The organism is Paenibacillus sp. J31R34 (assembly GCF_059383715.1).
The window spans coordinates 115344-230686 of sequence record NZ_JBXENU010000009.1 but is presented as its reverse complement, the minus strand read 5'-3'; the positions used below and the strand labels follow the sequence as shown (position 1 = coordinate 230686).

At 45.6% G+C, this 115343-nt stretch carries 86 protein-coding genes and 3 pseudogenes (1 of these 89 only partly in view); 69 read left to right on the top strand and 20 right to left on the bottom strand.

The features are described 5' to 3' along the window. Window positions 1-427: 427 nt before the first annotated feature. The 5 genes and pseudogenes from AC50YG_RS23640 (at window position 428) to AC50YG_RS23620 (ending at window position 12443) form a co-directional block, all read left to right on the top strand. Window positions 428-5230 carry an InlB B-repeat-containing protein gene (locus AC50YG_RS23640; RefSeq protein WP_494830190.1) on the top strand — a complete coding sequence of 1601 codons (4803 nt, stop codon included), beginning with the start codon at window positions 428-430 and terminating at the stop codon, window positions 5228-5230. Between the two features lie 117 nt (window positions 5231-5347). Further along, window positions 5348-7897, top strand: coding sequence for a winged helix-turn-helix domain-containing protein (locus tag AC50YG_RS23635; RefSeq protein WP_494830188.1), 2550 nt, complete (start codon window positions 5348-5350; stop codon window positions 7895-7897). 810 nt (window positions 7898-8707) lie between these two features. Beyond that, a complete protein-coding gene (locus AC50YG_RS23630; RefSeq protein WP_494830442.1) occupies window positions 8708-9622 on the top strand; it encodes a phosphotransferase in 915 nt (304 codons plus the stop codon). Between the two features lie 464 nt (window positions 9623-10086). Next, a pseudogene (locus tag AC50YG_RS23625) lies at window positions 10087-11342 on the top strand (IS110 family RNA-guided transposase). Window positions 11343-12074: 732 nt separating this feature from the next. After that, entirely contained in the window at window positions 12075-12443 is a 369-nt protein-coding gene (locus AC50YG_RS23620; protein WP_494830186.1) for a VOC family protein, read from the top strand. 483 nt (window positions 12444-12926) lie between these two features. Here the strand turns inward: AC50YG_RS23620 and AC50YG_RS23615 are convergent, their stop codons facing one another. After that, window positions 12927-15431: an S-layer homology domain-containing protein gene (locus AC50YG_RS23615; RefSeq protein ID WP_494830184.1), complete on the bottom strand. Its 2505-nt coding sequence runs from the start codon at window positions 15429-15431 to the stop codon at window positions 12927-12929. 262 nt (window positions 15432-15693) lie between these two features. On the opposite strand from AC50YG_RS23615, the pseudogene AC50YG_RS23610 reads away from it, so the two are divergent. From AC50YG_RS23610 to AC50YG_RS23550, 13 genes and pseudogenes are all read left to right on the top strand, one after another. Then, window positions 15694-15819 (top strand): annotated as a pseudogene (locus tag AC50YG_RS23610) (GNAT family N-acetyltransferase); the annotation flags it as partial. Window positions 15820-16178: 359 nt separating this feature from the next. Further along, the gene (locus AC50YG_RS23605; protein ID WP_494830182.1) at window positions 16179-17180 is read left to right on the top strand and encodes an alpha/beta hydrolase; all 1002 of its coding nucleotides are present in this window, start codon (window positions 16179-16181) and stop codon (window positions 17178-17180) included. Between the two features lie 16 nt (window positions 17181-17196). Next, window positions 17197-17880: a GDSL-type esterase/lipase family protein gene (locus AC50YG_RS23600; protein WP_494830180.1), complete on the top strand. Its 684-nt coding sequence runs from the start codon at window positions 17197-17199 to the stop codon at window positions 17878-17880. Window positions 17881-17970: 90 nt separating this feature from the next. Then, the gene (locus AC50YG_RS23595) at window positions 17971-20418 is read left to right on the top strand and encodes a glycoside hydrolase family 2 TIM barrel-domain containing protein (RefSeq protein WP_494830178.1); all 2448 of its coding nucleotides are present in this window, start codon (window positions 17971-17973) and stop codon (window positions 20416-20418) included. 397 nt (window positions 20419-20815) lie between these two features. Continuing rightward, entirely contained in the window at window positions 20816-22426 is a 1611-nt protein-coding gene (locus AC50YG_RS23590; protein ID WP_494830176.1) for a sensor histidine kinase, read from the top strand. A 1-nt stretch (window position 22427) separates the two neighbouring features. Further along, complete coding sequence (locus AC50YG_RS23585; RefSeq protein WP_494830174.1) at window positions 22428-24002, top strand: response regulator transcription factor; 1575 nt, start codon at window positions 22428-22430, stop codon at window positions 24000-24002. A gap of 233 nt (window positions 24003-24235) precedes the next feature. Continuing rightward, window positions 24236-25171: an ABC transporter permease gene (locus tag AC50YG_RS23580; RefSeq protein ID WP_494830440.1), complete on the top strand. Its 936-nt coding sequence runs from the start codon at window positions 24236-24238 to the stop codon at window positions 25169-25171. 57 nt (window positions 25172-25228) lie between these two features. Beyond that, complete coding sequence (locus tag AC50YG_RS23575; RefSeq protein WP_494830438.1) at window positions 25229-26074, top strand: carbohydrate ABC transporter permease; 846 nt, start codon at window positions 25229-25231, stop codon at window positions 26072-26074. Between the two features lie 130 nt (window positions 26075-26204). Continuing rightward, window positions 26205-27725 (top strand): ABC transporter substrate-binding protein, encoded by a 1521-nt coding sequence (locus AC50YG_RS23570; RefSeq protein WP_494830172.1) that lies wholly within the window; start codon window positions 26205-26207, stop codon window positions 27723-27725. Window positions 27726-27809: 84 nt separating this feature from the next. After that, a complete protein-coding gene (locus AC50YG_RS23565) occupies window positions 27810-29225 on the top strand; it encodes a family 43 glycosylhydrolase (RefSeq protein ID WP_494830170.1) in 1416 nt (471 codons plus the stop codon). A 72-nt stretch (window positions 29226-29297) separates the two neighbouring features. Beyond that, on the top strand, window positions 29298-32099 hold the full coding sequence (locus AC50YG_RS23560; RefSeq protein WP_494830168.1) for a glycoside hydrolase family 78 protein: 2802 nt from the start codon (window positions 29298-29300) through the stop codon (window positions 32097-32099). A 20-nt stretch (window positions 32100-32119) separates the two neighbouring features. Continuing rightward, window positions 32120-33643 (top strand): MDR family MFS transporter, encoded by a 1524-nt coding sequence (locus AC50YG_RS23555; RefSeq protein ID WP_494830166.1) that lies wholly within the window; start codon window positions 32120-32122, stop codon window positions 33641-33643. Between the two features lie 91 nt (window positions 33644-33734). Next, window positions 33735-34571: an SDR family NAD(P)-dependent oxidoreductase gene (locus AC50YG_RS23550; RefSeq protein WP_494830164.1), complete on the top strand. Its 837-nt coding sequence runs from the start codon at window positions 33735-33737 to the stop codon at window positions 34569-34571. Between the two features lie 211 nt (window positions 34572-34782). Here the strand turns inward: AC50YG_RS23550 and AC50YG_RS23545 are convergent, their stop codons facing one another. Further along, window positions 34783-35526, bottom strand: a complete 744-nt coding sequence (locus AC50YG_RS23545) for an MBL fold metallo-hydrolase (protein WP_494830436.1) — start codon at window positions 35524-35526, stop codon at window positions 34783-34785. 155 nt (window positions 35527-35681) lie between these two features. Beyond that, the gene (locus AC50YG_RS23540) at window positions 35682-36572 is read right to left on the bottom strand and encodes a LysR family transcriptional regulator (RefSeq protein WP_494830162.1); all 891 of its coding nucleotides are present in this window, start codon (window positions 36570-36572) and stop codon (window positions 35682-35684) included. 165 nt (window positions 36573-36737) lie between these two features. Between AC50YG_RS23540 and AC50YG_RS23535 the strand changes: the two genes are divergently transcribed. The 6 genes from AC50YG_RS23535 to catA all read left to right on the top strand — a co-directional run bounded on the left by AC50YG_RS23535 (window position 36738) and on the right by catA (window position 41477). Then, the gene (locus AC50YG_RS23535; protein WP_494830160.1) at window positions 36738-37577 is read left to right on the top strand and encodes an SDR family NAD(P)-dependent oxidoreductase; all 840 of its coding nucleotides are present in this window, start codon (window positions 36738-36740) and stop codon (window positions 37575-37577) included. Next, the gene (locus AC50YG_RS23530) at window positions 37567-38745 is read left to right on the top strand and encodes an MFS transporter (RefSeq protein WP_494830158.1); all 1179 of its coding nucleotides are present in this window, start codon (window positions 37567-37569) and stop codon (window positions 38743-38745) included. Before AC50YG_RS23535 ends, AC50YG_RS23530 begins: the two co-directional genes overlap by 11 nt. A gap of 74 nt (window positions 38746-38819) precedes the next feature. After that, entirely contained in the window at window positions 38820-39224 is a 405-nt protein-coding gene (locus AC50YG_RS23525) for a beta propeller repeat protein (protein ID WP_494830156.1), read from the top strand. A gap of 201 nt (window positions 39225-39425) precedes the next feature. After that, window positions 39426-39566: a hypothetical protein gene (locus AC50YG_RS23520; RefSeq protein ID WP_494830154.1), complete on the top strand. Its 141-nt coding sequence runs from the start codon at window positions 39426-39428 to the stop codon at window positions 39564-39566. Window positions 39567-39746: 180 nt separating this feature from the next. After that, window positions 39747-40670: a heme o synthase gene (cyoE, locus tag AC50YG_RS23515; protein ID WP_494830152.1), complete on the top strand. Its 924-nt coding sequence runs from the start codon at window positions 39747-39749 to the stop codon at window positions 40668-40670. A 135-nt stretch (window positions 40671-40805) separates the two neighbouring features. Then, entirely contained in the window at window positions 40806-41477 is a 672-nt protein-coding gene (catA, locus tag AC50YG_RS23510; RefSeq protein WP_494830150.1) for a type A chloramphenicol O-acetyltransferase, read from the top strand. Between the two features lie 123 nt (window positions 41478-41600). On the opposite strand, the gene AC50YG_RS23505 is transcribed toward catA, so the two are convergent. Continuing rightward, window positions 41601-42479 carry an RCC1 domain-containing protein gene (locus tag AC50YG_RS23505; RefSeq protein ID WP_494830149.1) on the bottom strand — a complete coding sequence of 293 codons (879 nt, stop codon included), beginning with the start codon at window positions 42477-42479 and terminating at the stop codon, window positions 41601-41603. A gap of 176 nt (window positions 42480-42655) precedes the next feature. Here AC50YG_RS23505 and AC50YG_RS23500 point away from each other — a divergent pair, with 176 nt between their 5' ends. Beyond that, the gene (locus tag AC50YG_RS23500) at window positions 42656-43333 is read left to right on the top strand and encodes a DUF6273 domain-containing protein (protein WP_494830147.1); all 678 of its coding nucleotides are present in this window, start codon (window positions 42656-42658) and stop codon (window positions 43331-43333) included. A gap of 160 nt (window positions 43334-43493) precedes the next feature. Here the strand turns inward: AC50YG_RS23500 and AC50YG_RS23495 are convergent, their stop codons facing one another. Continuing rightward, window positions 43494-44144 (bottom strand): nitroreductase family protein, encoded by a 651-nt coding sequence (locus tag AC50YG_RS23495; RefSeq protein ID WP_494830145.1) that lies wholly within the window; start codon window positions 44142-44144, stop codon window positions 43494-43496. 105 nt (window positions 44145-44249) lie between these two features. Between AC50YG_RS23495 and AC50YG_RS23490 the strand changes: the two genes are divergently transcribed. Both AC50YG_RS23490 and AC50YG_RS23485 read left to right on the top strand, forming a co-directional pair. Continuing rightward, window positions 44250-44624 carry a helix-turn-helix domain-containing protein gene (locus AC50YG_RS23490; RefSeq protein ID WP_494830143.1) on the top strand — a complete coding sequence of 125 codons (375 nt, stop codon included), beginning with the start codon at window positions 44250-44252 and terminating at the stop codon, window positions 44622-44624. Between the two features lie 234 nt (window positions 44625-44858). Beyond that, window positions 44859-45272, top strand: a pseudogene (locus AC50YG_RS23485) (cellulose binding domain-containing protein); the annotation flags it as partial. Window positions 45273-45673: 401 nt separating this feature from the next. Here AC50YG_RS23485 and AC50YG_RS23480 read toward each other — a convergent pair. From AC50YG_RS23480 to AC50YG_RS23460, 5 genes are all read right to left on the bottom strand, one after another. After that, on the bottom strand, window positions 45674-46366 hold the full coding sequence (locus AC50YG_RS23480; protein ID WP_494830141.1) for a choline/ethanolamine kinase family protein: 693 nt from the start codon (window positions 46364-46366) through the stop codon (window positions 45674-45676). Between the two features lie 246 nt (window positions 46367-46612). Next, entirely contained in the window at window positions 46613-47746 is a 1134-nt protein-coding gene (locus tag AC50YG_RS23475) for a hypothetical protein (RefSeq protein WP_494830139.1), read from the bottom strand. 5 nt (window positions 47747-47751) lie between these two features. After that, window positions 47752-48939 carry a glycosyltransferase family 4 protein gene (locus tag AC50YG_RS23470; RefSeq protein ID WP_494830137.1) on the bottom strand — a complete coding sequence of 396 codons (1188 nt, stop codon included), beginning with the start codon at window positions 48937-48939 and terminating at the stop codon, window positions 47752-47754. 86 nt (window positions 48940-49025) lie between these two features. After that, a complete protein-coding gene (locus AC50YG_RS23465; protein WP_494830133.1) occupies window positions 49026-49970 on the bottom strand; it encodes an NAD-dependent epimerase/dehydratase family protein in 945 nt (314 codons plus the stop codon). Continuing rightward, complete coding sequence (locus AC50YG_RS23460; RefSeq protein WP_494830128.1) at window positions 49967-51250, bottom strand: UDP-glucose dehydrogenase family protein; 1284 nt, start codon at window positions 51248-51250, stop codon at window positions 49967-49969. The genes AC50YG_RS23465 and AC50YG_RS23460 overlap by 4 nt, the downstream gene beginning before the upstream one ends. A 212-nt stretch (window positions 51251-51462) precedes the next feature. Between AC50YG_RS23460 and AC50YG_RS23455 the strand changes: the two genes are divergently transcribed. Then, a complete protein-coding gene (locus tag AC50YG_RS23455) occupies window positions 51463-52275 on the top strand; it encodes a UTP--glucose-1-phosphate uridylyltransferase (protein WP_494830126.1) in 813 nt (270 codons plus the stop codon). Window positions 52276-52398: 123 nt separating this feature from the next. Here the strand turns inward: AC50YG_RS23455 and AC50YG_RS23450 are convergent, their stop codons facing one another. Continuing rightward, the gene (locus tag AC50YG_RS23450; RefSeq protein ID WP_494830124.1) at window positions 52399-52584 is read right to left on the bottom strand and encodes a hypothetical protein; all 186 of its coding nucleotides are present in this window, start codon (window positions 52582-52584) and stop codon (window positions 52399-52401) included. Between the two features lie 470 nt (window positions 52585-53054). Here AC50YG_RS23450 and AC50YG_RS23445 point away from each other — a divergent pair, with 470 nt between their 5' ends. From AC50YG_RS23445 to AC50YG_RS23405, 9 genes are all read left to right on the top strand, one after another. Continuing rightward, window positions 53055-54620: a response regulator transcription factor gene (locus AC50YG_RS23445; RefSeq protein ID WP_494830122.1), complete on the top strand. Its 1566-nt coding sequence runs from the start codon at window positions 53055-53057 to the stop codon at window positions 54618-54620. Between the two features lie 14 nt (window positions 54621-54634). Beyond that, window positions 54635-56383, top strand: coding sequence for a sensor histidine kinase (locus AC50YG_RS23440; protein WP_494830120.1), 1749 nt, complete (start codon window positions 54635-54637; stop codon window positions 56381-56383). A 123-nt stretch (window positions 56384-56506) separates the two neighbouring features. After that, entirely contained in the window at window positions 56507-58198 is a 1692-nt protein-coding gene (locus tag AC50YG_RS23435; RefSeq protein ID WP_494830118.1) for an ABC transporter substrate-binding protein, read from the top strand. Window positions 58199-58398: 200 nt separating this feature from the next. Then, window positions 58399-59271 (top strand): ABC transporter permease, encoded by an 873-nt coding sequence (locus AC50YG_RS23430; protein ID WP_341283082.1) that lies wholly within the window; start codon window positions 58399-58401, stop codon window positions 59269-59271. A gap of 24 nt (window positions 59272-59295) precedes the next feature. Further along, window positions 59296-60222: a carbohydrate ABC transporter permease gene (locus AC50YG_RS23425; protein ID WP_473758784.1), complete on the top strand. Its 927-nt coding sequence runs from the start codon at window positions 59296-59298 to the stop codon at window positions 60220-60222. A 268-nt stretch (window positions 60223-60490) separates the two neighbouring features. Then, on the top strand, window positions 60491-60871 hold the full coding sequence (locus tag AC50YG_RS23420) for an ArsR/SmtB family transcription factor (protein ID WP_494830116.1): 381 nt from the start codon (window positions 60491-60493) through the stop codon (window positions 60869-60871). Beyond that, the gene (locus AC50YG_RS23415; RefSeq protein WP_494830114.1) at window positions 60868-62268 is read left to right on the top strand and encodes an arsenic transporter; all 1401 of its coding nucleotides are present in this window, start codon (window positions 60868-60870) and stop codon (window positions 62266-62268) included. The genes AC50YG_RS23420 and AC50YG_RS23415 overlap by 4 nt, the downstream gene beginning before the upstream one ends. Before the next feature lie 15 nt (window positions 62269-62283). Continuing rightward, window positions 62284-62709, top strand: coding sequence for an arsenate reductase (thioredoxin) (arsC, locus tag AC50YG_RS23410; RefSeq protein WP_494830112.1), 426 nt, complete (start codon window positions 62284-62286; stop codon window positions 62707-62709). Between the two features lie 40 nt (window positions 62710-62749). Further along, window positions 62750-63415, top strand: coding sequence for an oxidoreductase (locus tag AC50YG_RS23405; protein WP_494830110.1), 666 nt, complete (start codon window positions 62750-62752; stop codon window positions 63413-63415). A 78-nt stretch (window positions 63416-63493) separates the two neighbouring features. On the opposite strand, the gene AC50YG_RS23400 is transcribed toward AC50YG_RS23405, so the two are convergent. Next, the gene (locus AC50YG_RS23400; protein WP_473758771.1) at window positions 63494-64447 is read right to left on the bottom strand and encodes an HD-GYP domain-containing protein; all 954 of its coding nucleotides are present in this window, start codon (window positions 64445-64447) and stop codon (window positions 63494-63496) included. A 493-nt stretch (window positions 64448-64940) separates the two neighbouring features. Between AC50YG_RS23400 and AC50YG_RS23395 the strand changes: the two genes are divergently transcribed. The 13 genes from AC50YG_RS23395 (at window position 64941) to AC50YG_RS23335 (ending at window position 85813) form a co-directional block, all read left to right on the top strand. Further along, the gene (locus AC50YG_RS23395) at window positions 64941-66503 is read left to right on the top strand and encodes a response regulator (RefSeq protein ID WP_473758770.1); all 1563 of its coding nucleotides are present in this window, start codon (window positions 64941-64943) and stop codon (window positions 66501-66503) included. A 3-nt stretch (window positions 66504-66506) separates the two neighbouring features. Then, on the top strand, window positions 66507-68237 hold the full coding sequence (locus AC50YG_RS23390) for a sensor histidine kinase (protein WP_494830107.1): 1731 nt from the start codon (window positions 66507-66509) through the stop codon (window positions 68235-68237). 125 nt (window positions 68238-68362) lie between these two features. Further along, a complete protein-coding gene (locus tag AC50YG_RS23385; protein ID WP_494830105.1) occupies window positions 68363-70069 on the top strand; it encodes an extracellular solute-binding protein in 1707 nt (568 codons plus the stop codon). A gap of 50 nt (window positions 70070-70119) precedes the next feature. Continuing rightward, a complete protein-coding gene (locus AC50YG_RS23380) occupies window positions 70120-71079 on the top strand; it encodes an ABC transporter permease (protein ID WP_494830433.1) in 960 nt (319 codons plus the stop codon). A gap of 15 nt (window positions 71080-71094) precedes the next feature. Beyond that, entirely contained in the window at window positions 71095-72015 is a 921-nt protein-coding gene (locus AC50YG_RS23375; RefSeq protein ID WP_494830102.1) for a carbohydrate ABC transporter permease, read from the top strand. 123 nt (window positions 72016-72138) lie between these two features. Further along, on the top strand, window positions 72139-73821 hold the full coding sequence (gene xynC / locus AC50YG_RS23370) for a glucuronoarabinoxylan endo-1,4-beta-xylanase XynC (protein ID WP_494830100.1): 1683 nt from the start codon (window positions 72139-72141) through the stop codon (window positions 73819-73821). A gap of 67 nt (window positions 73822-73888) precedes the next feature. After that, window positions 73889-75823 carry a carbohydrate-binding protein gene (locus tag AC50YG_RS23365; protein WP_494830097.1) on the top strand — a complete coding sequence of 645 codons (1935 nt, stop codon included), beginning with the start codon at window positions 73889-73891 and terminating at the stop codon, window positions 75821-75823. Between the two features lie 147 nt (window positions 75824-75970). After that, entirely contained in the window at window positions 75971-76864 is an 894-nt protein-coding gene (locus AC50YG_RS23360; protein WP_494830092.1) for an ABC transporter permease, read from the top strand. Between the two features lie 6 nt (window positions 76865-76870). Continuing rightward, on the top strand, window positions 76871-77767 hold the full coding sequence (locus tag AC50YG_RS23355; protein WP_494830087.1) for a carbohydrate ABC transporter permease: 897 nt from the start codon (window positions 76871-76873) through the stop codon (window positions 77765-77767). Between the two features lie 69 nt (window positions 77768-77836). Beyond that, a complete protein-coding gene (locus AC50YG_RS23350) occupies window positions 77837-79504 on the top strand; it encodes a type 2 periplasmic-binding domain-containing protein (protein WP_494830082.1) in 1668 nt (555 codons plus the stop codon). Window positions 79505-79597: 93 nt separating this feature from the next. Then, the gene (locus AC50YG_RS23345; protein WP_473758760.1) at window positions 79598-81391 is read left to right on the top strand and encodes a cache domain-containing sensor histidine kinase; all 1794 of its coding nucleotides are present in this window, start codon (window positions 79598-79600) and stop codon (window positions 81389-81391) included. Then, window positions 81388-83001 carry a response regulator gene (locus AC50YG_RS23340; protein WP_494830079.1) on the top strand — a complete coding sequence of 538 codons (1614 nt, stop codon included), beginning with the start codon at window positions 81388-81390 and terminating at the stop codon, window positions 82999-83001. Before AC50YG_RS23345 ends, AC50YG_RS23340 begins: the two co-directional genes overlap by 4 nt. 4 nt (window positions 83002-83005) lie before the next feature. After that, window positions 83006-85813: a DUF8487 domain-containing protein gene (locus AC50YG_RS23335; RefSeq protein WP_494830077.1), complete on the top strand. Its 2808-nt coding sequence runs from the start codon at window positions 83006-83008 to the stop codon at window positions 85811-85813. Between the two features lie 63 nt (window positions 85814-85876). Here AC50YG_RS23335 and AC50YG_RS23330 read toward each other — a convergent pair whose 3' ends face one another. Then, window positions 85877-86485 carry a TetR/AcrR family transcriptional regulator gene (locus tag AC50YG_RS23330; protein ID WP_494830075.1) on the bottom strand — a complete coding sequence of 203 codons (609 nt, stop codon included), beginning with the start codon at window positions 86483-86485 and terminating at the stop codon, window positions 85877-85879. 166 nt (window positions 86486-86651) lie between these two features. On the opposite strand from AC50YG_RS23330, the gene AC50YG_RS23325 reads away from it, so the two are divergent. After that, on the top strand, window positions 86652-87227 hold the full coding sequence (locus AC50YG_RS23325) for a cysteine hydrolase family protein (RefSeq protein WP_494830073.1): 576 nt from the start codon (window positions 86652-86654) through the stop codon (window positions 87225-87227). A 221-nt stretch (window positions 87228-87448) separates the two neighbouring features. Here the strand turns inward: AC50YG_RS23325 and AC50YG_RS23320 are convergent, their stop codons facing one another. Both AC50YG_RS23320 and AC50YG_RS23315 read right to left on the bottom strand, forming a co-directional pair. Beyond that, window positions 87449-87745, bottom strand: a complete 297-nt coding sequence (locus AC50YG_RS23320; protein WP_494830071.1) for a PD-(D/E)XK nuclease domain-containing protein — start codon at window positions 87743-87745, stop codon at window positions 87449-87451. Between the two features lie 184 nt (window positions 87746-87929). Further along, a complete protein-coding gene (locus AC50YG_RS23315) occupies window positions 87930-88931 on the bottom strand; it encodes an ATP-binding protein (protein ID WP_494830069.1) in 1002 nt (333 codons plus the stop codon). Between the two features lie 229 nt (window positions 88932-89160). Here AC50YG_RS23315 and AC50YG_RS23310 point away from each other — a divergent pair, with 229 nt between their 5' ends. The 4 genes from AC50YG_RS23310 to AC50YG_RS23295 all read left to right on the top strand — a co-directional run bounded on the left by AC50YG_RS23310 (window position 89161) and on the right by AC50YG_RS23295 (window position 93646). Next, window positions 89161-89925, top strand: a complete 765-nt coding sequence (locus AC50YG_RS23310) for an AAC(3) family N-acetyltransferase (protein ID WP_494830067.1) — start codon at window positions 89161-89163, stop codon at window positions 89923-89925. Between the two features lie 339 nt (window positions 89926-90264). After that, complete coding sequence (locus AC50YG_RS23305) at window positions 90265-91953, top strand: histidine kinase N-terminal 7TM domain-containing diguanylate cyclase (protein ID WP_494830065.1); 1689 nt, start codon at window positions 90265-90267, stop codon at window positions 91951-91953. 173 nt (window positions 91954-92126) lie between these two features. Continuing rightward, window positions 92127-92558 carry a DUF6843 domain-containing protein gene (locus AC50YG_RS23300; protein WP_473758751.1) on the top strand — a complete coding sequence of 144 codons (432 nt, stop codon included), beginning with the start codon at window positions 92127-92129 and terminating at the stop codon, window positions 92556-92558. A 215-nt stretch (window positions 92559-92773) separates the two neighbouring features. Beyond that, entirely contained in the window at window positions 92774-93646 is an 873-nt protein-coding gene (locus tag AC50YG_RS23295) for a DMT family transporter (RefSeq protein WP_494830062.1), read from the top strand. 623 nt (window positions 93647-94269) lie between these two features. Here AC50YG_RS23295 and AC50YG_RS23290 read toward each other — a convergent pair. Next, window positions 94270-95127, bottom strand: a complete 858-nt coding sequence (locus AC50YG_RS23290; RefSeq protein WP_494830060.1) for an SDR family oxidoreductase — start codon at window positions 95125-95127, stop codon at window positions 94270-94272. A gap of 156 nt (window positions 95128-95283) precedes the next feature. Continuing rightward, window positions 95284-95700: an Rrf2 family transcriptional regulator gene (locus tag AC50YG_RS23285; RefSeq protein ID WP_494830058.1), complete on the bottom strand. Its 417-nt coding sequence runs from the start codon at window positions 95698-95700 to the stop codon at window positions 95284-95286. Between the two features lie 158 nt (window positions 95701-95858). On the opposite strand from AC50YG_RS23285, the gene AC50YG_RS23280 reads away from it, so the two are divergent. The 8 genes from AC50YG_RS23280 (at window position 95859) to AC50YG_RS23245 (ending at window position 105905) form a co-directional block, all read left to right on the top strand. Further along, on the top strand, window positions 95859-97034 hold the full coding sequence (locus tag AC50YG_RS23280; RefSeq protein WP_494830431.1) for a TerD family protein: 1176 nt from the start codon (window positions 95859-95861) through the stop codon (window positions 97032-97034). 480 nt (window positions 97035-97514) lie between these two features. Then, window positions 97515-98402 (top strand): carbohydrate ABC transporter permease, encoded by an 888-nt coding sequence (locus tag AC50YG_RS23275; RefSeq protein WP_341279645.1) that lies wholly within the window; start codon window positions 97515-97517, stop codon window positions 98400-98402. A gap of 18 nt (window positions 98403-98420) precedes the next feature. Continuing rightward, window positions 98421-99278, top strand: coding sequence for a carbohydrate ABC transporter permease (locus tag AC50YG_RS23270; RefSeq protein ID WP_341279644.1), 858 nt, complete (start codon window positions 98421-98423; stop codon window positions 99276-99278). 56 nt (window positions 99279-99334) lie between these two features. Next, a complete protein-coding gene (locus AC50YG_RS23265) occupies window positions 99335-100609 on the top strand; it encodes an ABC transporter substrate-binding protein (protein WP_494830055.1) in 1275 nt (424 codons plus the stop codon). A gap of 36 nt (window positions 100610-100645) precedes the next feature. Continuing rightward, window positions 100646-102247 carry a glycoside hydrolase family 43 protein gene (locus tag AC50YG_RS23260; RefSeq protein WP_494830429.1) on the top strand — a complete coding sequence of 534 codons (1602 nt, stop codon included), beginning with the start codon at window positions 100646-100648 and terminating at the stop codon, window positions 102245-102247. Window positions 102248-102251: 4 nt separating this feature from the next. After that, complete coding sequence (locus AC50YG_RS23255; protein WP_473758747.1) at window positions 102252-103307, top strand: NAD(P)-dependent alcohol dehydrogenase; 1056 nt, start codon at window positions 102252-102254, stop codon at window positions 103305-103307. Between the two features lie 80 nt (window positions 103308-103387). Further along, window positions 103388-105160 carry a sensor histidine kinase gene (locus AC50YG_RS23250; RefSeq protein WP_494830053.1) on the top strand — a complete coding sequence of 591 codons (1773 nt, stop codon included), beginning with the start codon at window positions 103388-103390 and terminating at the stop codon, window positions 105158-105160. Beyond that, window positions 105135-105905, top strand: a complete 771-nt coding sequence (locus AC50YG_RS23245) for a response regulator transcription factor (protein ID WP_473758745.1) — start codon at window positions 105135-105137, stop codon at window positions 105903-105905. The genes AC50YG_RS23250 and AC50YG_RS23245 overlap by 26 nt, the downstream gene beginning before the upstream one ends. 68 nt (window positions 105906-105973) lie before the next feature. Here AC50YG_RS23245 and AC50YG_RS23240 read toward each other — a convergent pair whose 3' ends face one another. Further along, complete coding sequence (locus AC50YG_RS23240; protein WP_494830427.1) at window positions 105974-106789, bottom strand: alpha/beta fold hydrolase; 816 nt, start codon at window positions 106787-106789, stop codon at window positions 105974-105976. On the opposite strand from AC50YG_RS23240, the gene AC50YG_RS23235 reads away from it, so the two are divergent. Continuing rightward, entirely contained in the window at window positions 106739-106885 is a 147-nt protein-coding gene (locus AC50YG_RS23235; protein ID WP_494830452.1) for a hypothetical protein, read from the top strand. The two genes, AC50YG_RS23240 and AC50YG_RS23235, sit on opposite strands and share 51 nt — an antisense overlap. 130 nt (window positions 106886-107015) lie before the next feature. Here AC50YG_RS23235 and AC50YG_RS23230 read toward each other — a convergent pair whose 3' ends face one another. Together AC50YG_RS23230 and AC50YG_RS23225 are read right to left on the bottom strand one after the other, a co-directional pair. After that, window positions 107016-107636, bottom strand: coding sequence for a TetR/AcrR family transcriptional regulator (locus AC50YG_RS23230; RefSeq protein WP_494830050.1), 621 nt, complete (start codon window positions 107634-107636; stop codon window positions 107016-107018). A 45-nt stretch (window positions 107637-107681) separates the two neighbouring features. Continuing rightward, window positions 107682-109145: a DHA2 family efflux MFS transporter permease subunit gene (locus tag AC50YG_RS23225; RefSeq protein WP_494830048.1), complete on the bottom strand. Its 1464-nt coding sequence runs from the start codon at window positions 109143-109145 to the stop codon at window positions 107682-107684. Between the two features lie 286 nt (window positions 109146-109431). Here AC50YG_RS23225 and AC50YG_RS23220 point away from each other — a divergent pair, with 286 nt between their 5' ends. From AC50YG_RS23220 to AC50YG_RS23200, 5 genes are all read left to right on the top strand, one after another. Next, window positions 109432-110322: a carbohydrate ABC transporter permease gene (locus tag AC50YG_RS23220; protein WP_473758732.1), complete on the top strand. Its 891-nt coding sequence runs from the start codon at window positions 109432-109434 to the stop codon at window positions 110320-110322. A 15-nt stretch (window positions 110323-110337) separates the two neighbouring features. After that, window positions 110338-111174, top strand: coding sequence for a carbohydrate ABC transporter permease (locus AC50YG_RS23215; RefSeq protein ID WP_473758731.1), 837 nt, complete (start codon window positions 110338-110340; stop codon window positions 111172-111174). 32 nt (window positions 111175-111206) lie between these two features. Continuing rightward, entirely contained in the window at window positions 111207-112979 is a 1773-nt protein-coding gene (locus tag AC50YG_RS23210; protein ID WP_494830045.1) for a sensor histidine kinase, read from the top strand. Then, window positions 112976-114601 carry a helix-turn-helix domain-containing protein gene (locus AC50YG_RS23205; RefSeq protein WP_494830043.1) on the top strand — a complete coding sequence of 542 codons (1626 nt, stop codon included), beginning with the start codon at window positions 112976-112978 and terminating at the stop codon, window positions 114599-114601. Before AC50YG_RS23210 ends, AC50YG_RS23205 begins: the two co-directional genes overlap by 4 nt. Before the next feature lie 143 nt (window positions 114602-114744). After that, window positions 114745-115343 carry the beginning of an ABC transporter substrate-binding protein gene (locus AC50YG_RS23200; protein WP_473758728.1) on the top strand. The gene runs 817 nt beyond the window's last position, so the window shows 599 of its 1416 coding nt (coding positions 1-599); its start codon is at window positions 114745-114747; its stop codon lies beyond the right edge, outside the window.

Here is a 115343-nt window from a genome sequence, read left to right as displayed (position 1 = left end):
CGATTTCGGCTTATTGAATGATTTTCTCCTGCGTCGGTTCATAGAACATTTCGACCCAAGTGCAGTGCTGCGGAGACCTCTAGACTTAGGGGTCTCCTTTCCTTTTTATAACCAAGGGGCAGCCGAATCTGTAAACATGAACCTAACTACCCGATTTAGCTCATAGACCTACCCTCTCGGGTAGGTCTATTTAGCCCTGCTATCTCTTATAGTAGAGAGGATGGTTTGTATAGCTCGAGAGTGACAAATGGACTCTATCTACACAACGATAAGAGGAGAGTAGAAACTAATGATTAGGCGTGGTATTTCATTGTTTACGGTTTTGATAATTGTAATGGGGTTATTTCCCTCTTATTCTTCTGCAGGAAGCGGGGTCACGAGTCTAACCACGTTAACTTTGTCTAGCGGCAAGGCTGTGGAGGACCTCATGGACACTTGGAAATTCTATGCGGACGTTGCGAACGACGTGAGCGAGATAACGGTTACGCCGACGGCGGCAGACGCTGATTCCAAGATTGAGGTAAACGGCGTAGAAGTAGCTAGCGGCAGTCCGTCGGGAGCAATTGCCCTGAATGTTGGAGTTAACATAATAGAGATTCTGGTGACACCGGCCCCGCCTCTAGAAAGGGATAAGAAAATCACGACTTTAACGGTAACTCGAGCGGGTGGACCGGGTAGCAACACCATATTGAATTTTCTAGGCCTATTTCTGGAAAGCGAAATACCGGGGGATTTACCCGTCGGCTTCGGGTTCAATAAGAGCTTGCCGTTCTATGATTCGATAGCTTTCATTGGCCAGAACAAGGTTCTGATCGATCCTCAACCCGAGGATAGCGGGGCGACCGTCACGGTAAACGGAATCGAAGCGATAAGAGGCGTCAAAGTACCCGTTAGCTTACTGATGGGAGATAACACGATAACGGTCGTCGTGACGGCGAGAGACGGGATGACAACCCGGACCTATACGTTGCTTATTAATCGCCTCCCTGGCGCGGATACTTCACTTATCGAACTGGGGCTGAACAACGGCGTACCCGTTGTCGATCCGGACGATAATAAGAAATACTCCGTTAACTTCGCCTACGGTGCGAAGAGCACTAGAGTATATCCGGTGGCCAAAATGGATTATGCAACGATTACCGTAAACGGAAAAAGCGTGGCGAGCGGCGGGTTATCCGAGGCGATTCCCTTGGATGTCGGGAGCAATACGATTGCGGTCGTGGTGACGTCGGAGAATGGGTTGGCTACGGCCAACTACACCCTGACGGTAACGCGGGCAGCCGCGCCGGCGGGCTACAAGGTAACCTTCGACGAGAATAATGGCGGTATCGATCCGGTCGCGGACCTGAATGAAGTTAGTCCGGGATCGACGATTGCAAGGCCGGAGGTAACCCGTGAGGGCTATCTCTTCGCGGGTTGGTATAAGGAAGGGAATTATATTACCCTATGGGATTTCGATACGGATACGGTAAATGAGAATATGACGCTGTACGCGAAGTGGACGCCAACGTATACGGTGGTGTTCGACTCGCAAGGAGGAAGTTCGGTTGAGAGAGCGTCCGGCCTTCTCTCCGGAGCGACCGTCCCGAAGCCAGCCGATCCGACAAGAGCGGGCTATGCATTCTCGGGTTGGTATGTGGATGAAAACTTCTCGTCGGCCTGGAACTTCGCGACGGATACGGTAATCTTGGATGCGTGGAGCGTGAATAGGACGCTGTATGCGAAGTGGACGGCAGTTCCGGTGTCGACGTACACGGTGACGTTCGATTCAAAGGAAGGCAGCGCGGTAGCGAGCGCGATAGGCTTAAGTGCTGGAGCGACGATCACGAAGCCTGCCGACCCAACGAGAGCGGGCTACACGTTCTCGGGCTGGTATAAGGATGAGGGTTACGCCTCGGCTTGGAACTTCACGACGGATACGGTAAGCGTGAATACGACGTTGTATGCGAAATGGACGGCGATTCCGGTGTCGACGTACACGGTGACGTTCGATTCGAAGGAAGGCAGCGCGGTAGCGAGCTTGACTGGCATCGCTGCGGGAGCGACGATCACGAAGCCATCCGATCCGACGAGAGCGGGCTACACGTTCTCTGGCTGGTATAAGGATGAGGGCTACGCCTCGTCTTGGAACTTCACGACGGATACGGTAAGCGCGAATGCGACTTTGTATGCGAAGTGGACGGCGATTCCGGCGGCGACGTACACGGTGACGTTTGATTCGAAGGAAGGCAGCGCGGTAGCGAGCGAGACAGGCATCGCTGCGGGAGCGACGATCACGAAGCCATCCGATCCAACGAGAGCAGGCTACACGTTCTCGGGCTGGTATAAGGATGAGGGCTACACCTCGGCCTGGAACTTCACGACGGATACGGTAAGCGTGAATACGACGTTGTACGCGAAGTGGACGGCGATTCTGGCGGCGACGTACACGGTGACGTTTGATTCGAAGGAAGGCAGCGCGGTAGCGAGCGAGACAGGCATCGCTGCTGGAGCGACGATCACGAAGCCATCCGATCCAACGAGAGCAGGCTGCACGTTCTCGGGCTGGTATAAGGATGAGGGCTACACCTCGGCCTGGAACTTCACGACGGATACGGTAAGCGTGAATACGACGTTGTACGCGAAGTGGACGGCGATTCCGGCGGCGACGTACACGGTGACGTTTGATTCGAAGGAAGGCAGCGCGGTAGCGAGTTTGACTGGCATCGCTGCTGGAGCGACGATCGCGAAGCCGACGGATCCAACGAGAGCGGACTTCACGTTCTCGGGCTGGTATAAAGATGAGGGCTACGCAGCAGCGTGGAACTTCTTAACGGATACGGTAAGCGTGAATATGACATTGTATGCGAAGTGGACGGCGATTCCGGCGGCGACGTACACGGTGACGTTTGATTCGAAAGAAGGCAGCGCGGTAGCGAGTTTGACTGACATCGCTGCGGGAGCGACGATCGCGAAGCCGACGGATCCGACGAGAGCAGGCTACACGTTCTCGGGCTGGTATAAGGAAGAGGGCTACGCCTCGGCGTGGAACTTCTTAACGGATACGGTAAGCGCGAATATGACATTGTATGCGAAGTGGACGGCGATTCCGGCGGCGATGTACACGGTGACGTTTGATTCGAAAGAAGGCAGCGCGGTAGCGAGTTTGACTGACATCGCTGCGGGAGCGACGATCACGAAGCCGACGGATCCGACGAGAGCAGGCTACACGTTCTCGGGCTGGTATAAGGAAGAGGGCTACGTCTCGGCGTGGAACTTCTTAACGGATACGGTAAGCGTGAATACGACACTGTATGCGAAGTGGACGGCGATTCCGGCGGGGATGTACACGGTGACGTTTGACTCGAAGGAAGGCAGCGCGGTAGCGAGCTTGACTGGCATCGCTGCGGGAGCGACGATCACGAAGCCGACGGATCCAACGAGAGCAGGCTACACGTTCTCGGGCTGGTATAAGGAAGAGGGCTACGCCTCGGTATGGAACTTCACGACGGATACGGTAAGTGCGAATACGACTTTGTATGCGAAGTGGACGGCGATTCCGGTGACGACGTACACGGTGACGTTCGACTCTAAGGAAGGAAGCGCGGTAGCGAGCTTGACAGGCATTGCTGCTGGAATGACGATCGCGAAGCCGACGGATCCAACGAGAGCAGGCTACACGTTCTCGGGCTGGTATAAGGATGAGGGTTACGCCTCGGCGTGGAACTTCACGACGGATACGGTAAGTGTGAATACGACGTTGTATGCGAAGTGGACAGCAGTTCCGGTGACGACGTACACGGTGACGTTCGACTCAAAGGAAGGCAGTGCGGTGGCGAGCGCGGCCGGTATCCTCTCTGGAGCGACGATCACGAAGCCGACGGATCCAACGAGAGCAGGCTACACGTTCTCGGACTGGTATAAGGATGAGGGTTACACCTCGGCCTGGAACTTCTCCACGGATATGGTAAGCGCGAATACGACGTTGTATGCGAAGTGGATGGCAGTTCCGGTGACGACGTACACGGTGACGTTCGACTCGAAGGAAGGCAGCGCGGTAGCGAGTATGACTGGCATCGCTGCTGGAGCGACGATCGCGAAGCCGACGGACCCGACGAGAGCAGGCTACACGTTCTTGGGCTGGTATAAGGATGAGGGTTACGCTTCGGCCTGGAACTTCGCCACGAATACAGTAAGCGCGAATACGACGTTGTATGCGAAGTGGACGAAAGTTCCAAGCGGCGGCGACAGTGGTGGAGGCGTAAGCGTTCCGGCTAACAGCCCAGTCATCTCCGAAAATGGAGAGTTGACGCTTCCTGTTGGTCGACCGGGAACGGTTAGCTTGAGCGATGAAGAGATTACCATCGAGATCCCAGCCGACGCGATGGACGCGAGTTTGCGAGTGACAATCGAGACCTTGTTGGACACGGATGAATTGTTGAAGAATAACGAAGTGCTGGTAAGCGAGGTCTTCGAAGTGTTGAAGAATGTCCCAGGTACCTTCAAGAAAAACATTACGTTGAAGCTGGCCTTCGATCCGACGAAGCTAGGCGACGGCGAGCGTGCTTCCATCTTCTATTATGATGAAGAGAAGAAAGAATGGATGGAGGTTGGCGGCGTCGTAAGCGGCGGCTTCATTACCGCAGAGGTCAATCACTTCACGAAATTCGCCGTGTTAGCTGTAGGAGATAAGGCAAAGCCGGTAATCGAATTCGGCGACATCGCCGGTCACTGGGCGGAGGAAGCGATTCGCCAAGGAGCTAGCCTAGGGATCATGACTGGTTATCCGGACGGAACGTTCAAGCCTAATCTCACGGTTACACGAGCTCAATTCGCCGTGATGCTAATGAATGCGATTAAGCCTGCAGGAGCAACGGAGGAATTGGTCTTCGAGGATGCATCGCAAATTCCTGCATGGGCTAAGAATGCCGTGGCGGAGGCCAAACAAGCTGGCATCATCAACGGTTATGACGATGGTACCTTCCGTCCGAACGCTGAGATTACGCGAGCCGAGATGGCGGCGATGATCGTTAAGGCGCTAGATCTGACAGTCGAAGCGAATGCCGCGACCGGATTCGCGGATAACAGCGAGATTCCGGCGTGGGCGAAGGGAGCAGTTAACGCTCTCAAGGAGACCGGTCTGATGCAAGGAACGGGAGACAATCGTTTCGATTCCGAAGCCAAAGCAAGTCGAGCGGAAGCGGTGACGGTTCTCCTGCGAATGCTAGAGCAGCAGAAAACAAAAGAGTAAAACAGATTGACGAGAGACCCCTGTGCCCTATAGCACAGGGGTTTTGCAATTGTCCAATTTAATCGAATATAATCGATTATATGGAATTTTTAATTTAGGCGTTTGGAGGCCTTGAATATGATTCGCAGTACCAAATATCTCATTCCCCCAGCGCGCAGATCTTTGGTGACTAGGCCGCAACTGACGCGCAAGCTTGAGGAAGGCATGGAGACCAAGCTGACTTTGCTATCGGCCCAAGCGGGCTACGGCAAAACGACAGCTTTAAGCGAATGGGCGAGACAATGCCGAGCTTCGGTTGCCTGGGTCTCCCTGGATAAATACGATAACGATTGGGGCGCATTCTGGAGCTGCGTCTTAGCTTCCATACGAGAAAGACTGCCGCTGTTCGGGGAATCGATCGAATTCCTGCTCGAGCAAGAGTCTGCGGCTTCTATCGATTTCGCGGTATCGGCGTTTCTGAACGAGCTAAGCTCGATTCGCGGCGATTTTGTACTCATTCTGGACGACTATCACGTCATCGAGAATGCGTTCGTTAACGAGTCAATCCGATATATGCTTGAGCATCTGCCTCCGTACTTCCATCTCTATATCGCAAGCCGCACCGAGCTGTCTTTTCCCACGACCAGACTTCTTGCCAAGGGCGAGATCAACGTTATTCGAATAGAAGACATGCGATTCGAGTTGGAGGAGGGAGTTGTTTTCTTCCGAGAGATGACGAACTTATCGCTATCGATAAGTCAAATCTCTACGTTGTTTGAGCAGACGGAAGGTTGGGTAAGCGGACTTCAGCTTGCGGCTATCGCACTCAAACGAAGTGGCAATATCGCCGATACGATTCGCCAGTTCAGCGGCCAGCAGCGCCAAATCTCCGATTATCTATTGGAAGAAGTGTTCGGGCATCTGTCAGAATCCTTGCAGGAATTTCTGCTGGCAACCTCCGTTCTGAGCCGCATGAACGGGGAGCTGTGCGCGGCGGTGACGGGACAAGCCGACAGCCAGGTCCAACTGGAGCGGTTGGAGCAACTAAATTTGTTTATTATTCCGCTGGATGAGCAGCGCGATTGGTTCCGCTATCATCATCTGTTGTCCGAGTTCTTGCAGCAGCTGTGCGCTAGGGAATACCCGGAACTGTGGAGACTTTCTCATCATCGGGCTGCGGCCTGGCATGAGAACGAGGGGCTCTATGAAGAAGCGGTAGAGCATTATATTAGGACGGAACAGGCAGAGGATGCTGTCCGGATTATCGACCGCATCATGCCGGAACTCTTACAATCGAGGAGTCACGTGGTTCGAAGATGGATTAATGCCTTGCCGGAAAGCAGCTTTGAACACAAGCCGATGTTTCAGCTGTACCGCATCTCGCAGTTCCTGATGGATCGGGATTGGGAGCAAGGACTGCGTAAGGCCGAGCAAGCGGAAAGACGGTTCGAAGCCATGAAGGAGTCCATCCCTGAGCCGGAATGGAAGCAACTGATGGGAAATCTCTATTACTTAAATGCACTCTTCTTCCGAATGCAGCAGAATATGCTGCGAGCCCTTCATTATTTTGAACTGTTGGAGCATTATTTGCCAGAAGGGAGCAGCCTCCAGAAAGCCTCGACCAAACGGTACTTAGGTCACGAGGGATTCGGGGACCCGCTCTCGCTGACCGTCGATCTGCACGAGATGGAACAATTCCAGCTTAAGTTGATAACGATGTGGGGGAAGAAACCGAACTATCCCTTTGTCGGGTACGCGTATCTATCCTATAGTTCGCTTATGCACGAGTGGAATCGGTTGGACGAAGCCGAGTCGTATATTGGACAAGCGCTCAGCCGAAAGGATCTTCGTGCCAACGTATGGACTTGGATTCATTTGGGCCTGGTGTCATCCCGACTCAAGCAGGCTCTCGGAAGAGAGGAGGAAGCAATCGAATGGCTTACCCATCTCGGTTCGAGCGTCGACTCGCCGGATCAGCCTATTATTTGGAAAAGAATCAAGGCGGAGCAAGCCCGACTGTATCTGCTTCAAGGGCAGCGTCAGAAGGCAAACGATTGGCTCGAACAGAGTGGATTGTCGCATTTGGACGAGGTTTCGGCCCGGTATTTCGAAGAGTATCTAGTAATGGTCAGGGTGATTGCGGGGAATGGACGGATCGAGGATGCGCTGCAATTGTTCGAGAAGCTGGAGCGCCTTGCGGAAAAGGAAAATCGTCTGCGAGAACGGATCAGGCTGAAGATCTTGCATAGCAGGGTGCTTCGGCAATCCGAGGAGCCCCAAGCAGCCCTTGCGCCGCTGGCTATTGCCTTGAGGCTCTCGGAACCGTTAGGCTACATCCGGAGCTATCTGGATGAAGGCCCTCAGATGGTCGAGATGCTGGCCGATCTTCTGAATCAGCAGCAAAAGACAGCATTGACATTGTTGCCCTCGAACTATATCCGTCTGCTTCTCGACGCTGTGAGCAGCAATTCGTCTCCTAAATCTTTGTCTAGCGAGGCTTTGACCGAGAAGGAAGAGAAGGTGTTTGAATTGCTTGTGGAGGGATTCATCTATAAGGAGATTGCCGATCAATTGAATGTCACTCAAGATACGGTGAAGTTCCATTTGAAGAACATTTATCGCAAGTTAAGGGTAAATAACCGGGCTGAGGCAATCATGCGAGTCAAGGAATATAGGAAACGAGTTTGAGCGATTGGTATGTAAGCTTGAGAGCGGCGAATTGTAATGGATAAGCTTCGAATAGTTTAGCGCACAAACAAGAACGTCCTGCGATGGATGCCCTTACAACTTTTATAAAAACAATACTCATAGAAAAGGGGCTCTAATACTTGGACAGTATATAGCTCCATGGTGTATTGAATTGAATTCAGCTGATTGCATTGAATGAATAAATGGTCCTAATTAAGATTGATTATATTCTTAATCAAACAGCGGTTACGGTTGAGCGTGCACTAGCGAAGTTTATGGTAGCTTTTAATAAAGTTTAACCTTGTTTGGAGCTTATGTAACTAGGAAGTTTGGTTTCCAACTTTTATTTAATGGTAATTTGCGGTAGTTCCAGACTTTTATTTTTCCATGCTTATCACGTGACGTTACAAACCGCATAAAATCAACATAATTAGGTTTCATAGTTTTATTTCACCTGACACCTGCTGTAGCTTTATAATGAAGTTCGATAATTTCTAATAAAGATTGATAATTTGAAACAAAGAAATTAAAGTATTTTCTTAGTGCTTAGGCTAAGATAAGTCCCCTGTTTAAGCACTACATGCTACCCGCGTACGTTCTTTAATTAGTAATTGGAAATGGATATAATGAGGAGGACGTAGCCCAAGCGAAGGCGCGGGAGCGTCCTTTTTATTGAACTAACGGGAAGGATAGAGGAACAGACGGTAAGGTTGTTCTCGAACAGAAGAACAAATTAATGATATGATGTTGTAAATGGAACAGGCTAGTCGAGCCTATTTTCTATTTTCGTGAGGGAGTCGATAAATGGGTATGGGAAGTACGAATCAATGGGATGCGGAATGGGAAGTATCAGAAGAATTAGCTCATAAATTAATAAGCAGTCAGTTTCCACAGTTAGCTTCACAAAGCGTACAAAAACTAGGATACGGCTGGGATAATACTGTTTTTCTTGTTGGGGCCGAATATGTATTTCGCTTTCCAAGAAGAGAAGTTGCAATTAATAGTTTAAGGATGGAAGGAAAGGTACTACCTAAGCTTAAAGATTATTGTTCCATTGCATATTCGATACCGCTATTTTTTGGGGAAGGGGATTATAATTATCCTGCGCCTTTCCTAGGCTACCCCTATTTATCAGGAAAGTTTCCAATCGGATTAACTGACAAGCAACGTGCGTTATCAGCAACAACGCTCGCGCAATTTTTAAAAAGCTTACATGCATTCCCTGTGCAAATTGCCCAAGAAAATGGAGTTCAACATGACCACAGAAATTTGATTGATATTGCAATGCGTAAAGAAAAGTTGCATAGATTCATTTCCAACCTTGCCCTTCATTTTAGTGAAGAAGAGTATCGTGAATTATCGAACTATTTGGAACAGCTTGGGACTGAAAAAGTGAACCCCAAAAACGTATTCCTCCATGGAGACCTTCATTTTAAAAATATGCTGGTAGACGAGAATGGAATAGTTTCAGGGATTATCGACTGGGGCGATATCAATATCGGACATCCTGCTTGCGACTTGAATGTCGCGTATAGCTTTTTGCCTCCGGATGCACGTTCAGACTTTTTTAAAGAATATGGGGATGTCGATGAAGAAACGAAGATATTAGCTCGATTAATAGCCATATACATTCCCATTTTGATCATGATGCAGGCAATTGATTATAAAGATGAAAAGTTGGTGGCTGAAGCAAAAGCGATCATAAAATGTGCTCTCGCTGATTAAGAAATGTCATTCCGCTAACGGATACGATAGTACAATATATTGGCTTTTATTACTTTTGAGCAACATGCTAAAATATATTAGTACCAGTTAACCTCTGAGTCTAATGTGGAGCTTAGAAAGACTTCTATAAAGTATTTGTGGTAACTGGTACGATATTTAGAAGGAATTAGCCCCTAATAGGCGTATATATAATTGTGCAGTGACCTCTCAGGGAACAACCGCCCAGAATAGGTTTGGAGCCGGCAGGACATCCTCCTGAACTTCTTTAACAGAAATGAGGCGCTCCAAGTTTTTGGCGCTGCACATTTGATGACTATTCAACCTGTCGAAATGACAGGTTTTTTTGCGTAGATTAACAAAGAACTTAACAGAGAAAGAAGGAAATTTTTTTCCTTATTTCGAAAGAACTTAACAGAAGCCCTTTAAAGTTATTGAGGCGGATTCTCGACCTCTCAGTTTATTTTATGCTTACGGATATGAGCATTAATGAAGGTCAAGAAAACTCTAGAGCCTTCTATCCCTTCTATGTTGGAATTGATATCGGTTCGGATTTCCATGTTGCTGCTTGTATTCCTTTTGAAAAGTTCCGCAGTGAGAAGGAATGGAAACGTAGTAAAACAATGAAGTTCAACTCCGATAGCCAAGGAATTACAAAGTTTATCCATGCTTTAGAAGATATTCAGGCACAATTCGGGTATAAACCCCAGGATTTCTTTATATTACTGGAGCCAACTGGTGGACATTATTCATATCTTGTAGTTCGAGTTTTATTAGATCGAGGCTATTCTATATATCAGGTTGAAAATAAAGCTGTAAAAGATTTTCGTGAACGCCAGCTAGGACTTAATGAAAAATCCGATGAAATTGATGCTAGAATCATGGCCTATATGGGATGGCGCAAAACCCTTCATCCTGATATGCGTTCGGTGCGAATTGTTCGTCCTGCAAGTGCAGAGCAGGTTTTGTACCGCACATTAACTAGGGATCGCTGGTTACTTACTACTCAATTAACGAGACGTAAGAATCAAGTCCAGCAATTATTTTCTGTAACCAATCCTGAACTTAAACGAGCTTTTAAAAAAATCCACACCTAGCTGAACGGCAAACGTGGCTAATTGAAGAAGCTTTGCGTATAGATGAAGCGATAAAAAGCATGGATAAACAGATTTCCTCCCTGCTTTATGGTGATAAAGAAAAAGGATACAAACCGCATCCTTATACAAAAATACTTATGTCATTCCCTATCATGAGTGAATCTATGGCCTGTACATTTATCGGCGCTATTGGTGATATTGAACGCTTCTCAACATATTTAGAGCTTAAAAAATACCTTGGTGTAGCCGCTGAGAATAAAATCTCGGGCACATCTGTTTTTAAAAGTAGGCAGACATACGAGGGTGTTAGAGATACTCGTAGAGTTCTATTCTTAATGACTTTACTGTTAATATCTCCAAAAATAAGTGAAAATAGTTTTCGTGTTTACTATAAACGATTAGTTGATCGAGGGATGGCGAAGAGAAAAGCAATAGGTCATGTATGCGGTAAGATAGCCCAAGTTTTATACTCATGCCTTAAAAACAACGAACCGTATGATCCGTTCAAACACGCGAGCAAAATGGGAGTAATCCTTGATGGCGATAAAGTAAGATTAAAGATCCCAGCTAATTTAGAAGATTACGAACGCCAAGCGGATGAGTTAGCTGATGACGATGTCTTATAAACGACGTATCGTACACTGCCTTAGTATAGAACATAAATAGCCCATTGCCTTGTAAATTGGAAACTAAGGAACTTCCAGTTTACGGTGATGGGCCCACTGAATTTTTATAAGCACTACACTACATTAGACTAAAAAATAAAGTGTTAGATTCGCAAAATTAAGATATAGACTGGCACGGAGCGTCAACCGGAAGAATGGTTGTGTTGAATTCTTGGATGGGGGCAGATGTGGCAGTCACTAAACATGAATCATTCAAAAACCGAATAAGAGTAGAAATCGAAAAAATGAAAGAACGCTACTGACATACAGTTGGCAGTAGGGGGATTTTATAATCATGACATACAAAATGAAAGTGAGGTTATTTACATGACAAGACTTTAAATGAAACGAATGGTGCACTGAAGATTGCACATGCTTATTTTGAAGCGATGGCAAATCGAGATGTTGAAATGATTATCGCTCTCTCAGCTGATGAGCTAAAGGTTACCGCATCTTTTCGGGGATTCCATGAGAGATTTGCACAAATGTTTAACAAACTCACGTTAGTTGATGCTATCTACTGAGTCTACATACGACGCGACTCCTTTAGCACAGTACAGGGCAGCATAAGCTAAACATTAACACACTCAGTACATTGGTCATTAATGAATTATATTCGCAATTCCTTTAAGAAAAACCGTTGGAGACACCTGTAACATAAACAACCGCATATACTAAGGAGGACATTACATTATGTCAGCAATTGGACCCGACTTCATTTCACTTCAAGTGAGCAATCTTGAAGGCTCTGCGGAATTCTATCAAAACTATCTCGGACTGGTGCGCTCACAGACGGGACCACCTCATGCTGTGGTCTTTGAAACAAAGCCTATTGCATTTGCTCTTCGTGACCTAATGCCAGGAATAGAACTCGGTTCAGGTACTCAGCCTGGACTGGGTGTTGCTCTGTGGCTTCATGCCCCTGATACGCAAGAAATCCACGACAAGCTGATTGCAGCAGGCGTAAAGATTACATCCGCACCAATAGATGGACCATTCGGGCGAACCTTTACATTTGCCGACCCAGACGGTTACCTAGTTACCCTTCACAGTAAAGCTTAATACGCAAATGTATCCGGCTTAATGGTAGTGATGACTTCCTCTGTCACAGGGAGCTAAGTGATTATTACAACATTAAGACCGTATTCCTAAAAGTGATATGCTCCCCATGAGGTAGACAGGTGAAATAATAAAACCTGTTACTGTAAGGGGAGTTTTTTCATGTTTAAAAAGAAGCTTAGTGCAGCGGAGAAGTTATCTATCCTTCAAGAGATTGAAAGCGGCCATAGTGGAATATAGGGAGCTATCAGGAAGTATGGTTGATGGAGGATTGTAAGGGCTGATGAGAAAAAGGATCAAGAACGGATACACTCCGCTATTGGTTACAGAACACCCCAAGGATTAGGAGAATACTTGAATCCACTGGTCCGTTATTTCAAACTGTATATCATGTCAACAGACATGATATACAGTTATGAAGGTGTTTAAACATGTATCACTTTATGAGGATAGTTTGATAAACTTAAGGGGGATTGTAAAGAAGTTTTAAATAAATTGTAGCTTTTCAAGCAGGCGTACTATAAGCTGAGCAGATTCGCCGCGGGTTAATAATTGTTGTGGTTGAATGTGTTTAGTACCATCACCTTCAACAATATTCGCTTGTAATACTTTTATAACAGAATCTTTTGCCCAATCTGAAATAGCGTTATAATCCGCATATTGTTGCAAATGGATTGAATCTGAATTCAAATCTGTTTGCTGTGATATATTTAGTGCTCTTGCAATAATTACAAAGGCTTGCTCACGTGTAAGTAATTGCTCAGGGTTAAAGGTTTGATCTGCAAATCCTTGAATTAAGCCATATGAACTGGTTACTCTGACCGCTTGTTCGTACCATGCATCTTGCTGGACATCTGTGAAAGCAGAAGGGTTTAATACGGACGCTGCGCTCGTTAAGCCTAAGCCACGCGCTATAACGGCGGCAAATTCTGCTCTAGATACGTTTTCCGTAGCATTAAAATTCCCAAATTTATCACCGTATAATATTCCATGAGTCGCAAGATTAGAAATAGCTTTTTCTGCCCAGTGACCATTTGTATCGGTAAAAATTACTGGCTTGCTTAAAACGGGAACGACGGTTCCGGTTGAAACCGTGTGAATGATCATAAAGCTCTTGCCATTCTCAGTTATTACTTTTGAAGGTAATAGTTGTATAGTTCCATCATCTTGCGATAGTAAAGCATTCCATACGGAAGCGTTAGTAGCTATATCGTTTATTGGTAATTTTAAGGTAGCATAGCCCGGATGGGTATAGCCATTTTTCGTAATAAGGGTATTCATGCCAAATGAAAATGTTATTGGATCTCCAGACAAAGATAAATTATGCTTTTCTGCGTACCCTAATAACTCTTGCCGTTTAGCTTGACCTGATGAATTAAGCTGAATCTGTATGGTTTCGAGATTATTTAGAGATGTTGTGTTTATTTGATTAATAGGTAATTCCAATTTGGCTAATCGAGTGCTTAAACTCAATATTTTATGATTTTTTTTCATTAATTCAAGGATGGAACGATCGAACGTCACATTTACATAATCAATCTGTGGAGCGTTGATAGTAATGATATCGTTATTAGTTAGTTTTGATACTAACGAATTGAATGATCCTTCTTTAATTACAAAATCAAGATACCGTAATTGATTAATCGTAGAAACAGGGAAATTACCTAAAATCTCGTCGTTAATATAAACGGAGTTTTCATTTGTAGCAGTAGCAGGAGTAGTAGTAGTAGTAGGTGCAGTCACTACCCCTGGAGATGACTGTTTCGGTACGATATTGTTTACAACATAATTACTTTCATCAGATATATTGCCTGCAAGGTCAGTTGATCGAGCATAGATTGTGCCATTATCAATCATTTTTATAGGCGTTGTATATATTGACCAGGCTCCATCGTTCATTTTATATTCTCTAATGTTTGCATCATTAGGATAACTAATGGTTACACTTACGGGATTGTTTGTGCTTGCTGTTTCATCAGCAATGAAGGTCGCAATTGCTGGAGGGGTAATGTCTACCCACTTTGCATAAAAAATAATATCGTTGCTGACGGAATATGGAAACGTAATTTCATTTGTGAAAAGTTCATTACTATACCATCCGTCAAACAAAAAACCCACTTTGGATATTACAGGTGGTGTTGTAATGACGCTGCCCATAGTAAGTCTAAAGTCGATAACAGCATCTCCTACATTGGTAACGAACTGAACAGGGTAGCGCAGCGGACCAATAGTAAATATTTCTGTCTTTTGTGAGTCGGCATATTTATCTGAAGTACCCGTAAACTGCGCCGTAAATTGCATGTTACTGTTGGCTGTTACGGTGTCTGCAGCAATGCTCCAAGTTACAATGCCTTCGCTATTTGGTGATTGCGTATCAAATAGTGTACCCGTTGTATCACTTAAACTCACAGAACCTACAGCTACAGGGCTGCCGGATAGTTCAGTGGATACTTTTGCTTGTACCTCAAACGCTTCTTGACCGTACAAGATTGAAGGTGACTTAGTAAGTATTAGTTTGGTAGAGGCTACCTGCAAATCTAATAGACTTTGCCAAGAAACATTAATGACACTATTACTCTGTCCTATTAAAGTAACCTTTTGAGTAATTTCATCGACAGTGATATCTTTAATATAACGTGCGCCATTAAAACTTCTAAAGTTGACAATATTACCTTGTTCATTATAGGAAGCAATCGTCATGACTTGGTAATTGTCTGAATTACTGTAGATCCAGTAGGTAAACTCTCCCCATTTAATGACAGCGCAACGATCACTTACGTTATCATCAGCTGAAAAGCAAGTTAGACCCGTTCCTGGAGGGGTATATGAAGGTTTGGTGTCTTTCGGTAAATTTTCTACTGAAGGAGAATTAATAGGTTCAGCGTGCACGGTATGCAATGTTAATCCCGGTACGCTACTAGCAGAGTAGAGCAAGAAAACGAATGACAAAATGATTAATGAGAACTTGGAATATAATTGCTTAGTGTCCATATTTCGATAAGCTCCTTTTAAATGTAATATCTTATTACTTTTCCTTTTTACTTTTGCTAACTTAATTGTACGTTATCTATTCAAACGGTTACTTTCACTTGCTATCTTTTTCGAGTATAGCATACTATATTTGCTCTAAATTTAAAGAATTCTTTAGACTCAAAATCTAAAAAAGTGGTTGATAAATTGAAATGAGCGTAGAATGAGGGTGAAAATGGAAAATCATCAACATCTGAAGTCTTTGTTAGTGATTGTATTTCGCAAATTTCTTTTAAATCAAACAAAGGATAAACAAAAGCCAGTTGTATTACAGGCTTCAGATGATGGGGGAAATATCTATAAGCGATTTAGAATTATAGATTTCGGAGAAATGGTTATATTTGAATAAGTTTGAATAAGGGCTTGTTTTGAGCAATATTTTTTCAAAACACGCTCTTTTTTTGTTCGTTTATCAAGGTTGAAAAGTAATTCTAGCGTACCTTGATTTGATCAGTAACGTAAAGCTTGATTAAAAATGTATAAGATGACTGAAAATTAAAAGAAAAATAACGGAAATATAGAAGCAAAGCATAGAACCTACAACTACAATGAAGTAGGGTTTTAAAAAGGTTTAGACGTTTGCAAATGAGGAATAGCCTTCTATACCCCTTGTTTTCGTTTACGGTATTAAAGCGTAATCACTACAGCGCATAGTAGCAATATAGGGAATAACTTCAAATATTACCAATGAAAGATGGGAGAGCTATTATGAAAACAACGACCATAAATCTTACCAATGAGAACGTGACGTTAACTACGTATATGCTGGAGCCCTATTCTAATACCCGTATTCGTCCTTCCATCCTTATATTGCCTGGTGGCAGTTATCATATGCTTGCGGACCATGAGGCCGAGCCTATTGCAATGGCTTTCTTAGCTGAAGGTTACCATACGTTTATCTTGCGATACTCGATAAAGGAAACGGCGTCGTTTCCCAAGGCTCTAAGCGATGCGGAAGAAGCATTGGATTTAATACGAAATAAAAGCGGTGAATGGGGCGTCGATCCAAACAAAATCGCCGTATGTGGGTTCTCCGCAGGAGGGCACTTGGCTGCTGCACTTGGTACCATGGGGAAAATTAGGCCAAATGCCATGATCTTAGGTTATCCATGTATTCTAGCATCAATGAGCCATATTCTAGCCTTCCCAGTCCCGTCAGTTGATGAAGCCGTTGATCCCTCAACTCCCCCTGCCTTCATCTTCCATACCTTCGAGGATGCTGTAGTGCCAGTGCATAATGCACTAGCTTTTGCAACTGCTATGGATAGAGAGAAAATTCCTTTCGAACTTCATGTTTTTAAAAATGGCAATCATGGATTGTCGCTCGCTAAGCCATTATCCTCTTCAGGTATACGGACGTTGGTCGATAATGACGTGGCAAAATGGTTTAATCTCTGTGTGGCCTGGATTAAAAACGTCTTTGGTGACTTCGATGTAAATCGAGAAATGCTGATACACACTAACATCGAGGATATCATTGAATACAACCTGGATGTCCAATTAGGGTTGTTATGGGAAAACCCGGTCTGTAAAGAACGAATTCTTATCGATCTCCCTGAACTCAGCGCTAACCCTTCTGAGCTTACCATGATGGGTTCTATACGTGTGATATTAGATATGGGTGGGGAATATATATCGCTCTCTGAAGATGCAGTCAGAAAATTAGAAGCCGATCTTAAAGCGACACCTCTTGCTATAAAAAAAATCTAAGAAGGAAGGTTTTCTCGTGAGTGATAACAATCAGAATCATTTATATTCAAATGTAGACCCTATCATGATGGAAGTCATCAAAAATGCAGTTAATATGCTTAATACACAGAAACTCAACGCTTTTATCGGCTTGAACAAATATGCCAAAGAAGGCGGAATCGTATTTATTGGTGATTCGATCATGGAAGGCTTCCCTATTCACGAGTTGCTGAAGAGCGATAAGCCCATGTACAACAGAGGAATTGCAGGTGATCAAACGCGGGACCTGCAAGGAAAGCTCCAGCATGTAGTTTTGGACTTGAAACCGGAAAAAGTCATTTTGCTGATCGGAACGAATGATCCTATGGACACAGACACTCCAAATGAAATAGTGCTTCGAATAGAAGAAATTTGCAAATCAATTTTGAGTTCGCTGTCCGATGTAAAACTTTGTATACAATCTGTGTACCCAATAAATCCGAATGGAGAAGTGAACCAGACTCCTTTGCAGGTATTGGGTGCCCGGACGAACGAAATCATTCAAACTATCAATACAGGAATAAGAGACATGTCAGCAAAGCTTAATATAACTTATATGGATGTATATCCGCTGCTACTTGATGCAGAGGGTGAATTAAATGCAGCGTATACGTATGATGGTCTTCATTTGAATGCGGAAGGTTATATGGTTGTAAAAGAAGTCATTCAACAATATTTGTAAAATTGATGGATTCCCTTACCGATGGTACCATCGTTGAAATTCCGTACCAAAACTAATTCGTTCAAGATGAGAGGAGAGGTGAGATAAGCTATGATTAGAACTTCCTTCAACGATAATTGGACAGTAGGGCCGAAAGCAGGGTTTTTCTCAGAAATTGCGACTTCGCCGGTCGCTCCTCAGAAAATTACGCTCCCGTATGACGCTATGATCTGGAACAAGAAGCTTAAACCCGAGGAAGGCGGGAACGTCGCCATCGGTTCCTTCCCCGAAGGGAGCTATGACTATAAAAAGAAGTTTTTCGTACCGTTGGCGTACAAGGATAAGAGGGTAATCATCGAGTTCGAGGGCGTTTACATGAATGCAATGGTGTACATTAACGGTGATTTTGCCGGTCAGCATCCATACGGCTATTCGAATTTCTATATTAAAGCGGATCGGTTTCTAAAGTACGGCGAAGAGAATGAAATCAAGGTTGTCGCCATGAATATTAAAGACGCCCGTTGGTATTCCGGCGCAGGGATCTATCGGAATACCAAGCTAATTGTGGGGAATCTGGTACATGTCGCTCTGGATGGCATTAAAATTTTCACGCCTGAAATCAATAACGACCGTGCTGTAGTCACTGTTGGAACTGTGATCGAGAATGAAGGCCTTCACACTCGAACCGTTACGGTACAGACGGAAATTGTTGATGCGGATGGCAGCGTTATAGAACGGGAAATTTCTCCGATCACGACTTTCGCTGGGGAAAGCGCGAAGCTAAGGCAACGTGTCTATGTCAGACAGCCGAAACTTTGGAGCGTCGATGAACCGATTTTGTATCAATGTCATACCCGCATTATATCGGCGGAAGGGGAATTGCTGGACGAGGAAGTGAACCATTTCGGAATTCGCTCGTTATCAGTCGATCCGGATAAAGGTCTATGCATTAATGGGGAGGTCGTGAAGTTGCGGGGCGCGTGCATTCACCATGACAATGGCGTAATTGGAGCCGCTACCATAGACCGGGCCGAGGAGCGCAGGATTGAAATCCTGAAGGAAGCAGGTTTCAATGCGATACGCAGCGCGCATCATCCGATGAGCAAGGCGCTTCTTAGCGCTTGCGACCGCCTAGGCATGTTGGTGGTGGATGAAAGCTTCGACATGTGGACCTCCACGAAAGGCGATCATGACTATGCACTTCATTTCCCAACCTGGTGGAAGAAAGATATTCAAGCGATGGTTGATAAAGACTACAATCACCCAAGCGTCATTATGTATACCATCGGCAATGAAATTCCGGAAACCGGAAGACCGATTGACTCCGTGTGGGGCCGCAAAATGGCTGAGCATATCCGATCAATTGACGACACGCGTTATATTACGAATTCCATCAACTTCATGGTATCCTCATTGGGCGATATCGTTAAAATGATGAAAGCAGACCAACCAAATAGCGCCGATGGCGGCAGTGAAGGTATCAATACGATGATGAACAACTTGGGGGAACACATGGCTGCAATCGTCGCTAGTGATCTTGCGAAGGAAAATACGTCCGAATCGTTCGCTTATACTGACATTGCCGGGTATAACTACGGGGAAGCGCGCTACATGATGGATATAAAACAATTTCCGAACCGTGTGATTGTTGGTAGTGAGACGAAACCTAGTGATATAGATAAAAATTGGAAGATGGTAAAAGAAAATAGTCGAATCATTGGCGATTTTACCTGGACGGGCTGGGATTATATAGGCGAGTCGGGGATCGGCAGAGTTGTTTACGATCCAACTGAATTAGCTTCGGGCATCGTAGGCGGCTATCCATGGTTTACAGCTTGGTGCGGAGATATCGACATTATAGGGAATCGGCGTCCAGTATCATACTATCGCGAAATTGTGTTCGGTTTGCGTAAGGAACCGTACATTGCAGTTCAAAGGCCGATACATTATGGAAAACAAGTCATTCCGATGATGTGGAGCTGGAGCGATTCCGTATCAAGCTGGTCCTGGAACGGGTATGAAGGTAAACCGATCAAAGTGGAAGTGTATAGCGATGCGGAAGAAGTAGAATTGCTGGTGAATGGCACAGCGGTTGGTAGAGCGGCTGCAGGTGAAGCGAACCGCTTTATAGTCGAGTTCGAGACGGTGTATCATGCCGGGGAAATTGTAGCGGTAGCCTATAGCGCTGGAGAAGAAACAGGTCGGATGACGCTCTATTCGGCTACAGGTGACGTCAGGTTGAAGGTGGAGGCGGACCGAACGAAGATATTCGCATCGGATAACGATCTTACGTTTATTATGATTAGCTTGGTAGACGAGCAAGAAAATCTATATAATACATTAGATCGGAAGGTTTCTGTCACGGTTGAGGGTGCGGGTATGCTGCAGGGCTTCGGAAGTGCCAACCCGAGGTCAGAAGAAAACTTTTTCGATACCGAACATACAACATTCGACGGGAAAGCCCTAGCAGTCATTCGTCCAACCGAAGCTGGTGTGATTACAGTGACGGTCACTGCGGACGGCTGTGCTCCAAAGGTTGTGCTACTCCATGCACTTTAATAAAACGGAGATTAATGATTAGTCACCCTATTGAACTTAAAATCTTTAACAAGCAGCGATATTGACTAGTTATTTTTAAGGATAAAAGAACGTCGTCCATATCCAGGACGATGTTCTTTTTCTTAATTTTGTGGGTATTTAAAGGGAGATTTTTCGAATTACTCATGTTAATTCAGGCGATAATTAAAACAAAGGATGAAAGTTAGTGAATGATCAGCAGTCGAATTATATTTCTTGAAAAGGAAAGGTGTGTATGATCAAACATAGGTCATTAAATCGTACAATATTTAATTCAATCCGCTTTAAACTAACCGCGGGCCTCGTTGTCATTATCATGCCTATGATATTATTTCTAAGTTACAACAACTTGTACTCGATTGAGGTTGTAAGGAATCAGGTGGCACAATCCAACAGTAATCTAGTCAACCTTTACATGAATTTAAGCGATGCCAGTTTGGATGACATTGATCGATATTTATACAAGGTCGTTTCAGAAGATAGTGGTCTCCAAATCCTCTCTCGTCCAGAAGAGGCTAATCTTGATCTCTATAATATGGGCAAGTATTTGTTATTTCGGCAACTAATTGATAATAGTGTCTATTACAAAGGTCTAGATTATTTCTTTGCTTATTCGGCAATAAATGACGATTTGGTTTTTGCTCCGAAACCGACTGGGCATACGTACACGGGGAACGATTCAACCCAGCGTGCGATAGTTAACCTACTGCAAAATGAAGATTTGAAAAAAGGCTACCCAAACGACAAATGGATTGCAGTTAAAATGGAAGGAAGCTTCTATCTTATTCATATCATTAGATCCGGAAACGTATACATCGGGGCTGGCGTTAACGCGGACGATATTATGGGTCCTCTTGATTTATTGAATTTAGGAACCAATGGAAAAGCAGTGTTTGTTGACGATAACAATGAGCCTCTTCAAGATGAGGCATTCTTTATCGAAAATCAAATCAGCTTAATTAATAAATCAGATTCCTACTATATAACGGGGCAAAGAGACAAATATTTGGTAACCGATAAACATTCGGTGAGGGGGAATTTTAGGCTGGTTGCTGTGATTCCTGAGGAGGCAATCCTGGAGAAGCTTCCGTATCTTCAACGAATTATTTTGTTTATTATAGTCGGATCTGCATTTCTAATAGTGGCAACTTTATTTTTTATTAGAGAGGTCATTTTGGTACCGATTAATCGGCTTGTATTCGCTATGCGAAAAATCAAGAAAGGCTTTTTGGAAGAAAGAATAGACCTGCTGCCTTCATCCAACGAATTCGAGTTGATGAACGACACGTTTAACAGCATGGTTTCCGAAATCCAGCAATTAAAAATTAATGTATATGCAGAGCAATTAATTAGCCAAAAAGCCGAGCTGAAACATTTGCAGCTTCAAATAAATCCTCATTTTTTTCTGAATAGCTTAAACGTTGTTTACTATCTCGCGCAGGAAAAAAAGTATAGTTTAATACAGGAATTATCTATTTCCTTAGTTCGTTATTTTCGATTTATGTTTCGGAGCAATACGAATTTCGTACGGCTGCGGGATGAATTGGATCATACTGAAAATTATTTGAAAATTCAGGGATTTCGTTTTCCTGGAAGCTTGACTTATACGATTTCCGCTGAAGAAGGTATGGATAAATGTTTAGTTCCACCATTAATGATCCAGACTTTTGCGGAAAATACGATTAAGCATGCGATTAATACCGACAAGTCCACTCATATTGACATTATAATAAACACCGATGGTAGATGTCCTGAAGAAAGACACATCAAGATTCATATTCGGGATACAGGAAAAGGATTTTCTGAGGATGTACTGCACCGTTTAAAGCAACAAATAAGTTTAGCCAATGAAGATGGCGAACATATTGGTATTTGGAATGTAAGACGCAGGCTGCTCTTACTGTTTCAGGAACAAACTAAGATTGAATTCTCGAATGATCGTGGAGCTGTCATCGATATCATTCTACCGTATAAAGAAGAGGAGCTGTAAAATGTACAGAATATTAATTGTGGATGATGAAATGTTCATCGCTGAAGGAATTAAATCAAGCGTGAATTGGGAGCGCTTGGGTTTCGTAGGCGTATTCGTTGCTTATAACCTACGACAGGCTAAAGAAGTGTTTCATAATCACCCGATTGATTTGATGATATGTGATATCGAGATGCCAGAAGGAAATGGGCTAGAGCTGGTTGAGTGGGTGAGGGAGTCATATTCACAAACGGAGTGCATTTTTCTCACGGCACACCCGAATTTTAATTACGCCAAAAGAGCAATACAGCTGAATAGCTTTGAGTACTTATTGAAGCCCATACCCCGAAATGAATTGGAGGATGCTGTTATCAGGGCTATAGAGAAGATCAGAAAAGAAAAGGAATCGGCAACGATTAAGACCGAAACCTTCTGGAGGGATGTCTTGAGTCAAGCTATTCCTTCTGCTCCAGATCGTATGGAGGAAATGATTCGAAAACTAAATATACCTTACTCGAAATCAATGTCGTTTTTGCCTGTACTCATTTGGTTTCAGCATTGGGATAAGTCCTTTAGTTCTCGCGACACTCAAATCATGAAGTATGCATTGAGAAATGCATTAGAGGAGACGTTCATTCAAGATAATGCCTCATCCGGGTTTTTGTGGATTAATGAGGAAAGCATATTGGTGATTATACCGAATGTGAATGGGGAAAAGGAGGATATCCCCCGGTTGAGAAGAAGAATAAGAACGCGTTGTGAGTATTTTGTGGAAGCCTGCAATAAATATTTCTATTGTCATCCTTCCTGTTATATTGGAACAACCGCATTAGTACATGAAGTTCGGCATATGGTTGAAAGCTTGATTAATTTCCAGAAAAGTTATGTTAATTTTACTGACCGTGTCATATTGCTGGAAGACGGCATAAGAAAGGAATTTCAGCTAACGATGCCACCCTTCCACATATGGTCAGAGATGTTAAAGCGAGATGACAAAACAAAGCTTATTGAAGAAGCGTGGCTGTTTTTGGAGTCATGGAAGCGAATGGAAGGTCTCGATGTAAAATGGATCACTCATTTTTATCAAAGCTTTATGCAGATGATTATGGCGACCCTACAGCAACGGGGATTCCGGGCGGAAGGAATTCTGTCCATTCATTTGTCTCCAGAACGAATAAAAGTCGCTACACGCTCCGTTAAGGATTTGCAGGAATGGATGCTGGATGTTCTAGAGACTGCATTTGTTCATACAAAGGCTGGTGGGGCGAATGAAAAGGTCGTTGAAAAAATAAAAAAATATATAACACTTCATATCGATGAGGACTTGTCCAGACAGTGTGTTTCCGATTATATAGGGCTTAGTCCTGACTATATTGTAAAGTTATTTAAAAAGGAAACAGGCAAGTCTATTACTGATTACATTCTGCAAGAGAGGATTAATTTGGCTAAGGAAATGCTGAAGAACACAGACATAACGATTACCAACATTGCAATGGCTGTCGGTTTTTCTACCAATTTCCCTTACTTTTCAACGATATTTAAGAAAGAAGTATTGATGACACCTCAGGAGTATAGAAAGAATCATCATAAGGAATAATATCATTAATAAAATGTCGAAGATGGCAGAGGAACACGCCATCTTCGGCATTTTTAATTGTTTAGTTTATTTTTAAATTAATAATCAATAATGACGGAATTTTAAAAGAATAATGCCTGATATTTAAATTTTGCTGTTTTCATAATGATTTAGAATGAAATTAATCAATATGAAAGGTGGCAAAAGATTTGAAAAATGAAGTCGTGTTCAAGTCCCAAGCGGACCACTCTAAAATGAAATGGACAGCAAAATTGGCTATGGAGCTTAGAAAGGCAGTAAGGTACAGGGCGCTTGTGTTGATGGCCCTTCCAGGCTTGCTTTATCTGCTTATTAATAACTATTTGCCTATGTTCGGAGTAGTTGTCGCTTTTAAGAACTACAACTTTGCTAAGGGAATACTGGGCAGTGAGTGGATTGGATTTGAGAATTTTAAGTATCTGTTCGCAACTAGGGATGCTTACATTATTACGAGAAATACAATTCTTTACAATTTTCTGTTTATAGCACTGACTACTATGGCAGGGATTGGGACAGCAATCATTCTTAATGAAATCAGAAAGCGGTTTTTGACTAAGATGTATCAAACATTCATCCTTTTACCGCATTTGATCTCGATGGTTATTGTTGCCTATTTGGTGCTTGCGTTCCTCGATGTTGAGAAGGGCTTTTTGAATAATACGATTTTGCCTATGCTGGGCATCGATCCAATCTCATGGTATTCCGAGACAAAATATTGGCCGTGGATTCTTACACTGGTTACATTGTGGAAAGGGATTGGAAACTCTTGCATTATTTACTTTGCCGCTATAATCGGAATTGACAATGAATATTACGAAGCTGCAAGAATCGATGGTGCCAACAGGTGGCGTCAGATTTGGAACATCACAATACCTTCTATTATGCCTTACGTCTCTATTATGACACTGCTTGCGATTGGTCGGATTTTCTATTCGGACTTTGGATTGTTTTATCAGGTTCCTCTTAACTCGGGGTTACTCAGTTCGGTCACCAGTACAATCGATACTTATGTATTTCGTGCGTTAATGACCATGGGTGACATTGGGATGTCCTCTGCAGCCGGACTGTATCAATCCTTCGTTGGTTTTATTCTTGTTGTGGTTTCCAATGCTATAGTAAGCAGAAAAAATAAAGACAATGCATTGTACTAAGAGGAGGGAGTTTCAGTGAAGTCAAGTAAACTAAATCAAATCATTCTAAATTTTTTCATGATTTCGTTATCCGTATTTTGTTTAATTCCCATTTGGTTGTTATTTTCGGCCTCATTGACGGGTGACGCAGAAATTATCCGCAATGGTTATTCATTTCTACCAGAAGATGTAACATTCTCTGCTTACTCATATTTATTCAATGGTTCTCTAGGTATTATGAATGCTTATGGTATTACGATATTAGTCACTGTTATTGGCACAGTTGCCGGTTTGGCTTTTACGGCAATGCTAGCGTACCCTCTTTCACGGTTCGAGATGCCATTCAAAAATGCATTGGCCTTTTTTATCTTTTTTACAATGCTGTTTAACGGCGGACTCGTTCCAACTTACTTGATTTACACTAATATTTTCGAAATCAAAAATTCTTTGTGGGCATTAATCATACCCGGATTGCTGATGAACGGTTATTTCATCATACTGATGCGTACGTTCTTCGCCACGTCCATACCTCGTCCACTAATTGAATCGGCACAAATCGATGGAGCAAAAGAATGGAAAATTTTCTATTCTATGATTATCCCGCTATCGACACCTGTATTTGGGACGATAGGGCTATTTTATACGCTGCTCTACTGGAATGATTGGAACAATGGTTTGATTTATATTACGGATAGTCATTATTATAGTCTGCAAAACCTGCTGAACAGAATACTGCAGGATATACAATTTTTACAGACTTCAACTCAAATGAGCAGCAAGGGTGACGAATTAGTGGCTAATCTACCGCTTGGTTCAATGCGTATGGCGATTGCATGCATAGGTATTGTGCCTTTATTGATTGCCTTTCCATTTTTCCAAAGATTTTTCGTTAAGGGTCTAACTATTGGTTCAGTAAAAGGTTAGAGGTTCGATGAACCAATGAATGACTGAAAATTGAAATTGAAATGTCGGAAATGAGAAAGTTTCACAAGTTCTTCTCTGTTAGGATGATAGTGCAAGTTGATACATCAGATGAAAAAGGGAGGCAATTACATTGCGAAAAAATGCTTTGAAAACAGTTCTTCTTGCGCTTATGACATTAACTTTAGTCACCACGGTGGCATGCGGTAGCAGTACGAGTAACAATGCTGAAACGACAACCAACGAAAGTGGAGAAACAAGTAATGGACTAAAACCAGTGAATTTAGTAATGGCATTCCCAATGGTTACTGAACAGAAGGATATGGCATTGATTCAGAATGAGATTAACAAAATAACGAAGGAAAAGATTAATGCGACAGTAAAGCTGGTACCTATCGGGTTTGGAGCTTATAGTCAGCAAAAAACGCTGATGTTGTCCTCGAACGAGCAAGTGGATTTGATGGTCAGCGGTCTTGGGACTCACAATCAGGATGTTGCCAAAGGGTTGTATCTCGAATTGGATGATCTTCTGGAGAAGAACGGGAAAGGAATCAAGGACGCGTTCGAAAACACGATTGGCTCGGATATTCTAAATGCTATTAAAATAAACGGTAAAACTTACGGTATACCGGTTGTTAGAAATATGGCACAAGATATTTCCATTGTGTTGCGCAAGGACCTGGTAGAAAAATATAAGATCGATACGACCCAAATAAAAACTTTAGATGATTTGGATCCAATTTTCAAAACTATTAAAGAGAATGAACCCAATGTTACACCAATAGCAAAATCCAGCAGCTCAATTCTTACGGTTCTTAATGGTATTAACGGAGAATTGCTTGGTGATGGAACGGGGCTCTCAAATAAAGATTCTGGATTAAAGGTGGTAAATTGGTTCGAAACTGAGGAAAATGCATATTTGTTGAATACCGTTAGAAGATGGTATCAAGCTGGATACATTGACAAAGATAGTGCTACGAGTACGGAGACAGGTTTTCATCTTATGAAAGCAGGAAAAGCCTTTTCCTATCCCAACTTGATAGATCCTTGGATTAAAGAGGATTCATCAACCGGAATTGAAACGGTAGTCGTACATCTCAAGGAGGTTCCAATTGCCACAGGTTCGATAAATTCATTTTTGTGGAGTATGGCCAAAAACACGGTAAATCAGGAACGGGCGATGATGCTGCTTGACCTTATGTACACGGATAAAGATGTGGTTAATTTATTGAATTACGGGATTGAAGGAAAACATTACGTAAAATTATCAGACGATACGATTGATTTCCCAGAAGGCGTTAACGCTTCGAATTCTTCTTACTTTCCGGCTCAAGTTTGGATGTTTGGAAACTCTTTACTATCGTATCATTTTGTAGGTGAGGATCCTGAAGTTCACGCAAAGGCAGCTGCGGCTACTAAAAACGCTATGAAATCAAAGGTTTTAGGATTCAACTTTGATTCTGAACCTGTTAGAACGGAAATAGCAGCTGTAACTAATGTTATGAATCAATATCAAGTAGCACTGGAGACAGGTATGATTGACCCCGCTACAAAGGTCCCAGAATTTAATAAGCAACTGAAAGCTGCTGGGCTGGATAAAATTATCGCAGAGAAACAAAAACAATTAGACGCATGGGCTGCAACTAATAAATAAAGGTATTAAAAAAGTATAGGGTCCCATTTCGGGATCCTTTGGTTTATTTCTTATGTCAAGGACAATTAAAGGAGTGGAATAAATATGCAACAAGGAATTAATCCATATCTGCCTTCTTTCGAATATATCCCTGATGGAGAACCATACGTATTCGACAATAGGGTATATCTGTATGGTTCTCATGATAAATTTAACGGATATGCTTTTTGCTTGAATGATTATGTATGCTGGTCAGCCCCAGTAAATGATCTGGCGGATTGGAGATATGAAGGGTGTATTTATAAAAAAACAGACGATCCAAGAAATTCAGATGGCGAAATGTGCCTTTATGCACCGGATGTCGCTAAAGGGCCAGACGGAAGATATTATTTGTACTACGTCTTGGACAAGCAACAAATGGTGTCCGTAGCGGTATGTGAGACCCCGGCAGGAAAGTACGAATATTATGGTGATGTGCATTACGAAGACGGCACGCTCCTAGGAAATCGTGTGGGAGATGAACCACAATTCGATCCTGCTTTATTGGTTGAAGGAGACACGGTGTATCTCTACACGGGGTCCTGCATGCCAGGTGATGCATCTAGAAAGGGAGCAAGGGTAACAGTCTTATCATCAGATATGATTACGATTAAAGAATCTTCAAAAGTTGTCGTGCCTAGCGATTCTTACGGCAAAGGAACCGGATTCGAAGGGCATGAGTTTTTTGAAGGCTCTTCGATAAGAAAATGGGGCGAAACCTATTATTTTATCTATTCCTCTATTAATTATCACGAGCTCTGCTATGCAACGAGCAAATCTCCTACTCATGGGTTTACATATGGGGGGACTATTATCAGCAATAATGACAGCTATATCGACACCTACAAACCTGCTGAGCTCGCCATGTATTTTGGCGGTAATAACCATGGAAGCATCGTTAATATTAAAGATAAATGGTATGTATTTTATCATAGGCATACAAACGGAACGTGTTTTAGCAGACAAGGGTGTATGGAACCAATTGAGATTCTTGAAGATGGAACGATACCTCAAGTGGAGATGACATCATGTGGTCCGAATGGTGGACCTCTGATCGGTAAAGGTGAATATCCTGCCTATCTTGCTTGTAATCTATTCTGTATTGATCTTGAGCCTTCTATGCCAGGACCGGGAGATTGGATTGACTGCCGTTTCCCTAAGATTACACAGGAAGGAAAGGACGGAGACGAAGAAATCGGCTATATCGCTAACATGAGAGAAGGCGCAATAGCGGGCTTTAAGTATTTTGATTGCAGAGGTGTCAAGGAAATTACCATAAAAGCTCGCGGAGGCTGGGGAGGAGCGTTTAAGGTCATGACTACCTGGAACGGACCTGAGCTTGGCAGCATTCCTGTGAAAATGATGAACGAATGGACAGAGTATTCAGCCCCTATATCTGTTCCGAATGGCGTGCAGGCGTTGTACTTTAAATATGTAGGGTACGGAAGCGTGAGCCTTGCTTCGTTTAGGCTAGGTTGCTGAGGTCAAACCGAAGAACTATAACCATTCAATTGCTATATTTAGCTCATAATGTGAAGAGGAGACATAGTGACTATGCTAAAGACTAAAGAAAAGACAGTGATTTATCAATTGTTGGTCGAATCGCAGGAAAATCCTCTTGGAATCGATGTGGAAAAACCGCGATTCAGTTGGAAACTGAATGCGAAACGTAGAGGCGTATATCAAACCGCTTATCAAATTGTTGTGTATGCTCTTAATTCGGCTTCCCATAGTGTCATGCACTGGGACAGTGGGAGAGTAACATCCGAACAATCGGCTTATGTTCCCTATACAGGACCTGAACTCGTTTCCCGCAATCGTTACGAGTGGAAGGTAAAAGTATGGGATGATCAAGGTACAGAATCCGAGTGGAGCACCTTGGCATTCTGGGAGATGGGGCTGCTTCACCCTTCAGATTGGTCAGCTCAATGGATTGAGCCTATGCAAAATTCGGTCACGGAAGAATCCCCATTTGATTACATGAATATGCATGAGAATAAAGTGGAATTGCCTATTACGGAGCGTCTTCATCCATGTCCCATTCTCCGAAGATCGTTTGATGCGAAAGGTGAGATCCAGCGTGCGCGAGTTTATGTTACAGCCCATGGTATTTATCATTTAGAACTTAATGGTGCGAAAATTGGAAACTTTGAGTTAGCCCCAGAATACACAGCATATTCCGATTATTTACAATATCAGACTTACGATGTTACTTCTTTACTTAAGGAAGGAAGCAATGCAATCGGTGCGATACTTTCGGATGGCTGGTACGCAGGTAGAATCAGTTTTTCCGGTGAAAGCTGCCAATACGGCAATAAGCTTGGTTTGTTATTGCAGTTAGAAATAGATTACGTCGATGGAAGTAAACAATTTATGGTTTCCGATGGAAGCTTCAAGTCTTCATATGGGTCCGTGAGATACTCGGATCTTTTCATCGGGGAAATGGTAGATGCTCGTCTCGAACAAGCAGGATGGAGCGAGGTTGATTTTGAGGACTCCCATTGGAATGAAGTTCAGATTGTCAGCTATGGATTAGAAAACATCGTAGCGCATTATGGTGAACCGGTAAGAGTGATTGATGAAATTCAAGTTGATCGCATTATAATGACTCCTAAGGGTGAAGTAGTCCTCGATTTTGGGCAAGTCATCGCCGGCAGAGTACGTATGCACGTATATGGCCAAAGTGGAACCGAAATCGTCCTAGAGCATAGTGAAGTGCTTGACGAAGAAGGGAACTTTACTAATAACATTTTAGGACGAAATAAAGAACAAAAAGATATTTATATTCTTAGAGGTGAAGCAGCAGAAACTTTCGAACCCAAATTCACGTACCATGGTTTTCGCTTTATAAAAGTAAGCGGTTTTCCCGGTATAGTGAGGAAAGAAAACTTTACTGGCATCATCCTCTCGTCGGACTTGAGAACAAGTGGAGGATTTACTTGCTCTGATCATCGTCTGGATAGGCTTCAACAAAATATTGTATGGAGTCAAAAAGCGAATATGTTATCCATACCGACGGATTGCCCGCAACGAGAAAAGGCGGGATGGACAGGGGATATCCAGGTTTACGCCCCGACTGCTGCATTTAATATGGACATGAATGCCTTCTTAACGAGATGGTTACGCAATGTAGTTATTGAACAATTCCCGGATGGTCAAGTTCCTAATGTTGTTCCAGCTCCTAGTGCCTATCTGAAGGAGACCGCAGCGGCAGGGCTGGAATCCAGTGCGGGTTGGGGGGACGCGATTGTCATCGTTCCTTGGGTACTTTATCAGGTTTATGGAGACACCCGAATACTTGAGGAGAATTACGGGGCAATGGTCAAGTGGGTCTCCTATATCGAGAAGTCAGCAGCAGAGGAGATTCCAGATGATGTAGCAGGCCGGCAGTTGACAGATGAAGAGCGGGAACGTCAGAAATATCTTTGGAACACGGGACGACATTTCGGTGATTGGAACATTCCGAGCTTTGATCAAGGTGACGGACCGGATCTCACACAGAACATGACGATGACGAAGGATTGGGTTGCTACAAGCTTTTATGCCCATTCGACAAAATTATTGTCTACTATCGCTTCCGTGATCGGTCATGAAGAAGATGCACTTCGTTACAATGATTTAAATAATAAAATTAGGAAAGCTTTTTCGGAGGAATATCTTAATGGAGATGGTACGCTGAAATCGCATTTTCAAGGCATGTGCGTACTTGCGCTGCACATGAACATGATACCTGATTCGGCGCGCAGCAAAGTGTTGGATCAATTGGTACAGTTAATTGAGCAGAATGGGAATCGGTTAGACACAGGCTTTGTTTCTACTCCCTTCTTATTAGATGTTCTTTATAATAACGGACGTTCTGATGTCGCCTATCAATTACTTTACCAAACAGAAGCCCCTTCGTGGCTGTATGAAGTCGAGAAGGGAGCGACGACTATCTGGGAGAGTTGGAAGGGCATTCGTCCAGACGGCAAGATTACAAATATATCCTACAATCATTACGCATTTGGTTGCGTCGGAGATTGGATGTATAGAAGAATCGCTGGAATAGATAAAGCTCTAGCTGGTTACAAACACATTGTCATTCAACCAGACTTAAAGTGCAATCTCACTTACGCTAAAGCTTCTTACGATTCGATATATGGAACCATCGTATCCGAATGGAACATTAATGCACAAAAAGTGGGAGTCTACATCGAGATTCCGGTCAATACAACAGCTACGATCATGTTAACAGGTGCTCGTAAACGAGATATACAGTTAGAAGATGGTATTCGTCTGATTACGGAAAATGAAACAGGAGTCATAGTGGAAGTAGGGAGTGGCGAATACAGCTTTGCTTATGAAATGTTGGGTTAATAGGGGATATTTGTTAGGGGTTGGATAAAATAGAAGTTACAAAACTCAATTCAGAGACCGAGACGCTGCATCAAGAGAAGCATCAGGGAATATTCGGCGACAAAAGAAATAGTTTAATTGTATTTGTCATGATCCTCGGAGTTTTTGTAGCCATTATGAACGAAACTCTGTTGAATGTGGCATTGACACCTATAATGAAGGACCTTGGTGTTACGGCCAATACTGCACAGTGGTTGAGTACAGGATATTTGCTGGTCATCGGAGTGCTTATACCAGCTACGGCTTTTTTGATACAACGTTTTACCACAAGAGGCTTGTTCCTTTCTGCGATGGGGTTATTTACTATAGGTACTCTCGTGGCGGCGATTGCTCCGGATTTTGCTGTTCTATTTGCCGGTAGACTAATTCAAGCGGCTGGGACAGGCCTTCTATTTCCATTATTGACGAATGTCGTATTAGCGCTGGTCCCTCATCATAAGAGGGGAACTGCAATGGGGACTATCGGTATTGTTATTACTTTCGCCCCGGCAATTGGTCCTACGCTATCTGGTTTTATTGTCACACATTATAATTGGAGAGTGCTGTTCTATAGTATTTTACCAATCGCATTAGCCATCATCATATTCGCTTATTTCAGCTTGAAAAATATAACGGAATCCCGTAATCATAAGTTCGATCTATTGTCGATAGTGCTTTCAACTCTGGGTTTTGGAGGGGTGGTATACGGTTTTAGCAGTGCAGGGGAAGGACATGGGGGTTGGACGGAACCCATGACTATCCTTTCAATTGTAGCTGGTTGTATGGCTCTTGGATTATTTTGCTGGCGACAATTAACTATGAAAGAACCTATGCTAGATTTGAAAACATTTCAATACCGAATTTATAGGATCTCGGTTATTATCTCGGTTATTGTCAATATGTCGTTATTCGCAGCCATGATGTTGGTTCCCATTTTCCTCCAGAATGCATTTGGATACACCTCGTTAAGGGCTGGTTTAGTCATGCTACCAGGTGGAATTATTATGGGTATCATGTCACCTATTACAGGTAGATTGTTCGATAAATTTGGGGCTAAATGGCTTGTGCTTAGCGGACTAACACTGATGGCATCCACCTTGTTAGGGTTTGCATTCATGACGGTTTCAACCTCCTATTCAATGGTAACCACTTTAAACGCCTTGTTCATGCTGGGCATTTCCATGCTCATGATGCCAGTAATGACGAATGGGCTGAATGAATTGCCAAGGTCGCTGTACCCACATGGTACAGCAATAAGTGGTACACTCCAGCAGGTTGGAGGCGCTATAGGCATGGCGCTGCTCGTGACAGTCATGACAACAAGTTCCAATAACTTTTTGATAAAGAACAGCGGAGCTATGACGAAATTGAATTTGGAAGTATTCGCGATGACAGAAGGTATGAAACATGCATTCCTACTGGCATTCGCTTTAGTAGTTATTGCCCTATTCTTATCTGTTACGTATCTAAAGCGTTCTATACCTCCATCCAGCGAGATAGAAAATGAGCAATTTTTCTCGCACTAAATCAATTTTTTCAAAGGAAACCTGTTATAGAGTTACTGAGTAAAGGTTTCACTAGACTTTTTACAAAACTTGATGAGGAGTTGATTTGACTGTGGGATATAACGAGAACATCAAAATGGATCAGTTGCCGAAAACTAAAAATGAAGTCTTAACCTCCGAGTCTGGAGGTCTTACCTATGCAGGAAAAGTGATCATCATTACAGGAGCAGGTAGTGGGATCGGAAGAGCCAGCAGCATTAAGTTTGCAGCGCGAGGAGGAAAAGTGGTTCTTGTTGATTTTAATGAAAAGTCGGGTCGAGAAACTCTTGATCTCGTCAACAGCTTCGGCGGAGAGGGGATTTTTGTACAAGCAGATGTATCTAACAGTGTGGATGTGAAAGGTTATGTGCAAAAGGCCGTAGACACTTATGGAAAGATAGACGTTCTATTCAATAATGCTGGAATCATGCAAAAATTTCAGCGTTTTCAGGACATCTCCGAGGAAGAATTCAGCCGGGTAATTGATGTCAATCTCAAAGGAATATTCTTAGGCATGAAGTATGTGCTTCAAGTGATGGATAGACAAGGGTATGGAAATATTATCAATACAGCATCTACCACAGCTATCCGGGCTGAGCATAGTCTTGCCTCTTATACCGCCAGTAAACATGGGGTATCCGGCTTAACAAAAGCTGCTGCAATTGAATATGTAAGAAAAGGAATTCGAGTAAATGCCATTTGTCCTGGTGGGGTTGCGACCAGTATGACTGCGGCCGTACCACAGGAATTGCAACAAAGTGGATATAAACCCGAAGAGTTCCCTAATATGAGAATTGGGCGCTTTGCTGAGCCTGAAGAACTGGCGGAGATTGTTGTATTTCTTGGATCAGATGCTTCCAGTTATATGACGGGATCCATTGTTTTAGCAGATGGTGGTTTGACACTCTAGATGAGCAGTTGCTGAAGAAAATAAGGAATAACAATGGTCAGGAGTTTAACACTCTTGACCATTGTTATTTCTAATAGTTCCAGCCTACATAAAAATTCAGATTATTAGAAGATTCGAAGCTGAGTCTATAGATTTCCTTATAATAATATAAGCAATGAAACCTCTAATGCAGAGGACCACTAAGCATCCTATTGCCTCTTTTCTAAGTTCACTACGCTTTCCTGACAAGCTCGTGGAGCTGGCCCTTAACGTTATCCCTACTTAATCCTCCGTGATAACAAATAACCGATTTAATGTCGAAGTCTAAATATTTTTCTATGGAACGGAAAGCTGTGTTCATATCCGGCGTGGAATGCGGATGGGGTCCCCCTAAGATGCCTTCCACACTGAACATGGCATCACCAACAACAAGGGTTTTGCTTTGTTTCAAATAAAGACTAATATGTCCAGGCGTGTGCCCGGGTGTAAAGATAACATGAATTCCCCCGCAATACGGAAGCTCTTGTCCGTCAGCCAACATGCTGTCAACTTTGGCCTTAGGAGAATTCTCCAACAAGTAAGCGACCACTTTCAAACGTTCATCTTCCGGAAGGGATTCTAATTGCCAAGCCATACTATCGAGATTCACTTTCATAAGGGGCAATTTTCCTTCAATATATGGTTTATCCATCTCATGAGCGTATACCTTAATATTTCCATCAGATTGCTGCAAAATTTCAGGAAGACTGCCGATGTGGTCAATATCTTGATGAGTCAAAATGATTGCTTTCAACTTGTCCATGGAGACACCACACTCGTTCATGGCTGAACGTATTTGCTCCAATTGCCCGGGCGAGCCGGTATCGATTAAAATAGCCGTTTCATCATCCCAAATCAGGGTAGGATTCAATTCTTGACGATTGCCGAATACTTCAACCTGCAATTCCAGCATTTTTACTCCATCTGAAATTTTCATCATTTCTTCTCTCCTTCTTATTTGTCTCCGTTTTATATTTTTTAATTTCTTTCACCATATAAACGAATCGGAGCTTTCTAAAGATACGGGGAGCATTTTTCAAGTTTACCGATGTTTGAATCAGCTTTATCATTTGTAGCAATAGGGAATATTGGTTAGCCAGATATCTCCTGAAGCTGTCTCAAAAATGTTTTGGCAGCAGCCGAAAACACCTGATTTTTCTTCCAAACTATATTTAAGCCAGATTCAAGCCTAGGCTCTAGGGGTCTAAAACAAAGGTTACTGTCACTGGATGTGTTTACGATTTTATCTATCGTTACGGCATATCCAATGCCTTCTTCAACCATAATTGCAGCATTATAGGCCAGATTGTAGGTAGCTACAACATTTAATTTATCGAAATCGTCACCAAACCAATCCACAAATTCATTTTTATAAAATGTCTGCTTCATAGCCTGTCTTGAGCAAATTAGTGGAACATTGATTAAATCTGCTGAAAGAATGACTTCCTTGCAAGCAAGAGAACTGTCTTTCTTCATTACAACGCCCCAAACATCCTTAGCTGGGATATCTATGTAATTGTATTTCGATACATCAGCTGGTTGAATGAGTACACCAAAGTCAAGCAGGCCCTTATTGATCCGCTCAGTTACATCATCCTCGTTGCCGCTATAGAGATGATACCGTATATTTGGATAGCTTAAACGTAAGTCTTTGACTACCCGTGCAATTTGTTTCATGGCTTCTGTTTCCCCGCCGCCTATATAGACATCCCCGCTAACTGTTGCTTCCATGTATCTAAACTCTGCCTCTAATTTATCCACCATGTCAATGATCTCTTCGGCTCTCTTTCTTAAGAGCAAACCTTCATCTGTCAAAATAATATGGTGACTGCTTCGAATAAATAGTTTTTTTCCTAGCGCGTGTTCAAGATCCTTTAATTGTCTGGACAAGGTTGGCTGTGTAAGATGTAAAAATTCAGCAGCTGCCGTAATGCTTCCTTCTCTTGCCACTGTAAGAAAATAACGCAATACTCTAACTTCCATCTGCACTTCTCCTTTTGGTTTTATGATACATGTTCAAGAAATGCCTTTCAAGCATTTCTTAATATGAGATATAGGTATTTGTTATGTGAGAAAAGCACGTCTAAAATAAATACAAACAGCTTTTACGATAAACATTATTTTTTGAAAAGCGGAGGAAATAAAAACATGGATACAAAAAAGGTATGGTTTATCACGGGCGCTGGCAGAGGCATGGGCAAAATAATCGCTAAAGCTGCTTTGAACGCCGGACACAAGGTTGTGGCTACTGGTCGTCATACAGACGCGGTGGCTAAGGCGATCGGAAAATCCGATCATTTATTGATCGTTCAATTGGATGTTACCCGGCCTGCCGAAGCACAGTCGGCAGTCAACGCGGCAATCGAGCGGTTCGGAACGATCGATGTGCTGATTAATAATGCCGCACAATTCTATGGGGGCTTCATCGAGGAACTGACTCCAGACCAAATTGAAGAACAACTGCAAGTGGCTTTGATTGGCCCCATGAACGTTACGCGGGTGGTGTTGCCTGTCATGCGCAAGCAGCGTTCCGGCCATATCATCTCGATTTCTTCTGGTGCAGGCCTTTCCGGATTCGAGTTTAATTCCGCCTATTGTGCATCAAAATTTGCGCTTGAGGGCTGGATGGAGTCATTGTCGCCTGAGATAGCGCCTTTTGACATTCATACGACCATTGTCAATCCAGGCTTTTTCCGAACGGAATTCCTTACAAAGGCGTCTTCGACTTATGCCAAGCATTCGATCGAGGATTATGAGGAACGCAGAGCTAATCACATGTCATTTTTTAATGGACAAAACGGACAGCAGCCAGGTGATCCCATCAAGCTTGCGAAGGCACTTCTCAAAATCGTAAGTGAGGCGAAACCGCCGCAACGCTTCATCGCAGGCTCCGACGCTATTGGTATTGCAGAGCAAAAGATTGTGGATCTCCAGGCTCAGATAAATGCCTACCGCGATCTTTCATCGGCTATGGCTTATGAAGATTGAACGAAATCATTTGATTGTCTATATATTGACCTTTGGCGTATTCAGTATCTTAAACACCGAGATGGGAGTTATCGGAATCTTGCCCTTGATTGCGGACCACTTTCATGTCAGTATCTCCACCGCAGGGTTGATCGTGAGTCTGTTTGCACTTGCGGTTGCTATCTCTGGGCCAATTTTGCCTTCCTTGTTTTCGGGTATGAACCGCAGGAATGTTATGCTGCTTGTTCTTGGCATTTTTATTGCGGGCAACCTCGTTTCTGCCATTACATCAGACTTTACTGTGTTATTGATTGCTCGTGTTGTTCCTGCTTTTTTTCATCCCATTTATTGTTCATTGGCATTTACCGTCGCAGCTTCTTCCGTTAATAAGGATCAAGCTTCGAAGGCAGTAGCCAAAGTATTCATTGGCGTGTCTGCAGGAATGGTGCTTGGCGTACCGCTCGCAGGTATGATTGCCACCGCAACCTCCCTTGCTCACACGATGTTGTTTTTTGCTGCCATAAACGTAGTCGCATTCATCGCGACAATTCTGTTCGTACCATCTATGCCTGTTGAGAATAAGTCCTCCTATGGCACTCAATTGCGTGTATTAAAAAGCTCCACGATCTGGCTATCCATTGCCGCTGTGATCTTCATGAACGGAGCCGTATTCGGAGTATACAGTTACCTTGCCGAGTATTTGAAAACCGTAACCCAATATACTTGGAACACAATCAGTTTGATGTTATTTCTATACGGTGCGGCCAATATTATTGGAAACTTGATCGCAGGGAAGCTGCTTACAAAGCATGCATTAAGCACGATAAAGTTTTATCCATTTGTATTAGGGATGGTTTACATCCTGCTTTTTATGCTGGGACAGTTCAGCGAGCCAATGACTTTCATTATCTTGGTTTGGGGAGTATTGAGCGGCATAGGAGGCAACATTACTCAATATTGGATTGTATCTGCCGCGCCAGAGGCTCCTGAATTTGCAAATGGAATCTTTCTGACATCCGCGAATCTGGGAACGACGTTAGGTGCAAGTGTATGTGGGCTGTTCATAACAGGAATGAGTATACAATACGTCATACTTGGGGGGATCTTGTTCCTGATATTAAGTATAGCAGCCATTTATCCAAGAATTTTCAAAAGCGGCCGATTGGAGCTTTCTAATCATGCAAGATAAACAGGAGGCTCTTGTCACAGCTGCGAATCGGGAAATCGGGTATGAACTCGTCAGAGACTGCTCTTGTTTAGAAAATGAATATCACTATTATTACGGTAAATAATCTGATTTATGCGGATGGCAGGTTTGTCGCAGTCGGCATGGGGAAAGACTTCTTGGGAAGAAGCGTCGGGGAGATCTGGACTTCCGAGGATGGAGTGACATGGGAGAATCGTCAATCGGGTGCTTCCGAAGATTTTTTTGGAGTGGCGTATGGCGCGGGCAAGTTTGTCATGGCGGGCACCAAAGAATTCTCCATTTTCGGTGACGGCAACAGCTGGTCATATCCGGTATCGGGCACGTCTACGGATATCTATACCGTCGTTTATGGGAATGGGTTGTTCGTTGCTGGCGGTAATATCGGCTTGATTCTCACCTCCACTGACGGGAACCATTGGAAACAACTCCCCGCAAATAACGATTTTGACCGCGCTAGGTAATGTAAGTAAATAGTTATACAAAAGACAGTACCTGCGGGGTACTGTCTTTTGTATTCTTGGCAGCACATCCCGAAGCTAGCTAGTTTCGTGGAGCTTGAGGACTGCTCAGTCCAAATGCTCTCGATCATCAGGCCCACCGTTCAGTACTACTGTTAATCGAGCATCCGCACCAGTCTAAGTGAAAAGCTGGAAGGAACGGATATGTTGGACGAACGGCAGAAAAAGGTGATAGAGGTACAGGGAGAGCGGCTGATGACGGGCGACGTCGTTATTATTGGTCAAAAGGATCAGTCAGCCAGGATAGATTATACGAATGATCATGATTTGATGGATAAAGGTTAGTTGTTGACAGAGTCGTGTTGGGCCTGCACACGGGTTGTTCACGAAAGCGACAAGGATTTTTGACAGAATAATGAGGGTTGATTGAGTAGCAGCAAATAAGTGACGCTTTATGGTAACCTATAGAAGTGACCTATAGAGTGACCTATAGCAGTGAAATCAGATACAGGGAGTGTTATTCTCATGTTAATACAAAGCAATACAACTAGTATTGAACGAATTCCGATCTCCATTACGAAGGTGCTCTTTGAAACGATAAAGTTTGGCATTATTAAGTCAAACCTCATTGCGATGATCGCAGGGCTTAGCATGGCGCTATACGTTCATCACTTATCTTTCTTCGATAAGATCGGCAACATTGTGCTCGCTTTGATTGGATCAGCCTTGGTGATCGGAGCGGCCGGCATCTTCAATAATTTATATGATCGTGATATCGATGCTATTATGGAACGGACGAAAAATAGGCCGACAGTATCAGGAATTGTTGACCTCAGGAGCGGGCTGATCATGGGAATCTGGATTGCTACAGGTGGCCTTATCGCGTTGTATATTTCTTCTCCGCTTGCAGCTTACTGTGGCTTTCTGGGTCTGTTCCTCTATGTCGTGCCTTATACCATGTGGACGAAGCGCAGAACCATCTATAATACGGAGGTGGGAAGCTTGTCGGGTGCGATGCCTCCCCTGATCGGCTGGGCCGCGATTTCACCTGACATTTTTCACCCCGGTGCAATGGCGTTGTTCCTGCTAATGGTGATTTGGCAGATGCCACATTTTTATGCAATCGGGATTCGTCGTATGGAGGAATACCGGGCGGCTAACATCCCGATGCTGCCGGTCGTCAAGGGTATTCGAAGAACGTACGTGCAGATGAACGTATATCTGGTTGCGTTGTTCCTGTGCAGCTTCTTGTTCTGGTCCTTTAATCCTTATATCGCTGCGGCGAATGCGCTGCTGAGCTTGATCTGGCTGATTCTGAGCGTAGACGGATATCGTCGGAAGCCGGAGGAAAAGTGGGCGCGTTCGATGTTCATTTTTTCACTGAACCACATCACAGTGCTGCTGCTGATGATCGTCGGCTACTCCTTGGGTGCTCCTCTATTTCAGTAGAACGATTTGAGCATTTACGCTAGTGTGGGTGTTCTAGATGAATGAATAATAAAGGGATCGTGAAGAGGATATGGTAAAAGCAGTGGATTAAACCTCCTAAAACGAAAAAGCAAGCATTTTAGGAGGTTATGATAAATGAACTTCAATCCGATTATTATGGATAGCTGGAGTAGAAAACATTACTTTGACCATTATTTAAACAAGGTCAGATGTACCTTTAGCATGACGGCCAATATTGATATTACCCGGCTGCTGAAAGAACTCAAGATTCAGGAGATAAAGCTGTATCCTGCACTCATCCACATGATAACGACCGTGGTAAACCGCCATCATGAATTTCGCACATGCTTTAATTCTGAGGGGACATTAGGTTATTGGGATCGTTTATCTCCTAGCTTTACCATTTTTCATGAAGATGATAAGACTTTTTCAAGCTTATGGACTTTGTATGATGAGGATTTTAATGATTTCTACAGTCGTTATCTTGCTGATATGAAAAAGTACGGAAGTGTTAAACAATTTGCCCCTAAAACAAAAGAACCGCCCAATACTTTCCCTATTTCTAGCATTCCTTGGGTTAGCTTCACAGGCTTTAACCTGAACATCTACAATGAAGGAACCTTTTTACTCCCCATCTTTACAATGGGGAAATATTTTCGGCAGGACGACAAAATACTGTTGCCATTATCAGGGCAATTCCACCATGCCGTTTGCGATGGTTACCATGCTGGGTTGCTGTATAATGAGCTGCAATTACGTGCAGATACTTGTAAGGAATGGTTGCCAAACTATACCCCATTTCGCTAACAACCATGTTAGTTGGATAAGGGAGCGGCAGTCTACAGCTTTATTTTTTTGAAAACAAAACAAAAGCCATGCGAGAGAAAATCTGCGCATGGCTTTCATAATTTTCTATTTTATTATTGAAAACTATTTTCCGATAAGTTGGAGTCCGCTCCAGCTGCTTACATCACATTGGCCTTCATTATTTCGGCCCACAGCCACCACCGTACCGTCCGATTTAAGACCGATGGTATGAGCGCAACCCGCTGCAATTGCCACTATATCGCGCCAGCCACTTATATGGCATTGGCCATGCTCATTCCAACCCACAGCCACCACCGTACCGTCCGATTTAAGGCCGATGGTATGATTACTACCCGCCGCAATCGCCACAATACCGCGCCAGCCGCTTACATTGCATTGGTCACGCTTATTCCAACCCACAGCCGCCACTGTTCCGTCCGATTGAAGCCCGGCGGTATGAAGGTAACCCGCCGCAACTGCCACCATATCATGCCAGCCACTTACATGGCATTGGCCATACCGATTATTGCCCGTAAACGTCACCGTGCCGTCTGATTTAAGCCCGACAGTATGCCAGTCACCTGCCGTAACCGCCACCATATCACGCCAGCCGCTTACATCGCATTGGCCTTCATTATTTCGGCCCACAGCCAGCACTGTGCCATCCGATTTAAGGCCGATAGTACGACGCCAACCCGCCGCAACCGTCACCATATCGCGCCAGCTGCTTACATCGCATTGGTTATGCTTATTCCAACCCACAGCCGCGACCGTCCCGTCTGATTTAAGCCCGATGGTATGAGCATTACCGGTATGGGCATTACCCGCCGCAACCGCAATCATATCGCGCCAGTCGCTTACATCACATTGGCCATATTTATTATCACCGACAGCCACCGCCGTCCCGTCCGATTTAAGACCGACGGTATGGCGATAACCCGCCGCGATGGAGGGCAGCGCTCCGACCCGTGTGTCGCAGCTTTTGGGAGCATCGATTTCCATAATGGAATCCCCCTCATTCATAATTTTATAGATAGTATTGCAGAACCTCCACACATTTTCAACGCTTCAGTTCGTTTTGAAATGAATAATGGGGTAAATCTAGGGTTCGAGGGAGGTATCTTAGTTTTTGCATCCATGTTGTACAATTGAACTAAAAACGAAAGGAGAGGATTCTCTTGGAAAATGTTGATTTTGCTTGCACGCAATTCCGGAACGCCGAGCCCGGCGCACTCCTTACTTTCGGCATGTATCCGCAAACGGCGGATGGCACAGACAGAACGCCGATCATGTGGCGGGTGCTGCAAAATTCAGGCAGCGAGCTGTTCCTGTTGAGCGAGTACATTTTAGACTGCAGGCGGTATCATGGTGAATTTGTCGATATTTCGTGGAAGGATTCTGATATGCGTAAGTGGCTGAACGATGATTTTTACAATGTAGCGTTCAATGACTCCGAGAAGAAGTTTATCAAAACTACACATTGCACGGATAACGGAGAGGGCAGTACAAATACGGACGACAAGGTTTTTTTGCTCAGCGTTCCGGAGGTGAGAGAACTGACCTATAAACATGATGAAGTCGCTTTAAGCGCGAAACGTCGAGCAATAGGAACGGAATTTTCCAAAATAAAAAAGGAAGATAGCGGTCACTTGTATGTGTATGATAAAACAGTCAAAGCTGACTACATCATCGAAAATGGTGAAGAATTAGGCTGCTCTTGGTGGTGGCTGAGAACCCAGCCTGTTATAACTTCGCGTGCGTATTTTATTGGCCCACGCAGCAGTGTACGCAGTTATGGTCTTGTTAACTTAGCTCGTGACGGTGTACGTCCCGCTTTAAAAGTGATAGTTCCGTAGTTTTTATCAACGGATGTCCCTTTTTGAAAATGTATCGCTTAAAACAAAAAAGATCGTTTTTGAATCACTTGGACGTGACCCGAAACCGATCTTTTTTCGTGAATGATAAGGATTAATAACAAGCCTCATAGTTAGGTTAGGCTTTGAAAGTAACGATTGATTAGGCCCAAGTTGTAATCGTTTCAACCGGGAGGCGGTAGGAAGGATAGCCTTCTTTGGCTGCTTTTCCTATAGAAATCAGCATGACCGATTGGAACCTTTCTTTGTCCAGGCCAAAAGCTTCAGCGATCTGATCCTTTGCGTAACCGGCCATCGGGTTGGTGTCATAACCGTGGGCACGGGCAACGAGCATCAGCTGCATCGAAATGAGGCCCGAGTCAATCAGGTTCATGTCACGAAGGTCGGATGCGGCCATACTCGCATAATAAGGCTTCGCTTGTTGCATTTGCATATCCATAATGTCCTGTGACATGTATCCAAGCTCCACGGCTTTGCCGAAAATTTCGTCCATATATGCCAAATTGTTTGCATCGTAAAATACTGCAATGACAGCCGAGGAAGTTAGCGCTTGTGTCTGGTTGAAGGAGGCCAGTGGTGCAAGCTTTTCTTTGCCTTCGGTACTGTCGATGACAAGGAAACGCCACGGCTGCATGTTAATGGCAGAAGGGGCACGGGAAGCTTTCGCCAACATTTCGGTCATTTCCTCCCGGCTGATTTTCACTTCAGGATCGTAAGCTTTAACGGAATGGCGTTCCAGGACGATTTCATTGAAATCATTTGTTTTGTGGAATTTGCTAGTAATGGTGTTCATATAGAGTTCTCTCCTTTAGTATGGTTTGCAAAATGGTGCTGCAACTTTTCTTCACTAGGAGAATTGTAAACTATGAAGTATACTTTATAGCAAGAGAAAAACGAGGTGATTATTTTGAAGATTAGTGAAGTAGCAAAAATGGTGGATCTTCCTATATCAACGATCCGTTACTATGAGAAAATAGGTATTATCACGGATGATCATGTATTGAGAGAACAGAATAATTATCGGAATTATGCTTTAGACATCATCCATCATTTAAATATTGTTAAAAATTGTTTAGCTGTTGGTTTTTCAATTCAGGACATAAAATCGATGATTTCGAAAAAAGGATTTTCAAAAGATGAACAAACACGCATTATTCAAGAAAAGATCTTAGAAATAGAAGACGCTCAAAAAAAATTAGAGAATTCCAAACAAGACCTTTACGACATTCTTAAATTAGACATTACGTGTGAGGATGGGTTCGGAAAATATTAATTTTAAGCTGCAGCGGGTAAAATTGTGGTGTTGCAAGCTGAATACGGGGCAGATCGACCAGTTGCACATGGAGCTTACCCAGTATATTTACGAACAGCGCATGCTCAAGGCCTGCAAGCTGCTAAAGTATGAAAATTATAAAATTTACCATATTGAAGAAAGCATCGGTTATCCCAATACCAACTGGTTAATTCGCGAATTCCGTGTTAAAATTCCACCGTTACAGCCACGAGCAACACGCTGAACCCGCGGATAAAGCTGACGAACACCGGCATTTCCGCCATCAATATGTCCGACGTGAAGCTGCGTTATTATTATACGATTGATGGGGAGATAGCCCAGAGCTTTTTCTGTGACTGGTCGCATGTCGGAAGCAGCAACGTAACGGGCACCTTCGTCAAGTTGGCGACTCCCTTGACCGGGGCTGACCACTATCTGGAGCTCGGCTTTACGAGCGGAGTCGGAAGCTTGGCTGCGGGAGACAGCATTGAAATTCAGATTCGCGTGTCCAAGTCCGATTGGTCGAATTACTCACAGACGGGGGATTACTCCTTCGATTCGACCCATACGACTTACGCTGATTGGAGCAAAACGACCGGCTACATTTCAGGTGCTCTCCAATGGGGAACGGAGCCTGGAACGGTATAGGAATGAATTTTTGTCGAGAGGAAGAGAGCTTGTTGGCGATTGCGGAGCATTAAGCCTCCACCATTAAAACGAACAACGAAAGCATTATTACTGCTATTGCCGCTTAAACAGCGGGAAATATGAAACCTCCATAAAGCTGGTTTGAAATAAAGCCGAGCGAAGATCAGGTAACAGCCTGATTTTCGTTCGGCTTTTGCTTTATGCTTTTAAAGCTGCGCTTCAAGCGTCCCAAACATATGCTTCGCCATATCTGAGTAATTATAGGCGGGGTGTGGCAGTCCAATTTGTAAAGTTGCCCACATGGCATTCCAGAACTGAACGATAAAGATCATGTCATCGAGAGTGGATAGCAGGCCAGCCCCTTCCTCCGCGCCAAAATAATGCGAAAGTAGCTGTTCTTTCTATGCCGGTGTAAATGAACAGCCCATACAGGCAAGATCAAACAGAATATCGCCCATACCTGCATACTCCCAATCAAGCAGACGAACGGAACCATCATATAGAAAGTTATTGGCAAATGGATCGTTATGACATAACCCGCGGAAACGTGAGGCTACCTGTGCTCTACTATGCTGAATATTCAGCAGCTTATTCATAAGTCGATCAAGTGATGCTGGTAATGGCAGTTGCCTCTTCCTCGCACTCTGAATGCGATCCTCAATATCCTGATATGGGGAAAATTCATAGGCAATAGGAGGCAGTTGATGAACTTTTTTAAGCAGAGCTACGGTCTCTTCCATATGTTCTACCAATTCTTGATTTTGGAATTCCCGCCCAGAGAGAAAATGGGTAATCATGTGTCCGGTTTCAGGATTGAAGTAAAGTAATTCGGGTGCAACCGCTAATCCGTCCAAAACTTGCAAAGCCGCCGATTCAGCATAACGATTAATGCCTAGCTCCGAGGATTGAGTGCCGCCGATTCGTACCGCAACCTTTTGCCCGTTGCAGGAAACGATATAGTTACGGTTGGTCAGACCGCTCTTCTGAAATTCAACCATTGTTTCTTGACGTTCCCAGCCTAACTCGTCCTTGATCAACGTATAGACCTGCTCTAAACTCGCGTCTTCAATCGGCCCACTCTCTGCATTTGACAACTCGACACCTCTTCCCCCAATAGGGCTCCAAACTAAAATGATAATGATAACGCTTTCAGTATAACGACCCCGAATAGGGCCGTCAATAAAGTTATTTGCTATGTAAAATGAATGATGGAAGGGTGAAGTGACCAAAAAATAAAGCGATAGGCAAAGCTACTTCCAGACTTGCCCGACAACGCTAGAGCAAGCCTGAAAGAAGCTTGGTGCCTAAGATTAAAATGGCCGAAGTCTGCCTAAGATTGCCTACGACTGTTTAACAATGCTGTCCCACGATGCAAGCATTTGCTGGCGCTCGCGATCAGACGTAATTAATGTTTTTAGCTTCTGTATCGTTTGGGGAGCATTCCATTCCGTACGTTTGTTGAAGTATTTGCTCGATAAGCCATAGAAAAGATGAGGGAATAGCAGATCTGCATAAATGACGCTGCATTCCTCGGCGCTTAAAGGATGAACCTCACGATAAGCACGCAGCATGGATATGGCTTTAGATGAGCTCCATCCATGCTTCTTCATCACCTTGTTGAATATTTTGCGAATATCTCTTGCAGGCAAGTCAAAGGTCAAGGAATCCATATCAATAATGGCAAGCCCTTGCCGGGTCTTAATCAAGTTAGCTGCTGCAAAATCCTGATGGCATAGGTTTTTTTGCACGGCTACTTTATTGACCCAATTGCTGTAAGCGCTGCTTTGAATCAAGTGCAGTGCAGCTTTTCCTTGGTCAATAAATTTGTCCACATGTAGAAGAAACAGTCTCTCAAATTCGCTGCTGCTGCTACTGCTACTGCTACTGCTGCCGCTCTTACCGCTCCTACTGCTCCTACTGCTCCTACTGCTCTTACTGTTTTTAGTGCTACTCCTATTGCTACGGCTATTGCTGTTGCTGCTACTGCTGTTGCCGCTGCTGAGGGCCATTCCCTTGAACCGCTCTAATTGATCGAGATGCTTCGCGTAGCTCCGTCCCCAGCTGCCAAGATGCTCCCTTTCATTCGTTGTATAGGTGGATTGAAAACCTCGGGAAGCCAAATGGAATTTTCCAAGCTCCTTCATAATCAGATAGAGATCTGCCGTTACATAGGAGGGCGAATCGCCTTCCGCTGCATCTGATAAGACGTAGCAGCTGCCGCTGCTGTCCTCCGCGTAATCATTTCCATCCGTGGTAGCTACCATGCGAGGGATAGGCGCACCATTTTTCTGCAAATGTCTAATGGCTTGAAGGAGAAAGAGGAGCCTTTGCTTGGACACGGGCGCCTTCTTCAAAATTTTAGTTCCCGCGCTTGTCGCAAGGCTCCAGGTCGCCTTCTTTCCTTTATCCGAGATGAGCTTAATGCTCTTCACTTGAAGCGGATATTGGGACATCAGTCCAGTTATCGTTTGCATAATCGTTACCTGCCCCTTTGCTGAGTTCGTTTGATGCTAGAGCGGCGTTTGATCTTTTTGCGAAGAGGCCTAGTGAACCGACTTTTGAGTTTGGTAACCGTAATATTTGATAATGGGGTAGGCTCGCTTCTATAAGCGTCCATGTAAATTTTATTTAAACGATCTGCTACATGCTTGAATGTGAAAAATCCCTCGACCATTTCTCTGCCTCTGAAGGCCATCGTTCTGGCCTCATCCCTATAAGTAAGCATATAGTTAATGGCATCGGCAAAGGAGTCAGCGCTGGTGTAGGTGCGAACAATATAGCCATTCCGCTTATGTTGAACGACTTCGGCATTGCCGCCACGATCGGTTGTAATGACGGGGATTCCGGCCGCCATCGCTTCATAATGCACGCGAGCGAGCGGTTCCTGCCATTGGGAGCTGCAAACAAATACGTCGCCCATTGAAAAATAATTCTGAATTTCGTCAGCTTGAACGAATTTGGTGAAGATGACTCTGCTGCGATAAGGCTCAGCGAGCTTCAATAACCATTGTCCATAGCCATCAACGGTGTTGTCGCTGAACCATTTGCCGCCGACAATAACAAGGACCGCATCCGGATGCTCATCAAGAACCCGGCTCATCGCCTGAATGAGCAGGTGTGGCCCTTTCTTCACGCTGAGCCGTCCAACAAATAAAATCACTTTATTATTCTGGACGCCGTATTTTTCACGCATTTGATTGCGTAATTGCAAGCCGCGGGAGGTCCAAATCGGATAGTACGAATTAGGGTCAATTCCCGAGAAGATCGGTTCTGTTTTATTCTCTGCAGCGGGAACGCGCCTGGTAATCGTTGATTTGATATATTTGCTTACTGTCGTTATTTTGTGAACATATTCTACGCAAAGCTCGGCATCGACGTCGGATATTTTGTTAGTCTCAAACATTTCGTTATGCAGACTGACGACAAAACGGCTAGTCGGGGAGGCTTCCTTATAAATAACGACGTTTTTAGGACGATTAAATACATGAACGACATCATAGGCATGCTCTCTCAATGAACGCGCAACATCTTCAACATAGCTTTCTCGGGGAAAGCGGATATATTTAATGTCACCACGCGTCTCCCTGTCTGGCAGCGCAGCATCGGTAATGGAGTAGATCGTTAATTGATGATTTTGTGATAAAAAGGGAGATACTCCGTCCATCATGATTTGGATGGCTCCCCCCCTCACAGCGGGAGAAGGGAGCTTTTCCGTACATATGAATGCCAGTCTCATAAGGAGACAGCCTCCTGTCATTTATAAAAATCACTAAAATATTCGAGCTCCTTGGCTAAGCCAGCTTCCAAGCTGATCTTGGGTTCGTATTGCAATAGCCGTTTGGCTTTGGATATATCGGCCCAAGTGTGCATAGGCTCGCCGTGCATGCCGCCGCTAAGGGTGATTTTCCCTTTTTTTCCAGTCAAAGTCTCCAGAGCTTGAATAACCTGTAGGATAGCTGCGCGCTCTTTACCGCCAATGTTAATGGTTTCTCCGACGACATGGGGGGCGTCAGCTACAGCAGCGATGGCTTCTACGCAATCACTGATATACGTGAAATCCCGGGTTTGCGAGCCGTCGCCAAACAAAGTAATAGGATCATTCGCCAGCAGCTGTTTAATAAAACGATGAAACGCCATATCGGAGCGTTGACGAGGTCCGTATACAGTGAAAAAGCGTAAAATAACGATTGGAACACCATCATTTTTGCTATAGACCCGGCATAAATGCTCGCCTGTCAGCTTGCTGACACCGTAGGGGGCGAGAGGAGCCAGCGGCGTGTCCTCAGATACTTGACCCGTCGTCTCTCCATAAACGGATGAGGTAGATGCAAAAATAAATTTTTTAATCGACGATTGACGACATGCTTCAAGCAACTGCTGAGTAGCAAGAATATTGGATTCGACGTAGCTGCGAAAATCAGCTCCCCAGCTGGAGCGAACGCCCGGTATGCCAGCCAAATGATAGATGATATCCACATCGATAAGCAGTGTTTTCCAGTCCAAATGAAGCATATTGGCGGTAATCATGTTGAATCGCGGGTGGTGAAGAAAGCTTTCCATGTTTTTAGTGCCAATCCAATGAAGCTCTTCACGTACGAATGCGTCAACGCCGATCACTTCATGCTCGCCGCTTGCCAGCAAATATTCGCATAGATGAGATCCGATAAAGCCGGCAGCGCCAGTTACGAGGATTTTCATGGGCGACCAACTCCGAAGTAAGCAAAGCCTTGCAATTCTAAATTCTTTTTGTCCAGAGCATTTCGTCCGTCTACAATAACGGGCCGCCTCATTAGCATTTTGACCTTAGGCCAATCGGCTTCCAGAAAGGAGTGCCAGGCTGTGGCGACTACCAGCACATCCGCTTGCTCCACGGCTACATAAGGACTGGAGCACCAAATAACGGAGGGAAGCTCAGGGCTTGCAAGCGGGTCGTAGGCATAAACCGCATATCCTCGGAGCGCCAGCTTCTTCATTAAAGCAATGGCTTGGGAATAGCGAATATCGTCTGTGTTTTCTTTAAAGGTTGCCCCCCATACGGCAATTCGCGGTTTTGCGGACCATTCGCCTAGCGCATGGGTTATTTTATTCAGGTAAATGTCTATTTGTGAACGATTGATTTTCTTGACAGCATGCAGCAGATCAAGCTTAACGCCTTTAGAGGCGGCCACATAATCAAGGGCATTTACATCTTTGGGAAAGCAGGAGCCGCCGTACCCAAGGCCAGCCTGCAGAAATCTGCCTCCGATTCGCTCATCAAGGCCAATACCCTGCGATACCTCCGTAATGTCGGCCTTATAAGCGTCGCAGATCCGGGCTATTTCATTAATAAAGGAAATTTTAGTGGCGAGGAAAGCATTGGAAGCATATTTGATCAGCTCAGCCTCCAGTCGGTTTGTTAGCAAAAACGTGGTTTGCAAGGAAGCGTACATTTCCTGGACCTTCATCGCAGCTTCTCTTCTCTTGGCGCCAATCACGATACGATCAGGATGGATCGTATCCTCAATCGCAGTTCCTTCCCTAAGAAATTCAGGGTTAGAGACGATATCAAATAAGTCGGGGCGAGTCCCGTGCTGCTGAAGCTCCTCTTCGACCCAATCAGCCGTGCCAGGGGGGACGGTGCTCTTCATAATAATCATTTTGTGCGAGCCAATCGCTTCCGCAATGGCGGTGATGACATGCTTTACATATTTCATGTCGGCGCTGCCGTCCTTCGCTGAAGGGGTCCCAACTGCAATCATAATGACAGGACAATGAGCCATATGCTTCTTGCTATCCGTATCAAAAAAGAGCGTTCCCTGCTGCTGTTTTTCCGTAATCAGTTCAGTCAGTCCTGGCTCGTAAATCGGAATAATTCCTTTCCGCAGCTTCGCAATTTTATCCACATCAACATCCGTACAAAATACGGTGTGCTCCATATCTGCCAGAACAGCCGCTGTTGTCAAACCAACGTAGCCTGCTCCTACAACACAAATTTCCATTTCTATCGCTCCTCTCGAATCTACTACTACTAAAATATTGATTACTGTGAAGAATGGTCACGGCTGCTGCATCTATTAAATCAAGCGGGAGGCTATTGAAATGGGTTGCCGCATTTGCCTTATTTTCATAGAGGACAAGCTTCAAAATCGATTTTTGCTAATATGTTATTACTATATATTGGATGAAATTCCAATGAGAGTGGGTGATATCAGTGGTATTCAAAGCGATTATTCCTGCGGCGGGATACGGTACACGCAATTTGCCGATTACTAAGGCGATACCTAAAGAAATGTTCCCTATTAACAGCCGTCCTGTCATTGACTATATTGTTCAGGAAGCGACCAATGCCGGGATCAAGGAAATCTTGATTATTCTCTCGCGCAATAAGACAGAGATAATGGATTATTTTGATCGCTCCATTGAGTTGGAATGGTTTTTAAACACACACCACAAGAGCCATATGCTTCAAGGAATAGAGCCGCCGAAGGTCAGTTTCCAATATGTACGACAGCCGGAAGCTCTAGGGCTTGGCCAAGCTGTTCAGTTGGGACAAACGTTCGCCGGGGACGATCCGTTTGTTGTTTTACTGCCGGATCAGCTTTGCTTGAAACAGCCCCCTCCGCTGCGCAAAATGATTAAGCTGTACGAGCGCTTCAAGCAACCGGTTATCGGACTGCAGGCTGTGGAGAAGGAGCTTCTGCAAAACTACGGGGTTATTTCTGGAAAACAGATTCAAGCCGGGATATATCGGCTTGATTCCATCGTCGAGAAGCCCAAGACGAACCCGCCATCCCATCTTGCGGTCATGGGCAGATATATTTTGACATCTAAAATATTTGCTGCTCTTAATCAATTGAAGGCTGAAAGCGGGGGAGAGCTTCAGCTAACGGATGCACTGAACGATCTATGTCAGCAGGATGAAGCGTACGGCTATGTTTTTAAGGAAAAATGGTACGATACTAGTATTGAAAGGGAGTATATTAACGCACAGCGTCATGCTTACAGAATGAACAAGCAGTCTTAAAGGGGAGAGGGGAAGAACCTTCAAACGGGGATGAAGCTCGTTAAAGGTTCTCTTTGATCTCTTATTTTCTGTTTTTTGCGTAAACAAAAAGAGTCGCCTTCAGAAGAAGGCGACAGTCGGTACCTAGTACCTAGTACGTGAAGTGCTCAGCTGCTTACTCGTAATCGTCATCCGAGTTTCTATCGAATTGCTCGGCCCGATTGCAGTTATCATGCGAGCGGTGATGCTGGCCATGCGAACGATGGCCATGTGAACGATGACCATGTGAACGATTGCCACCAGTGCGATTGCCGCCAGTGCGATTGCCACCAGTGCGATTGCCACCAGTGCGATTGCCGCCAGTGCGATTGCCACCAGTGCGGCTACCACCAGTGCGTTTGCCGCCAGAGCAGGAGGATGAACTGAAGTTTGACATATGCAAACCCCCTTTCTCGTATATGCTACAATATATGTCCGCAATCTATTATTTGTAACGAGGCATTTGATTGTTTTCATAGTCTACTTAAAATTTAATATACGTCGGCGTCTAATTTAATTTGGTGGTGTATTTTTAAATAAAACTAAGTGTACGTGCTTTCGAAAAGACCTTCCTATTAGAAAATAGCCGGCGGCAACCTGTCTAAATTATGGCTGCATGAGCTATGCATAAGTGTATTTGGTTTGACGCATACCGGGAGAAAGAGAACGTAAGACGCGTGTGCACAAGCAATGGACTTGTTTCTTAAGCATGGTATCATAGGATCAAACGGACGGCTGCACATGATGAAGGAGGATCAGATATGTATAAGGTGCTCATTGTGGATGACGAAATATTTGTGCGAAAGGGCCTGATTAATTTAATGAATTGGGCCGCCATGCAATTCGAAATATGCGGAGAAGCAGAGAACGGAAAGCAAGCTATTGAGCTAATTGAACGACTGAAGCCTAATCTGGTTATTGCTGATATCAGGATGCCTATGCTCGATGGCCTCGAACTGATCAAGCATGTGAAGGAGGAGGGAGATCACCAGCCGTTATTTATCATTATAAGCGGGCATCATGATTTCACTTATGCGCAGCAAGCCTTGCGCTACAATGTGTCGGATTATATTTTGAAGCCAGTGGACAAGAAAGAACTGGGCGCCACTTTGAAAAAGGTGGAAAATACGCTGAATCAAATGCAGCTTTTGTCATATACAGGAGAAAAACCGCTCGCTCAGACCATAATCGCAACCTTGCTGCAGACCGAGCCCAACGACCAGGTGATTCAGCAAATTTCCCATATATTGAAGCTTCCAGCCGCTTCTCCTTACACTTATGTCATTGCAGAAATACAGGATATGCGGCTGCCCGGATCATTCGATTATTTACCGGCCATGCAGACGGCGCTTCAGCGGTATATGCAGCGCGAAGGGACGCTTCCGCTCGTTCATGTGCGCGAGAACAATCAGTATGGACTTATTGTCCCACAAGCATGGCTAATGCAATGGGGCGATAACGAGCATACGGCTTATGCCTGGCTGCTGGATATGCTTGAGAAAGAGCTGGGAACGACGATAAGCTTATTCATCGGAAGCAGGGAGGAGCATCTTAAGCGCATTGACCATTCTGGGAGCAGCGCAAACCAATGCTTGAATTACCGTTTTGCTGCAGGCTCGCGCGGTATTATAATGGCCTCTGAGATGCTCCCGCTGTCCTTATATTATTTTGACGTAGATGAAGAATTGCACAGCAAATTGATTACCGAGATGGAAGAGAATGTGCGTGAGGGCTATGAGGCTGTCATCCATACTATTTTTGAACAATTTCAGCAATTGCGTTTTGCTCCAGACGCGGTCGCCAATACCATCAGACGGAGTATTATTGCGGTCATAAACACCATCAGACAATTTGAAGGGGACGAGAAGGAGCTGCTGCTGCTGAATGAGCTGCTGGATTGGCGAAACAAATACCGCAACCTGAATCAGCTTCGGCATATATGCTTGCGTTTTGTAGAAGAATCGGCTGGCTATATAGCCGCAAAGCGAAGTGAAAAAGGTAAGGGCAGCATTGAAAAAATAAAAAAATATATTGATGCTAATTTTACGGATAATATAAATTTGAAAGGAATCGCAGCAAAATTTTATATGAATCCTGTTTATCTCGGCCAGCTCTTTCGCAAAAGCTATGGCATGTATTTTAATGAGTATTTGCTTTCACTGCGCATTGAAGAAGCCAAGCGTCTGCTGCGGCAAACGAACAACCGTATGTATAAAATCGCAGAGCTCGTTGGATTTCCGAATTCGGATTACTTTGCAACACAATTTGAAAAATTGGAAAAAATGACTCCGACAGATTATCGCAATAAGATCATTGGCAGAAAATAAGGAGGCTATGCGGGGTGTTCAAATTTAGTCTGCATCATTTAAAGCTGCGAAACAAGCTGATTTTCATCTATATCGTCTGCGTATTTATCCCCATTGTGCTGACGAATATTATGTTTTACAACGTCATGACCAATAAAATAAAAAATCAGAAAAAAGCAGACGCAGATCTGGCGATTACGCAGTTGAAAAAAGAACTTGGCGTTGCCATTGATGATGCTGCAGGCATTACCTATTTGTATTCCATTGATAAATCGCTGATCCATCATCTGAATACAGAATATAAAACCTACGATCAATATATCGAGTCGCTCGCATCCATTTCCAACATTTTCAACCGATCGGACAAGGAATATAAAATGCTGAGCTCGGCTGTCATCATGAGTGATAATCCGACTATTTTGGTCTCTGGCGATATCGTCAAGCTTGATGATGCGATCCGGGCCAGCGACTGGTATCAGCATGTGGAAGATTACAGTAATACGTATCCGTTTTTGCATGTAACGCCGGAAAACATCAGTGTCATTCAAAAAATATCAGATCAGCGTTATCAAGCCTACGAGCACATAATAAAGATTGATCTAAACATGGAGTACATTGCTCAATTAATAGCACTCTCCAGCTTTGAGGGTGATATATATATATTGGATCCAAGCAATCAGGTTCGCTACAGCCATCTAGTTAACGGGCAGTTGGGCGACCAGCTAGCGGCAGGCGACAAGTTGACTGTCAATGAGATAAAAAAGCCGGATGAGCCGATTGTCATCCAAAAGCAATATCATGATAGACGTTATATGGAAGGCTGGACGTTATATGGCGTAATGGATGAAAAGAAGATATTGTATGAGGTGCGACAGTCAGGACAGTTTATTTTGTGGTTCGCGATCATCAATTTTCTTGTCCCTACCCTCATCATCATCATGGTATCCCGTTCCATCCATACACGAATAAAAGATATTTTAGTGCACATGAAGTCAGTGAGGAACAAAACGATTGGAAGAATCCCCTATAATCGGGAACGGGATGAGATTGGCGAGCTTGCCGTTGAATTTAATCGTATGAGCGAGCGAATAGAAAATTTGATTAATGATGTTTATGTAGCGGATATTCAAAAAAAGGAGCTGGAAATACGTCAAAGACAAGCACAGCTTCATGCGCTGCACAGCCAAATCAATCCTCATTTTTTGTTTAATGCACTGGAAACGGTCCGTATGCGAAGCCTGATGAAGGGAGAATCAGAAACGGCCAACACCATTCATAATATGGCTAAAATATTCCGCAAGTCGATTTCGTGGAAGCGCAGCTTCGTTACGATACGTGATGAACTGGAATTGATTGAAAGCTTTCTGGAAATCCAAAAGTATCGGTTTGACAATAAGCTTCAGTTTCAGATTGCTGTTGAACAATCACTACTGGAATATGAAATACCGAAAATGACTTTGTTGCCCTTCGTAGAAAATGCCAGCATTCACGGCGTTGAAAGCAGTCCCGGAATAGGCTTTATTACCATTCAAATTGGACAAGACAAGGGACGGATTTTATTTGTTATTGCCGATAATGGAGGCGGCATGAGCGAAGAAAAGCTGGAGGAGCTGCATCATTACTTTTCCGAGGACGTAACAATGGGCGATTCGGTAGGCATGAAAAATGTGTTAACACGCTTGAAGCTTTGTTATGGAAATTCGTTTGATTATACGATAGACAGCCATGCGGGGAAAGGCACACGTATCATGCTGCGCTTGCCAATGGGAAATGCAAATCATTAAATGAGCCGGTCAGATCCTTTACTTTACAAAGAACATTCTAAGGTTTGCGGTGTAACATTGCGCCCTCATTTCTTTTATAATGAAAGTGCTTACAATTATTGTTGCAAGAGAGGGGACAAAGTAATGATCAACAAGAAATGGCTAAAGACAAGTATGGCAATTATAATGGCTTCGGCACTGCTTATTGCAGGCTGCAGCAATGGTGAAGAAAAGAACGCTGGAAACAATGAGGCAGGTAAGACGGAGGGCTCCGAAGTAAGTACAGAGCCGGTGACCTTTTCTTACTTTGGCTTCGGTTCGAACAAGGATGTGCTTGCCAGCGACACGACCATTGGCAAGGTGCTCGAGCAACAAACAGGTGTAGACTGGAAGATGGAATTTGTCGTCGGCGATGCGAGCACAAAGTCTGGCGTTATGATTGCCGGGGGAGAATATCCCGACGTTATATCTCCAGTTGCGGAGCTTGAGAAGCTGATTGATGCAGGAGCGCTTATTCCATTAAATGATTTAATCGAGGAGCATGCCCCGAACATTAAGCGGGTGTATGGCGATTACATGGATAAAATCAAGAGTGAAGACGGAAATATTTATATCCTTCCATATACTGCTAATGTCAACGGATATTTGACTGAGCCGGACATTGGGCAAGGCGCTTTCTGGATTCAACGCCGCGTATTGAAGGAATTTGGCTACCCTGAAGTGAAGACACTCGATCAATATTTTGAACTGATTGAGAAATATCAAGCCAAATATCCTACGATGGACGGTAAAAGTACAATCGGATTCATTACTTCCGCAGGTGTGTCAGGTGATTTCTACTCCATTACGAACGTGCCTATGCATTTAGCCGGATATCCAAACGACGGCAATGTAATGGTTGATATGAACACCCATGAAGCTAAAGTGTATGCAGCTTCGGATTTCGAGAAGAAATGGCTGACTGCATTGAACGATATAAACAGCAAAGGCTTGCTTGATCCAGAGACCTTTACAGCTAACAAGGACCAGTATCTTGCAAAGCTTACTTCCGGTCGTGTGCTTGGGTACTTCAACTATGGATGGCAGACAGGAGATGCTACCAACAACCTTAAGGCTGCTGGCAATGACGATCTTCGTTATGTAGGGCTCCCAATCGTATTCGACGAAAGTATTAAAGATGCTTACATCGATCCTCCTGCATTTGTCAACAATCGCGGGATCGGGATTTCCGTTAGTGCAAAGGACCCTATCCGTATTATTAAATATTGGGATAACCTGCTGACCGAAGAGAATCAGAAGCTGGTTCAGTGGGGGCAAGAAGGTGAAACCTATTCCAAGAACGAAGAAGGCCGCTTCGTGATGGATAAGGAACAGCTTGCCAATCGTAATGATAATGAGTTTAAACGTTCTTACGGATGGGCGTATTTTGATTATGAATGGCCGCGTTATGGCAGCAACTCTGTATTTGAGGACGGCAATTCCTACACTGTAGGCAATCAGCCTGAAGTAGCGGCTGCGAATTATACAGAAGGCGATCTCAAATTGCTTGAATCCTATAAAGTGGAAACCTTCTCCAAGATGTTTGCGCAGCCGGTAGAACGACCATGGTATCCTGCTTGGAGTATTTTGAAGGAGCAAGGCTCTCCCGAACAAATTTATAATCAAAAATCCGAGGATTTGCAAAAGAAATATTATCCCAAGCTGGTGTTTGCATCCAAGTCAGCCTATGAATCCATCTGGAATGAGTATGTGAAAGAATTCGGCAAGCTGGACGTTGCTGGCTTTGAAGCATTTATTACAAACAAGGTGAAGGAACGTGTTGCAGGCAAATGGTAAGCTTGAATAGGTATCTAATATGAGCTGAGGCTAGGAAAAGGTGGGGTTAACTCCGCCTTTTCATTCCAAAATTTTGAATTATTAGAAATTTATATATAAAGGAGACATCTGGAGTGGGGAAACAGACTGAGCTAATTGTAGCAACGGCTACTGGCCGCTTGCACAAAACAAACTTATTAAAAAGACTATCCAAGCAGAAAATGCTCATGCTGATGTCTTTGCCATTTTTAGCTTGGGTCATCTTATTCAAGTACGTTCCGCTTTGGGGCTGGACGATCGCTTTTCAAAAGTTTAAGCCGGCTAAGGATCTTTTTGATCAAAAATGGGTTGGGCTTGATAACTTCACGTTTTTATTTAAAGAAGAGGCCTTTTATCTCGTATTGCGCAACACGATTGTCATGAGTTCCATTAATCTCGTATTAGGATTCATAACAGCTATTGTATTAGCGCTGCTGCTTAATGAGCTGCGCAACGTTTATTTCAAAAGAACGGTGCAAACGATTAGCTACTTACCTCACTTTATTTCCTGGGTTGTTGCGGCAAACATTGTGCAAACCGCACTTTCTCCCGAAGGTATTGTCAACATCCTGCTGCTGAAGCTGCAGCTGATTGATCAGCCTATTCTCTGGTTAGGTAAAGGAGAATATTTCTGGGGCATTCTAGGGATATCTGAAATATGGAAAAATGTAGGCTGGAACACGATCATCTATCTCGCTGCCATTTTAACGATCGACCCTGCGCAATATGAGGCGGCAGAAATGGATGGAGCGTCACGTTTACAGCGTATTTGGCATATTACACTTCCAGGCATGAGACCGGTCATTGTCATTTTATTAATTATGAATCTTGGATTTATTCTTGAATCTGGATTTGAGCCGCAATACTTGCTCGGCAATAGTATGAACGTGGACTATTCAGAAAATCTTGACATATTCGTTTTGAAATATGGCATGCAGATGAATAACTATGGTTTGGCAACTGCCGCCGGTATGTTTAAGACGGTTGTCAGCTTTATCTTTCTGATCGCAGCGAACCATATTGCGAAACGCTTAGGTCAAAGCAGGCTCTACTAATCCATGTGCAAGGAGGCAACCACTATGAGTCAGGCCAAATCAACTCGTAAAGCATACTTTTCTTCCCCTGATAAAATATTCGATGTGTGCAATATCATTTTTATGCTATTGCTGATCGTTGTAACGCTATACCCTTTCTTGAATATGTTTGCTCTTTCCTTTAATGATGCCAATGATTCCATTCGTGGGAGTATCTATATTTGGCCTCGTGATTGGACGCTGCGAAATTATGAATACATCTTCAATGAGTCCGCTATTTTCCATGCAACCTTTATTTCTATAGCGCGCACAATAGTAGGGACAGTAGTCTCTGTGTTTTGTACAGCGATGCTAGCCTATACAATCAGCCGCCCCGAATATGTTTTCAAAAAGTTTGTGACCATCATTTTTATTTTTACGATGTATTTCAGCGGAGGTTTAATTCCGAACTACTTGCTGACGAAAGAACTGGACTTGCTGAACACCTTTTGGGTCTATATTATTCCCGGAATTATCGGTGTCTTTAACATGATTGTCATTCGTTCCTTTATTGAAGGCTTGCCCGAAGGAATTATGGAGTCGGCAAGAATTGATGGCGCTGGGGACTTTACGACGTTTATGCGTATTGTTCTGCCTCTTACCGTACCGGCCCTTGCGACGGTTTCGCTATTTGTAGCGGTTTATCAATGGAACTCCTGGTTTGATGTTTTTCTGTATAACTCTTCCAGTCTTAATTTAAGTACACTGCAATATGAGCTGATGAAGGTACTCTCAACATCAAGCACGACTACCAGCACAGGCGGAACAGCAGCTGATGCCTTTGCCAATGCACAGGGGAATGTTACGATGGTAACACCGACTTCCATTCGAGCAACGATGACGATTGTTGCCAGTCTGCCGATTATTATCGTTTACCCATTTCTGCAAAAGTATTTTGTGCAAGGGATGACTGTCGGCGGTGTGAAGGGATAACTGGAATTTTTTGACTGCAAGCCAAGTAAAATCAGGCGTGAATGCCTGATTTTACTTGGCTGTTTTTTGTCTCCGGCAGAGAAGCTATCCTCTGTCATCTATGCCAATCAGAAGGTTCAGGAAGAGTGGCAAAAGCGGTTGTGCGACAGCTCATAAATAACGCTGACCTTACAAAAGCTTAATATATTCGTCGTTGATTATATAAGTGATTAATTATATGATTATGCAAAGAGGATTAGATAACCAGATTTATAGGGAGGTGCCGCATATGGAACAACATGTGGAACAACATGTGGAACAACATGTGGAACAACATGTGGAGCAAACAATTCAACAGATGGCGGAAGCCTATAAATTGTTAGCAGATAAAACACGGTTAACTATCATTGCTTTGTTAAAAGAACGAGAGCTTTGTGTCTGTGATATAACCGAAATGATTGGGATGTCTCAGCCGAATGCCAGCCAGCATCTTCGCAAGCTGAAAGCAGCAGGGCTGCTGAGCGAAAAGAAAAAAGGGCAGTGGGTCTATTATTCTTTAAACCCGGAAGCGGAAGCCTATGTACAATGTGTTTATGAATATTTGCCTTCCATGAAAGCACAATTAGCAGGCCTGAAAAATAACAGCTGCGGCATTCAGGGGGAAACATGACTGTCATTGCCGTTGTCATTTTTCTGCTCACCCTTGTATTTGTCATTTGGCAGCCGAAGGGGTTAAGCATTGGCTGGTCGGCAACGGCGGGAGCGGTGCTTGCCCTTCTCATGGGAGTGGTGAGCTTCGCTGATGTTGGCGCGGTTGCAGCGCTTGTATGGAATGCTACCCTTGCCTTTGTAGCGATCATTTTAATTTCGCTGATTTTAGACGAAATTGGTCTATTTGAATGGGCAGCGCTGCATATGGCCCGTCTCGCAAAAGGGAATGGCAAGCTTATGTTTGTGTATGTCATTTTGCTTGGAGCTGCTGTCGCTGCATTTTTTGCAAACGATGGTGCCGCATTAATTATTACCCCGATCGTGCTTTCCATGGTGAGGGCTTTGAAATTTGAACATAAAATGATTTTGCCTTTTATTATGGCGAGCGGGTTTATTGCAGACACTGCTTCTTTGCCTTTAGTTGTGAGTAATTTGGTTAATATCGTATCTGCCGATTATTTTGAAATCGGATTTGCAGAGTATGCCAGCCGTATGATCGTTCCGGGCTTCTTCTCCATTATTGCAAGCTTAATCATGCTCTACCTGTTGTTTAGAAACAGCATACCGAAACATTACGAGCTAGCTCAATTAAAGAAGCCAGTCGATGCCATCAAGGATAAGAGATTATTCAAGCTTTCTTGGGTTATTTTAGCTGTATTACTGCTGGCGTATTTCGGCAGCGAATTTTTCTCCATTCCGGTTTCGATTGTAGCGGGTATAGCTGCTGCCTGTTTTCTTATTGCAGCCCGCAACAGTCCGATCATTCATACGAAAAAGCTGATAAAGGAAGCTCCATGGACGGTCGTCATTTTCTCCTTGGGCATGTATGTTGTCGTATACGGCTTGCGAAATGCGGGGCTGACGGATGCCCTTGGAAGTGTGATTCAAACGGTTGCGGATAAGGGATTGTTTGTCGCCACGGTGGGAATGGGCTTCATTGCCGCGATATTGTCTTCCCTTATGAACAATATGCCGACGGTCATGATTGACGCGTTAGCTATAAATGGAACCCAAACGGAAGGGATACTCCGTGAAGCATTGATTTACGCTAATGTGATTGGCTCTGATTTAGGACCGAAGATTACACCGATTGGTTCACTAGCTACTCTTCTATGGCTTCATGTGCTTTCGCGCAAAGAGGTGAAAATTAGCTGGGGGTACTATTTTAAGATCGGACTTTTATTAACGGTACCGACCCTATTTATGACGCTTGCGGGGTTGTCTGCATGGCTATATTTCATCTACACAGTAAACCTTAACGTCTGGATTTCTACTGTTTTGGCAGCCGCCGTCATTGTGTTGATTACAGCGGCTTTGGTGAAATGGCTGGGTAAAAAAGGAAGCTATCCATATTAAAAAGGGGATAAGAAAATGGAAAACAAACCACTTATTTATTTTTTGTGCACAGGTAACTCCTGCAGAAGCCAAATCGCCGATGGTTTTTTGAAATTAATTGGCGGGAATAACTATGAAGTGAAAAGTGCAGGGCTTGAAGCTCATGGCTTAAATCCTCGTGCCGTTCAAGTAATGAAAGAAGCGGGTGTCGATATTAGCAGCCATACGTCCGATGTCATTGATTCTGAAATTCTAAATCATGCTGATTATGTCATTACTCTTTGTGGGCACGCAGACGAGCATTGTCCTGTCGTTTCCAATCCGAACGTGATCAAATGGCACTGGGGCTTTGATGATCCGGCAAAAGCAACAGGAACAGAGGAAGAGATCATCGCTCAGTTCCGCATGGTTCGCGATTCAATTAAACAACGCATTGAACAATTCGTACAAGAAGGCAGGTAATCAGTTTGAGTGATCTTGAAAAAAAAGGGGAGGCAGCCAAATGAACAGAACAGCTGTAGTGGCGGGAGCCACAGGCTTAATTGGCAAGGAGCTGGTTCAATTGTTGCTTAACGATGCGGCATACGAGGCCGTAACGATTCTTGTTCGGCGGCCAACGGGCATGGAGCATCCAAAGCTCGTGGAGCAAATCATCGACTTCGAGCAATTGCAGCAAGCGAGTGTGCAGATGGACGGTGCAGATGTGTTTTGCACACTCGGTACGACAATCAAGAAGGCAGGGAGTCAGGATGCTTTTCGAAAAGTAGATTATCAATACCCGCTATCGCTCGGACAATTGGCGAGCAGGCAAGGAGCAAGTCAGCTATTGCTTGTATCTGCAATCGGGGCAAATCCATCATCGCGAGCCTTCTATAATCGTGTGAAGGGGGAAGTGGAAGAAGCGCTGAGCAGCCTCAAGCTTCCGGCTTTGCATATACTCCGTCCTTCGCTGCTGCTTGGCGAGCGGGAGGAATTTCGGTTCGGGGAACGAATCGCCGCATCGTTGTCGGGCTTGCTTTCCCCACTGTTTTCGGGACCGCTCAGGAAATATGCTCCTGTGCAGGCCAATACTGTTGCCAAAGTGATGATTTTTGCAGCGAAGAGCAATCAGGCGGGCATTCATATTCATGAGAATGAGCATATCGTAAAGCTAAAGCAGGAAAAATAAAACAGCTGCGGTCTAGGACGTTATTTTCAGGTCCGAGGCTGCAGCTGTTTCTTTATTCCAAGGTTGCTCTATGGTTGGCTAAGCAGAATACTTGGATAATAATTGAGGTCCTTCACGCTGCCAGATGTTCATAAAGGCTTTGACTACGTCGGGATCAAATTGTGTTCCTGCATTTTTCCGAATTTCCTCTATCGCAAACTCAACATCGAGCTCTCCTCTGTAGACCCTCTTGGAGGTCATGGCATCGAACGTATCTGCAACAGCCATAATTCTAGCTGCTATTGGAATTTCGGTATGTCCAATACGGCTCGGGTAGCCGCGTCCGTCAAATCTTTCATGATGATGAAGGATCATATCCAGAATGCCGGACCGTTTAAGATGGGAGATATGACTTAGCATCTCATAACCCGTAGTAGGATGCTCCTTAATAATTTCAAACTCTCCGTCCGTTAACCTAGATGGTTTGAGGAGAATATGCTCAGGCACGCCGATTTTCCCAATGTCATGAAGGATGCCGCCAATATAAATGCGTTCGCACGCTAGCTTGGACAGATTCATTTCTTCGGCGATTTTCCTCGAGTAATAAGCTACGTTATCCGAGTGGTCGGCTGTATAATGATCTCTTGAATCCAAGGCTTTAGCTAATGTAAAGGTGAGCTGAAGCATATTTTGCTTCTGTCTATTGTAATACAAAATCATAAACGAAATAGAAGAGGAGGTTAAGAAATACGTAATGACTAAAGTAAAGACTCTCAAGAGGAATTCATCATGAAAGAGAAATACCGGCTGCTGCTCCAAATAAACTCTAAAGAAAACGATAAGAACGACGAGCATGCTTCGAATCCAGGTTTCCTTCCAAAAAGAAAGACCTACCAGTAAGCTGAGCATTAAATAAGCAAACTGAAACAATATGTAATTTTCGAAACAAAAGTCAGCCGCAATAACAGCAAGAAATGCGATTCCGAATAAGAAGCGGCTTGTATATTTACTAAGAATAAAGGTTTCTGCTTGATGAGCGATGTAATTTTTCATAGGATGGAGGACCTCAGCAATCATTCAATTCATTTCTAAATTATGTATTTAGCTTTATAAAATTATATCATATCCTAATGCTCAACCTCCACATGGAATTACTAGCGCTGCATAAACGCTGCTCATCTATCTATAAATCGAGATCCTGTTAATAAGGCGGGAAATATATAAGGTTCCAGGTCTAGTTAGAAATGAATCTTTTTAATTGGATAAAATATGTAAATGTGTTAACATGAGTATGGAATTGGACGCGGTAGCCGCATTCATTTCGTCAGCAAGCTAATTGATTATATGGTAGAGATGCTCCAAGAGGAGCCTTTCTCAATCGAGCAGATTTCTCGCTGCTCTCCTTGCAACTCCCAAATCAGCGCTAATTCGCAAAGATTACTTAGGGGGTTTATTGTCATTTCATAATTATGATAGCGCTTACATTTTTGGGTGAGGTAAGAGATCGCGAGAGCTTTTATTTTAATGAAGGAAGGGAAAATGGACGATGCTCAAAATATTGCTGGCAGACGATGAGGTGTTTGTTCGGAAAGGACTGATAGAGCTAATCCCATGGGAAGAAATGAAGTTCACTGTAGTCGGGGAGGCGAACAATGGCAAGGAAGCGCTGGAAATGATTAAGGATCTGGAGCCGGATTTAGTCATTACGGACATACGCATGCCGCTCGTGGATGGGCTTGATCTGATTCGAAGTGTGAAGGAGCATACCCAGCTTGACCCGGTTTTCATCATAATCAGCGGCTATAATGACTTTAAATATGCACAGCAGGCTCTGCGCTACGGGGTACACGATTATATTATGAAGCCTATTGACGAAGAGGAAATGACGGCGGCTTTAAGGAAGCTGACCTACAGCATTATAGAGAAAAAGAAGGCATTGCTGGCCGGAGACAAACAGCAAGGCAACCCTATTCTAGAAGCGCTGATGCAGGGAGCTTTGGGTAGAAAGGAGGCAGAGCCATATTCCGCGATGCTAGGTATGCCGGAAGGTGCAAGCATGATGTATGTGTTGGTCGACATTTATGCCGCTCCGCAGGAACAGCTAGCAGACATTAAGATGTTTCAGGAAGCGCTGCATGCTATTGAGGCTAGAGAAGGAGATATTCCCGTCATCGAGCTGCAGCCGGGCAAGTTTGGGCTGCTTTTAAACGTGGACCGGATGCAGAAGAGAGAGGGTGGGATTGGACCCGCTTTGGAAAGGCTGCGATTAGCCCTTTCCCATCGCCTGAGCCTTGACATCGGCATGTATGCAGGCAATTCCGTCGATCATGTTGCCGAGCTTCGCCATTCCTATCTGGAGGCTAGCGAAGCGGCCCGGCATAAATATGCTGAACGCGGTGTGATTTGGTACGCAAGAATTAAGGATCTGCCTTTGTATGTTTTTGATATTAGTCCAGACGTTGCAAATAAGCTGGTCTTGCAGCTGGAGGAGGGCAGCAGGGATGCGTACCGTCAAACGGCGGCGGACATGTTCCGGTTGTTCCGTGAGCAGCGTTTCACCCCGCAAGCTGTAACGGGGTCTCTCTCCCGATGCATCACCGGAATTATAGCTGTTATTAAGGAAATGGACGGCAGCGAGGAGGAGGTTCGGCGGTTAAAGGAGCTGGCCGAACGGGAGCACGGCAATTGGAGCCTACAGCTGCTGGAGGAGCATTTTATGCTGGCGCTTACGGAAGCGGAGGACTACATTGCGCTGCTGCGTCAGGAGTGGTCCAAGGGCAGCATCAAGCAGATTAAAAACTATATTGATGCGCATTATAGCGAAAATATCAGTCTCAAATGCATCGCGGCAATGTTTTATATGAATGCCTTGTATTTGGGTCGGCTTTTTCGCAAAAGCTATGGGGTTTATTTCAATGAATATTTGCTGGAGCTGCGGGTAAAGGAAGCCAAAAAGCTGCTTCGACAGACTGACCTGCGCATGTACGAAATCGCCGCCAGAGTCGGCTTTCAGAATGCAGATTATTTTGTCACCCAGTTCGAGAAGCGGGAGAAGCTGTCGCCGACAGAATACCGGAACATACTGAACGCCAAAGAGCTGGGAGGCTGAAAAATGATTAAATTCAATTTGAACTACATGAAACTGCGCGACAGGCTGCTGCTCATGTACATACTGTCCGTATTCATCCCTATCGTTGTCACTAACGTGGTCTTCTATAACGTGACTACAGTCAATATTCGCAGCCAAAAAACCCGTGATGCCGACATGGCCTTAAACAATCTCAAAAACGACCTGCGCGTAACGGTTGACCAAGGCGTTGGTTTGTCCTATTCCCTATATGCCGATCCCATCTTTAACAAAACACTTGCAAGGCATTTTACCAATCAACTGGATTACATTGAGACTTATCATTCTTATCTGAGCGGGGCATTTTCCGATCAAAACGTACAGGGTGTCCGCTGGTATCAGGTGTATACAGATAATCCCACCGTTTTGTCCTCGGGCTACATTGATCGCCTGAACGAAGCGGTTCGGCAGTCCGACTGGTATATCCAGTCTAAGTCCTCTTCTGCTCTTTATCCGGCTTTTGTTTATGCCGACAAGAAACTCAGCCTCATTCAACAGTTAAATAGCTACCACACCGGGGGTATTGAGCAGTTGGTGAAAATTGATTTGAACATGGACTTGCTCGCCCAAAAATTTGGAAACAGCGCCTTTGGCGGCAAGGTTTATTTGGTTGATCCTGAGGGACGGGTGTGCTTTGGCAATGAACGTGGAGGAGAATGGCAGCAGGCAAATGTCCGGTTCGAGGACATCGCGCTTCCTAAAAATTCGCATTTGTTCAAGGCTTCTTTCGATGGAATTAGTTATTTGGAGGGGTGGACGCTCCAAGGCGTGATGAATGAGGCAGTTTTCCTTAGAGAGGTCCGCGATTCGCGTTTCATTGTCATTTGGCTCGCATGCATTAATTTTGTGCTGCCCTCTATCATTATCGCTGTGATGTCGAGGTCTCTGCATGTACGGCTGGTGCAGATTCTAATGCATATGAAGAAGGTGAAAACACAAACCTTCCAGACGATTCCTCACGAAGAGGCGAGAGATGAAATCGGCCAGCTGACGATGGAATTCAACCGAATGATGGGAACGATCAATAATTTGATTAATGAGGTTTATATTGCGGATATCCAAAAGAAGGATTTGGAGCTGAAGCAGCAGCAGGCGCAGCTTCATGCCTTGCACAGCCAGATCAATCCCCACTTCCTGTTTAATGCCCTAGAATCTGTCCGCATGAGGAGCGTCATCAAGGGGGAGCGGGAAACGGCAAAAATCATTCATCATATGGCTCAAATGTTCCGCCAGTCTATCTCTTGGAGTCGGAAGCACGTGCTGGTGCGCGAGGAATTGGAGCTGATAGGCAGCTTTCTGGAAATTCAGCAATACCGCTTTGGGGGGAAGCTGGACTACAGCATTGTAGCAGACCCGTCAGCGCTTAACCGCCGAATTCCTAAGATGGTTATTTTGCCTTTTGTGGAGAATGCCAGTATCCATGGAATCGAATCGAGTCCCGACAAAGGAGTTATCACAATCTCTGTCACCGAGCGGGAGGACAAGCTTTATATCAGATTAGACGATAATGGTATCGGCATGTCTCAAGCCAAGCTGGATGAGCTGTTTCATTATTTGGAGGAAAATGACGATATAGGCGAGCGAGTTGGCATGAAAAATGCCTATTATCGTCTAAAGCTGTGTTACCAGAATCGTTTTGACTTCTCCATTCACGCCAGTGAAGGGACGGGAACGCATATAGAAATCGTTCTGCCGCTGGAAACCGAAGACTTGTAATAGTTGGGAAAGAATGGGTATGTTTTTCAAAGAAAAAGGTATGGTTTGTAGGGTAATCAAGAAAGCGCTTTCTTGATATATTGAAAGGGCTTACAAGTTTATGGTTGGAAGGGGAAATAGCTGGAATGTACAAAAGCAAGGCAGTAATCGCTGGATTGGTTATTTTATTAGCGGCGACTTTCGGAGGATGCAGCAAGGCGGATAACGGTACGCCTAACAGCGCCTCTAATAGCAAGTCTACATCCGATGCTTCCTCAGCAAGCGGAGAGGAGAACCCGCCCGTAACCTTCTCATACTATCATTTTTCGACAGGAAAGAAGGATACTCTGGCGAGTGAAACGGTCATCGGAAAAGAATTGCAGAAACAAACCGCTGTTGACTGGAAGCTGGAATACGTCGTGGGCGATAGCGCAACCAAGGCCGGAGTCATGATTGCCAGCGGAGATTATCCAGATGTGATCAGCTCTAGTGGCGAAATGGCGAAGCTGATGGACGCAGGAGCCTACATCCCGCTCGATGATCTGATTGAGGAGTATGGGCCCAATATCAAACGCGTGTACGGACCTTACTTCGATAAGATGCGACAGGAGGACGGGAAAATTTATACCTTGCCGTATACCGCCAATCAGGGCGAGTATATCGGCGGTCCCAATATTGGCGGAGGAGCCTTCTGGATCCAGCGTTCGGTGCTGAAGGAGTTCGACTATCCGAAGATCACCACTTTGGATGAATATTTTGATCTAATCAAGCAATACAGGGAGAAGCATCCGACAATCGATGGTGCGGATACGATAGGATTCGTTTCCCTGGCCGGCGTCGCGAATAACTTTTTTACGCTGCAAAATCCTGCTATGCATCTTGCGGGTTATCCAAACGACGGCAGTGTTATCGTCGATATGGAAACCCATGAGGCCAAGGTTGTAGCCGGAACCGACTATCAGAAAAGATGGATTCAGAAGCTGAACGAAGTGAACGCGGAAAAACTGTTTGATCCGGAATCCTTTACCATGAACAAGGATCAATACTTGGCCAAACTGACCTCAGGACGTGTACTTGGCTACTTTAACTATGCATGGCAGGTAGGGGATGCTTCCAAAAATCTATTGGCGGCTGGCATTGACGAGAAACGTTATGCTCCGCTTCCCATTGTATTCGACAAAGACATCAAAGATCAGTATGTGGACCCGCCAGGATTTGTCGCCAACTACGCGGTCGGCATTTCCATCAAAGCCAAGGATCCCATTCGCATCATTAAATACTTCGATACTTTGCTGAAGGAGGAAAATCAAATCCTCGTACAGTGGGGGATCAAGGACCAAACCTACAGTGTAGATGACAATGGCCGCTTCTATTACGCAAGCGATGAGCAGCGCAAATACCATGATGATCTTGAGCTCAGTCGTACTTTTGGCTTCACCTACTTCGGAACAGACTGGCCGCGTTACGGCGGGGAGTCCACATTATCAGACGGCAATGCCTTTAGCCCCGGCAATCAGCCTGAGGTAGCCTATGCCTCGTATACCGAAGGTGATAAAACGATTCTGAACGCATATGGCGTAGATACGTTCAGCGAAATGTTTTTGAAGCCCGAAGCACGTCCATGGTTCCCCGCATGGTCCATCGCGCTGGAGCAAGGTTCCCCGGAACAAATTTTTACGATGAAGTCGGATGATGTGCAGCGAAAATATTTGCCTGCTCTGGTCATGGCATTGCCGCCTGATTTCGACAAGCTGTGGGAGGAGTATATCGGCGAGCTGAACAAGCTGGACAAGAATACCTATGAGAATACGATAACCAAGGTGATAAAGGATCGCGTTGCAGGCAAATGGTGAGCAGGGCTTAAGCAAGGAGCTGGAAGGAGTCATATCAAGTGGGGAAACTGATGAATACGGTGGATTCAGCGCTAGGCGCCGATAGACCAGAAATAAATAAAATAAAGCTGTTTTATCATCGTCTTATTCAGCAGAAAACGCTCGCGTTTATGTGTATTCCATTCGTCATTTGGGCTTTTATTTTCAAATATTTACCGCTTTGGGGCTGGACGATGGCCTTTCAAAACTTCAAGCCGGCAAAATCCTTCGGGGAACAGAAATGGGTGGGCTGGCATCACTTCAATCTCTTATTCGCAGACAGCACCTTCTATCGTGTGCTGCGCAATACCCTGGTAATGAGCTCCATCAAATTAGTGCTAGGCTTCGTTACAGCGATTACGTTGGCTCTTCTACTGAATGAGCTGAAAAATATCATTTTTAAACGGTTCGTTCAGACCGTCAGCTATTTGCCGCACTTTATTTCATGGGTAGTGGCGTCAAGCATTGTTCTGACGGTTTTATCTCCGGATGGCATCCTTAATTTGCTACTGATGAAGTTCAATCTCATGGATAGCGCCGTACTATGGATGGGCAAAGGAGAGTATTTCTGGGGAATTCTCGGGGCGACCGAGGTTTGGAAAGAGGTGGGCTGGAGCACGATTATTTATTTGGCCGCCATTAGTGCAATCGATCCTTCCCAATATGAAGCGGCTGAAATAGATGGAGCGGGCAGGCTCCAGCGCATGGTTAGCATCACGCTTCCCGGCATGAAGCCCGTAATCATTATTTTGCTAATCATGAACATGGGCAACATTCTTGAAGCTGGATTTGAGCCGCAATATTTGCTGGGCAATGGGATGAACATGGATTATTCGGAGAATCTCGACATATTCGTGCTGAAGTATGGCATGGGAATGGGCAACTTCTCCTTAGGAACGGCGGCGGGCATTTTCAAAACGGTAGTCAGCTTCATCTTCCTTTTCTCCGCCAACTCTATTGCTAAGAAAATGGGAGAAAGCAGATTGTTTTAAAAGGGGAACTACGCGATGCAAAAAGCAAAAATGTCCCGTTTGCGCAACGCAAGCCTTGGGGACCGAGTATTTGACAGCTGTAACATTATCTTTATGATAGGCCTGATGATCGTCACCATTTACCCGTTTGTAAATATGATTGCCGTTTCCTTTAATGAAGCTAACGACGCCATTAGGGGCGGAATTTATTTGTGGCCACGGGAATGGACTTTGGATAATTACAAATATATTTTCGGAGAATCTGATGTTTATCACGCCACTCTCATATCGGCGCTGCGTACGGTTATTGGAACGGTTGTGGCCGTATTTTGCACAGCGATGCTCTCCTATACCGTCAGCCGACAGGGATTTGTGCTGCGCAAGTTTGTCACGATGTTTTTCGTGTTTACGATGTATTTTAGTGGAGGCTTGATTCCTAGTTATTTGCTTATTCGGGATTTGGGCCTGATTAACTCCTTCTGGGTTTATATTGTTCCGGGTGTAATTGGGGTGTTCAACATGATCGTCATCCGTTCCTTCATTGAAGGCCTGCCGGAAGGCATTCTGGAATCGGCCCGAATCGACGGTGCGGGAGAATTCACCACATTCGTCCGCGTCGTACTGCCGCTGACCGTTCCCGTAATGGCGACCGTGTCGCTGTTTGTAGCGGTAGGGCAGTGGAATTCCTGGTTCGATGTGTTTTTATACAATTCCTCCACTCTTAAATTAAGCACGCTGCAGTACGAGCTGATGAAAATATTGCAAACATCCACTACGGCAGCCACGGCAACGGCCGGGGATATTTATCAAGCTGCGGGCGACAGCGGATCGATGGTGACGCCGACTTCAATCCGGGCTACGATGACGATCATTGCCAGCGTTCCGATTTTGATGGTATATCCGTTCCTGCAGAAATATTTTATCCAAGGGATGACCCTCGGTGGCGTTAAAGGCTAATGCATACGGATATCGACTGCCTAGAGTGAAAGCCAAATAGATAAGAAGGGAGGTGGTCAGGCGGTTGTTTAAACAGCCGGAGAAGTTTATAAGAAAAACTACTATTATAAGGAGATGAAAGCAATGATCTCAAGTCTGAAAAAATCAATGTTTGTCTTATTGGCATGTTTAACGGCGCTTCCGTTAGTATTAACGGTGCCAGGTCCTCCTAAGGTTTCAGCAGCAAGTGATGCAGTCATTAATTTATCGGCAGAAAAACAATTAATAAAAGGCTTTGGAGGCATTAACCACCCGGCTTGGATCGGGGATTTGACAGCATCTCAAAGAGATACCGCATTTGGCAATGGACAGAATCAGCTGGGCTTTTCTGTATTAAGAATCTTTGTAGACGGTGACAGCAATAATTGGTCCAAAGAAGTGCCGACTGCTAAACGTGCGATAGAGCAAGGTGCACTCGTCTTTGCTTCGCCATGGAATCCTCCAGCTAGTATGATCGAGACCTTCAATAAAAATGGTGATACTTCAGCGAAACGACTTAAATACGATAAGTACGCTGCGTATGCACAGCATCTTAATGATTTTGTCACGTATATGAAAAATAACGGTGTGAACCTTTATGCCATTTCGGTTCAAAATGAGCCTGATTACGCTCATGACTGGACATGGTGGACGCCGCAAGAGATGCTTCGCTTTATGAAAGAAAATGCGGGCTCCATTCAAAATACGAAGGTCATGGCACCGGAGTCATTTCAATACCTGAAAAATATGTCAGACCCGATTTTGAATGATCCGCAAGCTCTTGCCAATATGGATATTCTTGGTGCTCATCTTTATGGTACAAGCGTTAGCAATTTCGCATACCCGCTGTTTAAACAAAAAGGAGCGGGCAAAGAGCTCTGGATGACGGAAGTATACTATCCAAATAGTAACAACAACTCGGCGGATCTTTGGCCCGAGGCATTGGATGTTTCCCATCATATTCACAGTGCTCTGGTTGAAGGAGATTTCCAAGCCTATGTATGGTGGTATATCCGTAGACAATACGGCCCGATGAAAGAGGACGGCACGATCAGCAAACGCGGTTATAACATGGCTCATTTCTCCAAATTTGTTCGTCCTGGCTATGTAAGGGTTGATGCATCGAAGAGCCCTGAAACGAATGTGTTCACCTCTGCATATAAAGGCGACAACAAGGTGGTTATTGTTGCCATCAACAAAGGCACCTCGGCAGTCAATCAGAAATTTGTCCTGCAGAACGGGAATGCATCGACGGTATCTTCATGGGTAACAGACAGCACTAGAAATCTTGCAGCCGGATCGTCGATTAATGTGTCGGCCGGTTCCTTTACAGGCCAGCTTCCAGCCCAAAGTGTTACAACCTTTGTAGCCCAATTGGGTAGCGGTGGAAACAACAACAGTGGTACTACTTATGAAGCAGAGACGGGTACAACATTGACCAATTCCTTAGTAGAAGCCATAAATTCAGGCTACAGCGGCAGCGGCTATGTCAACTTTAATGCAGCAACCGATGCAGCCATTCAGTGGAGCAGCATTAATGCTTCTATAGCAGGAACTAAAAATGTGAAGTTCCGTTATGCGCTGGAGTCAGGGACAAGAAATCTGGACGTTTATGTTAACGGGACGAAAGTAATCAGCAATGCTGCCTTTACAGCGACCGGCGGCTGGACAACCTGGGGTGAGAAAACACTTCAGGTATCCATGAATAGCGGAAACAATACTTTAAAGGTGGTAACAACCGGTACAGAAGGACCGAATATAGATAGTGTAAATGTTTCGGCCCAGTAGGCCGGTTAAAGGCCAAGGCTCAATATGAGGAAAAGGGGGAACAGAAGTTGAAGGAGGATATGGAAAAATGAGAAAGAAGTGCAGCGCTTTATTATTGGTTTTTGCCTTGCTATTGAGTTGCCTGCCTGAGATGTCTGCATTTGCCGCCAGTGCGACCATTGCAAAAAATGTAGGGAATTCCAACCCGCTGATTGACCATCATCTAGGGGCAGACCCCTTTGCATTAACCTATAACGGAAGAGTCTATATTTATATGTCTAGTGATGACTATGAATATAATAGCGATGGATCGATTAAAGATAATTCATTTGCTAATTTGAAGAGCGTATTCGTCATATCTTCAGCAGATATGGTGAACTGGACTGATCACGGAGCTATTCCGGTAGCAGGTGCTAATGGAGCCAATGGCGGTCAAGGCATTGCAAAATGGGCTGGTGCTTCTTGGGCTCCGGCTGCGGCAATGAAAAAAATAAATGGCCAGGATAAATTTTTCCTTTATTTTGCAAATAGTGCCGGAGGTATCGGCGTTCTCACAGCAGACAGCCCGATTGGGCCATGGAGCGATCCATTGGGAAAAGCACTGGTTACAACCAATACACCTGGAATGTCCGGCGTTGTTTGGCTTTTTGACCCGGCCGTATTCGTAGATGACGACGGCACAGGGTACTTGTATGCCGGTGGAGGCATCCCTGGCGGTTCAAATCCAACGCAGGAGCAAAGGGCAAATCCAAAGACAGCCAGAGTATTGAAATTAGGCGCTGATATGACCAGCATTGTTGGCAGTGCATCCACGATTGATGCGCCGTTCATGTTTGAGGACTCAGGCATGCACAAGTATAACGGAGTATATTATTACTCCTATTGCATTAATTTCAGCGGTACGCACCCCGCCGATAAGCCTAGTGGTGAAATCGGCTATATGACCAGCACGAGTCCGATGGGGCCTTTTACGTATGCAGGACATTTTCTGAAAAATCCGGGCTTCTTTTTTGGTGCCGGAGGAAACAATCACCATTCTGTATTTAATCTTAACAACCAGTGGTATGTGGTATACCATGCTCAAACAGTCAGCTTAGCCCTATACGGATCAGGCAAAGGCTATCGTTCTCCTCATATCAATAGGCTGGTGCATAATTCGAATGGATCTATTCAAGAGGTTGCAGCCAATTATGCAGGCGTGTCTCAGCTTGCCAATCTCAATCCCTATAACCGAGTAGAGGCCGAAACGATTGGCTGGAATGGACGCATTTTAACGCAGAAATCTTCAGCAGCAGGCGGACCGGTAAATAACCAAAACGTAACAAGTATTAATAATGGAGACTGGATTGCTGTAGGAAACGCTGACTTCGGTGCGAGTGGAGCCACTACCTTTAAAGCAAATGTAGCATCCACCGTGGGCGGGAATATTGAAGTGCGTCTTGACAGTGCAACCGGTCCGCTTGTAGGAACGCTTAATGTGCCTTCCACAGGTGGAGCGCAAAACTGGAACGTAATAGAAACAGCTATAAGCGGTGCAACCGGTGTTCACAACGTTTTCTTTGTATTTACCGGAAACGGTACAGGCAATTTGTTTAATTTTGATTACTGGCAGTTTACACAAAATGCTGTTAGTACCGGTACCACTTATGAAGCGGAGACGGGTACAACCTTGACCACCTCCGTAGTAGAAACCATTAATTCGGGCTACAACGGCAGCGGCTATGTCAACTTTAATGCTGCAACCGATGCAGCCATTCAGTGGAGCAGCATCTACGCCGCTGTAACAGGAACTAAAAATGTAAAGTTCCGGTATGCGCTGGAGTCAGGGACGAGAAATTTGGATATTTATGTTAATGGAACGAAAGTAATTAGCAATGCTGCTTTTACAGCGACTGGCAGCTGGACAACCTGGGGCGAGAAAACGATTCAGGTACCCATGAATAGCGGGAACAATATTTTAAAAGTCGTAACTACTGGGACAGAGGGACCGAATATTGATAGTGTAAATGTTTCGGCTCAGTAATAATAATTGCAAAGGCTTCGTCTCCTTTACATGGGGGCGAAGCTTTTTTGTTATGAATTCTAATCAGAACGATAGATATCCAACCGCTGTTGCGTAGGAGTGATCTGTAATTACCTTTATGATAGACATATCGAGGAGGGATGCAGATTGTACGCTAAGCTTTATAAGTATCGATGGCAATATTTATTGATTTTACCGGGTGTGGTTCTGCTGCTGCTTTTCAACTATATTCCTATGGCAGGCGTACAGGTGGCTTTTAGGGATTTTCAAATCGGAACATCCATATGGGATAGTGCGTGGGTTGGCTTTGATAATTTCTCCTTTATCCAAGACCCTCAATTTTTGACCGTAGTCAAAAATACACTCTATATATCCGTGCTGAAATTTTTGTTCGGCTTCCCGGCGCCTATCCTATTGGCACTGCTGATTAACGAAGTGACGCGGCCGGTGTTTAAGCGATTCGTGCAATCGGTCAGCTACTTGCCCCATTTTTTCTCATGGATTGTAGTCGCTTACATTCTTCAATCCTTTTTGACAATAGACAGCGGTCTGGTCAATCAGTTTATCAACAAAGTGGGCGGGGACTCCATCTTTTTCTTGGGTTCGACGGAATGGTTTCGTCCCATGGTGGTGCTAAGCGGCTTGTGGAAAGAAACAGGCTGGAACACGATTCTTTATTTGGCGGCCATTACGACGATCGATCCGCAGCTCTATGAATCCGCCAAGGTAGAGGGTGCTGGCAAGCTTGCTCAAATTCGCCACATTACCATTCCGGGCATGCTGCCGACGATAGCGATCGTGCTGATCTTGAGCATTCCGAGCTTGATAACCGTAGGCATGGATCAAATTTATCCACTGATGAATTCGGCTAACCAGGAAGTTGCGGACGTGCTGGATACGTATATTTTACGCAGCGGCTTGCAGCAGGGCTACTTTGGCATGGCTACCGCGGTGGGATTGCTCTCCTCTATTATCAGCCTGATTTTAGTCGTTGGGACTAATCAGTTTTCACGAAAAATAAACGGCGAAGGATTGTGGTGATGGCGTATGAAGATGAGCAAAGGTGAAAATATTGCCCAATACGTCATCATAGTGCTGCTCGGTCTGCTGTGCGTATCTGTGCTTTATCCGTTTTTGTATATGCTGGCCATTTCTTTGAATGACGGTGCGGATGCCGCCAAGGGCGGGGTGTACTTGTGGCCGCGGAATTTCACACTGATTAATTATGAGATCGTTCTTGGCAATGAGATTATTCGCAATTCTTATCTGATAACAATTGGCAGAACCGTCATTGGAACGGTTGGCGGACTGCTCGTTACGCTGCTTGTGGCGTTCGGCTTGTCCTACCGTGGACTTCCTTTTAGAAGCACCATTCTCGGCTATATTCTGATTACGATGCTGTTTAGCGGCGGCTTGGTTCCGTACTACATTCAGCTGAACAATCTGGGACTAATTAATTCGTTCTGGGTGTATGTCCTTCCGGGTCTCTTCTCCGTCTGGAATATGTTCGTCATGCTGAAGTTTATTCAGGGCATACCGGAGGCACTGGTAGAATCTGCTGAACTGGACGGTGCTGGGCCACTGCGGATTTTAATGCAGATGATTATTCCGTTGTCCAAGCCGATGCTGGCTGCGCTGGGCTTGTTCACGGCGGTTGGCCACTGGAATGATTGGTTCGCTGGCGCCTTCTTCGTTACGAAGCAGGAGTTGATACCCGTCCAAACGTTTTTGCAGCAGCTGCTGGCTGCTTCGGATTTGTCCGCTGTACTCGGCTCGAACAACAATCAGGAGGCGCTGGCAAGGGGCTCGCAGCTTCAGAATATTACGCTGATGTCGATTAAAATGGCCGTTGTAATGGTCAGTGCGATACCTATTCTTTGCGTGTATCCTTTTTTACAGAAATACTTTGTCAAAGGAGTTCTGGTTGGCTCGGTCAAAGGTTGATTCTTCGGGTATTAGAGCAACATTTATATACCGATTTGCAGTACAATCTTGTATAGGGGGAGTATGACAGTGAAATCTAAAAAGCTTTTCTTAACGGCATTAACCGCTGCCGTATCGCTGACATTAATGGCGGGTTGCTCTAATTCCGCAACCAATCAGGCAGGCAATGCTAATCAGGCAAGCAATTCCGGTACGGCTAGCGTTTCAACCTCGTTCAATCTTTGGCTTGGATGGGCAGCAACAACAAACAATGATAGCTTGGTCCAGAAGTATTGGCGCGAGAAAGAGCCAGGTGTCGATGTTAAGCTGGAAACGACGCAGGGCGATGCAATGACAGCGCTTAATTTAAGAATCAACACAGGCGGCTTTGAAGACGCAGCTATTTTTGCTCGAAATGAAACGGTTAAGAGCGCCATGAACCGTTCTAAGCAGCTGATGTCCGTGGAGCAGTATTTCGATATGCCGGACAAGTATCCGGGACTGGCTGCGATTCCAAAGCAGTATCTTGAACTGATGAAGGATGCGGATGGACATATTTGGTCGATTCCGACCTGGTTTGATCAAAATCCTGAAGATCCATGGCCGGGCTGGGCATCGCAAGGCTGGTCCGTCAGAACGGATGTGCTTGAAAGCGTTGGCATGACTATAGCTGACTTAGCGACAATTGAAGGAGTAGAGGCTTTTCTGAAAAAAGCGGCTGAGCAAAAGGATGCATCAGGCAAATCGCTGCTTCCCCTTTCGTTTCTAATGGATACGAATGATACACTTAGCTGGAGTGATGAAAACGCTATTCTCACCGCCTTTGGCGTTACGACGGGCGGCAGGGGAATTGAGAAAAAAGGCGATGATTTTGTATTCACTTACGATAATCCGAACTTTAAGTCTGCTTATGCGTGGATGAATAAGATGTACGTTTCCAAGCTGATTGATCCAGAGGTCGTTACGAATAAAAAAGAGCAATATAATGAAAAAAACAAATCGGGACGCGTTGCCCTGAATGTAGGCAGCTTCTGGAATATTCCATCCTCCGTATGGGAGACGCTTGACGGCCCTACGGAGCCGGGCTGGTTTTATGAAGCCGTTCCTTTCCCGAAAGTTCAAGGCGTAGAGAAAGTCGGCATCAACCAGGTCATTAATCCGAGTCCGGGCTATGATGTGTATATCAGCTCCAATACCAAAAATTTGGAAGCCATTCTAAAGTTTTTTGACTACACGCTGCAGCCGAAGCCTGAACAACAGCATGTAATCAATGAAGGACCGGTTGGACTGTACTGGAATTGGGTGGACCAGCCGCTTGGGAAATGGAAGTTCACGGATGAAGCCTATAAAACAAGCCGGAATTCGGGTGATGCTGCCCAGAAAGCGAAGGTTACACCGGAGCTGTATATGACTGCATCCTACAGCAACGACTGGTACCCATGGTGGAATACAGCGGATGACAGTAAAGCGGGGGCAGCCAAATCGATCAAATTCACAGAGGCCATTGGCAAAATGGGAAGTATCCGGGTTGCCGAGCCGTATGATTTGATTGAAATGAAGGCTGGCGGTCTATGGGAGAAATATTCTCCGGAAATTGAGAATATTCGCAAGGAATATAGAGCCAAGCTGTTGATGGCCAAGGATAGCGGCCAATTTGAGACAGAATGGACGAAGTTCCAAGAAGCTCTGGAGAAGCGCGGACACTGGAGCGAGGTCAAGCAGGAATGGCTTGCATCTTATAATGAGCAAGTAAAATGAACAAGTAAAAGCGAGCAAATAAAATGAAGAATTGGCGGAGCATCCCTTCCTATTGGAAGGGGGCTCCCTTTGCGGTTCATGGAGGAGTGGCAGATGAGGCTGAGACAACGATTAGAGCAATGGATCATTCGCATGACGCGTTCCATGAGTATGAGAAAGAAAATTGTCTTGTTCTATGGTCTCATTGTATTTCTTCCAACTGTCCTGCTGGCCATTGGGGCAGGCTATATGACGACGCATATTGTCCGTGGCAACTATATGCTCACTATTAAAGAAGCGGTTCGCCAGAGCGCGCAAAGCATTGAATTCCGCAAGCAAAGCTATGATCTGCTTGCTACGCGAACAGCAACTGATGGAGAGCTGGTTTCCAGATTATCGAGAGACTATCAGGACATTTCCGAACAGTATGCGACCGTTCAATATGTGGATCGGGCTTTCTTATTTACGAGCAAATATTTGCCCGGAATTGAAAATTTCAGAATTTACCACACGAACGGCACCCTTGTTCAGGACGGAGGGCTTCTGTGGAAGCCTGAGGAGCGAATCCTTTCGGGCCAGATCGAACAGGATTGGTATGAAGGGCGGCTTAGCTCGCCAGATCTCTTAAATTGGACGAATGCTCTGGATGATAAAACGAGACTGGTCGTTTCACACAAAATTTTGAGTACGTACGGGGACATCTATGGGATCGTCTATCTGCGGCTTAATTATAATGAAGTGTTCGCTGAATCGTTTGATCATCCGTTTGACGGTGCGGGAGAAATGTACATCGTAGACAGCGATGAGCAGATCATCGCCTCATCAGAATCCAATGAAATCGGCAGACACTTGTCCGAATCCTCCTTAAGCGAGTATTGGGGCAGTCCGGAAGGAACGGCAGTAACCGCAGATGGCATGGTGTTAATTCGGCAGAAAATCAATTCAGGCTGGACGGTCGCCGCACTTGTACATCTTGACCGGCTGGAGGAGCAGTCCAAACGCATTTTCTACTATATAGTCAGCGGGATCGCATTTTTTCTAATTTTATCTACGTTCCTTATTATGGTTGTGCTCAAAAACGTCATCTGGCGCATACGCAAGCTAGGCACCCGCATGATGGATATTTCCGAGGGCTATTTCGAAGCGACGGTTAGAAACCGGGATAACGATGAGCTGGGAGAGCTTGAGGTTTTATTTAATTCGATGTCTGGGCGCCTTAGAAAGCTGGTGGAAGAGCACACAGAGGCCACCTTAAAAGAACGCGAGCAGTCCTTCAAAGCGCTGCAGGCCCAGATTAATCCGCATTTTATTTATAATTCTTTAAGCCTGATCCGCTGGCGCGCCATGGATGTGAAGGATGAGATCCAAATTCGCACAATTGATGCCCTGACTACCTTTTATCGGCTTGCACTCAATAACCGTGTGAATGTGACCCGAATTCGTGATGAGCTTGAGCATCTAAAGGCTTATGTTGAAATCCAGCAGCTGCGTTATCCCGATCAAGTGCTCGTAGAATGGCAGGTGGAGGCGGATGTTCTTGATTTGTATACGATTAAGCTCATTTTGCAGCCCATTGTGGAAAATTGCTATTTGCATGGCGGGATTACAACAAGAAAGGGCGCCTTTATACAGATCATGATTAGCAAAACCGAGGATGCCATTGCGTTTCAGATTTTTGATAATGGGAAGGGCATCGAGCGCGAGAAGCTGGAGCTAATAAGGACGGGCAGCTATATGGGAACCAAAAACGGATTCGGAATGAACAATATACGCGATCGGCTGGCGTTATATTTCGGCCAAGAGGGACGCTTTGAAATCGACAGCATGGAAAATGAGTGGACGGCTGTGACCATTCATATTCCGATTTACAAGGAAGCTCCTGAGATAAAAAAGGGGGATGGAGCATGATGCAAGCACTGATCGTTGATGACGAGCCAATGCAGATTCAGGGACTTGTCCGTCATATTGCCTGGGAAGCTCTAGGGTACAAGCAGCCCTTGACCGCCCAATCGGGTGAGGAGGCCATGGCCATACTGGCAGCAGCTCATGTAGATGTATTAATTACAGATGTGTCGATGCCAGGAATGACGGGGATTGAGCTGCTGGCCAAGTGCAAGTCGGATTTTCCAAAGCTGCAGGCGATGCAAACGGTGATGATAAGCGGTTATGACGAATTTGAGTTTGTTCAGGAAGCGATCCATCTGGGGGCGAAGGCCTATGTACTGAAGCCGATCAAGACGGATGAGCTGGAAGCGAAGCTTGCCGCATTTCGGGAATCGCTGGAAAAGAAGAACCATATGGAACAGGAAACGAGCAAGCTGAGAGAGAAAATGACAGAGAGCTATGAGGTGCTGCAGGAGCATTACGTCAAGGATCTGATAGAAGGGTCGATTCATAGTGACGAGCTGCTTGAATCCTGGTGCCGCCTGCTTGATTTGCCGTCAAAGAATGGGCAAGCCACGTTGTTCCTGTTCGGTTATGATCGCCTGTTTCTGTCTAATCCGCACGATGCCAAGGAGCGGATTATGCTCAGCGAAGGACTCATCAAATGTGTCAAAATGGGCCTGTCTGAGTTTGCGGGCACGTATATCGGAAAAACAGGAGCGGACGAGGTGGCGGTCATTCTATTGAACGCCTCGCCTATTGACCGTGCGAGGCTAGAGAAGCAGCTCTCTTTTATCCAGGATGTTCTAAAGGAGCAGTATACGGCTTCCGTTACCGTCGGAATCAGCAGGGAATGCCAGGCTTGGTCGGAGATTCCGTTGTTATATAAGGAAATAAAGCATATGATGGCGAGCGCTAGAATGGCCGGCTATGGGCAAATATTGTATTTCGACCATGTTGAAATGAAAGAATACCATGATTTTCGATTGTACGAGGAATATTTCCCTGAAATTTTAAAGCTGCTCGATACGGGGGAGAGCGAAAATGCCGTCGTCTATTTCAACCATGCATTCGAGATGCTGCTGGCACAGAAGCCCGTATCCTTCTCCTATGTACAGGCATTTGGCATGGGATTAATCAGTGAACTAATCCGCAAATTGAAGCGGACGAAGGAAACGGATGCCGAAATGAACATTCTCATGTGGCAGAGGATGATTGATTGTACAGATGTGGAGGAAATAAGAACGGTCGTCATGGCCTTTCTCGCTCAGTATATCCAGCTCAAGCAGAAGGAGCAGACCGTTCAGCAGCACAACCTTATCCAAAGAGTAGCGCGCTACCTTGAGGAGCATTTGGAGGCGAACGTAACGGTGAAGCAGCTTGCTGAGCAGTTTCATCTGAACTCCAGCTATTTGAGCGTGCTGTTCAAGAAGGAAATGGGCCGAACGATATCTGATTTTGTCCAGGAAACGCGTATGAACAAAGCCAAGGAGCTGCTCCGGGACCCGAACATCAAGGTGTATGAAGTGTCGGAGCAGGTTGGCTTTCAAACGGCGGCCTATTTTACGTTTTTATTCAAGAAGCTGACCGGAACAACCCCGCAGGAATTTAGGGATTATTATTATGAGGAGTGATATTGTGCTGACCAAAATGAACCTAGAGGGCGAATGGAAGCTGCAGCTAGATCAGGGCAAGAGCGGCTTGTCGCTGCCATTTACAGATTCCATTACGCTGCCCGGAACGACATCCTATGCCCGGAAAGGGCCGCAGAATGAAACGAAATTAGTAGGGGCTTTGACCGATGAATATTCGTTCGAAGGATATGCCTGGTATTCAAGAGAGGTAGACATTCCTAATGCGCTGACTGGGAAAAACTGTTTTCTCTATTTGGAAAGAACGAGAATGACGACGGTATGGGTGGGCGACCGCGAGGTTGGCTCGCGTGACAGCATGAACACGCCGCATCTTTATGAATTGACGGGACTGCTTCAGAGTGGCCCGCAGACGATTACCGTTCGTGTCGACAATACGGACTATCCAACGAAGGGAGGCCATATGACCTCTCCTGATACACAGACCAATTGGAACGGGATTACAGGCCGCATTGAGCTTCAATTTTATAGCGAATCGTACCTGACCGATATCCAGCTCTATCCGAACTTGTCTGCACGCTCGGTGAAAATAGAAGCGAATCTGCAAGGAGAGCTCAAGGGCAGCCTAGTTGTATCAGCAGCAAGCTGGAACTCTGACACCTTCCATACGGTGGCGGAGGAGGAATACAGCCTCACCTCGCGTGAAATTTCGATTGAATATTCACTTGGGCAGGATGCGCTGCTGTGGAGCGAAGCCAATCCCCATTTGTATACGGTGAGCATTGGGGTGAAGGATGAGACGGGCGAAATCTTTGATCAGCAGCAGCTGAGCTTCGGCCTGCGGGAATTTAAGACAGACAGAGATAAATTTACGATTAACGGAAACAAAACCTATCTGCGCGGCAAGCATGATGGCTTGATTTTTCCTCTGACGGGCTACGCTCCGACCGATGTCGAGGAATGGCTTCGCATTCTCGGCATTTCCAAATCCTATGGTATTAACCATTATCGCTTTCATACCTGCTGTCCGCCGGAAGCCGCGTTTACCGCAGCGGACATGCTTGGCATATACATGGAACCGGAGCTGCCCTTCTGGGGGACGATTACTGAAGCAGCGGATGAGCGCCACAATCAGGCGGAGCAGGACTATTTGATCAGCGAGGGGTATGCCATTCTGAAGGCATTCGGCAATCATCCATCCTTCGTCATGATGTCGCTGGGCAATGAGCTATGGGGCAGTAGAGACAAAATCGATTCGATTTTGAAAGCCTACAAAGCGTTCGACAACAGGCATCTATATACACAAGGCTCTAATAATCATCAATTTTCGCCTGCGGTTCTTGAGCATGACGATTTCTTCTGCGGGGTGCGTTTCTCGAAGGAGCGGCTGTTCAGAGGCTCTTATGCAATGTGTGATGCGCCGCTGGGCCATGTTCAGACCGATCTACCGGGTACGTTAAAGGATTATGACGATCAAATCGTGCCGCCGGATTTTCATCGCAGTGAGGGCACGCCGAGTGAGGCTGGAGGCGTCATTCAAATCCAGTACGGAACGGAAGCAAGGGCCATACAGCTCGGAGACGCCTCGGAGGAATGGATTCCCCATATTCCAGTTGTGTCCCATGAGATAGGACAATATGCGACGTATCCGAATTATAGGGAGATAGAGAAATATACAGGCCCGCTCAAGGCTGATAATTTCATCCTATTTCAGGAGCGTCTGAAGGCGAAAGGGCTGGATCACTTGGCCGCCCAATATTTTGAGAGCTCGGGGCAGCTGGCAGTGGCCTGTTACAAGGAAGAGTTGGAGGCTGCTTTTCGCTCCAGAAAGCTTGCAGGCTTTCAACTGCTTGACCTTCAGGATTTCAGTGGACAAGGGACGGCGCTAGTTGGCATCCTTGATGCCTTTATGGATTCCAAGGGGCTGATTACACCTGAAGAATGGCGTACCTTCTGCAGTGACGCCGTACTTATGGCGAGGTTTGCAAAATACAACTATACGTCGTTTGAACGCTTCGAGGCTCATGTGGAATTATGCTCGTATAGAAATCAGCTGCCTGGATTGATCAACCTTTCGTGGGAGCTAACGGATGGCCATGTGACACTGGCAGCCGGTACGGCTGAGGCAGCGCTGACGGAGCAGCAGAATTATATTGATATTTGTGATCTGGTCATCGAATTGCCTGCTGTGGACGCCATGACCAAAGCCGCGCTCTCCCTGAGGATTTTGGATACAGATATCCGAAAGTCATACGATCTCTGGATTTATCCGCAGCAGGTTGAAGCGGACCTGTCCAAAGTCCATCGTTTTGAGTCGCTAACGGCCGAGGCTCTCGCTTTATTGGAGCAAGGGGAGAAGGTATGGCTGATGCCGAATCCGGAACGTATTAGCCATGGAATTGAAGGCTTCTACAGCACGGATTTCTGGTGTTATCCGATGTTCCGGTCCATCTCGGAGAGCATGAACCGTCCGGTTCCTGTCGGCACGATGGGGCTGCTCGTAGACAACCATCATCCTGTCTTCCGGGACTTTCCTTGCGAGCCGCATTCTACTTATCCTTGGTGGAGCATTGTCTCTCATTCCAAGTCGATTATTATGGACGGTACAAGCAGAGAATGGAGCTCTATTGTACAGACCATCGACAACTTTGAGCGCAACCACAAATTAGGTTTCCTGTTCGAATGCCGCGTAGGAAAAGGGAAGCTGCTTATTTGTTCGATCAATGCGGATAAGGTTCAAGAAACACCAGAAGGAAAACAGTTTTTGTCCAGTGTGATTAAGTATATGGAATCAGATCAGTTCAAGCCGCAGTATGAAGCCAGCGTTTCAGAGCTGCTGGAGCTTATTCAATAAAAGAGGTAAAGGAAACAATAAATAACCGCTTGCGATCTTAAGAATCGCAAGCGGTTATTTTTCTTACCCGCGAAGACCATCGCATAGGATGGATACGACGCGGTCCGGAAAAGTGCCGCTGTCCCCGGCTGCCTGCAGGATGCCGCTAAGCAGCATTTTAATATCCTCAAGGCGAGCATCCGCCCGAACGGAGCCATTTTGCTTTGCACGGGTGAGCAGATTGTCGATCCCTTGCCAAAAATCCCTCGCAACCTCCGAACGTCCAGCTTCTATATTCAGACTGCTGACAAGGGCATCGGTAATCGCCTTGTTGGCCATTCCCTCGCGTATAATAGTCCTAAAATAATGAAAGAACGCTACGCCCGGATCATCGTGTTCAAGCAATTGCTTGGCTTCATCCATAAGCCGCGTCTTGTGGCTGACAATGACGGCCCCAAACAAATCCTCCTTGGTCGGAAAATGCCGATAGACGGTTCCCACGCCCACACCGGCATGCCTTGCGATTTCATCCATCGAGACGGAGATGCCTTCGGTCGTAAAAACCTTATGAGCGACCTCAAGCAGCTTATCCCGATTCTTTTTGGCATCTGCACGCAAGGCCTTCTCGGGTGTCACGGCGGCGAAGGGCACGGTAGTGTCAACGTCTCCAGCTGAAATTTTCTTTTTAGTCATCTTGGGATAACACCTCTTTATAAATATTACATCACTGGCGATTCATTGACAAACGGAGAATGTTCTCCGTATAATTATATAAACGGAATGAGTCCTCCGCTTATTCCGGAGAGGCGATTTTCGATTGGTTCAAGTGGAAGCTAAATGAAGAGGAGATTAAAAACATATGCAAAATTCACCAAGCAAAAGCGCGCTGTTGGTCATGGATATGCAAAGCAGCGTCGTATCGAGGTTCGCAGCTAACGAGGATGTACTGCTTCCGTATCAAAAGGCTATTGAAGCTGCACGCAGTCACGCTATTTCTGTTATTTACGTACGTGTGGCCTTTCGTGAAGGATATCCGGAGATTAGTGCTAGAAACAAAATGTTTGGGGGCATTGCCAGTCGATCCGGCGCTGTGGCGGCTCCAGAAGCGATGATGCAGATTCATGAAGCTGTGCAGCCTCGACAAGGCGAGCCGATTGTGACGAAGGTTCGAGTGAGCGCGTTCGCCGGAAGTGACCTTGAGGTCATTCTTCGTTCACGTCAGATCGATACGCTTATTCTTAGCGGTATCGCCACAAGCGGGGTCGTTCTATCGACTTTGCGGGAAGCAGCAGATAAGGATTTTGCCCTTACGGTACTTTCCGACGCCTGTATTGATGCCGACCCAGAGGTTCATCGCGTGTTAACCGAGAAGGTGTTCCCTCAACAGGCCGAGGTGGTGACTGTCGACGCGTGGGTGGCTTCTTTATCGAGTTAACGGCTAGGCGTAATCGAATGAATTACTTTGGGGCTTTTCCGTCAACAGGAAAAGCCCCTTCCGCCGGTTTCCTAGAAGAGGGGGCTTGGCTTGTTTGATCGGATCATGATGGTTTCGTTCAACAGGTCGATCTACTATTATAGATCCCTGTTCCCGAAGTTTTATGAACGCATCAAGGGGTCTTTTCTCATATTATATTTACTGGTTGGATTACAATTGTTCTAATCTGTAATTGGACGGATTAATGAGTAAAGCAAGCGCTGCACATCATACTCGTTCCCGAGAGCGATTTTAGCGAGATTCTCTGGCTTTAAAGTTCCGTTACCGTGTACAGGCTTTTGATACATTTCGTAGATATGCTTATCGAAATTTTCAAGAACCTTGTGTATGATAAGATGGAAGTGTACTTCATCGATTTCAGTAAGGGGCTTGGTAGGATCAAACAACCCGGCATTGATATCTGTAATTAAATTCTCTAGGTAGGATTGTGCTTGGAGCATACGTTCTTTCGTGATCAAGACAAACCTCTGTGCTATGGACTGATCGGAAAAGAAACGCTCTAAAATGCGGCTGGTGGTATCAATCCATCCGCTATAATCAGCCGATTTTGTCTGCGGTAAACATTTAATTTGCACTTGAAGTGCAGTTATAATTGTCGATTTATCTTCGTTAATTGTAGTCAGGATAATATCCCTCCGTTAGTTAAAGAATACCCCAGCGCAAAAAGAATAGGAATAACGGTTCTAAAATGTAGACTTCATCGTCCTTATATTCAAACACTTGATACATCGGCTCACTGCTCTGCATAATTGATTGCATCTGATCAAGGGCTGTTTTGATTTTCACTCGATCAGGCTTATCAGAAATATCACCAAGTAACACATCGATTCTTCGTTTGATGCTGTCGGTAGAAAGGCTCACAGTTGGCGGATCATTAGCAATCGCTTTAAGAAGCAATTCATAGATATCGGCTTCCTCATTTTTTATAGTCAGATAGGTTTTTCTTTTTTGTCCTCTGGGATTAGGGCCTCTTTTCAGCTTCCTAGCAACCTCTTGATAAGCAAGAAGGTTTAATGAAGTCATTCTGTATGCCTGGTCTAGGAGATCTTGATCAGGAATTACCGGGTTATCTATATTGTCGATATCGAGTATCATGCTAAGGTTATAACAGATGGATTGCATTAGTTGAGGGGAAGATAAACTCTCTTGTGCGATGCTATCGGCGATCTTAAGATCAATTTGCATATTTAGTTTGTTGAAACCTGCGACAGCAATTTCCCGCAGTTCATCTGTATTCCATGGCTCGATATTAATCAGGTTCAGTCTCCCACTTAAATCAACATTTTTTCGAATGGCATCGTCAGACCGATGAGGTAAGGATATGATGACGGTTCGAAGCCTTTTACGAATCGCATCTTTGAGCTGATAGGCAATTTCAAACTGCTTGCTTGGTGAAGCGTAATGGAAATCATCTAATAGCAAGACTAAATTATTAGCTATAAAATATTGAATGACTTTATCTTTGTTGGAGCGGAAAGATTCAGTTATGGAAGTTGTAATTCCTTCTTTTGTTCCGGCGAGACCTTGGCCTTCAATCGTGCGTATTTCTGTATGGTCACGTTCGAGCGGAATACCGACTTTATTCGCAATCGTTTCCCAGAAATCCTTGGTATCCTTGAAGTCGCTTCCTATAAAGTCGACCATCTTTTAGTATAACCCTAAATGGGATGGGATAACATAAATATACGACCTTTTAAGAGGAATGCTGATAGAAACCCCTTAAATTATTTGTTGATTAGTATATATATCTAAATCCTTGGATGAACCTCATTAAACCGTCGCGGAGAAAGGAATTTCGCCTTTGAGATGTTACCTCGAACCCTATCACAATTAAGGGCAAGGTTTGATATAATGGCAGGGGAGGGTGAAGAACATGCATACGATAGAGAGCTTAATGAAGCAGTTAGAGCAGCTAGGCATTGACGGCCAAGGGACGCTGCTCGTCCATTCTTCGATGAAAAGTATCGGGTCTGTTGACGGTGGCGCAGATACGGTCTTAGATGCGTTAACAGATCATATGAAGGATGGGCTGTTGGTGTTGCCCACCCATACATGGTCCTACATCAATGCGGAAAATCCGAAATTTTACGTTGATCGTTCCCCTTCCTGCGTCGGAATACTGCCCGAGCTTTTTCGCAATCGGCCTGGTGTGGTGCGTTCGCTGCACCCCACCCATTCGGTGGCAGCATTAGGCCCGGATGCTATAGAGCTCACAAACGACGATCATCGTTTCGATACGCCCTGCGCTAGAGGCTCCGCTTGGGGGAAGCTGCTCGACCGCAGGGCGACTATATTGTTAGTTGGGGTCGATTTAAGGCGCAATACCTTTATTCATGGAGTCGAAGAATGGGTAGACATACCGGGCAGGTTAACGGATGACCATGAGCTGCTTTACACGGTTTTAGCCGATGGAACAGAAATTTCTGTGCCTTCCCGTAGACATTGCGGGCTGTCGTGGTCGCAGCATTTTTGGAAAGTAGATGATATACTGGAAAGTGAAGGCGCTATGCATAAGGGGCGGCTTGGCGATGCGGTTGTAAGGGTTTGTGATGCGGCTGCGGTAGCGAGAGTAATAACTGGCATGCTCAAAGACAATCCCGATTTGTTTTCGGATAATAATCCCTTGGATCATCACTAATAGAATGTATGAAGGGGCTGTCCGGCAACGGATGGCTCTAGGGTGCGAACCGCGTAAAATCTTCTAAATTTATCCTCAAAACAACCTCTTCTCTCTCATAGCTTAAGTCATAAACGTCCCATTCATGGGCAAATTCAAAGAATGTATGAAGAAATCGTTCAGAGGATGGTTGGACTGCCATTGTGTGGGCTAGCTGACTGTCTTTACTGTGTGATAAGATGTGGTTAATTTAACCAAGCTAATGATTTGGAGAAGCATCTTTTAAAGGTTCATTTAAGCGTCATGGATTATACTAATTCTATAATATTGTAGTCGTCGTATCAAAAAAGGAGAAGATTTGTGAGCCCATTAGTATGGTATGATCTCTTTTTATTCCTCCTATTGTTTGCTTTATATGTTTATGTTTTTGCTACCGTGAGGATTACGAACTTACATAAGGTGTACTTTTTATTTCATTTTTTAATGATGCTTTGGCCATTGTGCCAGATTGCCATAGATCTGACCACTGATCCGCTGCTGCAGTTGTTCTATGTGATTTTGTCCTTTGTCGCACTCTCTTTGCTCGGAAGCGGCTGGCTGCTGCTTACTGTCTTTCTTACCGGAAATGCTGATAAATTAGGAAAAAAAAGCTTGTTTCTGCTGTTTGCTCCAGCGGTTATCGCAGCAGTTGGCGTGGTCATTAACCCGAATAATCTTTTTGTGACTCCGCTGGAGGGCGGTTACGTTCATCGAGCATATGGCCCATGGTTTTGGATAGTCATCACTATTCTAGTGAGCTACTTCTTTGCTTCTCTCTTTGTATTGTTTGGGGCATTGAAGGCTTCCAAAACGTCACCCATGATTAGAAAACAAGTGAAAGTAACGTTGTGGGGAATATTCGTACTTGCTATATTTGCAGGTATTGATGCCATTCTTAATGTGGTCCTAAGGGAGTGGCTGCCAATCATTCCGGGCTTTACTTCGATGGGTATTTTTCTTTCGGATTTATTTTTCGTATATGTCATTAAAAAATATAATGTGTTTGATCTTGTCTCCATCGCTCATGAGGATGTGATCAACACGCTTCCATATGGCATACTTGTGCTGGATGATAATGAAACCATTATTGAAGCCAACAGATCTTTACGAAATTATATGGATTTAAATGTAGGTGATTATTTTGATATGGAGTCGTTGCTGGCGTCTGTTCGTGTTGAGGGCAACAGCAAAAGGTTTCTCGAACGTTATAAGCGAAAAGAAAATACCCTGTCTCAAATCGAAATTATCGATGAGCGAGACATCGTGCGTCATTTTATCGTACAAGCTTCTCCGATTGTCGATTCTTACCGAATGCAGATCGGTCATATCATTACGTTTCAGGATGTCTCGCAGGAGCGTTTTTTTGTGAAAGAAATGAATCGGCAAAATGAGGTTCTTCAGGAACGAAACCATGCACTTGATCGCATTCGCAATGAGCTGTCCACAGCTAATCAAAAGCTTGAAGAATTAGTCCTTACGGACAGTTTAACAGACTGCTACAATCGACGTTATTTGACACAGCAGCTGATGCATGAGGTTATAACCAATATTCAATATAAAATTCCGTTTTCACTTATCCTTTTTGATATTGATTTCTTTAAATCAATTAATGATCGCTATGGACATGTAATTGGGGATGAAGTCCTTTATCGTACGGCTCAAGCCGTCAAACAATCCATTCGTGGGACCGACATTCTAACTCGCTATGGCGGGGAAGAATTCATGATCTACCTGCCGCATACAGAACGCCAGTTAGCCAAACAATTAGCGGAACGAGTGAGAGTAGCGGTCGAGTCGAACGACATTTTAGTAGATCATGAAATCGGAGAGGTTTCCATTACGGTGAGCGTAGGGTTTTTATCCATTGAAGACTTTAATCTTCAGCATGTACCGGACAATCCAGAAGGGTATTTAATTCAACTTTTTGCCGCCGTCGATAAAGCCCTTTATCAGGCCAAGCAAAATGGACGAAATCGAATCGAATTTGCCGATGTTCAGAGTGTTTCTTAAATGAATGGAATCAACAACAGATAGATGAGGCCGCTGCTTAAGCAGACGGTCTTTTTTTATTTTGCTTAAGTAACGGGTATCAAGCTATGAGGGGACTATAAATGTTAGAACTAATGAAGAACAGAGAAAAGGAATATAATTTTAGATAAGGCGGATGAGATTGGAGCAGGTTGATGAGTGACAAAAAAATGATCGCACTATTAATTGGAGCTGTGGCGGTGTTGTGGTTTATTACAAGCTTGTTTTTCACTAAAACGACCTCAACGAATGATATTTATTTAATCCCTGTAGGCTTTGAGGGTGATATTAGGGTGACTTATAACGTTCAAGGTGCACCAGCACTTGAGAAAGAGGGGAAATATGATCTCATTCCAATTCGAGTCGATGGGACATACGATACCTCAAAGCCTGAAATGGAATACGGGCTGGTGACAGACCAATATTTCTATGTCAGCCCTGATGGACGACGAACTCCGATAGATGAACGTTGCGTCCATGTCAGAGGAAATGGTGCTTCCGAGATTGGTTCAAGCATCACAAGACATAACGATTTTACCATTACCCGCACCAATTGCAGTGAAGATTTTAGGACATGGGGAAAGTGAAGAAAGGTGTTATTAGTAGTAGTGAAAATATTGAGGGGTATCCTAAACGATAAATGTCTTATAAAATAATATCATTCTTATGAGAGCGAGCTGAAAACTGATGATGTGGTCACCACTATTTGAAAATGATGTACCTGTAGTTATTCTCCCTTAGCGGTAGAAAAACTACATCTCCGTTAAGGACAGGAATGGTCTAGAAAAACGGAGGGTACAACATGAAAAACACTTTATTAGGTTGTTTATATTTATCAATCGCTGCAAGTATTTGGGGCGGGATGTTTGTTGTAGTAAAGCATGTGGTAGACGTTGTGCCGCCACTTGAATTAGTATGGATTCGTTATGTCATTGCGATTTTTGCATTATTAATAATTGGTGTTGTCACCAAACAATCCTGGCGAATTGAAAAACGAGATTTGCTGTTGATCTTCATGATTGGTCTTATTGGAAACACCATTTCAATCCTGACCCAAGAAGTGGGCACGATGTTCTCTACTGCACAAATGGGCGCTATTATTACTTCGACGACACCCGCATTTATGGTGTTATTTGCGCGCATCATCTTAAAAGAAAAAATTACGTTTAAAAAAGCCACTTCTATTCTTTTAGCAACAATTGGAGTTGGTGTTATTGTTGGAACTGCCGATATCGATCCATCTCTTCAACGGGGTGGCGTTTCCCTGCTTATTGCCGCCCTTACTTGGGCGCTTATGTCTGTTTTAATTAAACGGGTACCTAGGCAGTATTCACAAATTGTTGTAACGTTCTATACAACCCTAGTAGCCATCTCGCTACTTACCCCTTTTACAATTAGCCGATTACCTGAGCTTGATGTTCAAGCCATCATGCAGCCATCGATTTGGGGCGGCCTTTTGTACTTAGGAGTCATTTCGACAGCATGTGCCTTTTTGCTGTGGAATCGTGGATTGCAAATGCTTAATGCTGCAAGTGGCGGATTATTTTTCTTTTTTCAGCCTGTCGTCGGAACTTTTCTTGGATGGTTATTACTAGGTGAACAAATCGGCTGGTCTTTTTGGATAGGTACGTTATTCATTTTTACTGGTGTGTTATTAGTCATCCGAGAAGAATAATCACGAAAGCTGATCGGCGTTTTAATCAATGATTAGCAAGGTCGGTCAAATTATGCACCTCTTTTGCGGAAGTGGGAAGGGTAGGAGAATAAACAGCCAAACAGGAGCAACAAGGATGTGTCTGCAAGCCGGAGTTGGGGGACAGCTCCTCCTTGCTTCGCGTTTGTTCAAGCCCCATTTTATCTGACGATTTAAGGGCAAGGGACCGCAGTTTGCGAGGGTAGTCTGAGATCTCAACGCTCGTGATGCGCACTGCTTTTTTTCTGAGGACAGAGGTTCCGCTATTCTGGTTTTTAACCTGATTTCACGTCTTTCGCGGACAGGAAATCCGTTATCGGCCTCCTCATCCCTTCAAATTGGCCATTTGCAGAGCAATAGCGTCTCCTGAGACCGCGGCCTGTGCTAGTACCCTTGATTTTGTTGGAATAGCTGCTGCTGTGTCCGCCAAGTCTGGCTTTGTACAGGGAGTATCCCGGCAATCGCTGGAAACAAACGAACAGCATCAAGCTGCTGATTGCCGACTATCTAAATGTAAAACGAGTCTGTCCCGGAGGTCATTTCTGACCTGTCGAGACAGACTCGTTTCATTTGCTTGCCCTGCCTATCCTAGTAGCCACAATAGCTTAACGTCCAGAAAGAGCGGTAACAAATGCGCTGAGTGGAGTAGCTGGACGGCCAAGCAGCATTTCCAGATCATTGCTCTCTACATCGAGGGAGCCTTCGCGGATTGGAGCTTGTAAATCAACAATCATCGCAACGACAAAATCAGGAAGCCCTGCTTGCGTCAAAGCTTGGCCGAATGCAGCATCATCTACATCGACAACGTTGATTTCTTTGCCCAATGCTTCGCCAGTGATGGCTGCAAGCTCAGCTTGCGTACGCGGCTTGCCCGACAGCTCGTAGACCGTATTGTCATGGCCTTCGCCAGCTAGAACAGCCGCCGCCGCTTCGGCATAATCGCTCCGTAATGCATAGCCTGCACGCGCAGTGCCAGTGGCATTCAGCCAAGGTGCTCCGTGGATGGCGCCCTGTACGCTGCCAGCTTCGTTCTCAGCATACCAGTTGTTACGCAGCAGAGAATATGGAATTCCCGTTGCAAGAATCGCTTCTTCCGCAGCGCGGTGGACTTCAGCGAGCGAGAGCGTGCTTTTATCTGCTTTGGCAACACTTGTGTAAGCAATGAAGCCTACGCCTGCTTTTTTGGCGGCATCGATAGCGGCTTGATGCTGGCGAATACGTGTAGCATTATCTGCATCAGCGGAAACGATCAACAAACGGTCTACACCAGCAAATGCTGTATCGAGGGTTTCGGGCTGATCAAAGTCACCGTGGCGTACGTCAACGCCTTGTGCTTGCAAATGCGCAGCTTTTTCTGGCGTACGCACACTTACCGCAAGCTGTTCAGCAGGCAGCTTTTTTAATAGAGTATCGATGACGAGGGAGCCAAATTGTCCAGTTGCGCCAGTTACTAAAATTTTCATGATTCATTCCTCCATTGGTTGGGTTTGTGTGAAATAAAACGGGATTCAATGATTGAAATCCCCTTATAGCCTAGCTTTAGTTACTTTTGAAACCTTCACTGTTATAACCTAAGTAGTTACAACGAGGGCGTAAAAAAGCCATTGCAAGAGCTTTTTTTAACAAACTTGTCCCAGCATCTTCGCAATGCTAACGCTGCTCAATCTCTGCTCCATAGCGGCTTGAGCTTCAGTCAGTTCTGCCATAAGCGAGGCTTCAATGGTTCTGCCTACAGGGCATCGCGGGCTAGGATTTGGATGAAAATGGAACAGGGGACCCTCATCAATGACTTCAACCGCATTGTACACTTCCAATAAGCTAATAGATGCGGGGTCTTTCAATAGAGTAGCACCACCAACACCGGGCCGGACATTAATCAAACCGGCTTTTTTCAGCTGGGCCATAATTCTTCGGATGACGACGGGATTCGTATTTACGCTGCCAGCAATCATATCCCCTGTGCAATCTCCCGGCATAACAGCAATCAACGTCAGAATATGGACTCCCATCGAGAAGCGGCTGCTGAATTGTTTCATTGTTATCACCACCGTTGTAACCATCATAGTTACTTCTTGACGGAATGTCAATCCTGTTCCTATTCTTTTTGTGTTTTGGTTACTTGTCTATAGACTTTGATTCGTATGATATACTAAAAATGTGTCATTTTGTAAAATTGGAGATCGATAAGGAGCGGTTGTTGATGATCCTAGCAAAAGGTCAAAAAATCGATGTTACAAAAGGTCGCGGGATTTCCGATATTGTAATTGGGCTTTCTTGGCAGACCGCAGATCCAGCAATCGATATAAATGCATCAGCTTTCCTCTTAAATCAAGCAGGTGTATGTGCCCAGGATGAAGATATGATCTTCTATAATCAACCTTTCAGCCGGCAGCATGCCGTTGCACACTCAGGTCCGACGAATGGAGATCGAGAGCTTATCAAAATTTCGGTAGGTAAGGTACCGAGTGATATACATAAAATCGCGGTAACACTCACCATTCATGATGGGGAATCGCATGGTCAAGCCTTTTCGCAAGTTCGTAGCGCCGTCGGGCGAATCTATAACCCAATCAACGGCGAGGAGATAGGTAGATTCAACCTCGGAGAAGGCCTTAGCAAAGAAACAGCTATCGTTGTTGGCGAATTTTATCTCCATAAAGGAGAGTGGAAGTTTAGTGCCGTCGGAAGCGGGTTTGAGGGAGGGCTCGCCGCTCTTGTTAGCAACTTTGGACTCAAAGTATACAGCGAATCACATGCGGAAGTGGCTGCTGCTGCTGCTGAACCAGCTGTTTCCCCTGCCAAGCCAAACCAACTGCTAAAAGTGGAGCTCAAGAAGAAAGAAAGCATTAACATTCAAAAGTCGGCCAAGGTTACGGCAATTCTCGAATGGCAAACCAAAAAAGACTTGGATTTGTATTGTTTTTATGTAACAAAGGACGGGCAGGTTGGCAAAATCTATTATCGCTACCTTGGATCACCTCATACTGCTCCGTACATTCAACTCGATGGGGATGCTATGGGACATGGGAAAGAAACGATTGTTATTCATCGACCGGAAGCGTTAAGCTACGTTCTATTTGCCGCCTATAGCGCATTGAGCAATGGCGCAGGCAGCTTTAAATCGATGAAGGTTCGTGCAAGCGTTGATAATCATCAGGGACAAACCGTAACAGCACCACTGCTCGAGAAAAACGATTACGCCTATTGGGTGGCAATCGCCCATATCGATTTCACAGATGCCAAGCAAATGAGAGTCAGTCACGTTGAAAAATACTCCAAAGATGGGGAAGAGCGTAGTCCGCTTCTTTATGCAAATGGAGATTTTAAAATGGATGTTGGCCCTGAAGAGTTCAAGGATGATTGGGACTGAGGTTCCGCTATTCTGACTTTTTATGCGGTTTCAGGCATTACGCGGACAGGAGATCCGTTATTGGCCTCGTCATCCCCTCAAAATAGCGATTATTAACGCAATAGCTGCTCCTGAGTCCGCGAACTAGGCTATAACCAGTGATTCGGTTGAAATAGGGTCTTCTGTGCCCACCAAGCCATCGATCGGGATCGATCGGGAATACGATTGAAGCGGGCTGCTTCTATCCGGATTTGGCGGGATTACGTTTCCATCCACGGCCTGCAATAGCCGGCACCAACTAAAAGCATTATCCCAAACAACTGCATTCAGACGAATGCGGTTTTTTTGTTGTATTCCCTCGCCCTGTCGGACGAACCAATGAAAGTGCTATTTTACCTAATCATCGTGTCATTACAATGATTTATGTCATTGATAAAATAATGAAAACGGATACAACAAAGCAAGGCATCATGCGCATTAAGCTAGGAGAGGGTGTTACGGATGAACGAAACAGGCGCCGGACGCTTGGGCAGCAGGCTATTTTTCATGGGACCTGCGCTGTTGATTTTTTTGGCAGTTATTATTGTGCCGATCAGTATGAGTATTTATTATAGCTTCTTCCAGTGGGACGGAGTTTCGGCAAAGGTGTTCAACGGAGGGGACAATTTCATTCGGCTGCTTCAAGATCCGGTTCTATGGACCTCGCTCAAAAACTCAGTGTTATTAACTTTGGGAGCGCTCTTCATTCAGCTGCCGGTCGGTTTGTTTTTTGCCATTGTGCTGGGCTACAAGCTGAGAGGATCAAATTTTTTGAAAACGATTTATTTCACACCGGTTATGCTGTCTACAGCCGTGCTTGGCATTTTGTGGGGGCAAATTTACGACCCGAATTTCGGGCTGCTGAATAGTCTGCTTATGCAGCTTGGACTCGACAGCTGGGCACATGCCTGGCTCGGGGAAGAAGCGACGGCGCTAGGGTCGGTTATCGCGGTTGTCGCTTGGCAGTTTATCGGCTTTTATATTATCGTCTATATCGGCGCGCTTCAGGGCATCTCGGAAGAGGTACTGGAGTCGGCACGGGTAGAGGGCGCTGGAGAGTGGAGAATTATTTTCAGCATTCAAATCCCGCTGATCTGGCCGACCATTACGTTCACGGTGCTGAACTGTGTGATCAATTCTTTGAAATATTTCGACCTGATCTATATTATGACGGGCGGCGGGCCGAATAATAGCAGCGAAGTGCTAGCAAGCTATATGATGAAAAATGCATTCCGCATGATGGACTTCGGCTATGGCAGCACCATCTCCACCTTCCTGCTGCTGTTCGGACTATGCCTCGCATTTATTATTTCCAAGCTTCTGAGCCGTACAGGCGCCAGATTCCAATAAGAGAAAGGAGAGATGAAGGTGAGCGCGACTCAAACGATGCAGCCGGCGGGGACGCGCGGCAAAGGCTTTTCCCGATTGCTGCTGTATGTGCTGCTTCTGGTCCATCTCGTATTTACAGGATATCCGTTCGTATGGATGGTCATTTCGTCATTTAAAACCAATAAGGAGTATTTCGCCAACCCTTGGGGACTGCCGGAATCGTGGCATTTTGATAATTTTGTGCAGGCCTGGAACCAAGGCATCAACGGCTATTTGTTCAACAGCCTGTACATTACCTTCTTCTCCGTAGTCGGGCTGCTGGTCGTATCGACGCTGATTGGCTTTTACTTATCGATTCGGCCGTTTAAGGGCTCGAAGCTGCTGCTGGGAGCATTTTTTCTTGGCATGCTGATTCCGATCCACAGCACCTTGATTCCACTGTTTACGATGGCGAACAAGCTGGGGATCTATGATTCGTTCTGGGCATTGTTTTTCCCTTATATCGCCTTTAATCTTCCGGTCGCTGTCTTTATCGCCCATGGCTTCTTTCAGGGCGTGCCGAAGGAGCTGGAGGAGGCGGCCATGATTGACGGCTGCTCGATTTATCAGACGTTTTTCAAAGTGTATTTTCCGATTGCGAAGCCTGTGCTGGCGACGATTACGATTCTTTCCTTTTTCAATATTATGAATGATTTCGTCTTTCCGCTAGTCATGGTATCCAAGGAATCGCTCAAAACGCTGCCGCTCGGCCTCATGATGTTCAAGGGCAACTTCAGTGCCGATTATTCGCTGATCAGCGCGGCATTGGTCATCACGACAGCTCCTATCATTATTTTATACATGTTTCTGCAAAAGTATATTCAAAAGGGGGTTGTAGCGGGCGCGGTTAAAGGCTAATAGGGACTTCTATTTATGAGCTGCGGCATTCGACACTATCCAAGGGGGAAACAAACATGAAAAAGGGTCTTATCTTATTGTTGGCATTAATGATGGTAGTAATGGCAGGCTGCTCCAGCGCCGGAAACAAGGCGGAAGGCGAAGCGACGGAGGCAGGAGCGGGCAATGTAACGAAGCTGACCATGTGGAGCATGGAAACGAGAAACAAGGATATTATTGAAAAATCAATCAAGCAATTCAATGACGAGCATCCGAATGTGGAGCTTACGGCCGAGTTTTTTGAAGACGAAGCTTTGAAAACCAAAATGAAAGTAGCAATTACAGGCAACCAGGTGCCGGATATTATTACGTATTGGAGCGGTGAAACCTTCGATACGCTCGTATCCAACAGCATGCTGGGCGATATTACCGAGCCGCTGAATAAGGATGAAGCGTTCAAAAACGATGTGCTTAACGGCGGATTGGAAACGTTCTCTTACGACGGCAAAAACTACGGCATTCCCGTTCTGTTCAGCGGAGTATCCCTATGGTACAACAAGCAAATTTTTGATGAAAATGGTCTGACTCCTCCGACAACCTATGGGGAGCTGCTAAATGTTGTGGATCAACTGAACGCTAAAAATATCGTTCCGATTACAGTCGCAGGCAAAGACCGCTGGCCGGTTCTGCACTGGTTCTCTTATCTGGCACAGCGCATCGGCGGCATGGAGCCGTTCGAGAAAGCGAAAAATGGCGAAGCCGATTTCACACAGGACAGCTTTGTAAAAGCGGGCGAAATGCTGCGTGAGCTTGCTGTCGATCACAAAGGCTTCATCAATGGTTTCCTTGGTCTTGATTATGCAGCGGCAGAATCGCTGTTTACGAACGGCAAAGCTGCCATGTATCTGCAAGGCGAATGGGCAATGAACTCCTTCCTCGATGGCGACTTTGCCGATAAAGTCGGCTTCGTGCCATTCCCGACCGTAGATGGCGGCCAAGGCGGCATAAACACTTACCAAGGCGGCTTCGGCGCAGGTATGGCAATTTCTTCCAAGACGAACCAAGAAGCGGCTTATGAAGCGATTCGTTTCCTTACTGACTCGCTGCAGCGGAAGGAAATTAATGAAGGCGCGAACATCAGCCCAATGAAAAACCCAGGACTGGAAGAGGCAAAAATGAATCCGCTGGCGTTTGCCTACGACAGCTCCATCAGCAGCAGCTTGGAAGGCTTCTTCAGCTACTATGACCAAGCGCTGGACGCGAAGCGTGCCGAGCAGTTCCTGAACTCGGTCGGCGCGATCGTCGGCCAAAATGCAAGCAGCGTTAAAGACGAGCTGGCGAAAATCAAGTAACAGCGGCCAGAGCATGTGAGACAGGAGGCGTTTGCGATTAACGTAATTAACAATCCAATATTGCGGGGCTTCAACCCCGATCCTTCGATCCTTCGTGTCGGAGACGACTATTATATTGCGACCTCGACCTTCGAATGGTTTCCCGGCGTTCAAATTCATCATTCTCGCGATTTGAAAAACTGGCGGGTGCTCACGCACCCGCTTACCCGGGCGAGTCAGCTCGATATGATCGGCAATCCCGACTCCGGCGGAGTATGGGCGCCGTGCCTCAGCTACGATAACGGCATCTTCTATCTGGTGTTTACCGATGTAAAAAGCCATATGGGCCCGTTCAAGGACACGCATAACTATGTCGTTACGGCAACCGATATTATGGGGCCTTGGTCAGAGCCGATTTATTTGAACAGCAGCGGCTTTGACCCTTCCCTATTCCATGATGAGGATGGCACCAAGTGGCTGGTCAATTTAACATGGGATCACCGTAAAGGGAAAAATCCGTTCGGCGGCATCGTCATTCAACAGTATTCCGAGGAGCTAAAGGCGCTAACGGGACCGATTCAAACGATATTTGGCGGCACGCCGCTTGGTTTGACGGAAGGTCCTCACATTTATCGTCATGACGGCTATTATTATATGATTACCGCGGAGGGCGGCACGCGTTTTGGCCATGCGGCGACGGTGGCTCGCTCACGAACGCTGCTTGGCACCTATGAGGCCGATCCGGCTGGACCGCTCATTACGTCAGCGGACCGCTCAGAACTAGCACTGCAAAAGGCGGGCCATGTCAGTCTGGTCGAGACGCAGGAGGGGCAGCTGTATATTGCCCATCTGTGCGCGCGGCCGCTCAGCCCTTCGGGAAGCTGCACGCTTGGACGGGAAACCGCCCTTCAGAGGGTCGCTTGGACGGAGGACGGCTGGCTGCGCCTTATCGGCGGAGGCCATTCGCCGGAGGTTCAGGTGAGCGCACCAGCGCTCCCGGAGCATCGTTTTGAGGCGGAGCCAGAGATTGAGCATTTTGACGGGGATGCGATAAGCATTCATCTTCATACACTGCGCGAGCCGCGGAGCGAGCAATGGGCAACGCTGAAGGAGCGTCCGGGTCATATGAGGCTTAAGGGAAGAGAATCGCTGTATTCCTCCCACCGGCAGAGCCTGATAGCACGCCGCCAGCAATCGTTCACCGTAGATGCTGAAACGGTGGTAGAATTTGAGCCAGATACTTATCAGCAGCTTGCTGGGCTTGTATACTATTACAATACAAAGAATTATTATTACTTATGGATCAGTCGTGATGAGCAGTTGGGCAAATGCCTCGGCATTATGTCGAGCGACCGCGCCGTATATGATGAGCCGCTTGAGCAGCCCGTATCGATTGATGGGGCAGAGCGCTGTTATTTAAAGGCGGAAGTCCGCCATGAGGCGCTGCAATTCCACTATTCGCTGGATGGAGCGGCTTGGCAGCCGATTGGCCCTGTTCTGGATGCCAGCAAAATATCGGATGAAAACGCCGAGCTGGTGAAGGACGGCATTGCGCTTGATCAAGGCTTCACCGGAGCATTTATCGGCATTTGCGTACAGGATTTAAGCGGACGAGGCAAGTATGCGGACTTTGATTATTTCAAGTATTCTGAAAGGTGAGCTGATGATGAGCATAAACGTAATGGATGCAGCCGTAATGAACAAACCGCTGGATATCGAGATTCAGAAAGTACCCGTTCCGACCCCGAAGGACGATGAGGCGCTCGTCAAAGTATACTGTATTGGCGTATGCGGCTCGGACGTTCATTATTATGAGCACGGAAGAATTGGCCGCTATGTCGTGGAAAAACCGATTATTCTCGGCCATGAGCTGGCTGGCGAGGTCGTTGCTGTCGGCGCACGCGTATCGGGTGTCGCGATTGGCGACCGGGTAGCGGTAGAGCCGGGCGTAGCATGCGGCCGCTGTGAATATTGCAAATCGGGCCGCTACAATTTGTGCCCTGACGTTGTGTTTATGGCAACGCCGCCGGTTGACGGCGCATGGGCTGAGTATGTAGCGGTACGCAGCGATTTCCTATTCAAGCTGCCGGATGAAATCAGCTTTGAGCAGGGCGCGCTTCTGGAGCCGCTGTCCGTAGGACTTCACGCGATGAACCGCGCGAAGGTCACTCCGGCAGACCGTCTGCTGGTAACGGGTCTTGGCCCGATCGGCCTGCTTGCGATTCAGGCAGCGAAGGTGTTCGGCGTGAGTGAAATTTATGCGACGGACGTTGTGCCCTTTCGCCAGGAGCTGGCGAAGGAAATGGGCGTTACGGCAATTATCGATCCAATGAAAGAGGATGTGCAGGCGCGCATTGCCGAATTGACCGGCGGAAAAGGCGTTACGGTTATCGTTGAGACCTCCGGAAACGGACGGGCTATCGCCGATGCGGTTCGCACCGTCAAACGCGGCGGACGCATTGTGCTTGTCGGAATGCCAGCAGCTTCTGAAATTCCGGTTGATGTGAACGCGATTATCGATGCGGAGGTAGATGTGCTCGGATTGTTCCGTTATGCTAACACCTACCCGGGCGCCATTCAAGCGCTCAGCCAGTCCAGCGTGGACATCGAGAAGGTCATTACCCATAAATATGCGCTGCGGGATACGAAGGAAGCAGTTGAAATGGCCCGTACGCAGAAGGACACAAGTATAAAAATTATGATCTATCCAAATAAATAACCGTATGCGGACAAAGCCTATCCTTTCATGAACTTTCGAGAGGGTAGGTTTTGTGCAAGTTTCACTGGAGGAAGCAGCAAGTGGGATACTTCAAAAAAATAGGATTGGATCAGACGAGAGGCCAAATTTTTGTCAGCTTTATTTTGACCATGTCCATTGTCCTGCTCATTACGGTAAGCAGCCTCTATGTGCTGCTGTCCAAGGTGCAGCGGGAAAATGCGGCACTGTATATTGACGAGATCGCGCTGCAAGCAAGCGGGAGGCTGGAATCGCAGCTTAACGAGGTTAACGTCCTGACGCTGCAGCTGGCCATGGATGACCGGATACAAGAAGCGCTCAGCTTGGAGAAGCAGGGGCACTCGGCGGTCTATGACGAACGAATGAAGCTGAGGAGGCTGCTCATCGAGAAGACGGCCTACTCAGATACGATAAAGGACATTGAGCTTTACAGCTTGTCCCGCAGTCTCTACCCCATTGTGGAGAAGAGCATTGCAGAGCGGATAGAGGAGCGTTATTTGCAGCAGGCGGATGAAATCCATGAGGCGGGAGCCATGATATGGATCGGACGCGATCCAGACAACCCGGAATATTTGCTGGCCGTCAGGCAGGTCAAGCTGGAGAAGGAGAAATATGCGAAGGGTGGCTATTTGCTCATCCGGCTTAAGCCAGCAATTATCGAGCTGGCGACTACGGACAAGGCGAAGGACAAAGGCCGTGTGATGCGTCTTCTTGATGAAAACAACAACAGCATGAACGTGGCGGAAGACAGCGGACTGCTCCTGTCGGTCGGCGCTCTTGAAGGAGAGAGCGGCGATTATGTAACGGTAGAGCGGGCCATACGATCGACAGGCTGGAAGCTGCAAATTATGATTCCCAAGCAAACGCTGACCGCCGATATTTACTTTTTGCGCGATGTATTGCTTTGGGCAAGCGTGCTGAGCATTTTCGTATTTGCGCTGCTGTCTTATTATTTATCCAAGTTTATTACTTCACCAATCCGAAGCCTGACACGCATTATTCAGGGCGGCAAGCATGGCAGTCCACGGGAAAACCCCGATCAATATTTTAATCGCGAGGTTAATCAGCTGAATGTGACGTATAACCAGATGGTTAAGCAGATTAATTATTTAATTAAATCGGTTTATGAGATTGAAATTGTGAAGAGCAAAAGCGAAATTAAAGCGCTTCATTCACAAATCAATCCGCATTTTTTATTCAACACGCTCGATTCGCTCTACTGGGATCATATCCGCAAAGGAGAGCAGGAGCTGGCGCAGACCGTTATTCAGCTGGCCGATTTGTTCCGGTATACGATTCACTCAAGCACCCAGGACGGATTTGTCACCATTGATGAGGAGCTGGAGCAGGTCAAGCGGTATGGCGATATTATGAAAATGCGCTGGCGCGACAGGCTCGCCATTGAAATCGACTGCGAGCAGCAGCTTGGCGGCGTGCGGATTCCCAAGCTCGCGATTCAGCCGTTGGTTGAAAATGCCATCGTGCATGGCATCGAGCCTATGGAGCATGGCGGCACGATTAAGCTGCGCGTAAGGGAGGAAGCGGGCGTCATTTCCTTTACGGTGCACGATAACGGCATTGGCATCGACCCCGAGCAGCTGCATCAAATAAGAGAACGCTTACAGAGCGATTTGAGCATTGCTTTTGTAACGGGCAAAAATGGCATTGGCCTATTCAATGTGTGCAAGCTGATTCAGCTTCATTACGGGAAGCAATTCGGCTTAACCATTGACAGCGCGCCAGGCGCCGGGACGACGATTGTATTGAAAATTCCGCTAGAGCCTGAGCCAGAGAGGGGAGCTTCTGACGATGAATCACAGCATACTGGTCGTTGATGATGAGTACAATTCGCGCATGGGGGTGGCTTTCACCCTGGAGCAGTGGGGGGAAGACAAGGTTCAGGTGGATATGGCCGACAATGGGAAGCAGGCAATCCGGCTGCTTCGGGAGAAGCCCTATGATCTGCTTATTACCGATATCCGGATGCCGCTCATGACGGGCATCGAGCTGCTTGAGACGCTGCGCGGCGAGCAGAACGACATTAATACGATACTGCTCACCGGCTTTGCGGAATTTGAGTATGCCCAGAAAGGGCTGAAGCTTGGTGCCGTCGATTATTTGCTGAAGCCGATTCGGCAGGAGCAGCTCATTCAGGCGGTTGGAAAAGCTTTTCAATCCAAGTCGGAGGAAGCGGCAAACGGGCTGTCCTATGGCGTACCCTCCACCAATGCCTATATACTTAGTGCCGTTAAGTATATTCATGAAAGTATTGGCATGCCTTTGTCCATCAAGGAGGTCGCCCAGCATGTCCATCTGAATCCGAGCTATCTCAGCGTGTTGTTCAAAGAGGAGACGGGCGTAAGCTTCAGCGACTATGTCATCCGGCTGCGGATGAAACGGGCCAAGGAGCTGCTCTACCATTCTCCGCTTAGCCTAGATGGTATTTCGGAGCAAATCGGCCTCCAGACGGCGAGCTATTTTATTCGGATTTTCAAAAAATATGAAGGCATTACGCCAAAGCAGTACCGGGAGCAGCTAAAGCTGATGGCAGTCCATGGGAACCAAGGGTCGCTGTCCTAGCTTCGTGATAGCTGCCTGTACAGCTCTCTTCCTTCTTAATCCACCTGTCTAAAGAAGGAAGAGGTCTGCTACTGATTTTCAGCTAAAAAGGCGATCTGCTTACGTTCAAATTCGGCAGCATGCTTGCCTATCCATATCAGGTGGCCCCATGCATCCAAAATAAAGGCTTCCGAATGTACAATATGGGCTTTGGCATTTTTAGCATGGCTGGGAGTAACGGAACGATCATTTTTGCTGTGCATAATTAGCGTAGGGGCTTTGATGGAACCTAGCTCTCGCGTATAATCTTTCTGGGTTTGCTCGAGATCAATCAGAAAGCCATAATTTGAGCGCTGCCTATTGTTCATTTCGCGAAATAATTCAACAGCAAGCTTATCCAGCCTAGCATACGCCTCAGTTGGTGATAGGGTAGAAAAGACAAAAAACGACATCCTTAACATGAGCCGCGGAAGAAGGTTATTCATCCCAGCCAGTATGAGCCAAGTTCCTTTTTCCACCCCGGGTTTGAAAATCAGCCTTCCAATGCGATAGGCTTTATTGTTTGAAGAGATCCAGGGCATGGAGATTGCGCATTGTAAGGTCAGGCTTGCCACTCGTTCAGGGAATTGCGCACAAAAAAGGATGCCTGTAGGCCCTCCCGCTGAAGCTGCAATCACATGTACTTTTGCAATATGCAGGTGATCCAGCAGAGCCAAGTATACCTCGCAGGCTTGCTGCAGCTCGGGAATAGGGGAGGTCTTGCTATATCCTGATCGGGAGGGGGTTATAATGGAATATCCCGAAGCGACAAGGCTCTGGTAGCCGAATTCTTCATAGCAGTTGGAGTGCCCGCCGTGAAAAAACAGCAGCGGCAGTCCTTCGCCTACAATGGAGTATTCAAGCACATATTCACCTACTTGTATGGTGCTGACTTGGCGATCCATGACGTCCCATCCTTCCAATCTGTTGCACGCAGCGTAGGAGATCAGCTCTTTTATTAATAATAATTCCCTGCTCAGCCAGCTTATATAACAGAAAGAGGGTGTCCACGGCCATTTAAGCCGATGGGACACCCTCTTTTTTGATCATAAGGATAAACGTACATTTCATAGCTGGCTGAAATGGGGCAAATCAGTTCCCGTTATTCTCCGCCTTTGGTGCTTCTACAAACAACGGCTCAATAAACGTTACGCTGTATTGCTCAGAAATAAACTCCTTGCTGTAGCCCTGTTCTTCGAAATGAGCCATCAGCTCTGGTGAAAACGAGGAAATCAGCAGGGAGGCAGCGATGGCTGGCAAAATTTGCGGCCGCAGCTGCCCTGCTGCTGCGGCTTCCTCCAGCAATCCGCTGACCGTCGCATGCATGAAGGTATACGGTTCAGCTAGGAACCAGTCCTGGCTGTTCTTATCTTCAGTACAAATAGCGGAAAGAATAGGACGTATATATTCCCTGAGCTCAAGCGAAAAGAATAGCAGGCATTGTATGAAAGCCGAGAGGCGCATGACGACGGGCTGCGCGTCGTTTGCTTTTAATTCCTGCGTCGCATTCACTTTGAACTGCTCGAATTGGGTATGCAGCACCGACATGCACAGCGCGCCCTTGTTTGGAAAACGCCGGTAAAGCGTGCCCTGCCCAATTCCTGCACTTTTCGCAATCTGGTGCATATTGACCGCTTCAACGCCATGCTCGCTAAACAGCTGGCGGGCCTTCGCGATAATATCCCGGCCCACCACATCCGTTTCAAAATTCAACTATCCTTCACTTCCTTTATGCTCACTCCGGCTTTGCGTTTGAACCTAAGCCGCTCTTTTCTCCTCCACATCAGGTGCTTTGGTGCGCCGGATGAACAAGCCCAGCCCAAAGGCGATGAAGGCAATAATAAGTCCAAGCAGGAACGCGCTGTGCATGCCTGATACGAAGCCTTTGACCTGCTCAAGCGGGGAAGCCGGATCAGCAGAGCTTTCCAAATATTTTTTTGAGCCGGATGACATAATGCTGATAAATAAGGCGGTGCCGATAGCGCCGGCAACCTGCTGCAGCGTGTTCATGATCGCTGTGCCATGCGGATACAGCGGGCGGGGCAGCTGATTGAGCGCCGTCGTCTGCGCCGGCATCATCACCATAGAAACCCCGATTAACAGCACGATATGGATAAAGATAATATAACCTATATTTGTCAGCTCGTCGATGCCAGTAAACATCCAAACCGCTGCCGCCGTAATAGCAAGCCCCGGAATAACGAGCACCCGTGGTCCAAATTTGTCGAACAGCACACCGGAAACGGGAGCCATCAAGCCGTTGATAATGCCGCCTGGCAGCAAAATAAGTCCGGCCGCCAAAGCGGTTTTGCCAAGCGCATTTTGCAGGAAAAGCGGCAGCAATATCATCGTGGAGAACAGCGTCATCATCATCACCAGCATCAGCAGGGCGACAAGGCTGAACATGGGATATTTAAAGGCGCGCAAATCCAGCAGCGGTTGGCTCGACATGAGCTGCTTCACAATAAACAGCAACAAGGCGATTGCCCCAACGACGATAGACCAAATGACGATGGGACTGTCCCAGCCATCCTCGCCAGCTTTACTGAAGCCGTAGATCAGGCCGCCAAAGCCGAGCGACGAGAGAAGAATGGACAGCAGATCGACTTTTGGACGAGTGATATCCGAAACATTTTTCAAATAAACCGCCGCGAACAAAATAGAAAAAATAGCGAGCGGAATAACAAAGTAAAACAGCCAGCGCCAGTTAAAGGATTCAATAATCAGTCCCGACAGCGTTGGGCCGATAGCAGGCGCACTCATAATCACGAGGCCGATCATACCCATCGCGCCGCCACGCTTTTCCGGCGGGAAGATGACCAAAATCGTATTCATCATGACCGGAAGCATTAACCCGGTGCCAAGCGCCTGAATGACGCGGCCCACAAGCAGCGCAGGAAAGACGGTTGCCGTGCCGCAGACGATGGTCCCGACAAGAAATAAGATCATCGCGGATAGAAACATTTGGCGGGTCGTAAACCATTGCTGAAGCAGCGCCGTAATCGGAACCAGTATGCCGACTACGAGCATATAAGCGGTCGACAGCCATTGAATGGTCGCATAGCTGATGTCAAATTCCTTCATTAAATCGGGGAAAGCAATGTTAAGTAGTGTTTCGTTCAGAATTGCAACAAATGCGCCAATAATAAGTGCCGCTACAATAGGTCCTCTTTTTATTCCACTCAAATCCTTAGGTGCTGTATCTAGACTTGCTGTATTCAAAATCGTTCCTCCTCCATGCCCTTCGTTTGTGTTCTAATGCTGCTGTATCTCTAAAATAAGTATGTCCCCGCTCCCGCCGGTTCACTCAGCCTCCGTTCAAGCAGCACATGCTGCCTCTTACGTGCGGACAATTGTCCGCACTGCTGAAAATCATTCTATCGGACAACTGTCCGCAAGTCAACAGCGACAATAGTCGTTTCGTCCCCCCAGCATCATTGATTGCCCCATCCCGTATGGAAGTCGGCATCCTTTACAATGAAGCTACAAAAGAAGGGGAGATGAAGGCATGCATAAAAATCGAATCGGGGCGTATTTGTTCAGCTTTCCAAGCTTTTTTCTAACCATGGCGCTCGGCATTTATCCGGTTGTATGGGCGCTTCGATATATGTTTTTCGATTATCAAGGTTTTGGGACGCCGAAGTTTATCGGGCTTGAGAACTTTGCGCGAGTGGGAAGGGATGCCGAATTTTGGCACTCTGTTCTGAATACTTTTATCTACGCGGGTGGAAAATTAATTATAACGCTGCCGCTATCGCTCATATTGGCGGTTATATTGAATCGTAAGCTGCGGGGACGGCATGCGTTTCGGGCGATTTTTTTCCTGCCAACGATTTTCAGCGCATCTGTCATGTCCATCGTTTTCTATATTGTGTTCAATTCCTACAACGGTATTATTAATCAGTATTTGATGAAGCTGAACATCGTTTCCGCACCAGTGGACTGGCTGGGCGCGGCACATGCCATGACGACGATCGTCATTATTGCGGTGTGGGGAGCAGTCGGCAACTATATGCTGCTGTTTATCGCCGGTCTTCAGAACATTCCAGAGGATGTGTATGAAGCGGCATCACTAGATGGTGTAAACCCGGTGCAACGGATGTGGTACATTACGATTCCAATGCTCGGTCCTGTTCTGCAAATGATTATTATGCTTGCGATTACAACCTCGCTTAAAGGCTACGAGAGTATTATGGTATTGACGGAGGGCGGTCCTTTCGGCAAAACCGAGGTTATGTATTTATACCTGTACAAACTGTTCTTCCCGCTGACGACGTCTGGCACGTCCGTGCAAAATATCGGCTACGGCAGCGCGGTCGGCTTTACAACGGCTGTTATCGTCGGTATCGTCACATGGCTGTATTTCTGGATGTCGAAAAAGCTTAATAACGTTTATTAAAAAGGGGGAACGATCATGACCATTCGTAAAATAGTACTTCGTATACCAGTATGGCTGCTTCTGCTTGTTACGGCAGCACTAATGCTTTTTCCAATCGTAATCGCGCTATTCGGCTCCCTCAAGACGAACCTGGAGCTGACAACCGGAGCAACGTTTCTTCCTTCCTCCTGGGAGTTTAAAAACTATTTACAGGCGTGGAATCAAGCTGATTTCTCCGCGTATACCTTCAATAGCTTATATGTAGCTGTGTTCGTTACGGTTGGCACTTTGCTCGTATCTTCCATGGCTGCTTATGCGGTCGATCGCGTTGCTTTCAGAGGAAAGAAACTGTTTATTCTGCTTCAATCCTTCACTCTGTTTATTTCCATCGGTGCGGTTGTGCTGCGTCCACAATTTGATCTAATGGTATCCATTGGTTTGCAGAAATCGCTGTGGGGCGTCATAATTATTCTAATTAGTGCGCATGCGACTGCTTTTTTTATGGTCATCGGCTTTTTCCGCGGCATTCCGCGAGAGCTGGATGAAGCGGCGCTCATTGATGGCTGTAATTTCTACTCCACCTTCTGGCTCATTATTTTACCGCTCCTGCGCCCAGCGCTGGCTGTCGTATCGCTATTCACATTCCGTAATGCATGGAATGAATATATATTGCCGCTCGTCTTTTCACTTTCGCGTCCTGATCTACAAACCTTGCCCGTGGGACTTGCGAACTTGCGCTACGGGGCCGGAGCCGCAGTTGAAAATCAACTGATGCTCGCCGGCGCATGTATTTCGATTTTACCTATGCTTATCGTATATATTTTCGCTAACCGTTCATTTATGCAAGTTACGGCTGGCTCGGTTAAAGGCTAACAAACTCCATATGCATTGAGGCGATGAACAGCATGAAACGTATATTTCGAAAAATGTCGCTTAAAAGACGTCTGTGGGTTTCGTTCGTTTTATTGACCGTCGTTTGTATATCCGTCACGGGAACTTATGTTTCCGTGTTTTTTTCTCGTGAAATGGAATCACAGGCGACGAAGACCAGTCAGGATACGCTCAATAAGTCGGCGAGGGTGCTCGATGAGCGCTTGAAAAATATCGTCGTGCTCGTCTCCACCCTCATGATGGGCGAGCCCTTCCAGCGAACGCTGAAGGATGTGCAGTCAAGCAGCAAGAAGGAATATTATAATCGGCTTTCCGAGCTGCAAACGCCGTTTGCCCAGTTGATGCTGGCTGAGCAGTCGATTGACTCCGTGCTGGTGCATACGCCAATCGGCGATTTTTATCCGACGGGAAACCGGCGCAGCCCGAGCCGCGATTTTGAGAGCACGATTATTAATCAGAAAATAACGGATACTCAGGAAAGATGGAGCAAGCTATGGGTGCCGGGACATGCCGATGAGCTGTTCAGCCGGAGAAGCTCCGTTATTACCTTAATCATTAAACCGTTTTTTGATATCCAGCTGCCTGGTGTGTATGTCGTAGTCAACATCCGCGAGGATCACCTGCTGGATCTCATTCAGGCGGATATGCAGAGCGCCAGCCTTCAGCAGCTTGTCGTGGACCGGACTGGCAAGGAGGTTCTTGCTTCCACGGAAGGCATCCCGCAAAGCAATCCACAAATTTATGAGCGGGTCGGTTCCAGCGCGCGAGGGAACTTTGAATATACAAGCCAGAGCGGAGACGCTTATCTGCTTAATTACGCGGCGCTTGGGATGAATCCAGATTGGGTATTGATTGGCTATCAATCCAAGTCGGAGCTGCTGGAGCCTGTTCAGCGCATGCGCTGGACGATTCTTACGATTATGGGTGGCTGCGTCGTACTGGCGCTGGTCATGTCCAGCATGCTGTCGGAGCTGCTGCTAAAGCCGCTGTTCAAGCTGCGAAATCTCATGGTGAAGGTTGAGCGCAATAAGCTTGATGTCAGGTTCGAGAGCGCATTTGAGGATGAAATCAGTCAGGTTGGCCACAAGTTTAACCGGATGCTGGAGCAAATTGGCGAATTAATCGAAGAGGTTAAAGCATCCGAGCAGGACAAGCGCAAATCGGAAATCAAAGCGCTGCAGGCGCAGATTGATCCCCATTTTTTGTACAATACGTTAAATACGATTTATTGGAAAAGCGAGATGGAGGAGCAGCAGGCGGTCAGCGGCATGATTGTTTCGCTGTCCCTGCTGTTCCGGCTGGGCCTGAACAATGGCCGGGAAATTACGACGCTGCGGCAGGAGCTGGAGCATGTGGCGCAATATTTGAATTTGCAGGAAATGTGCTATCCGGATTTGTTTGGGTACAGCATACAGACGGTCGATGAGAAGCTGCTGGATACTCCTGTGCTCAAAATTTTGCTGCAGCCGCTGGTGGAAAACTCTATTTTGCACGGCTTTCAGGAATTGCCCCATGAGGGGATGATCCGAATTGGGGCGGAAGCCGATGCTGCCAAGGGGTTGCTGGTGCTAACCGTTACGGACAATGGGATTGGCATGGATGCCGAGCGAGTTGAAAAAATGCTGAATGGTCCAGAGGTAGAGCGGACGAGCTACGCGCTAGTGAACGTACGAACAAGATTGTCGCTGTATTACGGCTATAAGGCTTCCATGGAGCTTGAAAGCGAGCCGGGCGTGCAGACCTCCGTTAAGCTAATCATTCCTATTCAAGAGGTGATAAACGAATGAGCGAGATTACGATGTGCATTATAGACGATGTAAAGACGGTCATCGATGGGATAGTATCAAAGATTCCTTGGGGGGAGCATGGAATCAAAATTGTGGGTACGGCTTCTAATGGCAAGGATGGCTTGCAGCTCATTAAAGAGAAGCATCCGCATATTGTGCTGACCGACATTCGGATGCCGATGCGCACCGGCATTGATATGATTCGTGAGCTGAAGGAGAGTGGGGAGCCGGAGGCCAAGGTTATTTTTTTCAGCGGCTATACCGACTTCACCTATGCCCAGGAATCTGTACGGCTGGGGGCATTCGATTATTTGGTTAAGCCGTTTACGACGCAGCAAATTGTCGAGGTTGTGCTGCGCGCTAAAGCGCAGATTGAAACGCAGCAGCTGGAGCAGCTGGACCGGTTGACGCTGGAGCGCAAGGTGAGGGAAAGCTTGCCCTATTTGCGCCAAGAGTATTTTCGGCTGCTGATCCGGCATGATGAGCTGCCCGAGCGGGCGCATGACAAGTGGGAATTTCTAAGCATCGATATGGATACCCGCCGTTTCGTAGCGATGTCTGTGCAGATCGAGGGGCTAATGGACGAGCATTCCCCGCTGTCCGTGCGGGAAGTGGAGCTAACCCGCTTCGCCGTGCAAAACATAATGGAGGAAACGATCAAAAAACAGGCGAAAGGCATCGTATTTCGGGAGCATCTGGGCCAATTTGTCATTTTGCTGAATCCCAATGAGGAGGTGGGTATGCTGGCGCTGGCGGAGGAGTGCCGGGACAATGTGAATCGCTACGCGAAGCGGGACATTTCTATTGGCGTGGGAAGCTGCGTGGAAGGGATCAGCGAAATCGCTCTTTCCTATAATCAGGCGAAGACAGCGCTCAGCTATCAGTTTTATTCCGGCAGCGGCAGCGTCATCTCCTATAGTGATATTGAACGGCAAAATGATATTTCACCCCATTATTCCGCAGATAAGGAAGTAGAGCTGCTCTATTGCTTGCGCTCAGGCAACCGGGAAGGGACAGAGAAGCTGCTGGAGAGCATTTCCGAGGAATGCCTGCGTTATCCGACGCCCCCAGATCCCGATGTGATGACCAATTTGTTTTATGGACTGGCCTTCTCCATCTACCGCGTCATTGCCGAGAAGGCGGACAGCAAGCAGCGCATGTGGCTCGATGAACGGCTGAGCATCATTAAGAAAGGCCGGTATTTATCTACCTCCGAGCTGATTAAGGATGTGAAGGAGCTCGGACTGACCGGCTGTGACTGGCTCCAGAAGCGCCAGAAAAACAATGTCGGCCAGCTCATCCATCAGGCTATGAATTATGTGGGCGGACGTCTTGGCAGCGACTTAACGGTACAGGAATGTGCGAATGTCGTCCATTTGAGCCCGAGCTATTTTTCCAATTTGTTTAAAAAAGAGACCGGAATGACGTTCATGCAATACGTCACCTCCGCACGGATGGACAAGGCAAAGGAGCTGCTGCTGGAAGGGCTGCAGGTGCAGGATATTACGTATGAGCTTGGTTATCGGGACCGTCCTTATTTCACCGAGCTGTTCAAAAAACATACCGGGCTGACGCCTACGGAATTCCGCAGCAAATACGAAAGCTCGGAACCGAAAGCGTAATCATAGTGATTTTGCCCTCCCAGAATCGTGTTTTTGTCCTTCATGGGCAAGCGGACAACGGTGCTACAATGAGGTCAGCAGGAGGAGCTGGGCGGTAGACACCGCTATAACGCCGCTTGCCAAACAAAGGGGAGGTACGACAGATGAAAAAAAGATTCGCAACGAAACGCTCGTTTCTGCTTTGCAGCTTGCTGGTATTGGCTTTGATGCTAGGAGCATGCTCAACGGGTAACGGAACGAATGCCGCACCAGAAGCAAGCACAGACACAAACGGTGCAAGCAGCGCAGCAAAGACGAAAATTTCCTATTGGACAATAGATCGTCATGACATGGATTATATGCAGGAGCAGGTTGATAAATATAACGCGACGAATACAGATAATATCGAAGTGGAAATGAAGGTTATGGCGGATAACTACAATCAGGCGATTGAGGTAGCATTCGCGAGCAACCAGGCTCCGGACATTTTCCGCAGCGGCGACTTCCAGACTTATGTGAGCAAAGGCTATTTTGCTCCACTTGATACACTGCTCAGCAAAGAGTTTCTGGCGAAATTCGACGGTTTGCTGGTAGAGGATGTCTACACAAAAGATGGACATGTGTATACGCTTCCAAACACGGGCCAATTCTGGCGTCTGCTGTACAATGTAGACCTGCTGGAGAAGGCTGGCTACACAGAGCCGCCAAAGACGCTTGACGAAATGGTTGAGATTGCGAAAAAAGTAACGGAGCAAGGTAAGGC

What these genes read in the sequence shown, in the direction of transcription:
- AC50YG_RS23640 (WP_494830190.1), top strand. Translation starts at nt 428, where the DNA reads ATGGACACTTGGAAATTCTATGCGGACGTTGCGAACGACGTGAGCGAG.
- AC50YG_RS23635 (WP_494830188.1), top strand. Translation starts at nt 5,348, where the DNA reads ATGATTCGCAGTACCAAATATCTCATTCCCCCAGCGCGCAGATCTTTG.
- AC50YG_RS23630 (WP_494830442.1), top strand. Translation starts at nt 8,708, where the DNA reads ATGGGAAGTACGAATCAATGGGATGCGGAATGGGAAGTATCAGAAGAA.
- AC50YG_RS23620 (WP_494830186.1), top strand. Translation starts at nt 12,075, where the DNA reads ATGTCAGCAATTGGACCCGACTTCATTTCACTTCAAGTGAGCAATCTT.
- AC50YG_RS23615 (WP_494830184.1), bottom strand. Translation starts at nt 15,431, where the DNA reads ATGGACACTAAGCAATTATATTCCAAGTTCTCATTAATCATTTTGTCA.
- AC50YG_RS23605 (WP_494830182.1), top strand. Translation starts at nt 16,179, where the DNA reads ATGAAAACAACGACCATAAATCTTACCAATGAGAACGTGACGTTAACT.
- AC50YG_RS23595 (WP_494830178.1), top strand. Translation starts at nt 17,971, where the DNA reads ATGATTAGAACTTCCTTCAACGATAATTGGACAGTAGGGCCGAAAGCA.
- AC50YG_RS23585 (WP_494830174.1), top strand. Translation starts at nt 22,428, where the DNA reads ATGTACAGAATATTAATTGTGGATGATGAAATGTTCATCGCTGAAGGA.
- AC50YG_RS23580 (WP_494830440.1), top strand. Translation starts at nt 24,236, where the DNA reads ATGAAATGGACAGCAAAATTGGCTATGGAGCTTAGAAAGGCAGTAAGG.
- AC50YG_RS23575 (WP_494830438.1), top strand. Translation starts at nt 25,229, where the DNA reads ATGATTTCGTTATCCGTATTTTGTTTAATTCCCATTTGGTTGTTATTT.
- AC50YG_RS23565 (WP_494830170.1), top strand. Translation starts at nt 27,810, where the DNA reads ATGCAACAAGGAATTAATCCATATCTGCCTTCTTTCGAATATATCCCT.
- AC50YG_RS23560 (WP_494830168.1), top strand. Translation starts at nt 29,298, where the DNA reads ATGCTAAAGACTAAAGAAAAGACAGTGATTTATCAATTGTTGGTCGAA.
- AC50YG_RS23545 (WP_494830436.1), bottom strand. Translation starts at nt 35,526, where the DNA reads ATGAAAATTTCAGATGGAGTAAAAATGCTGGAATTGCAGGTTGAAGTA.
- AC50YG_RS23540 (WP_494830162.1), bottom strand. Translation starts at nt 36,572, where the DNA reads ATGGAAGTTAGAGTATTGCGTTATTTTCTTACAGTGGCAAGAGAAGGA.
- AC50YG_RS23535 (WP_494830160.1), top strand. Translation starts at nt 36,738, where the DNA reads ATGGATACAAAAAAGGTATGGTTTATCACGGGCGCTGGCAGAGGCATG.
- AC50YG_RS23530 (WP_494830158.1), top strand. Translation starts at nt 37,567, where the DNA reads ATGAAGATTGAACGAAATCATTTGATTGTCTATATATTGACCTTTGGC.
- AC50YG_RS23525 (WP_494830156.1), top strand. Translation starts at nt 38,820, where the DNA reads ATGAATATCACTATTATTACGGTAAATAATCTGATTTATGCGGATGGC.
- AC50YG_RS23520 (WP_494830154.1), top strand. Translation starts at nt 39,426, where the DNA reads ATGTTGGACGAACGGCAGAAAAAGGTGATAGAGGTACAGGGAGAGCGG.
- cyoE (WP_494830152.1), top strand. Translation starts at nt 39,747, where the DNA reads ATGTTAATACAAAGCAATACAACTAGTATTGAACGAATTCCGATCTCC.
- catA (WP_494830150.1), top strand. Translation starts at nt 40,806, where the DNA reads ATGAACTTCAATCCGATTATTATGGATAGCTGGAGTAGAAAACATTAC.
- AC50YG_RS23505 (WP_494830149.1), bottom strand. Translation starts at nt 42,479, where the DNA reads ATGGAAATCGATGCTCCCAAAAGCTGCGACACACGGGTCGGAGCGCTG.
- AC50YG_RS23495 (WP_494830145.1), bottom strand. Translation starts at nt 44,144, where the DNA reads ATGAACACCATTACTAGCAAATTCCACAAAACAAATGATTTCAATGAA.
- AC50YG_RS23475 (WP_494830139.1), bottom strand. Translation starts at nt 47,746, where the DNA reads ATGCAAACGATAACTGGACTGATGTCCCAATATCCGCTTCAAGTGAAG.
- AC50YG_RS23470 (WP_494830137.1), bottom strand. Translation starts at nt 48,939, where the DNA reads ATGATGGACGGAGTATCTCCCTTTTTATCACAAAATCATCAATTAACG.
- AC50YG_RS23465 (WP_494830133.1), bottom strand. Translation starts at nt 49,970, where the DNA reads ATGAAAATCCTCGTAACTGGCGCTGCCGGCTTTATCGGATCTCATCTA.
- AC50YG_RS23460 (WP_494830128.1), bottom strand. Translation starts at nt 51,250, where the DNA reads ATGGAAATTTGTGTTGTAGGAGCAGGCTACGTTGGTTTGACAACAGCG.
- AC50YG_RS23445 (WP_494830122.1), top strand. Translation starts at nt 53,055, where the DNA reads ATGTATAAGGTGCTCATTGTGGATGACGAAATATTTGTGCGAAAGGGC.
- AC50YG_RS23435 (WP_494830118.1), top strand. Translation starts at nt 56,507, where the DNA reads ATGATCAACAAGAAATGGCTAAAGACAAGTATGGCAATTATAATGGCT.
- AC50YG_RS23430 (WP_341283082.1), top strand. Translation starts at nt 58,399, where the DNA reads ATGCTCATGCTGATGTCTTTGCCATTTTTAGCTTGGGTCATCTTATTC.
- AC50YG_RS23425 (WP_473758784.1), top strand. Translation starts at nt 59,296, where the DNA reads ATGAGTCAGGCCAAATCAACTCGTAAAGCATACTTTTCTTCCCCTGAT.
- AC50YG_RS23420 (WP_494830116.1), top strand. Translation starts at nt 60,491, where the DNA reads ATGGAACAACATGTGGAACAACATGTGGAACAACATGTGGAACAACAT.
- AC50YG_RS23415 (WP_494830114.1), top strand. Translation starts at nt 60,868, where the DNA reads ATGACTGTCATTGCCGTTGTCATTTTTCTGCTCACCCTTGTATTTGTC.
- arsC (WP_494830112.1), top strand. Translation starts at nt 62,284, where the DNA reads ATGGAAAACAAACCACTTATTTATTTTTTGTGCACAGGTAACTCCTGC.
- AC50YG_RS23405 (WP_494830110.1), top strand. Translation starts at nt 62,750, where the DNA reads ATGAACAGAACAGCTGTAGTGGCGGGAGCCACAGGCTTAATTGGCAAG.
- AC50YG_RS23400 (WP_473758771.1), bottom strand. Translation starts at nt 64,447, where the DNA reads ATGAAAAATTACATCGCTCATCAAGCAGAAACCTTTATTCTTAGTAAA.
- AC50YG_RS23395 (WP_473758770.1), top strand. Translation starts at nt 64,941, where the DNA reads ATGCTCAAAATATTGCTGGCAGACGATGAGGTGTTTGTTCGGAAAGGA.
- AC50YG_RS23390 (WP_494830107.1), top strand. Translation starts at nt 66,507, where the DNA reads ATGATTAAATTCAATTTGAACTACATGAAACTGCGCGACAGGCTGCTG.
- AC50YG_RS23385 (WP_494830105.1), top strand. Translation starts at nt 68,363, where the DNA reads ATGTACAAAAGCAAGGCAGTAATCGCTGGATTGGTTATTTTATTAGCG.
- AC50YG_RS23380 (WP_494830433.1), top strand. Translation starts at nt 70,120, where the DNA reads ATGAATACGGTGGATTCAGCGCTAGGCGCCGATAGACCAGAAATAAAT.
- AC50YG_RS23375 (WP_494830102.1), top strand. Translation starts at nt 71,095, where the DNA reads ATGCAAAAAGCAAAAATGTCCCGTTTGCGCAACGCAAGCCTTGGGGAC.
- xynC (WP_494830100.1), top strand. Translation starts at nt 72,139, where the DNA reads ATGATCTCAAGTCTGAAAAAATCAATGTTTGTCTTATTGGCATGTTTA.
- AC50YG_RS23365 (WP_494830097.1), top strand. Translation starts at nt 73,889, where the DNA reads ATGAGAAAGAAGTGCAGCGCTTTATTATTGGTTTTTGCCTTGCTATTG.
- AC50YG_RS23355 (WP_494830087.1), top strand. Translation starts at nt 76,871, where the DNA reads ATGAAGATGAGCAAAGGTGAAAATATTGCCCAATACGTCATCATAGTG.
- AC50YG_RS23345 (WP_473758760.1), top strand. Translation starts at nt 79,598, where the DNA reads ATGAGGCTGAGACAACGATTAGAGCAATGGATCATTCGCATGACGCGT.
- AC50YG_RS23340 (WP_494830079.1), top strand. Translation starts at nt 81,388, where the DNA reads ATGATGCAAGCACTGATCGTTGATGACGAGCCAATGCAGATTCAGGGA.
- AC50YG_RS23330 (WP_494830075.1), bottom strand. Translation starts at nt 86,485, where the DNA reads ATGACTAAAAAGAAAATTTCAGCTGGAGACGTTGACACTACCGTGCCC.
- AC50YG_RS23325 (WP_494830073.1), top strand. Translation starts at nt 86,652, where the DNA reads ATGCAAAATTCACCAAGCAAAAGCGCGCTGTTGGTCATGGATATGCAA.
- AC50YG_RS23315 (WP_494830069.1), bottom strand. Translation starts at nt 88,931, where the DNA reads ATGGTCGACTTTATAGGAAGCGACTTCAAGGATACCAAGGATTTCTGG.
- AC50YG_RS23310 (WP_494830067.1), top strand. Translation starts at nt 89,161, where the DNA reads ATGCATACGATAGAGAGCTTAATGAAGCAGTTAGAGCAGCTAGGCATT.
- AC50YG_RS23300 (WP_473758751.1), top strand. Translation starts at nt 92,127, where the DNA reads ATGAGTGACAAAAAAATGATCGCACTATTAATTGGAGCTGTGGCGGTG.
- AC50YG_RS23295 (WP_494830062.1), top strand. Translation starts at nt 92,774, where the DNA reads ATGAAAAACACTTTATTAGGTTGTTTATATTTATCAATCGCTGCAAGT.
- AC50YG_RS23290 (WP_494830060.1), bottom strand. Translation starts at nt 95,127, where the DNA reads ATGAAAATTTTAGTAACTGGCGCAACTGGACAATTTGGCTCCCTCGTC.
- AC50YG_RS23285 (WP_494830058.1), bottom strand. Translation starts at nt 95,700, where the DNA reads ATGAAACAATTCAGCAGCCGCTTCTCGATGGGAGTCCATATTCTGACG.
- AC50YG_RS23275 (WP_341279645.1), top strand. Translation starts at nt 97,515, where the DNA reads ATGAACGAAACAGGCGCCGGACGCTTGGGCAGCAGGCTATTTTTCATG.
- AC50YG_RS23265 (WP_494830055.1), top strand. Translation starts at nt 99,335, where the DNA reads ATGAAAAAGGGTCTTATCTTATTGTTGGCATTAATGATGGTAGTAATG.
- AC50YG_RS23255 (WP_473758747.1), top strand. Translation starts at nt 102,252, where the DNA reads ATGATGAGCATAAACGTAATGGATGCAGCCGTAATGAACAAACCGCTG.
- AC50YG_RS23245 (WP_473758745.1), top strand. Translation starts at nt 105,135, where the DNA reads ATGAATCACAGCATACTGGTCGTTGATGATGAGTACAATTCGCGCATG.
- AC50YG_RS23220 (WP_473758732.1), top strand. Translation starts at nt 109,432, where the DNA reads ATGCATAAAAATCGAATCGGGGCGTATTTGTTCAGCTTTCCAAGCTTT.
- AC50YG_RS23215 (WP_473758731.1), top strand. Translation starts at nt 110,338, where the DNA reads ATGACCATTCGTAAAATAGTACTTCGTATACCAGTATGGCTGCTTCTG.
- AC50YG_RS23210 (WP_494830045.1), top strand. Translation starts at nt 111,207, where the DNA reads ATGAAACGTATATTTCGAAAAATGTCGCTTAAAAGACGTCTGTGGGTT.
- AC50YG_RS23205 (WP_494830043.1), top strand. Translation starts at nt 112,976, where the DNA reads ATGAGCGAGATTACGATGTGCATTATAGACGATGTAAAGACGGTCATC.